This is a genomic window from Cohnella hongkongensis (genome assembly GCF_042654645.1).
GTDB classification, from domain to species: domain Bacteria; phylum Bacillota; class Bacilli; order Paenibacillales; family Paenibacillaceae; genus Cohnella; species Cohnella hongkongensis.
Genome location: NZ_JBHSEP010000010.1, coordinates 57,672 through 173,014, shown reverse-complemented (window position 1 = coordinate 173,014; position 115,343 = coordinate 57,672). Strand labels below are relative to the sequence as shown.

At 59.9% G+C, this 115,343-nt stretch carries 98 protein-coding genes (2 of these 98 cut by a window edge); 88 read left to right on the top strand and 10 right to left on the bottom strand.

Features of this window, described 5'->3' with window-relative positions:
- From ACFO3S_RS15215 to ACFO3S_RS15150, 14 genes are all read left to right on the top strand, one after another.
- Positions 1–49 carry the 3' portion of a sensor histidine kinase gene (locus tag ACFO3S_RS15215; RefSeq protein ID WP_378097697.1) on the top strand. It extends 1,025 nt beyond the left edge of the window, so 49 of the gene's 1,074 nt are visible here — the last part of the coding sequence; its start codon lies off the left edge, out of view; its stop codon occupies positions 47–49.
- 26 nt (positions 50–75) lie between these two features.
- Positions 76–717, top strand: a complete 642-nt coding sequence (locus ACFO3S_RS15210; RefSeq protein ID WP_378097796.1) for a response regulator — start codon at positions 76–78, stop codon at positions 715–717.
- A 66-nt stretch (positions 718–783) separates the two neighbouring features.
- A complete protein-coding gene (locus tag ACFO3S_RS15205) occupies positions 784–1,200 on the top strand; it encodes a YugN family protein (protein WP_378097694.1) in 417 nt (138 codons plus the stop codon).
- 188 nt (positions 1,201–1,388) lie between these two features.
- Positions 1,389–2,864 (top strand): S1C family serine protease, encoded by a 1,476-nt coding sequence (locus tag ACFO3S_RS15200; protein WP_378097691.1) that lies wholly within the window; start codon positions 1,389–1,391, stop codon positions 2,862–2,864.
- Positions 2,865–2,941: 77 nt separating this feature from the next.
- A complete protein-coding gene (locus ACFO3S_RS15195; RefSeq protein ID WP_378097689.1) occupies positions 2,942–3,628 on the top strand; it encodes a response regulator transcription factor in 687 nt (228 codons plus the stop codon).
- Positions 3,629–3,630: 2 nt separating this feature from the next.
- Complete coding sequence (locus tag ACFO3S_RS15190; protein WP_378097687.1) at positions 3,631–5,163, top strand: sensor histidine kinase; 1,533 nt, start codon at positions 3,631–3,633, stop codon at positions 5,161–5,163.
- A gap of 188 nt (positions 5,164–5,351) precedes the next feature.
- The gene (locus ACFO3S_RS15185) at positions 5,352–6,311 is read left to right on the top strand and encodes a 4-hydroxy-3-methylbut-2-enyl diphosphate reductase (RefSeq protein ID WP_378097685.1); all 960 of its coding nucleotides are present in this window, start codon (positions 5,352–5,354) and stop codon (positions 6,309–6,311) included.
- Between the two features lie 41 nt (positions 6,312–6,352).
- Entirely contained in the window at positions 6,353–6,832 is a 480-nt protein-coding gene (locus tag ACFO3S_RS15180) for a DUF2062 domain-containing protein (RefSeq protein ID WP_378097683.1), read from the top strand.
- A 199-nt stretch (positions 6,833–7,031) separates the two neighbouring features.
- Positions 7,032–8,093: a 3-deoxy-7-phosphoheptulonate synthase gene (gene aroF, locus ACFO3S_RS15175; protein ID WP_378097681.1), complete on the top strand. Its 1,062-nt coding sequence runs from the start codon at positions 7,032–7,034 to the stop codon at positions 8,091–8,093.
- A 476-nt stretch (positions 8,094–8,569) separates the two neighbouring features.
- Positions 8,570–9,994 carry a type I glutamate--ammonia ligase gene (glnA, locus tag ACFO3S_RS15170; protein WP_378097679.1) on the top strand — a complete coding sequence of 475 codons (1,425 nt, stop codon included), beginning with the start codon at positions 8,570–8,572 and terminating at the stop codon, positions 9,992–9,994.
- A 220-nt stretch (positions 9,995–10,214) separates the two neighbouring features.
- Positions 10,215–11,303, top strand: coding sequence for a 3-phosphoserine/phosphohydroxythreonine transaminase (gene serC, locus ACFO3S_RS15165; protein WP_378097676.1), 1,089 nt, complete (start codon positions 10,215–10,217; stop codon positions 11,301–11,303).
- Positions 11,304–11,381: 78 nt separating this feature from the next.
- Entirely contained in the window at positions 11,382–11,843 is a 462-nt protein-coding gene (gene trmL / locus ACFO3S_RS15160; protein ID WP_378097674.1) for a tRNA (uridine(34)/cytosine(34)/5-carboxymethylaminomethyluridine(34)-2'-O)-methyltransferase TrmL, read from the top strand.
- 182 nt (positions 11,844–12,025) lie between these two features.
- Positions 12,026–12,268, top strand: coding sequence for an AbrB/MazE/SpoVT family DNA-binding domain-containing protein (locus ACFO3S_RS15155; RefSeq protein ID WP_378097671.1), 243 nt, complete (start codon positions 12,026–12,028; stop codon positions 12,266–12,268).
- Between the two features lie 464 nt (positions 12,269–12,732).
- A complete protein-coding gene (locus ACFO3S_RS15150; protein WP_378097669.1) occupies positions 12,733–13,863 on the top strand; it encodes an aminotransferase class I/II-fold pyridoxal phosphate-dependent enzyme in 1,131 nt (376 codons plus the stop codon).
- On the opposite strand, the gene ACFO3S_RS15145 is transcribed toward ACFO3S_RS15150, so the two are convergent.
- Both ACFO3S_RS15145 and ACFO3S_RS15140 read right to left on the bottom strand, forming a co-directional pair.
- The gene (locus ACFO3S_RS15145; protein ID WP_378097666.1) at positions 13,864–14,184 is read right to left on the bottom strand and encodes a Rieske (2Fe-2S) protein; all 321 of its coding nucleotides are present in this window, start codon (positions 14,182–14,184) and stop codon (positions 13,864–13,866) included.
- Positions 14,181–15,029, bottom strand: coding sequence for a DUF2161 domain-containing phosphodiesterase (locus ACFO3S_RS15140; protein WP_378097663.1), 849 nt, complete (start codon positions 15,027–15,029; stop codon positions 14,181–14,183). Before ACFO3S_RS15140 ends, ACFO3S_RS15145 begins: the two co-directional genes overlap by 4 nt.
- A 175-nt stretch (positions 15,030–15,204) precedes the next feature.
- Here ACFO3S_RS15140 and ACFO3S_RS15135 point away from each other — a divergent pair, with 175 nt between their 5' ends.
- The 8 genes from ACFO3S_RS15135 (at position 15,205) to ACFO3S_RS15100 (ending at position 22,347) form a co-directional block, all read left to right on the top strand.
- Complete coding sequence (locus ACFO3S_RS15135; RefSeq protein WP_378097661.1) at positions 15,205–17,100, top strand: PrkA family serine protein kinase; 1,896 nt, start codon at positions 15,205–15,207, stop codon at positions 17,098–17,100.
- A 529-nt stretch (positions 17,101–17,629) separates the two neighbouring features.
- Positions 17,630–18,292 (top strand): hypothetical protein, encoded by a 663-nt coding sequence (locus ACFO3S_RS15130; protein WP_378097658.1) that lies wholly within the window; start codon positions 17,630–17,632, stop codon positions 18,290–18,292.
- Positions 18,282–18,806: an accessory gene regulator ArgB-like protein gene (locus ACFO3S_RS15125; RefSeq protein WP_378097655.1), complete on the top strand. Its 525-nt coding sequence runs from the start codon at positions 18,282–18,284 to the stop codon at positions 18,804–18,806. The genes ACFO3S_RS15130 and ACFO3S_RS15125 overlap by 11 nt, the downstream gene beginning before the upstream one ends.
- 1 nt (position 18,807) lies before the next feature.
- Complete coding sequence (locus ACFO3S_RS15120; protein WP_378097652.1) at positions 18,808–18,927, top strand: cyclic lactone autoinducer peptide; 120 nt, start codon at positions 18,808–18,810, stop codon at positions 18,925–18,927.
- Positions 18,928–18,958: 31 nt separating this feature from the next.
- Entirely contained in the window at positions 18,959–19,345 is a 387-nt protein-coding gene (locus ACFO3S_RS15115) for a LytTR family transcriptional regulator DNA-binding domain-containing protein (RefSeq protein WP_378097649.1), read from the top strand.
- Between the two features lie 217 nt (positions 19,346–19,562).
- Positions 19,563–20,135 carry a glutathione peroxidase gene (locus ACFO3S_RS15110; RefSeq protein WP_378097646.1) on the top strand — a complete coding sequence of 191 codons (573 nt, stop codon included), beginning with the start codon at positions 19,563–19,565 and terminating at the stop codon, positions 20,133–20,135.
- The gene (locus ACFO3S_RS15105; RefSeq protein WP_378097644.1) at positions 20,135–20,908 is read left to right on the top strand and encodes a class I SAM-dependent methyltransferase; all 774 of its coding nucleotides are present in this window, start codon (positions 20,135–20,137) and stop codon (positions 20,906–20,908) included. The genes ACFO3S_RS15110 and ACFO3S_RS15105 overlap by 1 nt, the downstream gene beginning before the upstream one ends.
- Positions 20,909–21,000: 92 nt before the next feature.
- A complete protein-coding gene (locus ACFO3S_RS15100; RefSeq protein WP_378097641.1) occupies positions 21,001–22,347 on the top strand; it encodes an MATE family efflux transporter in 1,347 nt (448 codons plus the stop codon).
- Positions 22,348–22,506: 159 nt separating this feature from the next.
- Here the strand turns inward: ACFO3S_RS15100 and ACFO3S_RS15095 are convergent, their stop codons facing one another.
- Positions 22,507–23,385 (bottom strand): SDR family oxidoreductase, encoded by an 879-nt coding sequence (locus tag ACFO3S_RS15095; protein ID WP_378097638.1) that lies wholly within the window; start codon positions 23,383–23,385, stop codon positions 22,507–22,509.
- 132 nt (positions 23,386–23,517) lie between these two features.
- A complete protein-coding gene (locus ACFO3S_RS15090) occupies positions 23,518–24,918 on the bottom strand; it encodes a SpoVR family protein (protein ID WP_378097793.1) in 1,401 nt (466 codons plus the stop codon).
- 304 nt (positions 24,919–25,222) lie between these two features.
- Here ACFO3S_RS15090 and ACFO3S_RS27965 point away from each other — a divergent pair, with 304 nt between their 5' ends.
- The 10 genes from ACFO3S_RS27965 to ACFO3S_RS15040 all read left to right on the top strand — a co-directional run bounded on the left by ACFO3S_RS27965 (position 25,223) and on the right by ACFO3S_RS15040 (position 42,758).
- Positions 25,223–25,744 (top strand): hypothetical protein, encoded by a 522-nt coding sequence (locus ACFO3S_RS27965; RefSeq protein ID WP_465251403.1) that lies wholly within the window; start codon positions 25,223–25,225, stop codon positions 25,742–25,744.
- A gap of 150 nt (positions 25,745–25,894) precedes the next feature.
- On the top strand, positions 25,895–27,148 hold the full coding sequence (locus tag ACFO3S_RS15080; RefSeq protein ID WP_378097633.1) for an eCIS core domain-containing protein: 1,254 nt from the start codon (positions 25,895–25,897) through the stop codon (positions 27,146–27,148).
- A 152-nt stretch (positions 27,149–27,300) separates the two neighbouring features.
- Positions 27,301–29,658, top strand: coding sequence for an RNA polymerase recycling motor HelD (helD, locus tag ACFO3S_RS15075; RefSeq protein ID WP_378097630.1), 2,358 nt, complete (start codon positions 27,301–27,303; stop codon positions 29,656–29,658).
- Entirely contained in the window at positions 29,655–31,457 is a 1,803-nt protein-coding gene (gene recQ, locus ACFO3S_RS15070) for a DNA helicase RecQ (RefSeq protein WP_378097627.1), read from the top strand. The genes helD and recQ overlap by 4 nt, the downstream gene beginning before the upstream one ends.
- A gap of 60 nt (positions 31,458–31,517) precedes the next feature.
- Positions 31,518–34,610, top strand: coding sequence for an ATP-binding protein (locus tag ACFO3S_RS15065; protein ID WP_378097624.1), 3,093 nt, complete (start codon positions 31,518–31,520; stop codon positions 34,608–34,610).
- 176 nt (positions 34,611–34,786) lie between these two features.
- Entirely contained in the window at positions 34,787–35,095 is a 309-nt protein-coding gene (locus tag ACFO3S_RS15060; protein ID WP_378097621.1) for a hypothetical protein, read from the top strand.
- A 38-nt stretch (positions 35,096–35,133) separates the two neighbouring features.
- Positions 35,134–40,218, top strand: coding sequence for an InlB B-repeat-containing protein (locus ACFO3S_RS15055; protein ID WP_378097618.1), 5,085 nt, complete (start codon positions 35,134–35,136; stop codon positions 40,216–40,218).
- A gap of 42 nt (positions 40,219–40,260) precedes the next feature.
- The gene (locus ACFO3S_RS15050) at positions 40,261–41,418 is read left to right on the top strand and encodes a response regulator (RefSeq protein WP_378097615.1); all 1,158 of its coding nucleotides are present in this window, start codon (positions 40,261–40,263) and stop codon (positions 41,416–41,418) included.
- A gap of 480 nt (positions 41,419–41,898) precedes the next feature.
- Positions 41,899–42,267: a DUF4183 domain-containing protein gene (locus ACFO3S_RS15045; RefSeq protein ID WP_378097613.1), complete on the top strand. Its 369-nt coding sequence runs from the start codon at positions 41,899–41,901 to the stop codon at positions 42,265–42,267.
- Between the two features lie 107 nt (positions 42,268–42,374).
- Entirely contained in the window at positions 42,375–42,758 is a 384-nt protein-coding gene (locus ACFO3S_RS15040) for a DUF4183 domain-containing protein (RefSeq protein ID WP_378097610.1), read from the top strand.
- Positions 42,759–42,829: 71 nt separating this feature from the next.
- On the opposite strand, the gene ACFO3S_RS15035 is transcribed toward ACFO3S_RS15040, so the two are convergent.
- Positions 42,830–43,438, bottom strand: a complete 609-nt coding sequence (locus ACFO3S_RS15035; RefSeq protein WP_378097607.1) for a 3'-5' exonuclease — start codon at positions 43,436–43,438, stop codon at positions 42,830–42,832.
- A 115-nt stretch (positions 43,439–43,553) separates the two neighbouring features.
- Positions 43,554–44,864 carry a uracil permease gene (gene uraA / locus ACFO3S_RS15030; RefSeq protein WP_378097604.1) on the bottom strand — a complete coding sequence of 437 codons (1,311 nt, stop codon included), beginning with the start codon at positions 44,862–44,864 and terminating at the stop codon, positions 43,554–43,556.
- Between the two features lie 206 nt (positions 44,865–45,070).
- Between uraA and ACFO3S_RS15025 the strand changes: the two genes are divergently transcribed.
- The 3 genes from ACFO3S_RS15025 (at position 45,071) to ACFO3S_RS15015 (ending at position 50,773) form a co-directional block, all read left to right on the top strand.
- Entirely contained in the window at positions 45,071–45,727 is a 657-nt protein-coding gene (locus ACFO3S_RS15025; RefSeq protein WP_378097601.1) for a hypothetical protein, read from the top strand.
- Positions 45,728–46,270: 543 nt separating this feature from the next.
- The gene (locus tag ACFO3S_RS15020; RefSeq protein ID WP_378097598.1) at positions 46,271–48,625 is read left to right on the top strand and encodes a glycoside hydrolase family 95 protein; all 2,355 of its coding nucleotides are present in this window, start codon (positions 46,271–46,273) and stop codon (positions 48,623–48,625) included.
- Positions 48,626–48,667: 42 nt separating this feature from the next.
- Positions 48,668–50,773, top strand: a complete 2,106-nt coding sequence (locus ACFO3S_RS15015) for a DUF5054 domain-containing protein (RefSeq protein WP_378097595.1) — start codon at positions 48,668–48,670, stop codon at positions 50,771–50,773.
- 388 nt (positions 50,774–51,161) lie between these two features.
- Here the strand turns inward: ACFO3S_RS15015 and ACFO3S_RS15010 are convergent, their stop codons facing one another.
- Positions 51,162–51,842, bottom strand: coding sequence for a hypothetical protein (locus tag ACFO3S_RS15010; RefSeq protein WP_378097591.1), 681 nt, complete (start codon positions 51,840–51,842; stop codon positions 51,162–51,164).
- 155 nt (positions 51,843–51,997) lie between these two features.
- Between ACFO3S_RS15010 and iolD the strand changes: the two genes are divergently transcribed.
- From iolD to ACFO3S_RS14930, 16 genes are all read left to right on the top strand, one after another.
- Positions 51,998–53,863, top strand: coding sequence for a 3D-(3,5/4)-trihydroxycyclohexane-1,2-dione acylhydrolase (decyclizing) (iolD, locus tag ACFO3S_RS15005; protein WP_378097588.1), 1,866 nt, complete (start codon positions 51,998–52,000; stop codon positions 53,861–53,863).
- 13 nt (positions 53,864–53,876) lie between these two features.
- On the top strand, positions 53,877–54,788 hold the full coding sequence (iolE, locus tag ACFO3S_RS15000) for a myo-inosose-2 dehydratase (protein ID WP_378097585.1): 912 nt from the start codon (positions 53,877–53,879) through the stop codon (positions 54,786–54,788).
- Position 54,789: 1 nt separating this feature from the next.
- Complete coding sequence (iolC, locus tag ACFO3S_RS14995) at positions 54,790–55,800, top strand: 5-dehydro-2-deoxygluconokinase (RefSeq protein WP_378097582.1); 1,011 nt, start codon at positions 54,790–54,792, stop codon at positions 55,798–55,800.
- A 47-nt stretch (positions 55,801–55,847) separates the two neighbouring features.
- A complete protein-coding gene (locus tag ACFO3S_RS14990; RefSeq protein WP_378097579.1) occupies positions 55,848–57,293 on the top strand; it encodes a CoA-acylating methylmalonate-semialdehyde dehydrogenase in 1,446 nt (481 codons plus the stop codon).
- 43 nt (positions 57,294–57,336) lie between these two features.
- A complete protein-coding gene (iolG, locus tag ACFO3S_RS14985) occupies positions 57,337–58,350 on the top strand; it encodes an inositol 2-dehydrogenase (RefSeq protein ID WP_378097576.1) in 1,014 nt (337 codons plus the stop codon).
- Between the two features lie 35 nt (positions 58,351–58,385).
- A complete protein-coding gene (gene iolB, locus ACFO3S_RS14980) occupies positions 58,386–59,210 on the top strand; it encodes a 5-deoxy-glucuronate isomerase (protein ID WP_378097573.1) in 825 nt (274 codons plus the stop codon).
- Positions 59,211–59,309: 99 nt separating this feature from the next.
- Positions 59,310–60,329, top strand: a complete 1,020-nt coding sequence (locus tag ACFO3S_RS14975; RefSeq protein ID WP_378097570.1) for a LacI family DNA-binding transcriptional regulator — start codon at positions 59,310–59,312, stop codon at positions 60,327–60,329.
- A 416-nt stretch (positions 60,330–60,745) separates the two neighbouring features.
- Positions 60,746–62,716 (top strand): ABC transporter substrate-binding protein, encoded by a 1,971-nt coding sequence (locus ACFO3S_RS14970; protein WP_378097567.1) that lies wholly within the window; start codon positions 60,746–60,748, stop codon positions 62,714–62,716.
- 92 nt (positions 62,717–62,808) lie between these two features.
- Positions 62,809–63,807 (top strand): ABC transporter permease, encoded by a 999-nt coding sequence (locus tag ACFO3S_RS14965; RefSeq protein WP_378097564.1) that lies wholly within the window; start codon positions 62,809–62,811, stop codon positions 63,805–63,807.
- Positions 63,808–63,810: 3 nt separating this feature from the next.
- Complete coding sequence (locus ACFO3S_RS14960; protein ID WP_378097561.1) at positions 63,811–64,956, top strand: ABC transporter permease; 1,146 nt, start codon at positions 63,811–63,813, stop codon at positions 64,954–64,956.
- 28 nt (positions 64,957–64,984) lie between these two features.
- On the top strand, positions 64,985–66,037 hold the full coding sequence (locus ACFO3S_RS14955; protein WP_378097558.1) for an ABC transporter ATP-binding protein: 1,053 nt from the start codon (positions 64,985–64,987) through the stop codon (positions 66,035–66,037).
- On the top strand, positions 66,034–67,065 hold the full coding sequence (locus tag ACFO3S_RS14950) for an ABC transporter ATP-binding protein (protein WP_378097555.1): 1,032 nt from the start codon (positions 66,034–66,036) through the stop codon (positions 67,063–67,065). Before ACFO3S_RS14955 ends, ACFO3S_RS14950 begins: the two co-directional genes overlap by 4 nt.
- The gene (locus ACFO3S_RS14945; protein ID WP_378097552.1) at positions 67,043–67,606 is read left to right on the top strand and encodes an HAD family hydrolase; all 564 of its coding nucleotides are present in this window, start codon (positions 67,043–67,045) and stop codon (positions 67,604–67,606) included. Before ACFO3S_RS14950 ends, ACFO3S_RS14945 begins: the two co-directional genes overlap by 23 nt.
- An 18-nt stretch (positions 67,607–67,624) precedes the next feature.
- Complete coding sequence (locus tag ACFO3S_RS14940; protein ID WP_378097549.1) at positions 67,625–68,650, top strand: LacI family DNA-binding transcriptional regulator; 1,026 nt, start codon at positions 67,625–67,627, stop codon at positions 68,648–68,650.
- Between the two features lie 38 nt (positions 68,651–68,688).
- The gene (locus tag ACFO3S_RS14935) at positions 68,689–69,192 is read left to right on the top strand and encodes an MgtC/SapB family protein (RefSeq protein ID WP_378097546.1); all 504 of its coding nucleotides are present in this window, start codon (positions 68,689–68,691) and stop codon (positions 69,190–69,192) included.
- 114 nt (positions 69,193–69,306) lie between these two features.
- Positions 69,307–70,725 (top strand): SulP family inorganic anion transporter, encoded by a 1,419-nt coding sequence (locus ACFO3S_RS14930; protein ID WP_378097543.1) that lies wholly within the window; start codon positions 69,307–69,309, stop codon positions 70,723–70,725.
- A gap of 95 nt (positions 70,726–70,820) precedes the next feature.
- On the opposite strand, the gene ACFO3S_RS14925 is transcribed toward ACFO3S_RS14930, so the two are convergent.
- A complete protein-coding gene (locus tag ACFO3S_RS14925) occupies positions 70,821–71,654 on the bottom strand; it encodes an AraC family transcriptional regulator (RefSeq protein ID WP_378097540.1) in 834 nt (277 codons plus the stop codon).
- 117 nt (positions 71,655–71,771) lie between these two features.
- Here ACFO3S_RS14925 and ACFO3S_RS14920 point away from each other — a divergent pair, with 117 nt between their 5' ends.
- From ACFO3S_RS14920 to ACFO3S_RS14775, 30 genes are all read left to right on the top strand, one after another.
- Positions 71,772–73,094 carry an alpha-L-fucosidase gene (locus tag ACFO3S_RS14920; protein WP_378097537.1) on the top strand — a complete coding sequence of 441 codons (1,323 nt, stop codon included), beginning with the start codon at positions 71,772–71,774 and terminating at the stop codon, positions 73,092–73,094.
- A gap of 90 nt (positions 73,095–73,184) precedes the next feature.
- Positions 73,185–73,985 carry a lipase family protein gene (locus tag ACFO3S_RS14915; RefSeq protein WP_378097534.1) on the top strand — a complete coding sequence of 267 codons (801 nt, stop codon included), beginning with the start codon at positions 73,185–73,187 and terminating at the stop codon, positions 73,983–73,985.
- A 262-nt stretch (positions 73,986–74,247) separates the two neighbouring features.
- Positions 74,248–75,129 carry a LysR family transcriptional regulator gene (locus tag ACFO3S_RS14910; protein WP_378097531.1) on the top strand — a complete coding sequence of 294 codons (882 nt, stop codon included), beginning with the start codon at positions 74,248–74,250 and terminating at the stop codon, positions 75,127–75,129.
- A gap of 12 nt (positions 75,130–75,141) precedes the next feature.
- Positions 75,142–75,693 carry an NADPH-dependent FMN reductase gene (gene ssuE / locus ACFO3S_RS14905; protein WP_378097528.1) on the top strand — a complete coding sequence of 184 codons (552 nt, stop codon included), beginning with the start codon at positions 75,142–75,144 and terminating at the stop codon, positions 75,691–75,693.
- 351 nt (positions 75,694–76,044) lie between these two features.
- On the top strand, positions 76,045–76,926 hold the full coding sequence (locus ACFO3S_RS14900; RefSeq protein ID WP_378097525.1) for a transporter substrate-binding domain-containing protein: 882 nt from the start codon (positions 76,045–76,047) through the stop codon (positions 76,924–76,926).
- A 29-nt stretch (positions 76,927–76,955) separates the two neighbouring features.
- Positions 76,956–77,738 (top strand): amino acid ABC transporter permease, encoded by a 783-nt coding sequence (locus ACFO3S_RS14895; protein ID WP_378097521.1) that lies wholly within the window; start codon positions 76,956–76,958, stop codon positions 77,736–77,738.
- Positions 77,735–78,445: an amino acid ABC transporter permease gene (locus ACFO3S_RS14890; RefSeq protein WP_378097518.1), complete on the top strand. Its 711-nt coding sequence runs from the start codon at positions 77,735–77,737 to the stop codon at positions 78,443–78,445. Before ACFO3S_RS14895 ends, ACFO3S_RS14890 begins: the two co-directional genes overlap by 4 nt.
- Entirely contained in the window at positions 78,442–79,194 is a 753-nt protein-coding gene (locus tag ACFO3S_RS14885; protein WP_378097515.1) for an amino acid ABC transporter ATP-binding protein, read from the top strand. The genes ACFO3S_RS14890 and ACFO3S_RS14885 overlap by 4 nt, the downstream gene beginning before the upstream one ends.
- A 23-nt stretch (positions 79,195–79,217) precedes the next feature.
- Positions 79,218–80,228 (top strand): LLM class flavin-dependent oxidoreductase, encoded by a 1,011-nt coding sequence (locus ACFO3S_RS14880; RefSeq protein WP_378097512.1) that lies wholly within the window; start codon positions 79,218–79,220, stop codon positions 80,226–80,228.
- 43 nt (positions 80,229–80,271) lie between these two features.
- Positions 80,272–81,426, top strand: coding sequence for an amidohydrolase (locus ACFO3S_RS14875; RefSeq protein ID WP_378097509.1), 1,155 nt, complete (start codon positions 80,272–80,274; stop codon positions 81,424–81,426).
- Between the two features lie 11 nt (positions 81,427–81,437).
- A complete protein-coding gene (locus tag ACFO3S_RS14870) occupies positions 81,438–82,058 on the top strand; it encodes an FAD-dependent oxidoreductase (RefSeq protein WP_378097506.1) in 621 nt (206 codons plus the stop codon).
- 29 nt (positions 82,059–82,087) lie between these two features.
- Complete coding sequence (locus ACFO3S_RS14865; protein ID WP_378097503.1) at positions 82,088–82,582, top strand: DinB family protein; 495 nt, start codon at positions 82,088–82,090, stop codon at positions 82,580–82,582.
- A gap of 45 nt (positions 82,583–82,627) precedes the next feature.
- Positions 82,628–83,161, top strand: coding sequence for a GNAT family N-acetyltransferase (locus ACFO3S_RS14860; RefSeq protein WP_378097500.1), 534 nt, complete (start codon positions 82,628–82,630; stop codon positions 83,159–83,161).
- Between the two features lie 28 nt (positions 83,162–83,189).
- Positions 83,190–84,518 (top strand): LLM class flavin-dependent oxidoreductase, encoded by a 1,329-nt coding sequence (locus ACFO3S_RS14855; RefSeq protein ID WP_378097497.1) that lies wholly within the window; start codon positions 83,190–83,192, stop codon positions 84,516–84,518.
- Positions 84,519–84,686: 168 nt separating this feature from the next.
- Positions 84,687–84,815: a hypothetical protein gene (locus tag ACFO3S_RS14850; RefSeq protein ID WP_378097494.1), complete on the top strand. Its 129-nt coding sequence runs from the start codon at positions 84,687–84,689 to the stop codon at positions 84,813–84,815.
- Between the two features lie 183 nt (positions 84,816–84,998).
- Complete coding sequence (locus ACFO3S_RS14845; protein ID WP_378097491.1) at positions 84,999–86,390, top strand: ABC transporter substrate-binding protein; 1,392 nt, start codon at positions 84,999–85,001, stop codon at positions 86,388–86,390.
- Between the two features lie 93 nt (positions 86,391–86,483).
- Positions 86,484–87,434 carry a carbohydrate ABC transporter permease gene (locus tag ACFO3S_RS14840; protein ID WP_378097488.1) on the top strand — a complete coding sequence of 317 codons (951 nt, stop codon included), beginning with the start codon at positions 86,484–86,486 and terminating at the stop codon, positions 87,432–87,434.
- Positions 87,431–88,309: a carbohydrate ABC transporter permease gene (locus tag ACFO3S_RS14835; RefSeq protein ID WP_378097485.1), complete on the top strand. Its 879-nt coding sequence runs from the start codon at positions 87,431–87,433 to the stop codon at positions 88,307–88,309. Before ACFO3S_RS14840 ends, ACFO3S_RS14835 begins: the two co-directional genes overlap by 4 nt.
- Positions 88,310–88,385: 76 nt before the next feature.
- Positions 88,386–89,306 carry a class II fructose-bisphosphate aldolase gene (locus ACFO3S_RS14830; RefSeq protein WP_378097482.1) on the top strand — a complete coding sequence of 307 codons (921 nt, stop codon included), beginning with the start codon at positions 88,386–88,388 and terminating at the stop codon, positions 89,304–89,306.
- 42 nt (positions 89,307–89,348) lie between these two features.
- The gene (locus tag ACFO3S_RS14825; RefSeq protein WP_378097479.1) at positions 89,349–90,032 is read left to right on the top strand and encodes an aspartate/glutamate racemase family protein; all 684 of its coding nucleotides are present in this window, start codon (positions 89,349–89,351) and stop codon (positions 90,030–90,032) included.
- The gene (locus ACFO3S_RS14820; RefSeq protein ID WP_378097476.1) at positions 90,029–91,843 is read left to right on the top strand and encodes an MBL fold metallo-hydrolase; all 1,815 of its coding nucleotides are present in this window, start codon (positions 90,029–90,031) and stop codon (positions 91,841–91,843) included. The genes ACFO3S_RS14825 and ACFO3S_RS14820 overlap by 4 nt, the downstream gene beginning before the upstream one ends.
- A gap of 2 nt (positions 91,844–91,845) precedes the next feature.
- Positions 91,846–94,266 carry an alpha-mannosidase gene (locus ACFO3S_RS14815; RefSeq protein ID WP_378097473.1) on the top strand — a complete coding sequence of 807 codons (2,421 nt, stop codon included), beginning with the start codon at positions 91,846–91,848 and terminating at the stop codon, positions 94,264–94,266.
- 125 nt (positions 94,267–94,391) lie between these two features.
- Positions 94,392–95,054, top strand: coding sequence for a class II aldolase/adducin family protein (locus ACFO3S_RS14810; protein ID WP_378097470.1), 663 nt, complete (start codon positions 94,392–94,394; stop codon positions 95,052–95,054).
- A complete protein-coding gene (locus ACFO3S_RS14805; RefSeq protein WP_378097467.1) occupies positions 95,051–96,349 on the top strand; it encodes a four-carbon acid sugar kinase family protein in 1,299 nt (432 codons plus the stop codon). The genes ACFO3S_RS14810 and ACFO3S_RS14805 overlap by 4 nt, the downstream gene beginning before the upstream one ends.
- A gap of 55 nt (positions 96,350–96,404) precedes the next feature.
- A complete protein-coding gene (locus ACFO3S_RS14800) occupies positions 96,405–97,196 on the top strand; it encodes a DeoR/GlpR family DNA-binding transcription regulator (RefSeq protein WP_378097464.1) in 792 nt (263 codons plus the stop codon).
- Positions 97,193–97,825 carry a D-sedoheptulose-7-phosphate isomerase gene (locus ACFO3S_RS14795; protein WP_378097461.1) on the top strand — a complete coding sequence of 211 codons (633 nt, stop codon included), beginning with the start codon at positions 97,193–97,195 and terminating at the stop codon, positions 97,823–97,825. Before ACFO3S_RS14800 ends, ACFO3S_RS14795 begins: the two co-directional genes overlap by 4 nt.
- Positions 97,822–98,799, top strand: coding sequence for an ROK family protein (locus ACFO3S_RS14790; RefSeq protein ID WP_378097458.1), 978 nt, complete (start codon positions 97,822–97,824; stop codon positions 98,797–98,799). Before ACFO3S_RS14795 ends, ACFO3S_RS14790 begins: the two co-directional genes overlap by 4 nt.
- A 7-nt stretch (positions 98,800–98,806) precedes the next feature.
- On the top strand, positions 98,807–100,936 hold the full coding sequence (locus tag ACFO3S_RS14785) for a Sip1-related alpha-galactosidase (RefSeq protein ID WP_378097455.1): 2,130 nt from the start codon (positions 98,807–98,809) through the stop codon (positions 100,934–100,936).
- Positions 100,937–100,976: 40 nt separating this feature from the next.
- Positions 100,977–102,476 carry an FGGY-family carbohydrate kinase gene (locus ACFO3S_RS14780; RefSeq protein ID WP_378097452.1) on the top strand — a complete coding sequence of 500 codons (1,500 nt, stop codon included), beginning with the start codon at positions 100,977–100,979 and terminating at the stop codon, positions 102,474–102,476.
- A 149-nt stretch (positions 102,477–102,625) separates the two neighbouring features.
- Positions 102,626–103,147 carry a TetR/AcrR family transcriptional regulator gene (locus tag ACFO3S_RS14775; protein WP_378097450.1) on the top strand — a complete coding sequence of 174 codons (522 nt, stop codon included), beginning with the start codon at positions 102,626–102,628 and terminating at the stop codon, positions 103,145–103,147.
- 561 nt (positions 103,148–103,708) lie between these two features.
- Here the strand turns inward: ACFO3S_RS14775 and ACFO3S_RS14770 are convergent.
- Positions 103,709–104,110 carry an IS110 family transposase gene (locus ACFO3S_RS14770; protein ID WP_378097447.1) on the bottom strand — a complete coding sequence of 134 codons (402 nt, stop codon included), beginning with the start codon at positions 104,108–104,110 and terminating at the stop codon, positions 103,709–103,711.
- Positions 104,111–104,599: 489 nt separating this feature from the next.
- On the opposite strand from ACFO3S_RS14770, the gene ACFO3S_RS14765 reads away from it, so the two are divergent.
- Positions 104,600–105,580, top strand: a complete 981-nt coding sequence (locus ACFO3S_RS14765; protein WP_378097444.1) for an SDR family NAD(P)-dependent oxidoreductase — start codon at positions 104,600–104,602, stop codon at positions 105,578–105,580.
- 167 nt (positions 105,581–105,747) lie between these two features.
- Positions 105,748–106,626, top strand: a complete 879-nt coding sequence (locus ACFO3S_RS14760; protein ID WP_378097441.1) for a Rossmann-fold NAD(P)-binding domain-containing protein — start codon at positions 105,748–105,750, stop codon at positions 106,624–106,626.
- 214 nt (positions 106,627–106,840) lie between these two features.
- Here ACFO3S_RS14760 and ACFO3S_RS14755 read toward each other — a convergent pair whose 3' ends face one another.
- A complete protein-coding gene (locus tag ACFO3S_RS14755; RefSeq protein WP_378097438.1) occupies positions 106,841–107,692 on the bottom strand; it encodes a helix-turn-helix transcriptional regulator in 852 nt (283 codons plus the stop codon).
- A 163-nt stretch (positions 107,693–107,855) separates the two neighbouring features.
- On the opposite strand from ACFO3S_RS14755, the gene ACFO3S_RS14750 reads away from it, so the two are divergent.
- From ACFO3S_RS14750 to ACFO3S_RS14730, 5 genes are all read left to right on the top strand, one after another.
- Positions 107,856–108,881, top strand: a complete 1,026-nt coding sequence (locus ACFO3S_RS14750; RefSeq protein ID WP_378097436.1) for a hypothetical protein — start codon at positions 107,856–107,858, stop codon at positions 108,879–108,881.
- Positions 108,882–108,953: 72 nt separating this feature from the next.
- Positions 108,954–109,757 (top strand): hypothetical protein, encoded by an 804-nt coding sequence (locus tag ACFO3S_RS14745; RefSeq protein ID WP_378097433.1) that lies wholly within the window; start codon positions 108,954–108,956, stop codon positions 109,755–109,757.
- 192 nt (positions 109,758–109,949) lie between these two features.
- A complete protein-coding gene (locus tag ACFO3S_RS14740; protein WP_378097430.1) occupies positions 109,950–113,435 on the top strand; it encodes a hypothetical protein in 3,486 nt (1,161 codons plus the stop codon).
- A gap of 18 nt (positions 113,436–113,453) precedes the next feature.
- Positions 113,454–115,061: a response regulator gene (locus tag ACFO3S_RS14735; RefSeq protein WP_378097427.1), complete on the top strand. Its 1,608-nt coding sequence runs from the start codon at positions 113,454–113,456 to the stop codon at positions 115,059–115,061.
- A 28-nt stretch (positions 115,062–115,089) separates the two neighbouring features.
- Positions 115,090–115,343 carry the 5' end (the start) of a sensor histidine kinase gene (locus tag ACFO3S_RS14730; protein WP_378097424.1) on the top strand. The gene runs 1,525 nt beyond the window's last position, so the window shows 254 of its 1,779 coding nt (coding positions 1–254); it begins with the start codon at positions 115,090–115,092; its stop codon lies off the right edge, out of view.

Here is a 115,343-nt window from a genome sequence, read left to right as displayed (position 1 = left end):
ACAACGAAAAGACGGAGAAGACAAGGAACAAGGAGCGGATACGGAGTGACGGGAGCAGAGACGACCTGGAAAGTGATGATCATCGACGACCATGAGATGGTGCGGATGGGGCTTCGAACTTACCTGATGCTGGATTCGAGATTTGAGGTCATCGGAGAAGCCGGCGGGGGGCCCGAAGCGATCGAGAAGCTGGAGCGGGGAGGATTTGACGGACAGATGCCGCAGATCGTCCTGATGGATCTGATGATGCCCGAGATGAACGGCGTGGAGACGACCAAGGAGCTGCTCGCAAGATATCCGGGCCTGAAAATCATTATTTTGACGAGCTTTCTGGAGGACGAGAAGGTCGTGGAGGCCATCGAAGCGGGAGCGGTCAGCTATGTGCTGAAGACGGTATCCGCCGACGAATTGATCTATGCGATGCAAGGCGCGGTCAAAAATATGCCGGTCATGAGCGGGGACGTGTCGCAAGCGCTGACGAGAGGACTGCGCAAGCGTTCCGCCGGCGCCGAGGTCGAAGGGCTGACCGAGCGCGAGCGCGAAGTGCTGCTGCTTATTGCCGAGGGCAGGAGCAACAAGGAAATCGGCGACGAGCTGCACATCAGCATCAAGACGGTCAAGACGCACGTCAGCAACCTGCTGATGAAATGCGAGCTCGAGGATCGGACGCAGCTTGCGATTTTCGCGCACCGCAACGGCTGGGTCAAGGAAGCCTGAGCGTGAAGAAGGATAAACGACGAGGCAGAAGGGAAGTCTAGTAAGAAAAAAGGCGGTATCTTCAGCATGCGCGTTCTAGAATCTTCCCTGACTTCGCAAGTGCACGATTACGGCATTACGCGCGAGCTGCTTTCGCAGCGAGGCTTCGCTTTAGGGGGCAACTGGGAGTACGATCACGGATCGTTCGACTGCGCGTTGGACGAGAACCGTCAAGTCTGGCTAAGATTGCCGTTCGACGTCACGGCGGGGAAGCTGGACGGAGAAGCCGAGCCGATGGATACGGAAATTCGGTTCGGCCAGCCGTTCGTGCTGAAGCACGTCTATCAGGAAGGGTTGGACGACAGCGCGCGGGCGGGCACGCTCGGAGGGCTGATCAACCAGTTCTCCGACCCTGCCGATCCGGACGACGAAATCGGGAACGTATGGATCGAGAAAGCCCGCCGCAAGCTGGACGAGGTCGAGGCGCTGTATCCTCGGCCATGACGGTCCGCGGCCGCGAAGTGCATGCGTCTTCCGCAATTGCGGGGGCGCATGCGCTTTTTCAGCGATTTTTTCCGACTTTTACTTCGTCTTCATTTCGGTTTAAGATAGTTTTAAGGAAGAGGGTTTATGATACGGATACAAGATCAGAACGACGACAGCCTCTAAAGGCTGCGAAGGAGGTTATTCCTATGGAAGACGAAAACAAGAAAACGGAACAGCCGCAAGGATTCACATATGAGAAGGCAGGCGATTCGAACGGGGAGGCGCGCCGGGAAGCGGAGCCGTATACGTTCGGTCCTTTCGGCAGATCCGAGAGGTCTTACGAGGGAGAGAGCGTCAAGGAGGAATCGGTCGGCATCGTGGAAGCGGCGCCCGGGGCCAGGGAGTATCGGCCGTTCACCGTATCGGGAGGACCGGCGAAGAACGATTGGGGCGCCAAGCCTCCGCGCAGAACGTCGTTCCGCGCGATTTTCGCCTCGTTCCTGGCGGGCGTCATCGTGGTCGGCGCTTTGATGTATGCGGCCGACCGGCAAAACTGGTTTACGGGCGAGCTGTTCGGCCAATCGCCGCAAACGCAGGAAACTACGGTGAAGCCGGTCAGCAATCCGGTCGGCAACAACGAAGACGTCGTGCGGCCGAACAACATCGCCAAAATTTTCGAGCAGGCTTCTCCCGCTGTTGTAAAAGTAGAGACGTATGCGAAATCTCGCCAAGGAATGACGTGGGAGGACGAGTTTTTCCGCCAGTTTTTCGGTGACAACTATCGGGGCAATCGCAGCGGCGAGGGCGGCGGCGAGCTGCAGGAGAGCGGAATGGGCTCGGGCTTCCTGTTCGATTCGACCGGCTACATTCTGACGAATCAGCACGTCATCGACGGAGCCGACGAGATCAAGGTGACGGTCGAAGGGCACGAGGAGCCGTACACCGCCAAGCTGCTCGGCTCGAGCTCCGAGCTGGATCTGGCCGTGCTGAAGATCGAGGGCAGCGATTTCCCGACGCTGAAGCTGGGCGATTCGAGCAGCATGAACATGGGCGACTGGGTCGTCGCCATCGGGAACCCGGTCGGCTTCGAGCATACGATTACGGTCGGCGTTCTGAGCTCCAACGAACGCGAGATTACGATTCAGGACGGCAACGGAACGCGGAAGTACCAGCATTTGCTGCAGACCGACGCGTCGATTAACCCCGGCAACTCCGGCGGACCGCTTCTGAATCTGAACGGCGAAGTCATCGGCATCAACACGGCCGTCAGCACGCAGGCGCAAGGGATCGGATTCGCCATTCCGACGAGTACGATTACGGAAGTGCTGGAGAACCTCAAATCGAACACGAAAATTCCTCAGAAGCCGGTACCGTTCATCGGCGCGACGCTGATGGACGTGAACGAAGAGATCGCGCAGCAGCTCGGCATCGACAAGGACACGAAAGGCTCGTTCGTGCGCGAAGTGATCTTCAACTCCCCGGCGTATCGAGGGGATCTGCGCCAATACGACGTCATTACGGGCATGGACGGCACGGCTTACAAAAACAAAGATGAATTGATCGCGGCGATCCAGAAGAAGGAAATCGGCGCCAAGGTGACGCTCGATGTGCTTCGCGGAGAGAAGAAGCTGGAGATCTTCGTCGAGATTGGCGACAAAAACGAGTTTAACGTACAGCAGTAAAGCTTGGCCTACGAGTCGAAAGAGCGGGAAACCGAATCCGGGTATCCCGCTCTCGTTGGTAGAGGAGGAGTATCCTGGTGAGACCCCATATTACGGTGATTGACGACGACGAGAAAATTACGGCGCTGCTAAGGCGCAGTCTGGCGTTCGAGGGCTACGAGGTGACGACGGCGGCGGATGGAGAGGAAGGGCTGAGGCGGCTCGGACAGAAGCCGGCCGATCTGGTCATCCTTGACGTGATGATGCCGAAGATGGACGGCTGGGAGGTGTGCAGACGACTGCGCGAGGCGGGCATCGTCTCGCCGATTTTGCTGCTGACCGCCAAGGACGAGGTGACGGATCGGGTCAAGGGGCTCGATCTGGGCGCCGACGACTACCTGGTGAAGCCGTTCGCCCTCGAAGAGCTGATGGCCCGCGTCAGAGCGCTGCTTAGAAGACGGCCGGACAGAGCGGAGGAAGGCGGCCAATACCGCTTCGAGGATCTGGTCATGGACGTGGACGGGCGAGAGACGATGCGCGGCGATCGGCGAATCGAGCTGACGGCCAAGGAGTTCGACCTGCTGCATCTGTTCATGCAAAATCCGAAGCGCGTGCTGTCGCGCGACCTGATCATGGAAAGAATATGGGGCTACGATTACAGCGGGGAATCCAACGTGCTTGAGGTATACGTCGCGATGCTCAGGCAGAAGCTCGAGGAGAACGGGGAGAGAAGGCTGATTCAAACCGTCAGAGGAGCCGGATACGTCCTGAAGGGAGAAAGCTGAGCATGTCCATCCGGCTGCGGTTGACTTTGTGGTACTCAGGGCTGCTGGCGGTCACTTTGGTTGCTTTTAGCGTCATTATTTACGGAATCGTTCAGAACAATACGATGTCTTCGTTAAAGGATCAGTTGAGGCGCATTAGCGATGAGACTCAGGTCCGAATGACGAATCAGGGCAGAATAGGGCAAGGAGTTAATCTAAGCGGAGTGTTAAGAAGCGCGATCGATTACAACTCCTTTTTTATTCAGATCGTTAACTATACGCCGACAATCGTAGGGGTTGTCGACGACAAAACTCCGAATATGCGACCATCGGCGAATAGGCCGGAGCTTACGTTTTCGTTTCCGAGGCAAAACGAGGTTAGCTCCGATAAGTCCATTTTCGTGAAGCGCGAAGTCGAGGGAGTTCCTTTCATCGTGCTGGAAAAGCCTATCGTCTATGGCGATACCGTCGTCGGGCTGCTTCAGGTCGGAGCCTGGACGGGACGCGAAGAGCAATTGCTTCATCAGCTGCGGACGATTCTGTGGTTCGCCGGAGCGGCTGGTCTGATCGCGGCTTTCCTGCTCGGGATGTTCCTCTCCCGCAAGGCGCTGATGCCGATCAATCGCGTAACGGAAGCGGCCGAACGCATACAGAGCGGTTCCGAGCTGAGCCTGAGAATTCCGCGGGAGAAGCCGAACGACGAAATCGGCCGGCTTACTGATACGCTTAATGCCATGCTTTCGGGCGTGGAGCGCGCGTACAAAAACCTGGAGGACTCCAACGCGGCCCAGCGGCGCTTCGTCTCCGACGCGTCGCATGAGCTCCGAACGCCGCTGACGACGATCCGGGGCAACGTCGATCTGCTGGAGAAAATCTGGTCCAGCGGCGATTCAGGGCAGTCGTATCCAGACGAGGGGGAAGCGCGCGTCGTCCCGGCGACGTCTGCCCTGTCGGAGTCCGAGAAGCGGGACATGTCGCTCGAGTCGATCCGCGACATCGCCGGAGAAGCGCGCCGCATGAGCGGACTCGTTAACCATCTGCTGTCGCTGGCCAGGGCGGATGCCGGCTACGTCATGGAGATGAGCGACGTCGAGCTGCGCCCGCTCGCGGAAGAGGCAGAGAGGCGGGCGGCCTTCCTGCCGAGGAAGGCGGAATGGATGGTCGGTCCTCTCGACGCGCTTGACGGGGTCAAGGTGCGCGGCAACCGCGATTACTTGCTGCAGCTGCTGTTTATTCTGATCGAAAACGGCTTCAAGTACACGCCTTCGGGCATCGTTCGGCTTTTCGCCGCCCGGCGGGACGGAGCCGTCGGCTTGTCGGTAGCCGACACCGGCATCGGAATGGCCGAGGAAGAGGTGCCGCACATTTTCGAACGGTTTTACCGCGCCGATCTGTCTCGGGGGGAAACGTCGGGCACGGGGCTCGGGCTGTCCATCGCCAAATGGATCGCGGATATGCATCATGCCCGTATCGAAGTGAACACGAAGCGGGGAGAAGGGACGACTTTTACGGTATGGCTTCCGGTGCGGTCGAATGCGCCCGTCGAGCCGGCTTGAGGATGGGGAAGACGACCGGCGCTGCCGAATGCGGCAGCGTCCTCGGTCGTCTTCCGGCCGTTACGGGGGTGGGCTCCTTTCCCCGGTTTCCCGAATAGGCTATAATAGACGCAGAGAGTCGGATCGCCCACGACTTAAGACCAATGACAGGTCGGAACGCATTCAGGGCGAGAAAGCGGGAGCAGGCCATGCAAGTCGTGAAAATATCGCCGAGAGGCTACTGCTACGGCGTCGTCGACGCTATGGTTCTGGCGCTTCAGACGGCGAGAAATCTGGAGCTGCCGAGGCCGATTTATATATTGGGAATGATTGTGCATAATAGTCATGTTACGGAAGCGTTCAAGGACGAAGGGATCATTACGCTCGACGGGGCCAACCGTCTCGATATACTGGAACAGATCGACCGGGGCACCGTCATCTTTACGGCGCACGGCGTCTCTCCGGAGGTGCGGAAGCGGGCCAGGGAGAAGGGGCTGACTGTCGTCGACGCGACCTGTCCGGATGTAACCAAGACGCATGATCTGATCCGGGAGAAGGTCGGGGAAGGCTACGAGGTCGTCTACATCGGCAAAAAAAATCACCCCGAGCCCGAGGGCGCGATCGGGATCGCTCCCGGCCACGTGCATCTGATCGAGCGCGAGGAGGACATCGAGAAGCTGCAGCTGGATACGGAGCGGATCATCATTACGAACCAGACGACGATGTCCCAGTGGGATATCCGGCATCTGATGGCGCTGCTGCTGGCCCGATTCCCGACCGCGGAAATCCACAACGAAATCTGCCTGGCCACCCAGGTTCGCCAGGAGGCCGTCGCGAACCAGGCCGGGGAGGCTCAGCTGTGCATCGTCGTCGGCGATCCGCGCAGCAACAACTCCAACCGGCTTGCGCAGGTGTCCCAGGAGATCGCGGGCGTTCCGGCCTATCGGGTCGCGGACGTGTCCGAGATTAGGCAGGAATGGCTGCAGGGGCTCGAGCGCGTGGCCGTGACGTCGGGAGCGTCGACGCCTACCGCGCTGACGAAGGAAGTGATCGCTTATCTGGAGCAGTTCGACTCGTCGGATCCGTCGACCTGGCCGATCAAGCGGACCGTTAACCCGAACAAGCTGCTGCCCAACGTCAAGATCAAATCGGCGGAGTCGAGTCTGTAAGGGCGGCCTGTTAGCCGTCTGCGTCATGGAAGGAGCATCTTATGCGCGGGTTGCGTTCGCTTGTCCGCTGGCTGAAGTACAAGTATATCATGCTGTTGAGAGCGAAAGGCGGCCCTTCCATTGTGGCCATGGGCTTCGCGATCGGCATTGCCGTCGAGATGTTCACGCTGCCGACGCTGGGGGTCGCGTTCGTGCTGATTTTCCCGCTTTGCCTGCTGCTGCGGGGCAATCTGCCTGCTGCGCTCATCGGCTTCGTCATCGGGAAGGTGATCTATATTCCGATGATATACCCGAATTCGAAGATGGGCGGGTGGATTTTGCCGAAGCATCTCGATTTCCATCTTCCGCTCGTGCCCGAATGGGTCAACCGACTGCTGTTGACGAACCTGAAGCTGATTGTCGGAGGGATAGTCGACGGCGTCCTGCTCGGCCTGCTCTGCTACTTCCTGATCCGATACGCGCTGACGGTCTACAGCGCCAAACGCAAGGACAAGCGCAGGCTGGTTCGAGCTCACATGTAAGGTAAGTATAAGCCGCCCTATGCGGCCCTGCACCATCGCCCCAAGAAGCCGAGCGCCAACGATGCCGGTCGATTCGGGCTCGTCTTCCGAATTCGCAGGGTTGACAGGGGGCTTTTTCTATCTTATATTTACTTTAGTGCTTAAAAGCGTATAAGCGTTGAAGCGTATACGCGTTAATATGTTCAGGAGAGTGAAGGTCATGATCGTCATTACTTCCCCTCATATTCAAGAGGAGCGAATTGCAGAGATCGTCCGTTATATTGAACAGTCCGGCGTGCAGGCGCACGTGTCCCGAGGAACGGACCGCACCGTGATCGGCATTATCGGCAAAGCCGAGCCGACGCTTGCCGAACATATTCGCTCGATGAAAGGCGTGGAGAACGTCATTAAGATTTCGAAATCGTATAAGCTGGCCAGCCGGGATTTCCACCCCGACGATACGATTATCGAGGTCAAGGGCGTGAAGATCGGCGGCGACAATCTCGTCGTCATGGGCGGGCCCTGCGCGGTGGAGACGCCTGAGCAGATCGACGAGATTGCCCGCCTGGTCAAAGCGGCGGGCGGCCAAGTGCTGCGCGGCGGAGCGTTCAAGCCGCGGACCGGCCCGTACAGCTTCCAGGGCATCGGCGTGGAAGGGCTGAAGTGGATGAAGGAGGCCGGAGACAAGTACGGGCTCGTAACGATCACCGAAGTGATGGCGCCGGAGTTCGTCGACATATGCGCAGAGTATGCGGACATTATGCAGGTCGGAACGCGGAACATGCAGAACTTCGACTTGCTGCGCAAGCTGGGAACGATTCAGAACCCGGTGCTGCTGAAACGCGGCTTCAGCGCAACGTACGACGAATGGCTGAACGCCGCCGAGTATATTTTGGCGGGCGGCAATCCGAACGTCATGCTCTGTGAGCGCGGTATCCGCACGTTCGAGACGTATACCCGCAACACGTTCGATCTGACGGCGATTCCGGTTATTCAGCAGCTGTCCCATCTTCCGGTAATCGCCGACCCGAGCCATGCCACGGGCCGCCGCGAGCTGGTCGAGACGATGACGAAAGCTTCGGTAGCGGCGGGAGCGAACGGTCTGATCATCGAGATGCACACCGACCCGGACAACTCGGCGACGGGCGACGGCGTGCAGTCGCTGTTCCCGGACCAGTTCGCGAAGCTGCTGAAGGAGCTCGAACAGCTCGCTCCGCTGCTCGGGAAGAGGTTCGATACGGTGAAGGCGCCTGCGGAAGCTTTTGCCACCTGGATCAAATAAAGAGGCTGATGGCGGGAGAGAGCCGATGTATTCCGGAAATCCGGAAGCATCGGTTCTTTTTGCGTTTCCGGGAAGAGGAGGGATTGCGGCGCGGGAGGCGACGTGAGCTTTTCTGAAGGTGCGGGCTTCGTTCGGAAATAGGGAACCGCTTGCAGGCGGAAGAGAAACTGACGAGGAACGCCGAATTGTCAAGGATAACGCCAAACTTGTCTGGAATTAAAAAGCGATGTCAGCTTTTAACTGCGGAACGAGCGTAAACGCATACATGAACAGACCGGTTCAGAGGATGCGTCAGCGCTTTATTTATGAACATTTGTTGAAGTTGTGAGAATTGCTAACACCATCGCAAAAAATACCTGACATAAGTATTGACGCTCCTATAGGAGAGTTTTATAATAACTTCATAAGTTCGGTGAAAACTTGAACATTAGATCGGTTTTATGAACTTAATGTTCGGAAATGGGGAGGAAATTCAAATGTCTGTTCAACAAGTACTGGATCTTATTAAGGAAAAAAGCATCGAATTCGTAGACTTCCGCTTTGTCGATCTTGCAGGCCGCGGTCATCACATTACGCTGCCGGCTACGGAAGTAGATGCGGAGACATTCGTTAATGGCGTGGCCTTCGACGGTTCCTCCATTCACGGCTTCCGCGGAATCGAAGAATCCGATATGGTTATGATGCCGGATACCGAATCTGTATATGTGGATCCGTTCACGGCTCATTCGACTTTGATCGTTATTTGTAACATCTATACGCCGGACGGCCAGCGCTACGACCGCGATCCGCGTTCCATCGCCCACAAGGCGGAAGAATATTTGCAGAAGACGGGCGTAGGAACGGATGCGTTCTTCGCTCCCGAATCCGAGTTTTTCGTGTTCGACGACGTGCGCTACGAGTCCACGATGAACGCTTCCTCCTACTTCGTCGACTCCGAAGAAGCGGCATGGAACACGAACCGCAAAGAAGAAGGCGGCAACCTCGGGTTCAAGGTCGGCGTCAAGGGCGGGTACGTGCCGGTTGCTCCGGTCGACTCCCAACAGGACATTCGCAGCGAAATGGTTCGGCTGATGCAGGAAAGCGGCCTGCGCGTCGAGCGCCATCACCACGAGGTGGCTACGGCGGGCCAAGCGGAGATCAATTTCCGCTTCGATACGCTGACGAAAACGGCTGACAACCTTATGAAATATAAATATATCGTGCATAACGTGGCTCGCCAGTACGGCAAAGTCGCCACGTTCATGCCGAAGCCGCTCTTCGGAGACAACGGCAGCGGGATGCACGTTCACCAATCGATCTTTAACGAAGGCAATCCGCTGTTCTACGAAAAGGGCGCCTACGCGAACCTCAGCCAGCTTGCGCTGAACTATATCGGCGGCATTCTGTATCACGCCCCTGCGCTGATCGCGATTACGAACCCGTCCACGAACTCGTTCAAGCGTCTCGTCCCCGGCTACGAAGCGCCGGTTAACCTGGTTTACTCCAAGGGCAACCGTTCCGCCGCGGTTCGCATTCCGGTCGCAGCCGTCACGCCGAAGGGCTGCCGCATCGAGTTCCGTACTCCGGACTCGACCGCCAACCCTTACCTGGCCTTCTCGGCGATGCTGATGGCCGGTCTGGACGGGATCAAGCGCAAGATCGATCCGTCCGCTCTCGGCTACGGTCCTTTCGACACGAACATTTACGAGCTGTCCGACGAGCAGAAGAAAGAAATCCGCAGCGTTCCGGGCAACCTGGACGAAGCGTTGGACGCTCTGGAAGCGGACCACGATTTCTTGACGGAAGGCGGCGTCTTCTCCAAGGAGTTCATCGAGAACTACGTCGGCGTGAAGCGCGCGGAAGCGAAGGCGGTATCCATCCGCGTTCACCCGCACGAGTACAGCCTGTATTTCGACTGCTAATCTGGTCGTTCTTGCTTAAGAGAAAGCACAGTCTTCTTCCTCCGGGAATGAGGGCTGTGCTTTTAATATGTTCTAAAGACGAAGGTTTTATGATAATGGTATCGCTTTCGTTCGGAAATAAGCTGATCATTTGGTGAAATCAGACGGATAGAGGTTGCCGAGCGGCTTAAAGCTCTGATATGATAAGCCTATTATGATTCCAGACTAAGGTGGGGACGAGATGGCCAACCGCGCATACAATTTTAACGCCGGTCCGGCGGCGCTGCCGCTCGACGTGCTTCAAAACGCGCAGAAGCAGTTTGTCGAATACGGGGACAGCGGCATGTCCCTGATGGAGATGTCTCATCGGGGAGCGATCTACGAGAAGGTCCATTACGAGACGGAATCGCTGCTGCGCGAGCTGCTCGGAGTTCCGGAAGGCTACAAGGTGCTGTTCGTTCAAGGCGGAGCCAGCACGCAGTTCGCCATGGTGCCGATGAACCTGCTTCGAGCGGGCCAGACGGCGGCTTACGTGGCTACGGGCAGTTGGGCGAAAAAAGCGATCGAGGAGGCGAAGCTGTTCGGAGAGGTGGCGATTGCCGCTTCGTCGGAAGCCGACGCCTACAAGCGCGTTCCTTCCGCCGAAGAGCTGAAGCTGCCGGATCATGCGGCTTATGTGCATCTGACGTCCAACGAAACGATTGAAGGAACGCAGTGGTCGGAATTCCCGGATACGGGCAGCGTGCCGCTGGTCGGAGATATGTCGAGCGACATTCTATGCCGCCCGATCGACGTGTCGAAGTTCGGACTGATCTACGCCGGCGCGCAGAAAAACCTCGGTCCTTCCGGCGTCACGATCGTTCTTATCCGAGAGGACTTGATCGTCAAGCCCGAAGGCGCCGTTCCGACGATGCTCCGCTATTCGACCCATGCCAAAGCGGACTCTCTCTACAATACGCCTCCCACGTTCGCCATCTACATGGCGGGAGAAGTGCTGAAGTGGGTGAAGGCTAACGGAGGAGCCACCGGGATGGAAGCTCGCAATCGCGAGAAAGCGGCGCTTCTGTACGACAGGATCGACTCCAGCGAAGGCTTCTACCGCGGATTCGCGGAAGCCGGAAGCCGTTCGCTGATGAACGTGACCTTCCGTCTGGCGTCCGAGGAGCTGGAGAAGCAATTCGTCAAGGAGTCCGAAGCTCAAGGCTTTATCGGATTGAAGGGGCATCGCAGCGTCGGCGGCTTGCGGGCTTCGATCTACAACGCCGTCCCGCTCGAAAGCGTGCAAGCTCTGGCGAGCTTTATGCGCGATTTTCAAAACCGCAACGGGTAATCGTTGGCATACGGGCGACGGAAATAGCGGCGTTAAGCCGCTATTTCGATTTTTCCGCGAGAAGGAGCAACGGAGAGAATGCCTTTTCACATTGTGCTCGTAAATCCGGAAATTCCGGCCAATACGGGCAATATTGCCAGAACGTGCGCGGCGACCGGCACCCATCTGCACCTGGTGCGGCCGCTCGGCTTTTCGACCGACGATAAGGTGCTGAAGAGAGCGGGGCTGGATTACTGGCACTCCGTTCATATCACCTATTACGACTCGTTCGAAGAAGTCAAGGAGGCCCATTCCGGGGCGGCGTTTTATTTCGCCAGCACGCGCGCGACGAAGCGGTATACCGACTTCGAATTTCGCGAAGGCGACTTTTTCGTATTCGGACGGGAGACGAAGGGGCTGCCGCAGGAGATGCTGGACGCCCATGCCGAGACGTGCATGCGAATCCCGATGACGGACAAGGTTCGGTCGCTGAATCTGGCCAATTCGGCGGCGATTGTCGTGTTCGAGGCGCTGCGGCAGAACGATTTCCCGTTGACTTGAGCTTCTATTTCGACATGATTCCCGTATTTTCGATGTAAATTGTCGAAAATTGCATAATTCTAAGCAAATTGGATATGGGGAAGGGAAAAGGCACTGCGTATCGAACCGTATAGAGTGGTCTAAAGAGGCTAAAGGGTTTCGAGACAACCAGCTAGATTAGCGTATGAAATGGAGGAACTGCATTGAAACCTGCAGGCGTAGTTCGTAAAGTCGATCAATTAGGAAGAATTGTTCTTCCGAAATCGTTGCGCAAACGGTACCAGATGAATGAAGGGGATCCCGTAGAGATATTGGTTCAAGGCGATCATATCATTTTGGAACGTTATCGGCCCCGGTGCGTGTTCTGCTCCTCGATGGAATCCGTCGGAGAGTTCAAGGAGCGGTACGTGTGCGCCGCATGCGTGAAAGACATGCACGGGCTGTAAAATAACCGGCGCAAAAAAACCGTCCTTAGGGACGGTTTTTCGCTTTCGCAAGCATAAACGGCTTACGCCGTCCTTGGGACCGGCGGGATAACGTTTACGTCGGAGACGACTCAGACAAGGCAAAACCGGAACCTTGCGGTCCCGGTCTTGTCGGCGGCTATTTCAGAGGCCTTTGGTTTTATCATCGTTATACGCGGCTGTCAGAATCGAGACGACGAACAAAGCCATGACAAGAACGACGATCCAGAATTTGTGGGACATTCCGAATAAGATCACCTGTTGTGCCGCTTCGCCTGCTGTCGAAAGGAACATATCCTACACCTCCGATTAACTACCCTTTATTATAACCAACCCTCACCGAAAAGAAAACGCAAAAAGTTGTGAACAAAACCGAAGAGTTGATGAACTTCCGTCTCCGGGCATATACATGAACCGTGGCCAACATCGAGGGGGAGGGAATCGGCTTGAGTTCGATCATCAATTGGATGGGCGGATGGCCTAAGGAAGGACTCGTTTCCTCGTCGGATTGGGAGGAGCGCGTGGAAGCCGCAGCGGCGGCGATGGCCGCGGAGGAGCCGGAGACGGGGCGGCGCAAGCCGGGCAGCCGGGAAGAGGAGCTGAAGAGCCGGTTGTCGGCAAGCCTGCTGCACGGGAAGACCGGAGGGGCCGGCAGCCGCGTTCGGCTTACGAAAGGGGCGGACGGCGCGCTGAACTGGATCATCGGCGCGGCGCTGCAGCCCGGAGACGTCGTATTGACCGAACGGCTGACGTCCCGGACGTCGCTGCAGGCGTTCCGGAAAGCCGGTATCCGGGTGGAAGCGGTCGAAGGAGACCGCAGGGGGATGAACCCGGAAGCGCTGACGAACGCCCTGTTCCGGTATCGTCCGAAAATGGTCTATATCGCGCCCTCCTGCACGGAGCCGGAAGGCGCCAGGTGGAACGACGAATATAGAGCGGCCGTCTTCCATCGCTGCCAGGAGGCCGGCGTGCTGCTCGTTACCGACGACAGGCAGGAGATGCTGATCTACGAGCGGGAAGAGAGCGCGCCTCCGAAGCGGCTGGACGCCGGCGTGCTGTCCATCGGCCAGCTCCCTCCGGGGCTGATCGCGGGATCGCGCATCGGATGGATCGCGGGAACGGCGGACGTCTTTCATCGCCCGTCTCCGGCGGACGGAGAGCATGTCCTCAAGTACGCGCTCGGTCCGATCGAACAGCGGGCGCTGGCGAAGCTTATCTCGGAGCAGCCGCTGGAGCCGCTCATCGACATGCTTCGGGTTCAATGCCGGGAACGCAAGAGAAAAATGACGGAGGAGCTGTCCCGGCAAGGGATAGAGGATCTGACATGGGCGGAGCCGAGCGGCGGGCTTCATCTCTGGCTCGTTCTGCCTTCCGGCCTGGACGGGGAAGCGCTGCTTCGGGGCGCCTGGCTGAAGGGGGTCATTTTTCAGCCCGGAGCGCCGTTCTATGCGAAGGACCCGAAGCCGAACACGATCCGGCTTACGCATGCCTTTGCCGACGAGCGTCAGATCAGGCAAGGGGTGGCGAGACTGGCGGAGAGCATTGGGGAGTTTACGGGACGATGGTCCCGCTACTGATTATTCATAACATGGCTCGCCGACCGCATAGAGACGTCCGCTTCTCTCAATCACCTTGCGATACGGCAATCGATGATCGGGGTCGTTCAGACAGACCCCGGTTTCTCCGTCGAACGTCCAGAAGTGCAGCGGACAGAAGAAGATGCCCTCATGCGGACGGACGTCGCCTCCTGCATGAGGACAAACCGCCATCAGCAGCCGGTACTCCTCGCCGGAGCCTCGGACAAGCCAGTAAGGAGCCCCGTCGACCGTCACCTCGGCCGGCAGCCCGGGGTACGATGCCGGAGGGCCGAGGTCAATCGCATCGCGCTCTTCGTTCATCCGTTCCCGGCTCCTTCCGCACGCTCCGCCGACGGATTGTCCGCATAAGCGCCGGCCCACGGGAACTGCCGGGCCCATACTTGAACGACATGCGCATAGTCGGCTAAAGCCGCGTCTCCGGCCGGCGCCAGCTCGTACAGGCCTTTGCGAATGCGCCGGAACCAGCCGTAGACGTTCTCCCTCAGCATGGAGCCCGCATTCGGACAGCCCGTCCAGTCCCGGACTTGGCGCGGCGCGGAAGGCCCATGGCAGGCGAGCGCCAGCGCGCACTGAATCGCTCTCTCCCTGTAAGCCGTCACAAGCTTTCGCTTCGCGCTCCCCCCGACATTATAATCGCCGCTGCGGGCGTTGAACTCCTTCAAGAGCTTCCCGGCCTTCGCGGCGCTCCTTCTCGTCGGCTGCAGGGCGTATGCGGCGGCGGATTCCGCCGCCGCAGGGAGACCGAGAGCCGCTCCTGCGCGGGTCTCCGCCGGCTCGCACCAGACGTCGATAACCGGCGGCTTCGTCCGGTAGAAGGTCACGGTCATCAAGCCCAGATTCAACCGGCGGCACAGCTGGGCAATCTCGCCGAACCTCTGATTGTGCGCCCCTTTTTTGACCCGGTTTCTCTCCACTGCGAGCCAGACGGACGCGCCGGTCTTCTGACGGTCGATTCCTTGCAGCAGCAGAGCCAGCGTGAACGTCTTCTTCATCTCCACGATCGTCGCGACCGGATCGTTCTGCCGCTCGTCCGGCCTGTACGCGACGAGATCGCAGCCGCGGATTTCCGATTTGACTTCGTATCCCCGGGAGACGAAGAACTTTTTGACCGGCGGATACAGCTCGGTTTCCAGTTTGACGGCCAAGACGAAATCCTCCTTCCGATTGGGCGAAGAGCAGGTTGGAATAACGCCATTATAGCATACGGAGAACGGGGGAAATGGCCATGACAGCGAATGTCAGGTCAAATTCGTCCCCCCACCCGCATAAGAATAGATTACGTCAAGTTTAGAGCAGAGAAAGCTGCGAGGAGGAAGCGGCATGGATATCTTCAGTCGGATCTCAGAGTATCGGGCCGAGAGTGAGAAATTAAGCTGGTCGGGGACTTTTCGGGATTATATCGACATACTTCGCCGCGACAATTCTCCGGCGATGACCGCTCACGCCCGGGTTTACGATATGATCGTGTCCCATGGGGTGGAAGAGTCGGGCGGAAGCAAAAAATACAAGTTTTTTAACTCCGAGATTTTCGGATTGGACCGGACGATGGAGAAGCTGGTGGAGGAGTATTTCCACTCGGCGGCCAGAAGGCTGGACGTGCGAAAGCGGATTTTGCTGCTTATGGGCCCCGTCAGCGGGGGCAAATCGACGATTGTCACCCTGCTTAAGAAAGGGCTCGAACAGTATTCCAGAACGCCGAGGGGGGCCGTCTACGCGATTAAGGGCTGTCCGATGCAGGAGGACCCTCTGCACCTGATTCCCGACGAGCTTCGTCCGGAGATCGAGAAGGAGCTGGGCGTGCGGATTGAAGGCGATCTGTGCCCGTCGTGCCAGATGAGGCTGAAGACGGAATTCGGCAACGACATCGAGACGGTGCCGATCGAGCGCGTGCTGATCTCGGAGAAAAACCGCGTCGGCATCGGGACGTTCAGTCCCTCCGATCCGAAGTCTCAGGACATTGCCGATCTGACGGGAAGCATCGATTTCTCGACGATTACCGAATACGGCTCGGAGTCGGACCCGAGAGCGTACCGTTTCGACGGAGAGCTGAACAAGGCGAACAGAGGGCTGATGGAATTCCAGGAGATGCTCAAGTGCGACGAGAAATTTCTGTGGAATCTGCTCTCGCTGACGCAGGAGGGCAATTTCAAGGCCGGCCGGTTCGCGCTCATCAGCGCGGACGAGATGATTATCGCTCACACGAACGAATCGGAGTACAAGGCGTTCATCGCCAACAAGAAGAACGAAGCGCTGCAGTCGCGCATGATCGTCATGCCGATTCCGTACAATCTGAAAGTGTCCGAGGAAGAGAAGATTTATACGAAGCTGATCGGCCAGTCCGACATGAGCCACATCCATATTGCGCCCCATGCGCTGCGGGCCGCCGCAATCTTCTCGATTATGACGCGGCTTAAGGAATCGAAGAAGCAAGGAATGGATCTGGTCAAAAAAATGCGAATGTACGACGGGGAAGAAGTGGAGGGCTACAAGGAAGCCGATCTGAAGGAGATGCAGAACGAGTTCAGCGAGGAGGGCATGTCCGGCATCGATCCGCGCTACGTGATCAACCGGATCTCCAGCGCGCTCATTAAGCACGACCTGCCGTGCATTAACGCGCTGGATGTTCTGCGCGCGCTCAAGGACGGCCTCGACCAGCATCCTTCGATCACGAAGGAAGAGCGGGAGAAGTATTTGAACTACATCTCCGTCGCCCGCAAGGAGTTCGACAACCTGGCGAAGAAGGAGATCCAGAAGGCGTTCGTCTATTCGTTCGAGGAGTCCGCCCGAACGCTGTTCGAGAACTATCTCGACAACATCGAGGCCTACTGCAACTGGTCGAAGATCAAAGATCCGCTCACCGGCGAAGAGATGGACCCGGACGAGAGGCTGATGCGTTCCATCGAGGAACAGATCGGCGTGTCGGAGAATGCGAAGAAGGCGTTCCGCGAAGAAATTCTCATCCGCCTGTCGGCCTATTCCCGGAAGGGCAAGAAGTTCGACTACAGCATGCACGACCGGCTGCGCGAGGCGATTGAGAAGAAGCTGTTCACGGATCTCAAGGATATTGTGAAAATTACGACCTCGACGAAAACGCCCGACGAGAGCCAGCTTAAACGCATTAACGAGGTGACGAAGCGGCTCATCGACGAGCATCAATACTGCCCGGTGTGCGCCAACGAGCTGCTGCGGTACGTCGGCAGCCTGCTGAACCGCTGAAGCGGGCGTCCGGCGAACCGCCAGCCGTTCGGGCGGGGCGGGGGCGGCCGAAGAAGCGGAACAGCGACAGGCTTCGCGGCCGCCGATTCCGGACTAACGGCTCGGCTTGAGCGTCCGGATCGGCTTTATAACCGATCGACTCGGGATCTTCGTAGGCGATGAAGGTTCCGGTCGTTTTTTTTGTGCGGCCGGGGGACCTTGGCCGCGCCGCTCATGGCGGCCTCGCCGTCCCGAATGCCGGAGAAGGCGTAGTTCAAATGGCCGATCCCCCGACCTGGCGAATCGGGACAAGCCGCTGTCCGGATCGTTCGATGCGATGGCGGCCGGAGCATCAGCCTGATCAACCTATTTTCCGGGCCGGGAGAATTCTCGTAAATGCTGAAATTTGCGGTTGGGATGAACGGTCAGGGAGCGAATGACGACAAATTATGCTTCCGGAACGAGGACTGGATAAAAAAACAAGTAATTATGCGCCATAATTTGATAGAATAGGACTAGGTCATATTACTTGATTTGTTGGAGGCGCTTCATGTTATTCGCGAAGTTTATTTTGGCATCAACGATTGAATTTCTGTTCTTTTTCATTTTTACCATGAAGCTTTTCAGATTCAGCGTGAAGGACAACATTTTGCGGTTTGCCGTCGTGTCGTTTATTCTGGCCTTTGTTTCCAATACGCTGCAGGTAGAGTCGCTGCAACCGATATCGGCGTTGATTAACGTCTTTCTCTTCCTATTCCTGACGACCATTATTTTACGGGTAAGATTGCTGCATTCTACCATTATGGTGGTCATCTCCTTTGTCGTTTTTTCGCTGGTCCAATGGCTGCTTATCAACATTTTCATTAAATATCGCGTATTTTCCGAAGTGCTTCCGTACACGGATAACGGCTTTGTCGTCCAGCTCGCGACCGCGTTGGTGCTCGGCATCGTCTCCGTGTTCGTCCATCTGAGCAACGGCGGCTTCAGCTATATCGAATCCAGCAGCCGGTTTTACAAGCAATCGCTGAAGGGCAACAAGCTGTTCTATCTCTTTCTGCTGCTGGCGATTATCGTGATCGCTCTCGTTAACGGGCTCTATTTGTCTGCCGTCTACTTGCCCTATTACGTGTACATTGTCACCGTTACAATTCTAGTAATTCTGGTCATACTTATTTATTTTTCCGTGAGGAAGGATGGTCAAGGTGATCAATAAGCTTTCCAACGAAATTGCCGGCTATCTCAAAAAACAGGAACCAGAAAATACGCCAAGTATTGCAGTTATGGCCTATTCTTTGTATATTATATTACATGCAGGTATTACCATATTTTTAATTCTTATCGTGTCGTTGTTTTTGGACACCTTTGTCGTTACGGCGTACACCTTGCTCTATTTCATCGTTCTCCGGTTTTTTGCCGGCGGCTACCATCTGCACTCGTCGAAGATTTGTACGGTTCTGTCCGTTCTGCTCATTTGCGCGGCGCCGTTGATTCGTCTTCCGGAAGAGTGGCTGCCTTACCTCATCGCATTGAATTTGCTGTTCGTCCTGATCTATGCACCGAGAAATATAAAAGGATATGCGAGAATTCCGGAGAAGTATTATCCTTATATGAAGCTGGTGTCGCTGGCGATCGTCGCCGGTAATTTCTACTGGATGGACGCTTCTCTAATTATGGTTTCATTGTTTCACGCCATATTGCTTATACCTAAACAAGAAGGAGGGAAGTAGAATGAAGAAGAAAATCATCGTATCCTTGTCCAAAGGGCTCGGATTGATGGCCGTACTGTTCGTCAGCACGGCTTGCGTATGGGTGCTGCACAGACCGGCTGTGCCCGAAGAGCTGAAGTAGTCTTGAGCTTCATACGAATGGAGGGGTGATCATGTCGTACATAGCGCTTCTTGACTCGGAGGGAAATCCCGTCAAGGTCGATCCTGCGGACGTTCTTCTCATTCGCCCGACACCGGACGGGCCGGTATTCCAGACTAAGGATGCTATGTATTATTACCCCACCACGCTCGAAGAGCTGATGATCGTATTGAAGGATGTCGGCTTCGAACGCTTGGACAGAACGAACATCGTTAATTTGAATCTTGTTGAGGCTTTTGATCCAAAGGCTCGAAAGGTTTACTTTGAGCAGCCCTGGAGTAGTGACAGCAAATTTGCTACTGTGTCTGAGGCGAATGTAAGCAAGGTACAGCATCTGGCCAAAGAAGACAGCACGAAGTACAAGACGTTTCCAAAGCCATCGTTGTTCTGGAAGAAGTAAACTGTATCGCTGCAAGGAAACAAAAGCCAAACCCTCGCGGTTTGGTTTTTTACGTTGCAGACAGGTCCCGGTCGGCAAGGTCTCCGTTCCGGAGGTGCGGCAGACATAAGAAAGTTTTATTCGAATAAACTATCAATATTATATTTTTTATATATTAGACCAATAGTTGACTCCGTATTATCGTTAGATTAACGAAACGAAATCGGAGGGAACTCGGATGTCCATTTACGATTTTCAAGTTCACGCGATAAACGGCACTCCCGTTAACATGTCCGTATACCGGGGAAAAGTGCTTCTGATCGTCAACACGGCCAGCAGATGCAGCTATTCCCGCCAATTCCCCGAGCTTCAGAAGCTGTACGTCAAACACAGGGAGCGGGGGTTTGAAGTGCTTGCGTTCCCCTGCAACCAGTTTAACGGGAAGGAGCCGGGAAGCGACGCGGAGGTGCGCGAGTATTGCGGAACGAGCTTCGGAGTTACGTTTGCCCTGTTCGGGAAAACGGAGGTCCGGGGCCCGAACGCCCATCCCTTGTTTCCGTTTCTGACCGAACGGGCGCCGTTCCGGGGGTTCGATGCCGGCTCTCCGGAAGGGCTTCGGATGAGCGTCTTTTTGCAGGAAAAATACCCCGAACTGTATGCCGGAGATGAGATCAAGTGGAACTTCACGAAATTCGTGATCGATCGTAGCGGCGAGGTGCGGGGGAGATACGAAACGACGACGCCGGTTGCGGAAATCGAGCCGGAGCTGGAGCCGCTGCTTAAACCGTTCGAGACAGGGAGAGCGTTCTGATGGAGAAGATCCGGCAAAAGATCCATTGGCAGGCGGACGGGTACGATGAAGCCATGAGCTTCGTTTCCCGCTATGGAGAGGATCTGGTGGAATGGCTGAGCCCGGCCGAAGGGGAGAAGATTCTCGACTTCGGATGCGGTACGGGGGACTTGGCGGCGCGGATTGCGGCGGCGGGAGCAGAGGTGCACGGAATCGATATTTCCCCGGAAATGGTCGAACGAGCGCGAACGAAGTACCCGCAGCTATCGTTCCGCTGCGTGAACGGAATGGACTGGGCCGCAGATTTCCGGTACGACGCCGTCTTCAGCAATGCGGCGCTGCATTGGATGACCGACCCAGAAGCCGCCATCCGCGGCCTCTTGTCGGGACTCGAACGAGGAGGAAGGCTGGTGGCGGAGTTCGGCGGCAGCGGAAACGTACAGACGATCGTGTCCGCCGTTCGACAGGCGATGCGGGAGGCAGGAGCCGAGGACCGCTTCGTCATGCCCTGGTATTTTCCGACGGTGGGCCAATATGCCTCCTTGCTGGAGCGGCACGGAATGGAGGTGCGGACGGCGATTTTGCTGGACCGGCCGACGCGGCTGGCCAACGGGGAGGCTGGAATGACCAATTGGCTCCAGATGTTCGGTACGGCGATGTTCCCGGACGCCGAGCCTGCGGAGGCCGAGCGATGGATCGCCGATGCGGCGAAGCTGCTGGAGGGGACGCTCTTCGACGGAGCCGTCTGGACGGCGGACTACTGCAGATTGCGTCTGATCGCGTTCAAAATTTAACGAAGAAATAACATTTTCCATCTTGACTAGATTTGCGTTCTCCGGCAGAATGGTGAAATTGAATTCATTCTATTCGAAGAAGGTTTAACTTCATGAAGCTGCTTAAGAGCTGGTACGGGATTCTCCTGCTGGCGCTCCCATCTTTGTTCGCATTTGCGACCCAAACGCTGACGGGCACGATCAATTTGATTCTGGTCGGGGACCTCGGCTACGTGGTCATTGCCGTTGTCGGCGTATCCAATATTATTATGTACAACGTATTCGCGATTTTCTCGGGAATCGGTCATTCGATCAATTACCTCGTCGCGCAAAATTTCGGAGCGGGAGAAATGCGCAAGGGCATGCAGCGCATGTACCTGGCGCTCGTCGTCAGTCTCGGCGTGGCGCTGCTGATCGCGCTTGCCGGCTGGCTTGCCAGCGGGGCCGTGCTGCGGCTGACCGGCGGCTCGGCCGAGCTTGTCGCCACCGGAGGCGAATACTTGGAGCTGCGCTTCTACGCCATGGCGTTCGGCATCATCAGCTTCGTATTCCACGGCTTCTTCCGGGGAGTCGGGGACACCCGCACCTCGATGATCGTGTCCATCATCGCGAACGTGCTGATGGTCGGCCTGACGTACGGCCTGACGTACGGGCATTGGGGCTTGCCCGACATGGGCATCATCGGAGCCGGCTATGCGCTGCTGATCGGCGAAGCGGTGCAGTTGGCGGTCTGTCTGCTCGTCTTCTGGGGCCCGATGCATAAGCGGTACCAGACGAGAAAGCTGCAAAACCCGGACTGGAAGGAGCTCAAGCTGATTTCTCAAGAGAGCGGCAAGCTGGGATTGCAGGAGTTCTCGATGAGCGTCTCGATGTACATCTTTACGATGTTCGTCCTTACGCTTGGGGATTTGGCGGCAGCCGCCAACGAGGTGGCGCTCAGCGTGATGTCGTTCGGCTTTATGCCCGCATTCGCGTTCGGTTCGACGGCGACGATTCTCGTCGGCCAAGGCATCGGGGAAGGCCGGCCGGACAGGGCGAAGAAGGCCGGTACGAACACGGCTGTGCTGGGAGCGATTTTCCTTATATTGCTCGGCACGGCGGAGTTGATCTGGGCCGTTCCGATCGCCAGGATGTACAGCACCGATCCCGGCGTCTACGAGCTGGCCGCGCACCTGATTCAAGTGTCGGCGTACTTGCAAATCTTCGACGGCTTCTACAATTTCTATGCCGGCGGACTGCGGGGCATCGGAGACACGACGTTCCTGATGAGAGCCTCGTTCGTGCTGAGCCTGTTCATGTTCGTCCCGCTGACCTACTTGTTCGTCACCGTATTCGAATGGGGAAGCATGGGCGCGTGGCTGGCGCTCTATTCCTTCCTTGTCGCGCTGGGGCTCACCGTGATGATCCGCTATTACCGAACGGACTTCAGCTCGGTGAAGCTGAAGGTCGCCCACGGTTAACAAACGGGAAGAAGCTGCTCGGACCTCACGGCCGGGCAGCTTCTTTTTCTTGGTGATTCAGAAAGTATAAAATTCGTTATCCTTATCTGAATCACCTCCGACATAAACGTTATCCCGCCGGTCCCAAGGACCGCGTAAGCCGTTTATGCTTGCACGCTTCTATCCGTTCACGATTTCTCCGCCGTTGACGTGCAGCACCTGGCCCGCCACATAGGAGGAGTCCTCGCTGGCCAGATAGACGTAAGCCGGAGCCAGCTCATCCGGCTGGCCGGCGCGCTTCATCGGCGTATCGGCTCCGAATTGCGCGACCTGCTGGGCGTCGAATGTCGACGGGATGAGCGGCGTCCAGACCGGGCCGGGCGCTACGGCGTTCACGCGGATGCCTTGTCCGACGACGTTCTGGGAGAGCGCTCGAGTGAAGGAGACGATCGCTCCTTTGGTCGCGGAGTAATCGAGCAGGTTCGGGCTTCCGCGATAAGCGGTAATCGAAGCGGTGTTAATAATCGAAGAGCCCGAAGACAGGTGCGGCATCGCCGCCTGCGTCAGGTAAAACATGGCGAACACGTTCGTCCGGAACGTCCGCTCGAGCTGCTCCGGGGTAATCTGCTCGATCTTGCTCTGTGGATGCTGCTCGGCGGCGTTGTTAACGAGTATGTCCAAGCGGCCGAGCGAGCCGACCGCCTGCTCCACCGCTTGCTGGCAGAAAGCCGGATCGCCGATATCTCCCTTGATCAACAGGCAGCGTCTTCCTTCGGCTTCCACCTGACGCTTCGTCTCTTCGGCATCGGCGTCCTCGTTCAGATACAGGACGGCGACGTCGGCGCCTTCCTTGGCGTAGACGATGGACACCGCCCGCCCGATGCCGCTGTCTCCGCCGGTGACGAGCGCGGCTTTGCCTGTCAGCTTGCCGGCCGGCTTGTAGACCGGGGACTCGGACTCCGGCTTCGGGTTCATGTTCTGCTCGATGCCGGGCTGTGCGTTCTGATGCTGCGGCGGGAAGGAGGTCGGACGCCGGGGCGTTGCGGTCGTAGAGGTCATAGCTTGAATCACTCCTTTGGCAGATGGTTGCGACAGAAGTAGATTGAGCCATTTTCCCCATTTTTACACCTGTGGGCCGTCCCCTCGACATATTCGCGTCCGCGGAGCGCGTGCCGCTGCGGCGGTACTGCGTTACAGGCTGCGCCGGTTCGTCTTCTTGCCGTCGCAGGAGAACAGCACCTTCTTGTCGTCGAACACCGTCTCCAGATGCACGGGCTTGCCCCAGAGCGCAACAAGGTAGGGAAGCGTCCGTTCCACATACTTCAAGTCAAGCTCCGTGCCCTCGTAACGGTGCGTCACATACAGCTCGCCGCCCCGCTGATAGTCCGCATCCGTGACCTCGAGATAAGGGAAGCCTCCGTTGACGCGGGAGAATACCAGCTGATCCCGGACCTGCTCCCAGCCCTTGTCGGTAATTTTCCACTCCTGCCCCTTCTTCTCGAAAATATACAGGTCGAGCTCTTCCGTCAGCTCTTTCGTCAAGTAGTTGCGCAGGAAGGAAGCGTCGGAATCGAGCTCGCGGACCTCGAATATTTTCTCTCGGCCGAACCTTTTCTCGATATCCTCGAATATTTTCAGCCCCAAATAGTACGGATTAAGCGAATGTCTGGAGGGCTGCACGACGGCTGAATTGAGCTTGGCGTATTCGACCGTCTCCTCGCTCGTCAGCGGGAGCTCCCGCATGATTCTCTGGTGCCAGTACGAGGCCCAGCCTTCGTTCATGATTTTCGTCTCGATCTGCGGCCAGAAGTAGAGCATTTCCTCGCGGATAATGCTCATAATATCTCGCTGCCAATCTTCAAGCGCGGGAGAGAACTGTTGGACGAACCAGACGAGATCCTTCTCCGGATGGACCGGAAAGCGCTTCGGATCGCCGCCGCCGTCTCCGCGATCCTGGTCCTGGCCGTCCGCTTCGTAACTCTCCAGATCCCACAGGTCGTCGTAAGGGGAGGAGGGGCGACTGGGGCGCTCCTTCTTCTCCCGCCGCCGCTGCGTCTCCATATAGTGCTTCCGGTCGAGGCCGTAAGGCTTGCGAATGACCGGATCGACATGCTCCTGGATCGCCATGACCGCATCGAGGAAGCGTTCGACCTCCGCTGCCCCGAATTCGAGCTCATATCCGCTGATGCGCTCTGCGGCGGCGGACATGCTCTCGACCATATTGCGGTTGGAAGCGGAGAAACGGGCGTTGTTCTTGAAAAAGTCGCAGTGTGCGAGAACGTGGGCGACGATCAGCTTGTTCTGCACCAGGGAGTTGCCGTCCAGCAGAAAGGCGTAGCAGGGATTGGAGTTGATGACGAGCTCGTAGATTTTGCTAAGGCCGAGGTCGTATTGCATCTTCATTCGATTAAAGGTTTTGCCGAAGCTCCAGTGGCTGAAGCGCGTCGGCATTCCGTAAGCGCCGAACGTATAGATGATATCCGCGGGACAAATCTCGTATCTCATCGGATAGAAGTCGAGCCCGAACCGCTCCGCGATTTCCGTAATGTCCGCGATAGCCGCCTCCAGCGCGAGCCGTTCCTGATCACGCATCATCGTTAAGCCAAGCCCCCTGTCCTGAACAAAAATTCCACCACCCTATGTATATGTGGGGACTTCGGAGAGTGTGCCTGGAACGTTAAGGGCCGATGTCGGAACCGGGGGCAAGGCCGGACGGGGATGCCGGCATTCCGCGAATGGGCCGCGGCGTTCGGCTAAGGCATCTGTCAGGGGGTATAACAAGCGAGCAATAAATCCCCCCTAGAGGGAATAGAACGGACGTTGTCCGCTAAATTATACTAAAAAATGTTAAGTTTCGTCCTCGTTCGATAGACTCCAAAGAAGGGAAATAGAAATAATGAAAAAGACGATTCTGTACGCGTTGGCCCTGCTCGTGCTCCTGCAGGCTTTCTCCTTATGGCCGTATGAAAGGGAAGCCCGCGCGGCGTGCGATCCGGCGGGAGACGGTTCGAAGGAATGCCCGTTCATCGTAACGGATGCCGACGGATTGTCCGCTATCCGCTTCAATATGGGCGCGCATTACCGGCTGGGGGCCGATATCGATCTGGCCGGATACGATTTCGACGGAGACGGGCCGGATAACGGCGGATGGATGCCGATCGGCGCCATCGGCGATTCGTCCAGCAATCCGTTCACCGGATCGCTGGACGGAAACGGGGGGCGGCTGCTGCAGCGGCCCGGGCGGCGAATGCGGGACTGGTCTCCGGTATGCCGGACGGCACGTTCGCCCCGCAGGACCGGGTCAACAGGGCCCAGGCGGCCGTGCTGCTGGCGCGGTTCCTCCGGCACGTCGGCTTTATCGAAGATTAGCGGCGGCGCCGGCGCGGATCGGATCTGCGGCGGTACGCGGCCGGATTGAACGCCGGACTGCGACACTTTCTTTTCACGGAAGGGGATTGGAATGAAGAAGCATTCTTCTCCGAACTCCCGCTCCTCTGCGGGCCCCGCCTGGGCTTCGCGGCTTCCGAGGGGAACGGCGCCAGCGCAGCGGACTGAGGGGGACGCCATCTTGAAGGCGCGCCACGGCGCGGATCCATGGCTGCAGCTGCAGCAATCGATCGGCAATCGCGCCGTCTCCCAGCTTCTCGAATCCCAAGCGGGGACGGCTTCGTCCGGCGCAGGCGGCGCCGGACTGCCGGAGGACTTGAAGGCGGGACTGGAAGGCTTGTCGGGCATGGATCTGTCCGACGTGCGCGTGCATTACAATTCCGACAAGCCAGCCCGCATCCATGCTCTGGCTTATACGCAGGGAAGCGAGATTCATATCGCTCCCGGACAGGAGCGGCATTTGCCGCATGAAGGCTGGCACGCGGTGCAGCAAAAGCAAGGCAGAGTCCGGGCGACGACGCAGGCGATGGGGAGGCCGGTGAACGACAGCGGCGCACTGGAACGGGAAGCGGACGGGATGGGAGAGCGGGCCGCGCGCCATTCGGCGGCTCCCTCAACCGAAGGGATCCGGCCCGAACCGGCGGCGAACGGCCCGGCAGGCTCCGCCGAAGCGCCGATTCAGGGCGTGTTCCAGTTAAATCGGCGGTATCGGCCTTACACCAGCGGGATCAAGGCGAAGATGTGGGAAGAGGATAGCCGTTCCGTGACCCGAATTGGTGGGCAGGAGCTAATGGAAGATCTGGACAAGATGGTTTATTTGGTCAAGGAGATTATCCCGAAAGAGGATGTATCGCTCCTTAATATGCAGCCCCATGTGAGTTCCTACGCGATTCTTCATGAAGAGCAATCCGGAGCGAGCTTCATCATCGCTTCCGATCAGGACGATTTGTTCGTGCTTGTCGAAGGGGACGGAGAGGGCGAGGGGCAGATCGGCCCTGCTCAGCAAAACGGATTCATCGGTCTGCCCATAGCTACGGCCAGTTCATGGGAAAAGCAAAAGACGAAAACGGGGTGTTGGTTTGCCGCGACAGCCGCTCTATGCGGCAGAACGCAGGACGAATTAATGAACCGTCTGGGATGGGGCAAGGACAGTCTCTATACGATACTAACGACTGAAATGGTGAGTTTAGGCCAACTCATCGGGGTTAACCTGGTCGAAGTGAAGAAAGAAGACCTGACGCCCCTCTATATCCGCCAGAAACTGGAGGGCGGCAAACCGCTTATCATTTCCATACCCAATCACATGGAGGTTCTGTTCTTCATCACTCAGGATAACCAACGAGTAGGCATCTGGGATCCGTCGGACGAATCGATAAGGACACAGACGTACGAGGAGACGATGCTTCAATGTCGTACCGCTTTTCATTTGGGCTGAGTCGGTAGGGGACGACAAATTGAACACCCGGTACGTCGCTCAACTCCTTGCGGAGGCGAGCGGCGTTTTTGTTTTGCGCCGAAGAGGTTGCGTTTGCCTCACTTGCATGTTACAACAAAGAATACGAAGTTTACTCGCAGGGAGTGGAACGCATGGAGAACAGATCCCTATCCCCCCGGGAAGAGGAAGAGAAAAGGCTGCTGACCGTGCTGGACCAGGTCGGAAGGCGGATGCGCAAGGAGCTTGCCGTCCTCGGGGAAAGGCGGGGCGACGTCGTCGGCATTCGTCAGGAATTCTGGGAAGACGTCAGGATGAACTTCTCCGATTCTTCCGAGGTGGCCGAGACGTGGACGAGCATCGTTCAGCAGGCCGAGGTGCTGGCCGAGCGGGAGCGCAGTCACCGCGTCGCTGCGGAGGCGGTGGAGCGGTTGACGAAGCAGTTCGATTCTCCGTATTTCGCGCGCATCGATTTTGCCGAGCGCGGACAAGAGACGGAAGTGATCTACATCGGCCGGTCTTCCTTGATCGGCGAGGATGGGGAGACGTTCTACGTGTACGATTGGCGGGCTCCGGTGTCCAGCCTGTTCTACGATCACGAGCCGGGACCGGCCGCTTATCTCGTTCCCGACGGAGAGATCGAGGGCGAGATGAAGCTCAAACGTCAGTTCGTCATTCGCGGCGGACAGATGAAGCACATGTTCGACACGTCGGAGACGGTCGGGGACGAGATTTTGCAGGCGGTGCTGTCCGAGGGCTCGGATACGGCGATGAAAAGCATCGTGGCGACGATCCAGAAGGAGCAGAACCGGATTATCCGCGACGAGCGGCACAAGCTGCTCGTCGTGCAGGGCGCGGCGGGCAGCGGGAAGACGTCCGCCGCTTTACAGCGCATCGCCTATTTGCTGTACCGGTTCCGCGATACGTTAACGCCGGAGCAGATCATTTTGTTTTCTCCGAACCCGGTATTTAAAGGATACATTTCCCGCGTGCTCCCCGATCTGGGCGAAGCGAATATGCGGCAGATGACGTTCCGCGAGCTGATCGAGGCCAGGCTGGGGCGCCGGTTCGAGGTCGAGGACCTATTCTCCCAGACGGAGGCGCTGGCCGGCATCGACGGAACTCCGGAGGGAGAAGCCAGGGAGCGCGCGGTGAAGTATAAAGGCTCGGAGCACTTCTTCGTGACGGTCGAGAATTATTTGAAGCGGCTGGAGGGAGGAGGCGTTCAGTTCCGAACGCTGCGGTTCCGGGACCGGACGATCGCCTCGGCGGAGGAAATCTCGGAGAGGTTCTACGCCGTTCAGGCGTCCGACGGCTTCGCCACGCGCGCTGTAACGGTCAAGCGGTGGCTGCTTGAGCGGCTGAAGCAGTGGGTGGAATCCCAAATGAACGAAGCCTGGCTGGAAGAAGCGGCCGAATTGGTCGACCAGGAGGACATCCAGCGCGCGTACGTCGACGTTCGGCGCAGCGGCGGCTTCCACGAAGACGTATTCGACGACGAAGAGCAGATGAGCCTCCGGCTTAAGCGCCAAGTGGCCGAGGAAGCGATCGCTCCGATCGCCAAGGCGGTGCGCTCCTATCGGTTCATCGACGCGGTCGCCACTTACAGGGTGCTGTTCGAGAGCCGGCCGGTATTCGCCTCCTGCGCGCCCGACGGCCGCCTGCCGCAAGGCTGGGATTGGATGAGCCTGCGCATCGAAGAGACGATCGGCCACAAGCGGATCGATCACGAGGACGCGACCCCTCTCATGTACGTGTCGGAAGCGCTTGAAGGCTTTCGGCGCGTGGAGGGGGACATCCAGCACGTGTTCGTCGACGAGGCCCAGGACTACTCTCCGTTCCAGGCGGCGTTCCTGCGCCGCCGCTTCCCGCGCGCGCGCATGACCGTGCTTGGCGATTTCAACCAGGCGATCTATGTGCAGTCGCAGGACGGCGGCGGCTTCGGCGGCTGGACCCGGCTGATGGCTCCCGAGGTTTCGGCCGTTCATCGGCTGACGACCAGCTACCGTTCGACCGAGCCGATCGTGCAATTCACGAAAGGCATACTGACGCCGGAGGACGCGGCGAATATCGCGCCCTTCCGCAGAACCGGCGAGGCGCCCCGTCTGATTGCCTGCTCCGACATTCGCGAGCTCGGAGACCGGGCCGCGGCGGATATCGGAGAGCTGTTGGCCGGAGGCTACGGGACGATCGGCGTCATTACGAAGACTGCCGGCGAGTCCGCCGACGCAGTCGCGCTGCTGAAGGAGCTGTTGGCGGACGACGTGCCGCTCACGCTGGTGACCGGCGGCTCGGCCGAACTGCCGAAGGGCGTGTCGGCGCTTCCTTCTTATTTGGCCAAAGGAATCGAGTTCGACGCCGTGCTCGTCTGGGACGCTTCCTCAAAGCGCTACGGGAAGGAAAAGGATCGCAAGCTGCTCTACACGGTATGCACAAGGGCTCTTCATGTGCTGCACATCTACTATGAAGGGGAAGCTTCTCCATGGCTTCCTGCAGTTGGAGGCGGGAGATGAACGCGGCTGCGCTGGAGGCGCTTAAAACGTATTACGGCTACGATCGCTTCCGCTCCGGTCAGGAGCAGTTGATCGGGGCGATTCTGGACGGCCGGGACGTGCTCGGCATTATGCCGACGGGAGCCGGCAAATCGATCTGCTATCAGATTCCGGCATTGCTGATGGACGGCGTGACGCTTGTCGTCTCGCCTCTGATCTCTCTCATGAAGGATCAGGTGGATTCGCTGAACGCGGCCGGCATCGAGGCGACATTCATCAACAGCTCGCTTTCGGCCCGGGAGACGAACGAGAGAATGCGGGCCGTCGCTGCGGGGCACTACAAGCTGCTCTACATCGCGCCCGAACGACTCGAATCCGAGTCCTTCCGCGCGATGATCCGTCAACTCGAGGTGCCGCTTGTCGCGGTGGACGAGGCGCACTGCGTTTCGCAATGGGGGCACGATTTTCGCCCGAGCTACATGACGATCGTCCGGCTGCTGCAGGACATTGAGCCGCGTCCGGTTATGGCTGCGTTCACGGCGACCGCGACGGACGTCGTGAAGGAGGATATTGTCGAACGGCTGAAGCTTCGCGATCCGGCGCGGGTAACGACCGGTTATGCGCGAAGCAATCTGGCCATGTCGGTCGTCCGCGGCGCGGACAAGCGGGAATTCGTAGAGAGATATATTAGAGAGCATTCGGATCAGGCGGGCATCATTTACGCTTCCACGCGCCGCGAGGTGGAAAGCGTCTATTCTTTCGTGCGCGGTCTTGGTGTTCCCGTCGGAAAATATCACGCGGGCTTAAGCGAGGAAGAGCGGGCGGAGACGCAGGAAGCTTTTCAACGCGACGACCTGCAGATTATCGTCGCCACGAACGCCTTCGGCATGGGCATCGACAAGTCGAACGTGCGCTTTGTCATCCACAACAATATGCCGAAAAATCTGGAAGCCTACTATCAGGAAGCCGGTCGAGCAGGGAGGGACGGAGATCCGGGAGAGTGCGTGCTGCTGTTCTCGGCGCAAGACGTCGTAACGCAGAAGTTTTTTATCGAGCAGAGCGAGGCGGACGAGGAGCGCAAGCGCAACGATTACCGGCTGCTCAACGACATGGTTCAGTACGCGCACACCGGCGACTGCCTGCAGCTTGCGATCGTGCGCTATTTCGGCGAGGAGAACGGACAAGCTTGCGGTACATGCGGCAACTGTACGGATACGCGCGAGAGCAAGGACGTGACCGAGGAAGCCAAGTTTATATTTGCCTGTATCTCCGAGATGAAGCAGCGCTTCGGCGTGACTTTGACGGCGAAAGTGCTGCGAGGCGCGAACGACGCCAAAATCAAGCAGTTCAACTTCGACCGGCTCCGGTCTTACGGCCGTCTGAAGCATATGGCCGAGAAGCCGCTCGTGCAGCTTATCCACGCGCTGGTGGCCGACGGCTACCTCCGTATGTCGGATACGGCCTATCCGGTCGTCCAGCTTCTGGAGCCGGTGCTGGCGGTGATGCGGGGAGAAGCCCGCGTCTATCAGAAGGTCGAGCCGGATACGCCTCCGGCTTCCCGGAGCCGGTCTCGCGGAGGAGCGGCGCACGCGCCGGTGGCGAACCCGGCGCTGTTCGATGCGCTGCGCCAACTGCGCAAGCGGATCGCCGACGCCGAAGGACTGCCGCCGTTTGTCATTTTTCACGACGCTACGCTGCGGGAAATGTGCGAGGCGATGCCGGAGACGGAACGCGAGATGCGCAGCGTAAAAGGCGTCGGAGCGGCCAAGTACGAGAAATACGGGCTGGCATTTCTGGAGCTGATTCGGGAGCATCGATAGAACATTCGATTAGAACAAGGCCTATTTCTATTCTCGGAAAATCGGCGGTGACGGGCGGCAATGACGATACAGAACCGGAAAGTCCGACTCGCGGTACTTGCGGCTCTGCTCTGCGCATTCTCCTTCGCGATAGCGTGGCCGTTCGTGGGAGTATCGGAAGGCGGCAGATTAAAGGCAAAGAACGGCGTATTAGATCTTCGCGAATGGAGTTTGGCCAAGGACGGAGCCGTGCGTTTGAACGGAGCCTGGCGGTTCGATTGGGGAGAGCTGCTGGAGGAAGGAGATGCCGGCCAGCCGGGGAATCTGGCCGAAGTTCCGGGGGAGTGGACGCGTTACGGGAAACCGGGACGCGGATACGCCACTTACCGGCTGACCGTTCTGACCGGAGGGGATACCGGCGCGCTGGCTCTGCATATACCGGCCATTGCGCCGGCCTACCGGCTCTTCGCGGAAGGGAATCTCGTCGCCCAAGCGGGCGAGGTAGACGCGGACTTGGGCGCCACCGTATCCGCCTACCGCCCGCAAACCGTTTCGTTCCAGCCCCACGGCGAAGCGTTCGAGCTGATTCTGCAGGTCTCCAACGCGATTTATCCCTCCGGGGGGATTTGGTACAGCCTGACGCTCGGGACGGAAGGCGATATGGCCGTCATGAAGACGAGAAACGCGATCGTCGACATGGCGGTATTCGGCGGCTGCGCGCTGCTCGGCTTCTATCAGATCGCCGTGTTTTTGTTGCGCCGCGCGGATCGTTCGACGCTTTATTTCGGCATTTGCTGCCTGTTGGGCGCGGCGCGGCTGTGGGTCGTCGGCGGCATATATGCAGCAGATGTTTTTCCCGGGATGGGCATTGGGACGATTATTCGAATCGAGTATTTGACGTATTACGGCGGAGTGACGATGGCCGCGCTGTTCGTGAGAGAGCTCTTTCCTCAGGAGTTCAGCGCCCGGATCGTGCGCGCGCTTGCCGGAATCGGGATTCCGTTCATCGGCTCGGCTCTGTTGCTTCCGGCAGCCGTTTTCACGAATTATATCGATTATTACAAAATCATCTCGTTGGCGGGACTGGCCTATTTCATTTACGGCTTCGCGCTAGCCTTATGGAGAGGCCGAAGCGGGGCGCTGCTTCAACTGATCGGTTGGCTGATCTTCGTCGCCACGGCGTTCCACGATATCCTCTACAGCAACGGCCGAATCATCTGGGTCGACTTGCAGCTCGTTCCCTACGGCTTTCTGCTGCTCGTGTTCATCGAAGCGATGGAGCTGGCCAGACGGTTTACGAACGCGTACCGGGTCATCGGGACGCTGTCGGAAGAGCTGATCGACCTGAACCGGATGAAGGACGAATTTCTGGCGAACACTTCGCACGAGCTGAAAACTCCGCTGCACGGCATTTTGAATTTGTCTTCCGCGCTTAAGGACGGAAAGTCGGGTCCCCTGAACGGACAGCAGCGGGAGCAGCTCGAGATTGTCGTATCCGTCGCTCGTCGCATGTCCAATTTGATTAACGATATTTTAGACTTGTCGCGCTTGAAGCACCGGGGAATCCAACTGCAATTGAAGCCGGTCGACGTTAGGGCCGTCATCGGCTCGCAGCAGGAAATCTTCCGCAACTATATCGGGGACAAGCCGGTTACCCTGCGAATGGAATGGCCGGAGGAGCTTCCGAATGCGGTCGCGGACGAGAGCCGCTTGCTCCAAATCGCTTACAATCTGATCGGCAATGCTGTCAAATTCACGCCCGAGGGAGAAGTCGTCGTCTCTGCGACTTCCGCGGGCGGCAAGGTGGCCGTCTCCGTGTCGGACACTGGAATCGGCATCGCGGAGGACAAGCGCGAAGCGATCTTCCGGACGTTCGAGCAGATCGGCACGTCTGTTGCTCGGGAATACGGCGGTACCGGATTGGGGCTTGGCATCGCCCGTCGTCTGGTCGAGCTGCACGACGGAGAGCTTACGGTCGAATCCGAGCCGGGCCGAGGCTCCATCTTCACCTTCACGCTCCCCGTAAGCGCGGTCAGCTCTTCCGAAATCCGAGCGTTTCCTGAAGCGGATGGCGCACAGAGGTACGGAATCCCGCAAGCGCGGTTGGAGACAGCAGCGGCTCTCGCGCCCGGGAGTTCCGCGCCGAGGGAACTCGCCATACTGGCCGTGGACGACGACCCTGTCAATCTCGTCGTGCTGAGAGCCGTGTTCGCGGACGAGCCTTACGAGATCGTAACGGCATCGGGAGGCGAAGAAGCGCTGGAGGTGCTGGCTAAGGAGCAAAGCAGGATCGGTCTGGTGATTCTCGATGTCATGATGCCGGGAATGTCCGGATACGAAGCTTGCCGGAGGATTCGCGAGCAGTATGCTCTCGCGGATTTGCCGATTCTGCTTACGACGGTCAGAAGCGAGCCGGAAGACGTCATGCACGGCTTCGAGGCAGGGGCGAACGATTATGTGACCAAGCCGTTCCATGCCTACGATATAAGAGCGCGCGCTCGCACGTTGCTGGAGATGAAACGCTCCGCCGAGGCTGCTGTCAGGTCGGAGATGGCGTTCCTGCAGGCGCAGATCAAGCCCCATTTCCTGTTTAACGCCCTGAACACGATCATTTCCCTTTCGCTCGAGGAGCCGGACGCCGCCCATGATTTGCTGCTGTACTTAAGCCGGTACTTGCGCGGCAGCTTCGATTTTAAGAATAAAGAACGGCTCGTGCCGCTGCGGAAGGAGCTGGATCTGGCGGAAGCCTATTTGAAGATCGAAAAGGCCAGATTCGGGGAGCGGCTGAGCGTCCGCTTCGAGATCGACGCGAACGCGGACTGTTTCCTTCCTCCCCTGACGATCCAGCCGTTGGTCGAGAACGCCGTAAGGCATGGCGTCACGAAGAAGGAGGACGGGGGAATCGTAAGAATAGCCCTTCGAATCGCGGGTGACGAGGCGATCTTAAGCGTCGAAGACGATGGGGTCGGCATGGCCGAATCCATCGACGCCATCCTGGCGAGAGAATCGGATAGCTTGAATGGCGGCGGCGTCGGCTTGAAAAATATCCATCAACGTTTGGTCCGCCAGTTTGGCAAAGGTCTTGAAGCGGAAAGCGAAGTCGGCCGCGGAACGAGAATCGCATTGCGCCTTCCGCTATTAAAAAAATCCGGCGACGTAGAAGGTTCGGTTTAATTACGCAGACGAGAGAAGCAGACAAGGCGGTTTTCCGTAGAGGAAAGCCGCTTTTCTGTTTTTTTTCGGATTTTTCCGCTCAAACCTGACATGAAGCGCTTTCTTTTCAGTCTGCAAGAAGACGTTGCCGCTATTCTGGTGAAAGAATCGACGAAAAACGGAAACGGGGTATATCCATGTCACGCCAAACCGCGCTTTGGGCCTTAATTTCAACGCAAATCGTTTACGTCCTATTCGTTCCCATATGGTTGTTCATGACCGGCATTGCCGTCATGGCGATCTCCGATCCGAACGCCGGCCTGGCGGAATCCTTGCTGGTCATGGTCTGCGTTCTGCTCTATCCGGTCGGTCTGGCGCTCGCGCTGATTCAAGGATGGGTCAAGTTCGTGCGGCGCCATTTTAAGGCCGCGATGATTTGGAACGCGATTCCATGGCTATGGATCGCTCCGTTGGGCGGATTTTTGCTGTTCGCGAACTTCAGTTGAACGATCGATCATTTTGCACGATATCGGGAGGGAAAAGAATGCAACTTAATTGGAAAAAGGCGAGAATGTGGATCCTATCGATTTTGGTCGCGATCGGCGGCGTTTATGGGGCGCCGACCCCCGCCAAAAACCGCGCCCATGCGGCGACAAGCCAGTGGGGGCCGGTCGGAGACGGATCCTTTTCGGCAGGCGGCGCCACCCACGTGTCGATGAGCATCGACAACGGAATGCCGTATGTCGCGTATTCGGATTGGACAAACGGTTACAAAGTTACGGTCATGAAATACAACGGAAGCGGCTGGGAACTGGTGGGGAACCCCGGATTTTCGGCAGGCGCGGCAGTCTACATTACGATACAAGTCGATAACGGCATTCCTTACGTCGCTTATATCGATCAGGGTGATGGAGATAGAGCAAAGGTGATGAAGTTCGAGAACGGCAACTGGACGCATGTTGGAGGGTCGGTTTCGGACGGCAAAGCCGGGTTTATTTCGTTTTACATGGATAATGGAACGCCGTATGTCGCTTTTCAGGATCAATCGAGCACGTTCAGAGGCACGGCCAAAAGATACAACGGCAGCGGCGGATGGGACATGCTCGGCGGCGGTCATTTTACTTCAATTCAAGTGAATGAGACCTCGTTGTACGTCGACAACGGGAACCTGTATATCGCGTATCAACTGCCTATGCAGAGCAGTAGAGTCAGCGTCGTCCGTCTGAACGGCAACAGCTGGCAAACGGTAGGGAATGCCGGATTTTCGGCGGGGCGGGCGGAAGATCTGTCGCTGTTCGTACATGCCGGTACCCCGTATGTTGCTTATGTGGATTCCCCGAACGGAAGTCGGGCGACGGTAGCGAAATTTAACGGAACGGAATGGGAAATGTTAGGCGGAGCCGGGTTTACGCCCGGAGGAGTGGATTATACCTCTTTATCCCTCTACAACGGTACGCCGTATATCGCCTTTCAGAATAGCGATTACAGAGCGACGGTCTTGAAATATAGCGGAACCGGCTGGGAGACGGTCGGGAACGCCAGTTTTTCGGCAGGCGGTGCCAATTTCCTGTCGTTACGCTTCTACGACGGCGTCCCCTATGTCGCCTATCAGGACCATGTGGGAACCTCGATGAAGGTATCGGTATCGAAGCTTCGGCCCACCGTCGCCTACGACGGGAACGGCAGCACGGGAGGAACCGTGCCTGCCTCGGCCGGTTACGACAAGAATGCGACCGTTACCGTGTCCGGCAATACCGGAAGCTTGACGAAAACGGGATACGAGTTCGCGGGCTGGAATACGGAAGCGGACGGAAGCGGCACCCCTTATGCGGCCGGGAATACGTTCGCGATGGGGACGGAAGGCGTGACGCTTTACGCCCAGTGGACGTTAGGCCGATACCCGGTGACGTACGACGGCAACGGAGGCACGGGAGGCACCGTACCGGCTGCCGTCAATCACGATTACAATTCCGTCGTGACCGTGCAGGGCAACACCGGAAGCTTGACGAGAACGGGGTACTCGTTCGCGGGCTGGAACACGGAGGCTAACGGAAGCGGAACGGCTTACGGAGCGGGCGCTACGTTTACGATGGGGACGGAAGGCGTGACCTTATACGCGCAATGGACGATCAATAGCTACGCGGTTACGTACGACGGCAACGGAAACACCGGGGGCAGCGTCCCGGCGGGAGGCTCCTACGATTATAATTCGAGCGTGACCGTGCAAGGGAATAGCGGCCATTTGGTAAGGACCGGACATACGTTCGCGGGCTGGAACACGGAGGCTAACGGAAGCGGAACGGCTTACGGAGCCGGGGCTACGTTTCCGATGGGAGCGGCCGACGTGACGCTGTACGCGAGGTGGACGATCGACAGCTACCCGGTGACCTACGACGGGAATGGCAGCACAGGGGGGACCGCGCCGGCGGCCGCCCAGCACGAATACCAATCCAGCGTGACCGTGCAGGGCAATACCGGCAATTTGACCCGAACGGGGTACTCGTTTGCGGGCTGGAACACCGAGGCGAACGGAAGCGGCACGAGCTACGGAGCGGGCAGTACGTTTCCGATGGGCACGCAAGGCGTTGCTCTATATGCGCAATGGACGATCAACAGCTACGCGGTCGTTTACGACGGCAACGGAAGCACGGGCGGCAGCGTCCCGGCGGGAGGCTCCTACGTTTATAATTCGAGCGTGACCGTGCAGGGCAACACCGGAAATCTGACGAAAACGGGCCATACGTTCGCCGGATGGAATACGGCAGCGGACGGGAGCGGCACGAATTACGAGGCGGACGATTCCTTTACTCTCGGAGCGGCTAACGTCACGTTATTCGCGAAGTGGACGGCGAATAGCTATGCGATCGCCTACGACGGCAACGGAAACGACGAAGGAAGCGCGCCGGCCGGAAGCAGCCACTTCTATGGAACGGGGGTCGTCGTTCCGGACAATACGGGCAACCTGGTCAAGACGGGCTATACTTTCGCGGGTTGGAACACGGCGTCCGACGGGCTAGGCACGGCATACGGCGCCGGAGCGACGTTCTCCATGGGAGCGGCCGACATGACGCTATATGCCGTATGGACCATCAACAGTTATCCGGTCTCCTACGATGGCAACGGAAGCACAGGAGGCAGCGCTCCGGCCGAAAGTCCTCACGACTATGGATCCGTCGTTTCCGTTCAAAGCAGCGGAAGCCTGGTCAAGGCGGGTCATACGTTCGTAGGTTGGAATACGGAGCCGGACGGAAGCGGAACGGCTTATGTCGAGGGCGACGAATTCCCGATCGGCGCGGCAGGCGTGACTCTCTATGCCCAGTGGTCGATCAATAGCTACGAAGTCCGTTTTGACAGCGACGGCGGTACGGCGATCGACAGCCAGACGGTCGTCTACGGCTATACGGCTTCCGAGCCTGACGCCCCGGAGAAGACGGGGTATACGTTCGGCGGTTGGTTCACGGACGGCGGATTCGGCAGCGAATTTTCCTTTGCAACGGCCATCGAAGGCGATACGACATTGTATGCCAAGTGGAACATCAACAGCTACACGGTCGCCTACGACGGCAACGGCAGCACGGGCGGCAGCGCGCCGGCCGGCAGCACCCATGAATACGAGTCGGTGATTACCGTAGAAGACAACGTCGGAGGCCTGGAGAAGACGGGCCATACGTTCGCGGGCTGGAATACGGCGGAGGACGGAAGCGGAATCGCTTATGCGGCGGGAAATCCGTTGACGATCGGGACGGCAGGCGTAACGTTATTCGCGCAATGGACGGTGAACAGCTACCCTCTCTCCTATCAAGGCAACGGAAATGCGGGAGGCATCGTTCCGGAGGGCGGCAGCTACGATTATGGCGCGCTGGTTGCCGTGCCGGACAATACGGGCGGCTTGGAGAAGCCGGGCTATACGTTCGCGGGCTGGAACACGGCGGCGGACGGAAGCGGTACGGCATACCGGCCGGGGCAGACGTTCGCCATGGGCGACGGCGCGCTGACGCTGTACGCGCAGTGGCTGAGCAACAACGCCCTGCTTTCTTCATTGGCCGTGGATGCGTTCGTTCTTGAACCGGCATTCTCGCCGTCGATCCTGAACTACGAGGTCCGTCTTGCCTACGAGGAAACCGGCCTGAGCTTGTCGTACTCCCACGCCGATCCGACCCAGCTCGTCTCGGTGACGGGAGCCGTCTACCAATCGGTGACCGGAACGGTCTACCATTATCGCGCCGACGATCTCCCGGTAGGCTCGAATCCGATCCGCATCGAGGTGACCGCGCAGGACGGCACGGTTAATTCGTATACCGTCACCGCCGTTCGCGATCCCGGCAACGACGCGAGCTTGAGCGGATTAACGCTGTCGGCCGGGACGCTGTCTCCCGCATTCGCTCCGGGAAGGACGACTTATTCCGCCGGCGTGTCGAACGGGGTATCGGCGCTGACCGTCGCGGCGACCGCAACCGACCCGTTGGCATCGATCGCCGTTAACGGACAACCCGTCATCGGAGGACAACCTAGCGCGGAAATTCCGCTTGCGGTCGGCAGCAATCCGATCTCCGTCGAAGTGACGGCGAGAGACGGCACGAAGAAGACGTACTCGATAACCGTCAACCGCGCCTCGAGCGGCGGCGGCGGGCCGGTCATGCCGCCGGCCGCAGGCGGGACGACGTCTACGAACGGCCAATTGACGCTCCCGGCGGGGCAGAAGGGAGAAGTCAGCCTTGGAGACGCGATCAAGGTTTCCATACCGGCGGGCGCTACCGGGAAGGAATTGAAGGCGTCGATCGAGGAAAAACCGGACGCGCCTTCGCTTCCATCCGGTTACGTTCCCGTCAGTCCTTTCCTGTGGATGACGAGCAATGCGACAGAGCCTCTTTCGATGCCGGCTACGGTTACGCTTGTTTTTGATTCGGCCAAGGTGAAAGGCAATCCAGAAGTTGCCGTATTCGCCTATGACGAGACTGAGGGGAAATGGAAGAATCTCGATGGCGTGCGGGTAACCGGCAACCGGATCGAGGTGGAAATGAACCGATTGCAGCCGATCGTCGTCGCAGCGTTCGACGAAGGCACGCAGCCGTCGGCCGGTCCGGGGCAATCGTTCGGCGATATTGCCGGACATTGGGCGGAGGAGAGAATCAAGCTAGCGGTCGTCACGGGGATCGTCTCCGGTTACCCTGACGGAACGTTTAGACCCAATCAAACGGTGACGCGCGCCGAGTTTGCCGTTCTGTTGATCAAGGCGCTCGATCCGAAGGGCGAGGGTTCGATGCTCGCATTCGCGGATCGGGATAAGATCGGAGCCTGGGCGCAGCAAGCTGTCGCGAGGGCGGCGCAGGCCGGCTGGATCAAAGGCTACAGCGACGGCAGCTTCCGTCCGAATGCGGAGATTACGAGAGCGGAGATGGCGGCGATGATCGCGAGCGCGATGGGCAAGCTCCCAGACGCGGGCGCGACGACTCGATTCGCAGACGACAATGCCATTCCTAAGTGGGCGAAAGGAGCGGCCAATGCCCTTCAGGATGCGGAATTGATTCAAGGCAAAGGTTCGGGAGAGTTCGACCCGTTCGGCAAGACGACCCGCGCGGAAGCCGTAACGGTGTTAATAAATCTATTGGAATGGCAGCGGCAGAGATGATAGAATCGAAACAACCTTACATGGCCGGAAGGGAGGGGTTCGATGCTACGGGTAGTCGCTGTCGACGACGAGCTGCCGGCACTGAAACGAGTCGGCAAATTGTTGGAGACGTACGAGGGAGTGCTTGTCAACGGGATGTTCGATAAAGCTCAAGCTTTTCTCGAATACGCCTTAACGACGGCCGACCCGATCGATCTCGTGCTGCTGGACATGGAGATGCCCGGGATTCACGGTCTGGAGATGGCCCGCCGGCTTCGCGAGATCCGTCCCGAGGTTCAGATCGCTTTTCTGACCGCCTACGAGGAATACGCCCGGGACGCTTTCCGGGTAGAGGCGCTCGATTATTTGCTAAAGCCGGTCATGCCCGAGGATCTGGAGCGTGCGCTCGGGCGCGCTGCCCGACGCGGCGAACGGAACGGTTCGGCCCGGGAGCCCGCCCCCCGCACAGGCGTATCCGTTCGCAGCTTCGGTCCCTTCAGCGTCGAAGACGAGAACGGCCGGCCGATTCGGTTCCGCAATTCCAAGGGCAGAGAACTGCTTGCGTTGCTGCATACGTATCGGGGCAGACCCGTCGGTAAAGCCCAACTGATGGAGGGGCTGTGGTTCGGCCGCGATGCGGAGAAGACGCAGGCCAATCTTCATACGACAGTCTACCAGCTTCGCAAAGATCTCGAAGCGTGCGGACTGGAGAACGCGATCGAACAGTCGAAGACGGCGGGCGGCAGCTACGCTTTGCGCTGGGACGTCGCGTTCGACGACGTGACGGCCTATGAGGAAGAGCTTCGGCGGTTTCGGGAGACCGGTTCGTTAGCGGCGCTTATGCGCGCCGTGCAGCTCTACGGGGAAGGCTATCTCGCCGGAAGCGGATACGAGTGGGCCGCCCCGCGCCAAGCCGAGCTTGAACTCGAATTCGTCGGGCTGCTGGAGGCGATGGTGGACGCCTACGTCGGACAGGGCCGCTACGAGATCGCCTTGAATCCGCTGCAGAGATGGTCGCAGCTGCTGCCTCTGAGCGGCAGGCTCCATGCGAAGATGATCGCCCTCCTGCTTCTAATGAATCGGGACAAGGACGCCCTTGCTTACTACGAGCTCGCGCTGGAGCTTATGGACGGGGAGGAAGAGTCGTCCGAACTGGATTACGAATCTATTTCTGCGAACGCTGCCGCGATGTTCCGTACGGGAGAACGCCTCCGCGCTTGAACGGGGGCGTTCTTTTTTGCCGATCAGCAAGTATAAAATGCGCTATCCTGATGAAGCACCTCCGACAAAAAACGCGATTCTGCGTCTAAAGGACGCAGAAGGCGTTTTGGCTTGCCTCGCGCTTATGCGATCATAGGATCCTAGAGCCGTCAAGCCAACCCGGACATTCCCGACAACGGCATTTTGTGCGGACGGCGGTCGTTTCGCGAAATGGCCGGCAAGTTTTTTTCGCTTTATAGTTAATTGTCTACTCCTGCAGGAGACGCCTGCGTACTATAGACAAAAGGACGATTTTGGCGGCAAAGGGGTGAGGAGGTGGCTGATCTTCGGCGGCGGAGGCGTTCGGGGATACAACGTTCCTGCCGGACGAAACGAGTATGCAAACGAGTATGCAGACGGGTGTGCAAACGAGTGTGCAAACGTTCGTCCAGACGCAGGTGCGCAAAAAAGAAAGGACGTCTGATTAGGAAAAGAAGGAGGTTGAGCCGGAGCGGAGCGCCCCGGCCCGCCGGGGGGCCGAACGGCGCCGAACGGCCGCTCCTCCCGACGGTGAGCGTTCATCCGGTCGTTCGACGCTATTTTTATTTGCCCGCGGCCGACATTTTTATGACGGAGGACCTGGTCGTTCCCGCGACTTCGTTCGTAGACGATCATGGAGAGCCGGCGAAGGCGTTTCCCGATCATCGTCAGGAGGGATACTTCAATCTCTACGTTAACGGGCTTCTCCAGGAAGGCCAGCTTTATCGCGTGGAGCCCCTGTCGGTCACCGTTGCATCCACTGGACAAAAGATACTGGCGGGTACGCCGATTATTGTGGAATCCGTCGGGTTTATCGCCAAAGTATCCTAAAAACGGGCTTCGGCCGGCGGAATCGCCCGATCTCCTGCGTTTCTTCTGAATAGGATATCAAGGAACGGATACAGCATGTCCAGCAGATAGCGGAGGAGGGATTGTTCATGGCGTTGCAACTGATGAAGCTCGTGGTGAGCGCGACGACGACGACGACCGTTGAGCCCGCGGCGGCGAGGTACTTTTACGTGACGACCGCAGTCACGGCAGCCGGCGCGACCTTAACGATCGACGCGGCGAGTTTCTTCGACGATACGGGCGCGGCCGTCGCGAGTCTGCCTGTCCTTAACGCGAACGACAGTTACTTCAACGTTTACGTAAACGGCGTTCTGCAGATGGAAGGCCTTAGCACGTACACGCCGGGCGCAACAGGAGTGGGCTCGCTGGCGATTGCCGTGCCGGCCGGAGGAGATCCGATCTTGAGCGATACGCCGGTCGTGCTGGAGACGGTCAGTTTCGTGCCGAATTCCACGACTACGGTATCGACGTAAAGAGAGCGCTGCGCAAAAAAAAGCATCCGGAGGATTCGGGACGACCGTATCCTTCAGATGCTTTTTTTCGGTTAAGCGTACTTGATCTCGATCGGAACCAGATTCGCCTGCAACGGACTCCACTTGGGCACGCCGTACTTCGTCATGTAGCCAAGCGTGTTCAGGTGCGGCTGTACGCTTTTTTCCTCGTTCATCTTCTCCAGCAGCCTCCAGCACGCAATAATATCGTTAAGCGACCGGTGCGCGCCTTCCAGAACGATGCCGTAGCGATCGCACATATCTTTCAGGTTATGAGGGTATGTATGCCGGTCCCTGGCGATCGTCAGCGTATCGAGAAAATCGTTTTTGAACGACCGCTTCGCGAAGCGCATCAGAGCGTGATGCAAAAAGCCGAGGTCGAACAAGGCGTTATGGGCGACGATGATGCTGTCCCCGATCACCCGGTTCAGGATGCGGAAGGATGTCTCCTCGTCCATCCCGTGAACGAGGTCGGCGGACGTGAGACCGGTGATCTCGGTAATTTTCGGCGCCAGCGTTCCCTCGAACCGGACCAGCGTCTGGAATTGGCTGACGATCTCTCCGCCGTAGCAGCGGATGGCCGCCATCTCGATGACGCGGTCGCGTGCCGGGTCCAGACCGCTCGTCTCGAAATCGAGCACGGTTATGTTATCCAGTTTCACAGAGATTTCCTCCCCGCAGATACGAATAAGCACGAATCATGGCATATAACGGATCATGCTGTCACTCCTACATTACCATAATTCGCCTGCGGAATTCTAACCGAAAAAAATTATTCTATTCATGCTTCGAGGTGTCGATCGCGACTTCGTTCTCGTTGGACAGCTTGGACAGCTCGAACAGCTTAAACAGCAAGCTGAACACGATGGCGACGACCGTCGCGAGCGCCATGCCGGTCAGCTCGAATTCTCCCGATTTGATCTTGAGTCCGCTCAAACCGACGACAAGCACGATCGTCGTCAGGAACAGGTTGGTCGGCTTGCTGTAATCGATCTTCGATTCGACGAGCATCCGCAAGCCGGACGCCGCGATGATCCCGAACAGCAGCAGAGAGATGCCGCCCATGACCGCGACCGGGATGTTGGCGACAAGCGCCGAGAACTTGCCGAGGAAGCTGAGCAGGATGGCGATGACCGCCGCTCCGCCGATGACGAACGTGGAGTAGACGCGCGTCATCGCCAGAACGCCGATATTTTCGCCGTAGGTCGTGTTCGGAGTAGCGCCGACGAAGCCGGAGAGCATCGTCGACAGTCCGTTGCCGAGCATCGAGCGGTGCAGGCCCGGATCCTTGGAGAGATCCTTGTCGACGATGTTGCCGGTGACGATCAAGTGTCCGATGTGTTCGGCGACAACGACCAGCGCGGCAGGCACGATGGTCAGAATGGCGGCCAAATGGAACACGGGAGTCGTGAACGTCGGAGAATCGATCCAGCTCGCCTGGTCGAGGAAACCGAACTTGATCTCGCCCATCGCATAGGCTAGCGCGTAACCGAAGACGATGCCGATCAGAATCGGAATGATGCGCATAAAGCCGCGGAACAGCACGTTGCCCAGCACGGTCACGAGGATCGTCGCCATCGAAATCGTGACCGTGTTCGCATCCATTTTCCATTCGTCGGCTCCAGCCGGCGCGATCCAGCCGGCCATTCGCGCGGCGACCGGAATCAGCTCCAGGCCGATGACGGCGACGATCGCTCCCATGGCTGCCGGAGGGAATACGACGTTGATCCAGCCGGTGCCGACGAATTGAATCAGAAGCGCGATCAGCGTGAACACGAGCCCTGCGATAATAAAGCCGCCCAGCGCGGCGGCATAGCCATCGCCTTCTGAGGCGTACATGCCGATAACGGCGCCCGCCGGAGAGATGAAGGCGAAGCTCGAGCCGAGGTAGGCGGGGATTTTGCCTTGGCAGATCCACAGGTACAGCAGCGTGCCGATGCCGTTCATCAGCAGGCAGACGGCCGGATCTACGCCAAGCAGATTCGGGACAAGAACGGTGGAGCCGAACATCGCGAACAAATGCTGCAGGCTCAAGGTGAGGCTCTGTCCGAGGGGGGGCCTTTCATGGACCCCGATTTCGCGTCTCATCAGTTGTTTTCCTCCACATCTATCGACTGGTCTTTCGACAATTTCCTTGTTGATTCTACATAGAAGCCCGCTCGATTGGCAAGCGTTTTCTGCGCAGCCGACAGACAACGGACATTTCAGGCTTCCGACGATACATTCGCTGCTGCTCTTTCGCCTGAGCTTGGTTATAATAGGGGAATGAGCCGAATTGACGAGGGGGACCATCTTTGAATCATAGGGTTACGATCAATAAGAAGGAAGTCGCGGTTTCGTTCACCAGCTATTACGACACCGAGCTGGGCGATTTTCTGTTTAAGCAAGTTATGTGCGACATCTATATGCCGGGGAACGAAGTGGTGCCGATCGACGTGGAGAAGGAACAGATCCGGCGCATCGTCGAAGGCTTCAAGAAGCGCAAGGAGCTGTATGACGAGATCCCCAAGGAAAAAATCAAAGGAAAAGCCTACTACGTCATCAACACGAAAATGAGGTACGATCTCGACTGGCTGAAGGGCAGGAAGCGGGAGCGGCCAATCCCTCTGGCGGAGCACGAGAAGCTGAAGGCGGACGCCGCGCGCGGCATACGGCCGTCTCCGCAGCAAACCGCGGAGGAGACGGAGGAGGCCCCGGCGACGCCGAGGCAGGAGGCTGTCCAGCCGGAGTATACGGACAGCAGAAGGAAGTTTCTGCTAACCAAAGGCTTCAGGCACAATCTGGCCACGAACAATTGGGAGATCAAGGACATCCGCTTCCCGGATGCGAAGATCGACAAGTCCGCTTCCGACGAGGAGTTCGAGGAAGGCATGAACCGGCTGCTGGCCGCGTCCTACCAGAACCATCTGAAGCGCCGCGCCGCCTCCCGCAGAACCGGTCCCGAGAAATAAAAGAGCAAGCCGTTCGCGCCCTGTGGCTGCTGCGGCTTTTTTTGCCTTTTCCGGCCCCGAAGAGACCGCGCATGCGGGTATCCGCTCTAGATCCGGCGGGGAGCGCGGCCCGAACGGGCCGCTTCTTCGGCTTCCCGAGCCTTAGTCGCCCTGTATTCGCCCGGAACGACGCCGTACGTCCGACGGAACTCCCGGGTGAAGTACGTCGGCTCCTGCCGACATGACGGACGATCTGGCTGATGGACAGGCTTTCGTTCGTCTCCAGAAGAAGCTGTCCGGCCGTCAGACGAACATGGCGCAAGTCCTGCAGCGGCGGCGTCTGGAACGTCTGCAGGAACTGGCGCGTCGGCTGCTTTTGCGAATAGCCGACCTGCTCCGCCAGTTAGGCGATGCTGATGCGTACAGAGGTCCGATCCAGCGGTTATGAGCGAAAATTCGTACAAATTCGAAGGAATAATCCTGTCCGTTATTTCCATTTCAAGTGTGACTGACGATGATAAGAATAAAGGCCGACTGAAACGAAAAGTCGAAAGGAGAATCGTCGTGAAGCTGCAATACGACAAACCGGCCGTTCAATGGACGGAAGCTTTGCCGCTCGGCAACGGGCGGATTGGAGCGATGCACTTCGGAGGCGTCGAACGCGACCGCATCGGGTTAAACGAAGACAGCCTCTGGTCGGGAACTCCGAGCAAGGACGGCAATCGCGAGGGCGCGCTCGGAGCGCTGTCCGAGGTTCGCAGGCTGGTGCAAGCGGGGCGCTACGCGGAAGCCGATCTGAAGAGCAAGGAGATGATGGGCGACTTTACGGAATCGTACTTGCCGTTCGGGGATCTCATGCTGACGTTCGGCCACGGCGACGTCTGCCGCTCTTACCGCCGCTCGCTGGATCTGGCCGAGGCGATATCGCGCGTCGAGTATGAGATCGGCGGGGTGAAATATACCCGCGAGCTGTTCGTCTCGTACCCGGACCGGGCGCTCGTGCTCCGCCTGGAGGCCGACAAGCCCGGCGCCCTCGAGGTTCATGCGCGGCTGGACAGTCCGCTTCGCCATAAGACATCGGTTGAAGACGGCCGATTCGTTCTGCGCGGAACGGCTCCGGAGCGCGTATCGCCGAGCTACTACGATGTGCCCGATCCGATCGTCTACGGAGACGAGGAGACGACGGAGGCGATCCGTTTTGCGGGCGCGCTCCAGGCTTCGGCGGAGGGCGGCGTCGTTCGCGCGGACAGCGACGGCTTGCACGTGTCGGGCGCCGACCGCGTCACATTCGTCATCGGCGCAGCGACGAGCTTCTACCGCGCCGAAGAGGTCACGCTGGCCGCTGCGGCAGATTTGGAGGCCGCATGGAGCAAAAGCTACAGCAGGCTTCGAGGCGATCATATTGCCGATTACCGCGCTCTGTTCGACCGGGTGAAGCTGAAGCTCGGGGAGCGAGTTTCTCCTGAGGGGATGCCGACCGACGAGCGAATCGCCGCCTACGGCTCGTCCGATCCGGATCTCGTTGGGCTCCTGTTCCATTTCGGACGCTATCTGACGATCGCCGGTTCCCGTCCAGGGACGCAGGCGACGAATCTGCAGGGGATCTGGAACGACCAGACGAGACCGCCCTGGAGCAGCAATTATACGATCAACATCAATACGCAGATGAACTATTGGCCGGCAGAGACGGCCAATCTGTCCGAGTGCCACGAGCCGCTCATCTCGCTGATCGGCCGATTGGCGAAGTCCGGCCGGAGAACCGCCGAGCTTCATTACGGCTGCCGGGGATGGGTTGCGCACCATAATGTCGACCTGTGGGGGCATTCGGCTCCGGCGGGGGGACGCGGCGCCGGAGACGCCACCTGGGCGATGTGGCAGATGGGCGGCATCTGGCTGGCGCAGCATCTGTGGGAGCATTACGCATTCGGACGCGACCCTGAATATTTACGGGGGACCGCCTATCCGATCATGAAGGAAGCGGCGCTGTTCTGTCTCGATTACTTGGAGGAGGACGAGGACGGACGGCTGTCGACCAGCCCGTCGACTTCTCCGGAGCATAAGTTCCGTTATGACGGGAAGCTAGCGGGGATCAGCCGTTCGACGGCGATGGACATGTCGCTGATCTGGGATCTGTTTACGAACTGCATCGAGGCGGCCGGCGAGCTGGGAACGGACGAGACGTTCGCCGAGGAGCTTCGCAGCGCCAGATCCCGGCTGTACCCGCTGCAGATTGGCCGGGGAGGCCGGCTGCAGGAATGGTTTCAGGATTTCGAGGACGAAGACCCGCACCATCGCCACGTGTCGCATCTGTTCGGGGTTTATCCGGGCAGGCAGCTGACGTCCCGCGATACGCCCGAGCTGTTCGCCGCCGCGCGCCGCTCCCTGGAGCTGCGCGGCAACGAAGGCACGGGCTGGAGCCTCGGCTGGAAGGTCGGCCTGTGGGCGCGGTTCCGCGAAGGCAATCAGAGCTACGAGCTGCTGACAAACTTGATGAGGCTCTCGGGAGAGGGGACGAATTATTCGCGGGGCGGCTTGTATCCGAACCTGTTCGACGCGCATCCGCCGTTCCAGATCGACGGCAACTTCGCCGCTACCTCCGGTATCGTCGAGATGCTGCTGCAGTCTCACTCGAACGGCTTGGAGCTGCTTCCCGCGCTGCCGGACGCCTGGCCGACCGGCAGCGCGGCAGGTCTGCGCGCCCGCGGCGGGTTCGAGGTCGGCATTCGCTGGCGGGAGGGAAGCCTGGAGGAGGCCGACGTGCTTTCCCTGCATGGCCGGGATTGTGCAATCGCAGGACCGGGAGAGCTGTCCGTAACGCTGGACGGACAGGAAGTCCCGATCGACCGGATGGAACAAGGAAGGATCCGGTTCGCTACCGAGGCGGGCCGGACGTACCGCATTCGCCCCTCTCGGCGATAGAGGCGCGTCAAGATTTCGGAAGGATGGAGTAGAAGTCTCATCATGACTACGATCGAGAGAGTTCACGTCGTGTTCAAGACGCACCTGGATATCGGATTTACCCGTCTGGCGGCCCGCGTGGCCAAGCAGTACAGGGAGGAATACATCCCGAAAGCGATCGCCTTGGCGGAACAGCTGGAGAAAGAGGGGGGGCAGGCTCGTTTCGTCTGGACGACCGGGTCGTGGCTGATTCGGCACTATCTGGATTCCGCCTCCGAGAAGGAGAGAGAACGGATGGAACGCGCGATCGCTCTCGGGCACATCGCCTGGCACGGTCTTCCGTTCACAACCCATACGGAGCTGATGGACGAAGAATTGTTCCGATTCGGCTTGTCGATCGGCGGGGAGCTGGACGCCCGGTACGGCAAGACGACGATCTCGGCCAAGATGACCGACGTGCCGGGCCATACGCTCGGTATAGTTCCTCCCATGGCCCGGGCCGGCATCCGGTATTTGCATCTCGGCGTCAATCCGGCGTCGAAGCGGCCGGACGTGCCAAGGCTGTTCCGCTGGCAGGCGGAGGACGGCTCGGAGATTATCGTTAATTACGCCGGTACGTACGGGGAAGAGCTGCAGTTGGAAGGACTCCGCGACGTTCTGGTTTTCGCCCATACGGGCGACAACTGCGGTCCGCCGTCGGCGGAGGAAATTCGCGAGCAGTTTCGGAACATCGGCGAGCGTTATCCCGGAGCGGAGGTAGTCGCGTCGACGATGGACGCGTTCGCGCGCAAGCTGCTGGAAGCGAATTGCGAGCTTCCCGTCGTGCGCGAGGAGCTGGGGGATACGTGGATTCACGGGACCGGGACGGATCCGCTCAAGCTGGCTCGCTACCGGGAGCTTCTGCGGCTGCGTTCCCGTTGGCTGGAGGAAGGGAGGCTGAAGCGCACCGACGAGGCATATCGGCGCATGAGCATGGAACTGCTGATGGTCGCCGAGCATACGTGGGGGCTGGACGTGAAGAAATGGCTTCCCGACTTCCGCAACTACGCCAAGCGTGATTTCCGGGCAGCGCGGCTCAAGGACGTAGTGGACCCCGCCGACGTGCCGGCGAAGTTCGGCTACATCGGAGCTTTCGCGATGGACGAGTTCGACAGGCATTCCGGCAAGCTGTTCTCGGAGGAGGAGAGCCGACGCTCGTATTCGCTGATCGAAAGCTCCTGGGCGGAGCAGCGGCAGTATGTGGACAGGGCGATTTCGCACTTGGAAGCAAAGCTGCGCGAAGAGGCGGAGCAAGCGCTGGGCGGTCTTGCGCCGAAACCCGCAGAAGCGGGCGGAGCGAAGCTTGGCGCGGCGGCGGGAAGCCTCGCTCCCGGCGGAGGCTGGGAAGCGGAATTCGATGCCAGCGGCGCGCTGATCGGGCTAAGCGACGCGAACGGCAAGCGCTGGGTCGACGAGGCGCATCCGTTCGGCGCGTACCGGTACGAGACGTTCGGCACGGAGGATTACGCCCGCTACTTTCGCATGTACATGCAGAATCTGCCCGTCACGCATCCGTGGGCGGACGCGGACTTCGGCAAGCCCGGCTTCGAATTCGTCCGTCCGCTTCCGAGCCATCGCTTGTACGCGCCGAGACTGAGCGATATGGATCGGTTGGACGACGGCCGATACGCGCTTCGCCTGGTTATGCCGGAGGAAGCTTGCGAGGAGTACGGCGCTCCGAAGGTGCTGGAAATCGGGTATCTGTTCGGGTCGAATGCGATCGAGGTCGAGCTGCAATGGTTCGGCAAGGAAGCCAATCGTCTGCCCGAAGCGAGCTGGTTCTGCTGCGCGCTTAGCGTGGACAATCCGAATCTGTGGACGATGGACAAGCTGGGGCAGCCCGTCTCCCCGCTGCGCGTCGTGAAGGGAGGCAACCGCAACCTGCACGCCGTCGGCAGCGGAGTCCATTACGAGGGGGCGGACGGCTTAGCATCCATCGAGACGCTGGATGCGGCTTTGGCCGCGCCGGGCGGGGGCAGGCTGCTGCAATTCGACCAATCGTTCGCTTCGCTGGACGGGGGCTGGCATTTTAATCTGCACAACAATATTTGGGGAACGAACTTCCCGATGTGGTACGGGGAGGACGCGAAGTTTCGGTTCAAGCTGCGGCTGAAGTCGAATCCGCTATGATCGGTTGGCAGGGCCCGCTATAAGAAACGCTTGGGAGGAGAGGTGGCGCAGCCCCCTCTCCATTCGGCATGGACGGCTGGGCTAGCTTGGGGACGAGGGGGCTCCATAGCTGCGGCCAACTGAGGGATGGCACGGGCACTAGCGGCTAACTCCAGTTCAAATAGAGATTAACTCCAATGCAACTAACGTCTAACTCCAGTGCAAATAGTGGACTAGCCCAAATAGGTCTCGCCTTGATGACAAGGACGAGACTTATTTTTACGATTTAGAAAGGATAAAACTCGCTATCCTTATCTGAAATCGTCTCCGACATAAACGTTATCCCGCCGCTCCCAAGGACGGCGTAAGCCGTTTATGCTTGGTGATTCAGAAAGTATAGCGGTTGGTCTTAGGACAGCGGCTCGAGCGACGCCAGAAGCGCCTTCATCCGCTCGGGAATTTCCCGGCGCAGCTCGCTCCAGGAGACGAAAATGTCGGGCGTCCACTCGTGCGGCACGTAATCGAAGCTCGGGCGGAAGGCGAACGTGCGCAGATGGCGTTCGGACAGCTCGTCGTCGCGCCTGCCCCTTTTGAATTCGCCGCGGAACATCGCAGGCTCGAGCAGGCCGTCCTTGCCGGCTTCCTCCATGCAGCACGTCTCCACGTTCGGCAGCAGGCGGAACACTTCCTCCAGCGGAGACATGGCGTGCTTGCCCGGCTGGGAGTACAGCTTGACGCGGCCATCTTCCGTCACATTGCTGCGATCCCGCAAGAGGCCGACCAAGTATCGGCCGTGGAAGCTGCCTTCACAGCCGACGATCCGGCCGTCGCGGCCAACGTAAATCCACACGTGCTCCAGCTCGTACAGGTGCTGAATGTCATAGTCCCAGTAAATGGCGTACTCGATAGCGAGGCGGACGCGTTCCGGATCGATCTCGACCGTGCGGTCGAACGACGGGGACGGAGCGGTCGCTTCGAATACGGTCACGCCGACGCGAACAGGCTTGAAAGGTTCGAGACGGTCCATGTACAAAATCGGGGCGACGCGCTGCACGGTGTCCCAGTACGGGTGAAGCTCGGATAAGCTCATCGTTAGAATCCTCCTGGCAAAATTCATGATTGATTTGCTGTGCAGATCTAGGTATGATTACGTTAAGCGCTTTACAATATATTATATAGCATTAAACAAAATAATTAAAGCGCAAACATAATAAGCGCTTAACTTAGTAGATGGAGGAGAACGACATGAGTACGATCCGCTTGACGATGGCGCAGGCTCTAATCCGGTTTCTCGATCAGCAGCATGTCCTCGCAGACGGCGTCGAGACGAAATTTGTAACCGGCGTGATGGGCATTTTTGGCCACGGCAACGTGACGGGCATCGGCGAAGCGCTGGAGCGCAGCCCGGGCAGCTTGACGTACGTGCAGGGAAAGAGCGAGCAGGGAATGGCGCACGCGGCGGCGGCCTACGCGAAGCAATCGCTGCGCAGGAGAATCTATGCCTGTACGTCCTCGATCGGTCCTGGCGCCTTGAATATGGTCACGGCGGCGGGGACGGCGACGGTTAACCGCATTCCGCTGCTGCTGCTGCCGGGGGACAACTTCGCTTCCCGGCAGCCGGACCCGGTGCTGCAGCAGTTAGAGGCGAGCCACGATTACACGGTGTCGGCGACGGACTGCTTTAAGCCGGTCAGCAAATACTGGGATCGGATCGTCCGTCCCGAGCAGCTGATGACCGCGGCGCTGAACGCGATGCGGGTATTGACCGATCCGGCCGAAACCGGCGCGGTGACGCTCGCGCTGCCTCAGGACGTGCAGACGGAGGCGTACGATTACCCGCTCTCCTTCTTCGAGAAGCGCGTATACGAGCTGGAGCGGCAGCAGCCGTCCGCCAGCGCGCTGGATAAAGCCGCTGCGCTCGTTCGTTCGAAGCGCAGGCCGCTTATCGTCTGCGGAGGAGGCGTGCAGTATTCCGGCGCGACGACGGAGCTGGCCGCGTTCGCCGAGAAGTTCGGCATTCCCGTTGCCGAGACGCAGGCCGGCAAAGGGGCGCTGCCGTGGAGCCATCCGCTGAACGTCGGCGGGATCGGCGTGACCGGCGGACTGGCCGCCAACAGGCTGGCGCAGGAGGCGGATCTGATCATCGGCATCGGAACCCGCTACTCCGACTTCACGACTGCGTCCAAGTCGGCCTTCGCTCACCCTGAGGCGAGCTTCCTGAACGTTAACGTCAATCGGATGGATGCCGCTAAGCAGGACGGCACGGCACTGGTCGGGGATGCGAAAGAGGCGATTCGACGGCTGGGCGAAGCGCTGGAGGAAGCGGGCTACGCGGCCCAATATCCGGACGGAGAGCCGGCGCGGATCAGGGACGAATGGAACGGCGAGGTCGATCGGCTGTATGCGGTCGAGCGGGAGGACGGTCTCGCCCAGACGAGGGCGCTCGGCGTGATCAACGAGACGATCGGCGATGAGGCCGTTATTGTGTGCGCGGCGGGCAGCTTGCCGGGAGATTTGCAGCGCCTGTGGAGACCGGGCCATGCGCGCGGCTACCATATGGAATACGGATTTTCCTGTATGGGGTACGAGGTGAGCGGCGCGTTCGGCGTCGCGCTGGCCGAGCCTGACCGGGAGGTATACGCGCTCGTCGGCGACGGCAGCTATCTGATGCTGCATTCCGAGCTGGTGACGAGCCTGCAGGAAGGCCGCAAGCTGACGGTGCTGCTGTTCGACAACCACGGCTTCCAGTGCATTCACAATTTGCAGCGGAGCCACGGCAGCGACGGCTTCGGCAACGAGTTCCGCTATCGCGAGCCGTTGACCGGCCGCTATACCGGCGCGCCGATGCCGATCGACTTTGCAGCCCACGCTCGCAGTATGGGCGCCGCCGCATACAAAGCCTGCTCCGCCGAAGAGCTTCGCGAAGCGCTGAGGCAGGCGAAGAACGAGACGAGGACGACGCTGATCGAAATTACCGTCCTGCCGGGCACGAACACGGACGGCTACGAATCCTGGTGGCACGTCGGCGTTCCGGAAGTATCCGCAAGTCCGAAGGTTGTGCAGGCGCATGAGGATATGAACAAGCAAAAATCGCGGGCGAAAGCTTACTAGGAGGGATTGGCGGATGGCTTCATTTCCTTTTCGATTGGGCGTTCATCCGATCAACTGGGTTGGAGAAGACGTAAAAGAGCACGGCGAGGCGACGACGTACGAGCAAATATTGGACGACATTCAGGCGCTCGGCCTGACGGGGACGGAGATGGGCCGCAAGTTCCCGACCGATATCGAGCTGTTGAAAAGGGAGCTGGCGCAGCGGAACATTCAGCTCGTCTCGCAGTGGAAATCGGTGCTGTTTTCCGATCCCGCTTACCGGGAAAGCGAATTGGCCGCGTTCCGGGAGCATGCGAAGTTTCTGAGGATGATGGGCAGCCGGGTAATCAGCACGTGTGAGGTCGGGGGCTCCCTGCATTTCGATCCGAGGCGCACGCCGCAGGAGCGCGAGGTCATCCCGCTCGACGACGCCGGCTGGGCTTCGCTCGCCGAAGGGCTGAACGCCGCCGGACGAATCGCCCGGGAATACGAGCTGAAGCTGACGTACCACCATCACGGGGGCACGGCGATCGAGAGCCCGGAGGAGATCGACCGGCTTCTGGCGGAGACGGACCCGGAGGCGGTGTTCCTGCTGTACGATACCGGCCATGCGCTGTATGGAGGAGCGGACCCGCTGGCGCTGCTGCGCAAGCATTACGGCCGGATCGCCTATATTCATCTGAAGGACGTGCGGGTGCCGAGACTGGAGCAGGCTAGGGAAGAGAAGGCGGACTTTGTCACCTGTATCCGGCGCGGAGTGTTCACCGTTCCCGGCGACGGGAATATCGATTTCCGTCCGATTATCTGCGAACTGGTCGCCAGAGGATACGACGGCTGGGCGCTGCTTGAAGGAGAGCAGGACCCGGCGGAGCATCCGGCGCGCGAGTATGCGGCGCGAGCGATCGCTTACTTGAGCTCCTTGCTTCCGGCCAAGGAGGGCGAGTAGGATGGCGAGCGTGATTTTTGCCGAAGGCAGAACCTACGACCTGACAGCGATCGGCCGGCTCTGCATCGATCTGAACGCGAACGAGATCAACCGGCCGATGGAGCAGACGATGACGTTCACGAAGTACGTGGGCGGCTCTCCCGCCAACATCGCGATCGGCGTCAGCCGTCTCGGGCGCAAGACGGCGTTCATCGGCAAGATCGCCGACGATCAGATGGGCCGGTTCATTCGCAGCTACTTGGAAAAGGAAGGCATCGAGACGCGAAACGTCGTGACCGACGCGACGGGCGCGGTGACCGGGCTTGCTTTTACCGAGATCAAGAGTCCGACCGAATGCAGCATTCTGATGTACCGGGATAACGTCGCCGATTTGAAGCTCGGTCCGCTCGAGGTCGACGAGTCGCTGATCGCGGAAAGCAAGGCGCTGCTCGTCTCGGGAACGGCGCTGGCCGCCAGCCCTTCTCGCGAGGCGGTGCTGCTCGCCGTCGATTACGCCCGCAGGCACGGCACGAAGGTCGTATTCGATCTCGATTACCGTCCGTACACGTGGCAGTCGGAGGAGGAGACGGCGGCGTATTACAATCTGGTCGCGGAGAAGAGCGACATTATCGTAGGGACGCGCGAAGAGTTCGACTGCATGGAGAAGTTCGAGGCTAACCCGGGGCATGACGACCGGATTACCGCCTCCAAGTGGTTCGGCTTCGCCTCCGGCATCGTCATTATCAAGCACGGCAAGGAGGGCTCGATTGCGTACAGCAAGGACGGGCAGGAGCATCGGGCGCGTTCGTTCCCGGCCAAGGTGATCAAGACGTTCGGCGCGGGCGATTCGTACGCCGCCGGATTCATTCACGGCCTGCTGTCGGGCTGGACGATCGCCAAAAGCATGGAATTCGGCAGCGCCGCGGCCAGCATCGTCATTTCCAGCCACAGCTGCTCGGACGCGATGCCGACCGCCGCGCAGGTGACGGATTATATCGAACGCTGCGCACGCGGCGAGATGTCGGCGGGCTGAGCGCAAGCGAGCGTTCGCCATTCAAGGAAGCGAGGGAAACAAACACGATGACTATAACGCTTAAAAATTGGATCGCAGGACAGTGGGTCGAGTCAGGCGCTGCCGCCTATGAGGAAGTCGTCAATCCGGCGACGGAGGAGGTGCTGGCTCGCGTGCCTCTTTCCGGAGAGGCGGATGTCGATACGGCGGTGAGCGCCGCGACACAGGCGTTCGCGACGTGGAGCCGGACGCCGGTTCCGCGCCGGGCGCGGATTTTGTTCAAGTACCAGCAGCTGCTCGTCGCGCATTGGGAGGAGCTGGCTCGCCTCATTACGCAGGAGAACGGCAAAAGCTACGCCGAAGCGTACGGGGAAGTGCAGCGCGGCATCGAATGCGTCGAATTCGCCGCCGGCGCGCCGTCGCTGATGATGGGCAAGCAGCTTCCCGACATCGCGTCGAATCTGGAGTCGGGCATGTACCGGTATCCGATCGGCGTCGTCGGCGGGATTACGCCGTTTAATTTTCCGATGATGGTGCCGTGCTGGATGTTCCCGCTGGCGATCGCCTGCGGCAACGCGTTCGTGCTGAAGCCGTCGGAGCGTACGCCGCTGCTGGCCAACCGGCTGGCGGAGCTGTTTCATGAAGCCGGGCTGCCCGCGGGCGTGCTGAACGTCGTTCACGGCGGCCGCGACGTGGTGAACGGGCTGCTGGCGCATCCGGGCATTCAGGCGATCTCGTTCGTCGGCTCGCAGCCGGTCGCCGAATATGTCTACAAGACCGGCTCGGCCCACGGCAAACGCGTGCAGGCGCTCGCCGGCGCCAAAAACCACTCCATCGTCCTGCCCGACGCCAACCTGGAGCTGGCCGTCAAGGAAATCGTCAGCGCCGCGTTCGGCTCCGCGGGCGAGCGATGCATGGCCTGCGCCGTCGTCATCGCCGTCGGCGGCGTCGGCGATGAGCTGGTGAAGCGGCTGACCGCGGCCGCCGACAAGCTGCGGATCGGCAACGGCCTGCAGGAAGGCACTTTCCTCGGCCCCGTCATTCGCTCCTCCCATAAGCAGCGCACGCTCGGCTACATCGCTTCCGGCGAAGCGGAGGGCGGCGTGCTCGTGCGGGACGGGCGGCGCGATGAAGCGGCGCAGGGAGACGGCTATTTCGTCGGGCCGACGATTTTCGATCAGGTCGGCTGCGGGATGAAAATCTGGAAGGACGAGATTTTCGCCCCGGTATTGTCCGTCATGCGCGCGGATACGCTGGAGGAAGCGATCGGGATCGCCAACCGTTCGGAGTTCGCCAACGGCGCCTGCCTGTTCACCGACAGCGGCAGCAGCGTGCGGCAGTTCCGCGAGACGATCGACGCGGGCATGCTCGGCATCAACTTGGGCGTTCCGGCGCCGATGGCGTTCTTCCCGTTCTCCGGCTGGAAGAAGTCGTTCTACGGCGATCTCCACGCGAACGGCACGGACGGAGTCGAATTTTACACCCGCAAAAAAATGGTGACCGCCCGTTGGTAGGGCCGGCGAGCCGCAACGCGGTTAAGAAGGATGGCAGACGAACATGAAGAAAATCAGAATCGGCATCATCGGAGCGGGAAGAATCGGCAAAATCCACGCCGACAATCTTCTGAGACATCCGCAGACGGAAATCGCGGCCGTCGGCGACCTGTTCGCCGGCGACGAACTGAACGAGTGGGCGGAGCGGAGAGGCATTCCCGTCGTAACCCGCAGCAGCGGCGACATTATCGGCGATCCGAGCATCGACGCCGTATTCATCTGTTCCTCGACGGATACGCACGTTCCGTTAATTAAGGAAGCCGCGCGGCAGGGCAAGCATATATTCTGCGAGAAGCCGATCAGTATGGATATCCGTCAGACGGAGGAAGCGCTCGAAGCGGTGCGGCTCGCGGGGGTGAAGCTGCAGGTCGGCTTTAACCGCAGGTTCGACCACAACTACCGGCGCATCCGCGAGCATGTGCGGGCCGGCGCGATCGGTGACGTGCAGCTCGTTAAAATCACTTCCCGCGATCCCGCGCCCCCTTCGGAGGATTACATCCGCAGCTCAGGCGGCATGTTCATGGATATGATGATTCACGACTTCGATATGGCCCGCTATTTGACCGGTCTCGAGGTGGAGGAGGTGTACGCCCAGGGCGGCGTGCTGATTGATCCGGCATTCGGGAGGCACGGCGACGTGGATACGGCGATCGTCACCTTGCGCTTTGCCGGAGGCGCGCTCGGCGTCATCGACTGCAGCCGCAAGGCGTCTTACGGCTACGACCAGCGGGCCGAGGTGTTCGGCTCCAAGGGCTCGGCGGAGACGGCGAACGACCGCCCGAACACGGCCGTGCTCAGCACGGAGGAGGGCGTATGGAGCGACAAGCCGCTCTATTTCTTCCTGGAGCGCTACGAGGCGGCTTATCGCGACGAGATCGAGCGGTTCGTCGATTGTGTCGTCCGGGACGAGGAGCTTCCGGTGGACGGCCGGGACGGAGCGGCGGCGGAGAAAATCGCGCTGGCCGCGAAGCTGTCCCTGCTAAGCAGCCGACCCGTAAAGCTGTCGGAGATCGAATAGGACAAACGAATTAGAAGAAAGGCGGAGAAGACGCGATGAGTCATCTGATCGTAAGGCCGAACGCTCCGAGCGGGGGAGACCGGCCGGCGCTGTCGATTACGCCGGAATCGGCCGGCTGGGATTACGTCGGGTTCGAGACGTACCAGCTGCGGGCGGGAGAGAGGCTGGTCCGGCCGACCGGGGACAGCGAAATCTGTCTCGTGCTCGTGGAGGGCAGGGCGCATGTGGCGACTTTCGCGGAGAGTTGGCGGAACGTCGGCAAGCGCATGAGCGTGTTCGAGCAAATTCCCCCCTATGCCGTCTACATCCCGAACGACGATCGGTTCGAGGTCGAGGCGGTCACCGACCTGGAGCTGGCGGTCTGCCGGGCGCCGGGTCGGGGCAGCTATGCCGCCCGGCTCATTACGCCCGATTCGGTCGGCGTCGAAGTCAGGGGCGAGGGCGCGACGCAGCGGTTCATTCACAACATTTTGCCCGAGGGGAAGCCGGCCGACAGTCTGCTTGTCGTGGAGGTGTTCACGCCGCAGGGGCACTGGTCCAGCTATCCGCCGCACAAGCACGACCGGGACGCGCTTCCGGAGGAATCTCTGCTGGAGGAAACCTATTATTATAGAGTCCGGCCCGAGCGGGGCTTCGCGATTCAGCGGGTGTATACGGACGACCGGTCGCTCGACGAGACGCTGGCGGTAAAGAACGGGGAAGCGGTGCTCGTGCCTAAAGGCTACCACCCTGTATCCGCCCCGCCCGGCTACGACGTCTACTATCTTAACGTCATGGCCGGACCTGCTCGTACGTGGAAGTTCTGCAACGATCCGGATCACGCCTGGCTGGCGCAGCCTCGCGGCGGATCGGCCAAATGAGCCGGCAGGCTTGCATTGCCCGCTAAATCGTCGGATAATGACCGGAAAGGGGGCGCTTGCGTCAACCCTGATCGAAATTCCGCATGAATGAGGTTGACTATGAAAGCGACGACGATCTACGACGTCGCCAAGGAGGCGGGCGTGTCCATCGCGACCGTCTCCAACGCGATCAACGGCAAAGGCAACGTCAGCAAGAAAAAACGGGATGAAATCTTCAAGGTGATGGAGCGGCTGCAGTATCAGCCGAGCGTCATCGCCTCGGCCCTCATGGGCAAAAAAACGTATACGCTCGGGCTGCTCATTCCCGACGTCTCCAATCCGTTCTTCTCCGAGATCGCCCGCGCGATCGAGGATCTGGCGCACTCGGCAGGCTACAGCCTGATCGTATGCAGCACCGACAACCGCCGAGAGCGCGTGGACAAATATTTGCGACTGCTCGAGCAGAAGAGCGTGGACGGCGTGCTGATCGGAACGGGGATGGAGAACGGGGAGGCGCTGTCGCAGCTGGCGGAGAAATCGGTCCCGATCGTGATGATCGCCAGGGAATCCGCCGACGTGTCCGCCCACTGTGTCCTGACGGACGACTTCAAGGGCGGCAGTCTGGCCGCCGAGCACCTGCTGGCGCTCGGTCATTCCCGGATGGCGGTTCTGTCCGAGCATGATGAGGTCAGCAGCAGCGTCGAACGGGTGAGAGGCTTCCGCTTCGCCCTGTTCGAAGCCGGCATTGCGCTTCCCGAGGAAAGCATCGCTATCTGCGATTCCAGCATCAAGGCCGGCAAGGAGGCGGCGGCCGCATGGCTGGAGCGGGAAGAAGGGCGGCCGTCCGCGTTGTTCTGCTGCAACGACCTGCTCGCGATCGGCGCGCTGCAGGCGGCCAGAGAGGCGGGCGTTCGGGTGCCGGAGCAGCTGTCGATTATCGGCTTCGACGACACCATTCTGTCGACGGTGACCCATCCCGCGCTGACGACGATCGCCCAGCCGATGGAACAGATGGTCAAGCTGGCGTTCGATCTGCTGGTCGGCGGAGAAGGTCACGGAGATTCCTCCTCGATCCGGCAGCGCATCGTCATGCCTCCCGGCCTCATCGTCCGGGAGTCGACCGGGCCGCTGGAGGCATAAGCGAGCGAGCCTGCCCGGCGCTGTCGCCGCGAGCTGCCGGAGACCTTCGGAGCGGGTCCGAGGGTCTGTTTCCCGTGGACTCCAATAACGGTAAGAAACCCGAAAAAAAGACGTTTTTTTCGTTCAGATAACGCTTGCAATCCGTTAAAACCCCATGTATGATACTAATCAAAACATGATGTTAAGCGCTTACATAAGGCTTGCATTCAGACGGAGAAGCGCGGCATCCACGATTTGATTCTTTTTTTACACCACAATTAAACCGGTTTAACAAATGGGGGTTAGTCTAAGTGAGGCGAGTCAAGCCGCGCTTGGATTAAACCGGTTTAATCCGGTTGCTCCGGGAGGTGGCTCGACGGCGGGGACGCCGCAAGCAAGGAACTGATCTTTCGAAATTCATTTCTGGAGGGGTTACCTTGAAAAGAAGTCAATCGTTATGGGTACTGTTACTGTGCGTTATTTTGGCGGCTGTAGGCTGCACGAACAACCATGCGGCCCAGCCCGCCGAGACGAAGACGGCGGTTGAGACGTCGGAGGCCAGGGAGACTCCGGTCGTCGTCGAAGGCGGCGACGGGCTGAAGGAGGCTCCGATGCTGGCCGCTCTTGTGGCGGACAGCAAGCTGCCGCCGGTCGAGGAGCGCATGCCGGTTCCGTCCGATATTATGATCGAGCCCGTCGTCGAAGAGATCGGGCAGTACGGCGGCGACTGGAAAATGTCGTGGAGAGGGCCCGACGACAAGTGGGGCATCGGGATGATTACCGAGGAGGCGCTCTTCCGCTTCAACAAGGAAGGGAACCGGGTGGAGCCGAACGTAGCCAAGGGCTACGAGGTGAACGAGGATTACACCGTCTTTACGATTCATCTTCGGGAAGGCATGAAGTGGTCGGACGGAATGCCGTTCACGGCCGACGACGTGCTGTTCTACTGGGAGCACATGCTGACGAAGGAGACGTTCGGGAAAAAGATCTACGATGCTTACTACTCCGTAGACCCGGATACAGGAGAAAGAGCGCTGGCGGAAGTGAAGAAGGTCGACGATTACACGTTCACCGTAACCCACAAGTATCCGAGCGTGCAGTTTCTGGAGCGGGTCGCTATCGACAACAAGTGGTTTTTCGCTCCGGCGCACTTTCACAAGACGATTTTGCCGGAATTCGTGGGCGACGCCAAGACGCTCGAAATGACGAAGCAATGGGGCTATGAGGATCCGAAGCAGTTCCTCGTAGAGACCGGGTACTACTTCTGGCTCTACCCGCAAATTCCGACGCTGCGTCCTTGGGTCGCCAAGACCGACGCGAATAGCGACCAGTTCATTCTGGAGCGCAATCCTTATTATTGGAAAACCGACGAAGCGGGACAGCAGCTTCCTTATATGGACCGCATTGTCCAGACCAAAATTCAGGACCCGAGCCAGAAGCTGCTCGGCACGCTGTCGGGCGAGTACAATTTCGGCACGTTCGACGCGAGCGATTTTACCGTATTAAAGGAGAACGAGAAGAAGGGCAGCTTCCGCGTCATCACTTGGACGCAGCCGACCTGGTCCAGCGCGGGCATCCAGCTAAACCAGACGACGAAGGATCCGAATCTGCGCCAGCTGTTCCAGGACATCCGTTTCCGCGAAGCGATCTCCATCGGGGTCAATCGCATGGAGGTGTCGGACATCGTAACGAACGGCTTGGCCGAGCCGATTCAGGCTTCGGTGCCGGAGGGGGTCGTCGGCTATCAGGAAGGCTGGGCGCAGCAATGGGCCGAATTCGATCCGGACCGCGCCAATCGGCTGCTGGACGAGATCGGATTGACGCAGAGAGACCGGAACAACTTCCGGACGTTCTCCGACGGCTCGGATCTGACGCTCACCATTTACGAGTCCGATCCGAACAAAAACACGTTCCTCGAGCTGCTCAAAAAGTATTTGGAGGATCTCGGGCTGAAAACGGACATTAAGCTGGTGGACGGCGGTGCGCTCTTCGACTTGAAGTACGCGAACGAAGTTCCGATCCATACGGAGAACATCTCTGTCGCGAATGTGGCGTTCCGTCCGGACACGCTGGTGCCGCTGCGCATCATTACGCCGTGGTTCGGCCACTACGGCCTGTATTCCCAATCGGGCGGCGCCGAGGGCGTGAAGCCGGATGGCGACGTCGCCGAGATTCTCAACATCTGGAACAAGATCAAAGCGAGCAAGAGCGCCGACGAGATCAACCAGCTCGCCAACGAGATTTACCAGATTCATATGAAAAATCAATGGGTGATCGGCTACGCCGGACCGACCCCGATTCTGCTGGTCGCGGCGAACAACATGCACAACATTCCGTCCGATCTGGTCTGGGTCGACGAATACCGCACGCTGGGCCACGCTCATCCGGCGCAATTTTTCCTCAAATAACGAAGCTGATTTGACATCGCAGACGGCAGCGGGGAATGGCTATTCCCCGTTGTCGCGTTCCCGCGGGTTCCAACAGCAAGGGAGGGGTACGGATGCTTCAATATACCATTAAGAGAATCCTGATGGCGATCCCGGTCATCCTGTTTATCTCCTTCATTGTTTTTTATATCATCCAGCTTCCTCCCGGCGATTACGTATCCAGCTACTCGGCGCAGATGACCGCTGCGGGCGAAGTGATGACTCAGGAAGACATGGATCGGATGAGGGCGAACCTGGGACTGGACCGGCCGGTCTACGAGCAGTACGTCATCTGGATCAAGAAGATTTTGCTGCACGGCGATTTTGGCTTTTCCTTCAACTACAACAAGCCGGTCATCGATGTGGTCAAGCAGTATATGGGGCTGACGCTCGTCGTATCCCTGGTCACGATGGTGTTTCAATATTTGGTGGCGATTCCGATCGGAATCTACACCGCCGTCAAGCAATATTCCGTCGGAGACTACGTGTTCTCCGGGATCAGCTTCCTGGGAATGGCGACGCCCAACTTCCTGCTGGCGATCATCCTGATGTACCTTTCTTATACCTGGTTCGGCGATCCGCTGCTCGGTCTGTTTTCCAACGAATACGTCAACGCTCCGTGGTCGATGGCCAAGCTGATGGATCTGCTCAAGCATCTCGTCATTCCCGTCATCGTCATCGGTCTCGCCAGCACGGCGGATCTGATCCGCGTCATGAGGGGCCAGATGCTGGACGAGATGAACAAGCCCAACGTCGTGACGGCGAGAGCGAAGGGGCTTTCGGAGATGAAAATATTGTTCAAATATCCGACGAGGGCCGCCCTGAATCCGATTGTGAGCACGTTCGGCTGGTCGCTGTCCTCGATCTTCACGGGATCGACGATTACGGCCATCGTGCTGAACCTGCCGATCCAGGGACCGGTCATGCACAAAGCTCTGCTCGGCCAGGACATGTATCTGGCCGGCTCGTGGCTGCTGTTCATGGCGCTTCTGACCGTTCTGGGAACGTTGATCTCGGACATCTTGCTGGCATGGCTCGATCCAAAAATCCGCACAGAGTTCAGGGGTAACTAATCGATGAGAACTATACCCGTATTCAGAAGAACAAAGACGGAGACGCTCAAGCCGGCTGCGGCCAAAGATATTCAGATCAGCTCGCAGTGGCGGCTCATCTATCTGAAGTTCAAACGGCACAAGCTGGCGAGAGTCAGCCTGTACGTGCTGGGATTCCTGTACGCCGTCGCCTTGTTCGCCCAATTCATTGCGCCTTACGGGCTGCAGAGCTACGACAGCAAATACGTGAACGCGTCGCCCATGATGATTCGATTCGTGGACGCGGACGGGAAGTTCCATCTCCGGCCTTTCGTTTACGAGCTGAAATCCGACCGCGATCCCGAGACGATGCGCAAAATCTTCGTCGCCGACACCGAGAAAAAGTATTCGCTGCGATTTTTCGTGAAAGGGGAGGAATACAAGTTCCTCGGCCTGTTCCCGACGACGAGACATCTGTTCGGCGTCGACGAGCCGGGCCGCCTGTTTCTGCTCGGAACCGACGCGATGGGACGGGATCTGTTCTCCCGCATCGTGCTCGGCAGTCAGATTTCGCTGAGCATTCCTCTCGTCGGCGTCGGCATCAGCTTCGTGCTGGGACTGATCATCGGCGGCGCCTCCGGCTACTTCGGAGGTTGGATCGACTCCATCATCCAGCGCATGATCGAGATTATCCGCTCGTTCCCGACGCTTCCGCTCTGGATGGCGCTGTCCGCCGCCATTCCGCCGAGGGTTCCGATCGTCACGATGTATTTGTATATCGTCATCATCTTCGCTTTTATCGGTTGGACCGATCTGGCCCGAGTCGTGCGCGGGAAGTTTATCTCGCTCAAAAACGAGGATTACGTCGTCGCCGCGAAGATCGCCGGGGTCGGCAATACGAAAATCATCGTTAAGCATCTGCTTCCCGGCTTTCTCAGCTATTTGGTCGTGGCCGCGACGCTGGCGATTCCGAGCATGATTCTCGGGGAGACGGCGATGAGCTTTCTCGGGCTCGGGATACGCTCTCCCGCGACGAGCTGGGGCGTGCTGCTGCAGGAGGCTCAGAAGATCGAGAACGTCGCCCTGTATCCGTGGAAGCTGATACCGCTGGGGTTCGTCGTTCTAACCGTGCTGGCGTATAACTTTCTGGGAGACGGATTAAGGGATGCGGCCGATCCGTACAAGAAATAGCCGATTCTATGACAAGCGAGGGGATAGCATGACGACTCATACGGCGCAAGCCGCGCAGACCGCCCCAGGCGAGCAGCCTCTGCTGTCCGTGCGGGATCTGAAGATTCGCATTCGGATGGAGAACGGCATCATGCATGCGGTGGACGGCGTGGATTTCGAGATTAAGCGGGGCCGGACGCTCGGGCTCGTCGGAGAGTCCGGCTGCGGCAAGAGCTTGACGAGCCGGGCGATTATCGGCATCAATCCGAAGGAATGCGAGACGACGGGCAGCATCGTGTACGACGACGAAGCCGATTCGCGCCTCGATCTGCTGTCGCTAGACCCGAAGGGCAAGCGGATTCGTTCCATTCGCGGCCGCAAGATCGCGATGATCTTCCAGGAGCCGATGACCGCGTTCTCGCCGATGTATACGATCGGCAATCAGATTATGGAAGCGATACTGACCCACCGTACGAAAAACAAGAAGGATGCAAAAAAAATCGCGCTGGAGATGCTGGGCAAGGTCGGCATATCCGATCAGGAGAAGCGCTTCGACCAATATCCGCACGAGTTCTCGGGGGGAATGCGCCAGCGGGCGATGATCTCGATGGCGCTCTCGTGCAACCCGGAGCTGCTGATCGCCGACGAACCGACGACGGCGCTCGACGTGACGATCCAGGCGCAGGTGCTGGAGCTGATGCAGTCTCTTCAACGTGAGTTCGGCATGGCGATTCTGCTCGTCACGCACGATCTGGGCATTATCGCGGAGATGTGCGACGAGGTGGCGGTCATGTACTTGGGCAAGATCGTCGAGCAGGCGCCGGTGAAGGAGCTTTTCCGCAATCCCAAGCATCCGTACACGAAAGGGCTGCTGAAGTCGATGCCGCGGCTGGGCGGGGAGAAGGGCGCCCGGCTCGAATCGATCGAAGGCTCCGTGCCGGCGCCGATCGACATGCCGCCGATGTGCGGCTTCTACGACCGCTGCAAGGACCGGATCGAAGGGGTATGCAACGCGAAGGCGGTACCGACCACCTCGATATCCGACGAACATACGGTCAGGTGCTTCCTGTACGCCGACCGCGAAGAAGGGGAATCGTCATGACCAGATCCATTCTCGACGTCGTTCGTCTGAGCAAGAGCTTCGAAGTGAAATCCAAGAAATCGCTGTGGTCCAGACCCAACCGGGTTCAAGTGCTGCACGACGTATCGTTCCGGCTGTTCGAGGGGGAGACGCTGAGCATCGTCGGGGAGTCCGGCTGCGGCAAAACGACGCTCGGCCGATGCCTCGTCAGAGGGATGCCGGCTTCCTCCGGCGAAGTCAACTATTACGCGTCCGAGGGAGATACCGTCGATTTTCTCAAGCTGAAGGGCGCCGACCTGAGAAAATACCGCAGAGACATCCAGATGATTTTTCAGGACCCGTACTCTTCCCTGAGCCCGCGGATGAGCGTATACGATATTATCGCCGAGCCGCTCGTTGCCAACTTCAAATTGAAAAAAAACGAAATCGATGATAAAGTAACGGCAATCGCAAGTCAGACCGGACTAGACGCAAGCTATCTGCAGCGTTATCCGCACGCTTTCTCCGGAGGGCAGAGACAGCGGATCGCAATCGCCCGGGCGCTCATTACGCAGCCTAGGCTGATCGTATGCGACGAGGCGGTATCCGCCCTCGACGTCTCGATCCAGGCGCAGATCGTCAATCTGCTCAAGGATCTGCAGGAGCAATATCGAATTACGTATATTTTCATCTCGCACGATCTGTCCATCGTTCAGAACATCTCGGATCGGGTAGCGGTCATGCACCTGGGCAAAATCGTAGAGCTGGCCTCGTCCGAGTCGATGTTCGCCCGGCCGAGGCATCCCTATACGGAGGCGCTCATGTCGGCCGTGCCTCAGCCCGACCCCGACCTGAAGAAGGATCGAATCATTCTGGAAGGGGAAGTGCCGAATCCGGCCAATCCGCCCAGCGGCTGCCACTTTCATCCGAGGTGCGCGTATCGAACGGAGAGATGCGCCCGCGAGGCGCCGGAGCTTCGCGAGGTCGGGGAGCGGCACTTCGCCGCCTGCCACTACGCCGAACAACTCAACTTGAGAGGGGTACGACATGAACAAGCCAAGTCCGTCTGAGGCCAAGCCGAAACGTTTAATTATTTTCATGGACTGCGGAGATACGATTATAGACGAAGGAACCGAGATCCGGGACGAGGAAGGGACGGTCGTTCGCGGCGACGTCATTCCGGGGGCCGACGTGGCGGTCAAGACGCTGGCGGAACGGGGCTACAGATTGGCGATCGTCGCCGACGGAACGGCCCAGTCGTTCAAAAATCTGCTGACCGGCAACGGTCTGTACGATTGCTTCGAGACGTTGATCTACTCGGAGACGATCAAAGCTTCCAAGCCGAGCCCGCGCATGTTCAAGGCGGCGATCGGGGCGATGGATTTGACCGACGAGGATCGCTCGCGAATCATTATGGTCGGCAACAATCTGAGCCGAGACATTCGCGGCGCGAATCAACTGGGCATTACGAGCGTATTTCTAAGCTGGACCCCCCGGTATCCGAAGATGCCGGCCGACGAGTGGGAAGTGCCGCAATATACGATCGGCAGTCCGCTGGAGCTTGTCGATCTGGCGGAGTCGCTGAACGAACGGATTGCCGATGCGGGTTGAGAGGATGTAAGGGAAACGATGGCCAAGATTGACGACGTCGCCCGCAAGGCGGGCGTTTCCAAAGGTACGGTCTCGAACGTCTTCAGTCAGAAGAGACCGACGAGCAAGAAAGTGACGGAGCGGGTATTAAAAGCTTCCCGGGAATTGAATTACGTGCCGAATCATATCGCGCGCAGCCTCGTCACGAAAAAGACGATGGCGATCGGGCTGACGGTGCCTCACGGCAATTTCTTCTTCAGCTCGTTCCACACCCAGTTCATCAACGGCGTCATTCTGGAAGCCTCCACCTTCGGATACCGGGTGCTGCTGGACATGATCTCGACGAAGGAAGTCCAGACGCCGACGCTGGCCAGCTATCCGATCGACGGTGCGATCGTGCTCGGTCCGACGGAGGAGGACGAGCGAATCGAGATGCTTCATCGGCACCAGATCCCCTTCGTCACGGTGGGCAAGATCATGAACGCCGACGTTGAGGACGGGCTGACGGTCAACAACGACAACGAGCGAATCCTTCGCGATATCGTCGAATACTTGACGAGTCTGGGGCATCGCGATATTTTATTCTTAAATGCCGGGAAGCGGATGACAGTCGCCGCCGAGCGGAAGCAGGCTTTCGAGGAGGCGCTTCGGGAGCGCGGGATCGAGCCGCTGCCGGCGATGGTTCATTATAAGCCGCCGCTTCATTCGGACGCGTACATCAAATACGGTTACGATGAAGTCGCGCATGCGCTGGGCACGTTAAAGCAGAAGGTGACGGCGGTGATCGCGGACGACGACCGAACCGCTCTCAGCGCCATGAATGCGATCAAGGATGCGGGCCTGCGCGTGCCGGAGGACATCTCGATGTTCGTCATATGCGGCGATCAGTCGATGATGCACCAGACGACGCCGTCTCTGACGGGGATGGATCTTCAGCCCTCCGAGCTGGGGGTCCGGGCCGTCCGGCTGCTTATGCATCAGCTGGGCGTTCTCGAGGGAGAGTATTCGCGCAATTGGATCGTAGACAGCTCGATCATCGTTCGCCACTCCTGCTTGCCGGTCTGAAGCTGACGGTTCCCGCATAGAGAAAGGGATGGGGACGATTGGAACAAATCGGAGATTACGTATCCGCGTTCTTCGCGGAATACGAGCTGTACTTCCGCATTCTGTTCAGCGCCGTTTTAGGTTTGCTGATCGGCTTTGACAGAACGCACAAGAACAAGCCGGCCGGGGTCAAGACGTTCACGTTCGTGACGGCGGCCTGCTCGTTGATTACGATCGTGTCGATCGAAAGCGTGGAGGTGTACAGTCATCTGCACGACCGGACGATGATGGACCCGATGCGCCTGACTGCCCAGATCGTGACGGGGCTCGGCTTCCTCGGAGCGGGCCTCATTATGAAATCCGGCTTTGAGGTGAAAGGATTGACGTCCGCGTCGATGATTCTGTTCGCCGGCGGAGTGGGCATCGGCATCGGAGCCGGCTTCTACGGCATCGTGCTGTTCACGATCGCCGTGATGTTCGTGCTCGTCCGGATCGGCGGCTGGATCGAGAAGTGGGAGCACGACAAGTCGCTGGCCAAATCGAAAGACGACCATCCGGAATAGGGGCTGTCAGGCCCCTTTTTTTATTTTTCTCTCTGGACGACCGGGACAATGCGGTGTATCATCGACAAGGTGCGTTGTAGAGCAGCAAGAGAAGGAGCTGGAGAAGAAACCGACATGCTACACCGATTAAAGACAACGTGGTTTTCCAACATAAGAGCGGACGTACTGGCCGGTATCACGACAGTGCTGGCGCTCATTCCGGATTCTCTGGCGTTCGCGTTCATCGCCGGCGTCAACCCGATGATCAGCATCTATTCGACGATCTGCATTCTCGTGCTGATCTCGATTTTCGGCGGTCGTCCGGCGATGGTGTCGTCCACCGCCGGCTCCATGGCCGTGCTGATGACGGCTCTCGTGGCCCAGCACGGGGTGGAGTATCTGTTCGCCGCCACCATTCTGACCGGCATTCTTCAGTTCGCGATGGGCGCGCTGAAGATGGGAAGATGGATGAGCTTCGTTCCTCATTCCGTCATTACCGGATTCATCAATTCGCTGGCGATTTTGATTTTTCTGTCCCAGCTTCGCTACTTCGACGGGCAATCCTGGCAGATGTACGCGATGGTCGGGGCGACGCTGGCGATCATCTACCTGTTTCCCAGGCTGACGAAGGCGATCCCGTCTCCGCTGGTCGCCGTAGGCGTTATGACGCTGGCGGTGTTCGCCGGTCAGATGGGGCTGGATACGGTGGGAGACGTGGCGACGATCGAGCCGGCGATCCCGATGTTCCATCTTCCGGGCATCCCCTTGACTTGGGAGACGCTGTGGATTTTGCTGCCGACCGCATTCTCGCTGGCGGTCGTCGGGTACTCGGAGACGCTGCTGACCCAGACGATCGTCGACGAGATGACCGAGGAGAAAACGAGCAAGGACAAGGAGCTGAAGGGCCAAGGCATCGCCAATACGGTGACCGGCTTCTTCGGAGGCATGGCCGGCTGCGCGCTGATCGCCGAATCCGCGATCAACGTCAAGGTCGGCGGACGGGGCCGGCTGTCCACGCTCGTCGCGGCGCTGGCGCTGCTGCTTCTCGTGTTCGTGCTGGAGGACGTGCTGAACGCGATTCCGATGGCTGCCCTCGTCGGGGTTATGATGATGGTCTGCATCGAAATTTTCGACTGGAGCTACTTGCGCAGCATCAGGAGCAAGCCGGCCGCCCATACGTTCATTATGCTCGTCACCGTAGCGATCGTTGTCGTAACCCACGATCTGGCGATCGGCGTCATCGTCGGCGTCCTGCTGAGCGCGCTCCTCTATGCGTATCGTTCGGCGACCCGACTCGACATCCGCGACGAATGGAACGGAGAGGAGCGCGTCTACCGCGTCAGCGGCCAGCTGTTCTTCGTGTCCAGCGACAAGCTGATGGACCGGATCGACTTCAACGACGAAGCCCCGAACGTCTGTCTGGATCTGACCGCCAGCCAAGTGTGGGATCACACGGCCAGGAAGACGCTGGATAAGATCGTCGTTCGTCTGGAGGGCAAGGGCAAGAAGGTGCGGGTGCTGCAGCAGGCGGCCGATTCCCGGGCGTCGGCATAGGCCGAGGCCTTCAGGCCGTCGGCTCCGGGCGGCGTCGAACGCCGACGGCAGCTGCAGTCGTCTCGTCGGCGGCCCCGGTCTCCGGTCTCCGGTCGCTAGAAGCGCCGCAGCCGGTATTCCGTCGGACTGCAGCTGTTCTCCCGGCGGAACGCCTTGGCGAAATGGTTCGTGTCGGGGTACCCGACCTGTTCGGCTATTTCTTTAATGGAAAGCGAGGTGGAGCGAAGCAGCTCCCTCGCTTTTTGCATTCTTCTGCGATTTAAATATTTCAGCGGCGAAACCGCGAACTGCTTGTTGAAATAGCGAACGAGATAATTCGGATGCAGATGAACGTGCTTCGCGAGCTGCTCCAGCGTCACGGGCTCGGCCAGATGCTCGTCGATATACTTCTCGATCTGGTCGAGGCGCCGGACGTCCGCGGCCCGTCCGGGAAGCATCCGGATGGCCGTATCGGCCTCCGTCAGGAACAGCGCGACGAGCTCCAGCATGACGGCCTTCTCCCGAATGCGCGAGAGGAACCCGGCGTCCGTATGCAGGGCGGCCAGCTCGGCGAACAAAACCTTCCACCGTTCATGCTGCCGAACGTTCATGCAATGAGGAACGTCGAACCATTGGAACAAATCCGATTCGCCGATCGTCGCCGTGAAATGGCACCAATATTTCAGATAGGCGTTGTCGTTGACTACGGAATAGGACTGCTTGACGTTCGCGGGCATGAAGACGACCTGTCCGGGCTTCGGATCGTACTCGGCGTCGCCGATTTTCACCCAGCCTTCCCCTTCGCATATATAATAAAGCTTGTTGTAATCGGGAACGTAGTCGAGCTCCCGCCAATGGGGCGTGCAGCGCGTCAAGTAAGCGTCGATCGGTTGAACCTTCAGATTGCGGAGCAGGTCGGACAAGAACGCGGAACGGTCGCGAAACGGCACTTGCAGTCACCTCGATTAGTTAATCCTATCCCCATAAAGGCTAATTGCCAACCTTGTTGATTATAGCAAATCGCTGGTAATCTGGGGATATCCGAACCTATAGGAGGCGTTGGCAAAATGGCGAATTACGGGGAGCAGATTCGAGAAAGAACGAGATGGTTTCTGAACGACCGCTTCGGCATGTTCATCCATTGGGGGCTGTACGCGATTCCGGCCCGGGGCGAATGGGTCAGAAGCTATGAGAAAATCAGCAACGAGGATTATCAAAAGTATTTCGACGAATTTAATCCCGTCAACTACGATCCGAAGGCGTGGGCGAAAGCGGCCAAGGCGGCCGGCATGAAGTACGCCGTGCTGACGGCCAAGCACCATGACGGCTTCTGTCTGTTCGACAGCAAGCTTACCGATTACAAGTCGACGAAGACGAAGGCGGGACGGGATCTCGTGCGCGAGTTTCTCGAAGCCTTCCGCGCGGAGGGACTAAAGGTCGGACTTTACTTCTCGCTGATCGACTGGCACCACCCCGACTATCCGGCTTACGGAGACCGCATCCACCCGATGAGGGACAACGAGGCGTATAAGCGGGACCCGGCGACCTTCGACCGATATCTGGACTACATGCACGGTCAGGTGCGCGAGCTGCTGACCGATTACGGCAAGCTGGACGTTATGTGGTTCGATTTTTCGTACGACGAGATGACCGGGGAGAAATGGCGCGCGACCGAGCTCATGCAGATGATTCGTTCGCTGCAGCCCCACATCGTCGTCGACAACCGGCTGGAGGCGAGCGGCGAGGAGGGCGGCTCGATCTACGCGAGCGAGCCGAACTTCTTCTCCGGGGATTTCGCGTCGCCGGAGCAGATCATCCCGCCGAGCGGCATTCTGAACGAGAACGGGGAATCGATTCCTTGGGAGGCTTGCATTACGCTGAACAATAACTGGGGCTATTCGTCCGCGGATAAAGCCTATAAGTCGGCGAAGACGGTCATCCGCAAGCTGGTCGAATGCGTCAGCAAAAACGGCAACCTGCTGCTGAACGTCGGTCCGAACGCGAGAGGCGAGATTCCCGAGGAATCGCTGCACATTTTGGAGGAGATCGGGCACTGGATGGACCGCAACGGAGACAGCATCTACGGATGCGGACAAGCGGATCTGCCGAAGCCGGAATGGGGCCGGTACACGAGAAAAGGAAACAAGCTCTACGCGCACCTGTTCGAGGAGAGCATCGGACCGGTCAATCTGCCGGGACTCGCCGGGAAGATCAAGCGGGCGCGGCTGCTGGCCGACGGCGCCGAGCTGTACGTCTCCCGCCCTTGGAACGCTGCCCTGTATCCGGACGACGCGTATTTCAACTTCGGCAAGCCGGAGCATTTCACCTATCCGCTTCCGGACGAGCGTGACACCGTCGTGGAAATTGTTCTCGAGGACGATGACCGCTAGCGGGAATCGCCTTCCGGGATCGCATGGATAAGCACCAATAGGCGCCCTCGTTAATAGGCTATCGCAAGAGGCTTAGACGGGGGCGCTGCTATGGGCGGTTTCGACAATCGGACGGCTATATTCCTGGCGGCGGCTTGCAGCCAGAGCTATGCGCAGTTTAACGACCCGAACGGCGAGTTCGCGATTCCCCGCCCGTTCGAGCCGGTCGGCGAGATTCGCGCCAAGTCGCTGCTCGGAATTCGCGAGAGATTCGGATTCGTGCTTCAATCCGATACGCATGCGATCGTAGCTTTTCGCGGCACGAGCACAACGTCGGACTGGGTGTCCGACGCTCTGGCGAGCCAGATCAAGCCTAAATTCGTCAAAAATGCCGGGAGAGCTCATCGCGGCTTCACGGAGCTTTACAGCTCCGCCAGAAGCGACGTTCTCGCGTGTCTGGAACGGGTTTCTTCGGACAAGACGCTGTGCGTCACGGGCCACAGTCTCGGAGGCGCGCTGGCGACGCTGTGCGCGCTCGACGTGTCGGCCGGGACGAAGTTCCGGCAGCCTGTCGTGTACACCTACGGAGCGCCCCGCGTCGGGGATCCGGCTTTCGTCAAAGCCTACGAGAGCCGGGTCGAGCGCAGCTTCAGAGTTCATAACGCCTTCGATCCCGTCACCTATCTGCCGCCTCTGACGCTGACACTTCCCAAGAGCGGCAGAACGTACGATTACAAGCATGCCCGCCGCTCCGAACGGCTTGTTTTTCACCACGGCTCGGTGCCCGGCAACCACGCCATAAGCGGCTACTACTCGGAGCTGGCGCGCAGAGACCCGATGTTCGCCGAGCGGTTAAGCGCCGCGAATCCCGGCTTCTGCCCGAGCATGCCGGAAGCTCTGCAGGCCGAATAGCCGGCCGACCGGCTTTCGCCGCCGATTCGCCCCGCGAATGGCGGTTTTTTTTGCGTGATTTCAGAAAGGATCCAATTCGCTATCCTGATCTGAATCCCCTCCGACAATAACGCGATTCTGCGTCTAGAGGACGCCGAAGGCGTTTTGGCTTGCGTGATTCAGAAAATAGATCAGACCTTTGTTCTTTACATTCCGATAATTCCGATTTATTATATTGGATATAAGTGGGGCGGCCGGTGACGGAACGATTGGAGGGATGACGATGAATATCGAGAACGTCGAAGCGTTCGTCTACGTCATTCATTGCGGCAGTTTCAATAAAGCGGCGGAAGCGTTATACTTATCCCAACCGTCGGTGACGGCTCGCATCCAGTCTCTGGAGCGCGATCTCGACTGCAGGCTGTTCGACCGCCAAGGCAAGAGCGTGCGGATGACGGAGGAGGGCAAGCGCTTCCTGCCCTACGCGCAGCAGCTTCTGCTGACCTATCAGAAGGGCAAGCTGCACGTCAATCGCAAGAGACAGCTGCCCGAGGAGATCAGGATCGGCTGCACGGTCACCGTGTCCAACTATGTCGTTCCGGAGCTGCTTCCGCGGCTCGAGCGTCTATTTCCGAATACCCGCTACAAATTCGTAACGGGCGTGACCGACGAGATCGTGAACAAGGTGCTGAACAAGGAAATCGATATCGGATTCGTTCGCGGGGTGAACCACCCCAGCCTGCATTCCGTGAAATTTTACGAGGACCCGATTTCCTTGTACGTCTACGAGGGCCATCCGTTCATCGGGCTTGACCGGATCTCGGCGGAGCAGCTCGCCGAGCAGCCGATCGTCTTCTTCGAGTGCGGAGCGCTCGATTGGCTGCGGGTGCATCGCATCTTCGAGAACCTCGACCGCCCGCCGAACATTCGAATCCAGACGGATAATTCGGAGATGGCCAAACAGCTCGTGCTCGGCAAGACGGGCATCTCGTTTCTGCCCGGTCTGAGCGTAAGGCGGGAGGTTGCGGCCGGCAGACTGTTCCCGATCCGGGTGCCCGGCACGGAGGGCGTCGCCCTGCAGACGAACATCATCTCCAGTCCGGGAGAGCACGGACCGTTCCTGAGCGAGATGATCGCCATCGGCAAGCAATTAAACGTTCAATAGGAGGAATCGCTCATGAGTCGAATCGTCATTATTTCCGGCAGCCCGACGCCGGGGTCTCGTTTGAACGGACTCATTCAACGGGTAGAGAGCAACTGGAAGGAGAAGGGCATCGACGTCGGCCACATTCGCGTAGCCGATCTCCCCGCGGAAGCGCTGCTTCACGCGAATTTCAAGGACGAGACGATTCTGGCCGCGCTCGCCCAGGTGGAAGCCGCCGACGCCGTCGTCATCGCCAGCCCCGTCTACAAGGCGTCGTACACGGGCATTCTGAAGGCGTTCCTCGACCTTCTGCCGCAGACGGGGCTGAAGGGGAAGATTACGCTTCCGCTCTTCATCGGGGGCACCCTTGCGCATCTGCTCAGCCTCGACTACGCGCTGAAGCCGCTGCTGTCGGTGCTGGGCTGCCGCAATATCGTAGGCGGCGTGTTCGCCATCGACCAGTGGGTGCAGCGTCTTGAGGGCGGCGGCTTCGAGCTGGCCGAGGAGCTGGCCGAACGTCTCGACCGCGCCTCGGACGAGCTGGCGGACGAGCTCGTCTGGCTCGACGCCCGTTCCAAAGCCTAGATCGGTTTTGCCCAGAGGGGCTGTCCCGGATACTGCCGGGGCAGCCTCTTTTCCGTCTCCGGTCGCGGAGAAGCGTTTTAACTGCATGCCTGTACGGATCGCCTAACTTCCCCTTTTTCATTCCGCGCTTTCGCGCCGTACAAGCCTTCCGAACCTGATCTGCCGCCTTCCGCAGCTCCGATCGGAATGTCGTATCGGAGATTTGAATGGAACGATAGAAGATCTCTATTACCGCATCCATTGACGGCCCATCGGGCTAGGTGATATCGTTATTCCCAACACTAATTCTCACTTATCCAGTAGGAATTATAAGCTTAAGATGATTTGAAACCGAAAAGCGGAGGGATTATCGTGACCAGAAAAACAAGCCCGACTATTCTCGTACTAGCTCTATCGTTTGCGTTGTCCGCCTGCGGCGCCAATAGCGGCCCGGCGGCTGCCCCGTCCTCGCCGGAAGCCCCGGCCCCGAATTCGGCCGCCGCCCCGGGCGATCAGACAGGCGCAGAAACATCGCCCGAGAAAGCGACCAAGATCATCGTCGGCACCGGCACGCAGTTTCCGAAAGTATGCTTCATCGACGAGAACGGCAAGCTGACCGGCTTCGACGTCGAGCTCGTGCGCGAGATTGACAACCGTCTGCCGCAATACGAGTTCGAATTCCAGACACAGGAGTTCAAGAGCCTGCTGCTCAGCCTCGAAACGAAAAAAATCGACTTCGTTGCCCACGAGATGGAGAAGAATCCTGAGCGCGAAGAGAAGTATCTGTTCAACCAAGAGCCGTATGCGCATTGGAGAAACAAAATCGTCGTCGCCAAGGATAACGACTCCGTGCAGTCGCTCGACGACCTGAAAGGCAAGAAGGTGCTGGTGGGCGCGACGAGCGCTCAGGCGCAAATTATCGAGAATTACAACAAAGAGAACGGCAACGCCATCAAAGTGGTATACAGCAACGGGGGCGCCAACGACACGGTCGACCAGATCGTTACCGGACGGGTGGACGCCACGCTGGCCGCCGACTTCGCGCTGTCGCTCATCGATCCCGAAGGCAAGCTCAAAGCGACCGGACCGGCGCTCTCCGAAGCGGACATCCTGTTCATGTTCCGCAAAAACGACGAGGAAGCGCAGAAGCTGTCCGACGCCATCGACGGCGCAATCAGGGAGCTGAAGGCGGACGGCACGCTGGGCAAGCTGAGCACGGAATGGCTGGGCGGGGATTTTACCGCGGAGGAGTAGGTCCGCACGCAGAGAGGTGAAACCGCAACATGGGCGCCAAATTCGACATCCGGTACGTGTTCGAATATTTCGTGAAGCTGCTGCCTTACATTCAAATCTCGTTGTTTATCGTAGCCTCGTCGATCGTGCTGGGCCTCCTGTTCGGTCTGCTCGCCGCGCTGCCCCGGCTGTATCGCGTTCCCGTGCTGCAGAGGCTGTCCCAGGTTTACGCGTCCTTTTTCCGGGGCACTCCGATTCTGATTCAGCTGTTCCTGTTCTACTACGGACTTCCTGAAGCGCTGAAGCTGATCCATATCGACGTGACGAGGGTTCCCGTGCTCGCGTTCGTCATTCTCGTCTACGGCCTGCACAGCGGCGCTTTCGTCTCCGAAGGCATTCGGGCGGCGGTGACCGCGGTGGACCGGGGGCAGGTCGAGGCCGCGTACGCGGTCGGGATGAACGGGTTCAAGGCGTTCACGCGGATCGTGTTTCCCCAGGCGATGGCGATCGCGGCGCCGATTCTCGCCAATCTCGTCATCGCCACGCTGAAGGACACGTCGCTGGCGTTCACGCTCGGGGTCATGGAGCTGACGGGGAAGGCGCAGACGCTGCCGACGATGTCCCGGCATTTTATCGAATCGTATATTGCGCTGGCTGCGATCTACTTTATCGTTAGCATCGCGCTGGAGAGGCTGTTCCTGCTCGTCGAGCGCCGCATGACGAAGCACGAGCATGAAACCGGCAGCGCGGAGAACGTTCCCCTCGGGAAAAAATGGCTGAAGAAGCGCACGAGCGCCGCCATCGCGCTGAGCAAAGGAGGCACCCGGGCATGAAGCTGGACTTCTCGTTCATCTGGACGGCGTTCGTCGGCTTGCTGCCCGCCGTTCCGACGACGCTTAAAATTACGTTCGTCTCGGTGCTATGCGGGTTGGCGATCGGAACATTCGTCGCCCTGTGTCGCATGTACCGAGTGCCGGCGCTGCACCGGATCGCCGCCGTCTACGTGACGGTCATCCGCGGCACGCCGATGCTGACGCACCTGCTGCTGCTGTACGCCGCGATTCCTCTCGTTGTGGACGGACTGGCGGAGAGGTTCGATTGGCCGCTGAGGTCCGCGCAAATTCCGATGATCGGTTTCGCTTACCTGTCCTTCTCGATGACCGCCGGAGCTTATTTGTCGGAAGTCGTTCGCTCCGGTCTGCTGGCGGTGAACAAAGGCCAGATGGAAGCCGCCCACGCGGTCGGAATGACGACTGTGCAGGCGCTGCGCCGCATCGTGTTTCCTCAGGCGTTCGCTGCCGCGCTGCCGAACCTTGCCAACAGCACAATCGGCATGCTGCACGGCTCCACCCTCGCCTTCACCGTGTCCGTCGTCGACATTAACGCACAGGCGGAGATCGTGGCGACGACGAACTGGAAATTTTTCGAAGCGTACTTGGCGGCCGCTCTCTTGTTCTGGGGGATGACCGTTCTGATCGAAAGGCTGTCGGCGCTGCTCGAACGAAGAGTTACCCGTTACAATCGCGGAGGTGTCGCATGATTAGGCTGAAGGGCATTCGCAAGTCGTTCGGCAAAAACGAGGTGCTTAAAGGCATCGATCTCACCGTGGACAAAGGCGAGGTCGTAGCGATCCTCGGCCCGAGCGGCTCGGGCAAGACGACGCTGCTTCGCTGCATCAATTACTTGGAGAAGCCGAGCGACGGGGAAATCTCGATCGACGAATTCGCCGTCAACTGCCGGAAGCCGGCCAAGAAGGACATTCACGCGCTCAGGCGCAAAACGGCGATGGTGTTCCAGCAGTACAACCTGTTCCGGCACAAAACGGCGCTGGAGAACGTGATGGAAGGGCTCGTCGTCGTCAAAAGGCTGCCGAAGGCGGAGGCGCGTCAAAGAAGCGTCGAGCTGCTGGAGAAGGTCGGACTCGGCGACAAGCTGGACGTGTATCCGAGCCGGCTGTCCGGCGGACAGCAGCAGCGCGTCGGCATCGCCCGGGCGCTCGCGCTCAACCCCGAAGTCATTTTGTTCGACGAACCGACTTCGGCTCTCGATCCGGAATGGGTCGGAGAAGTGCTTGCCGTCATCCGCAAAATCGCCCGGGAAGGCATCACGATGATTATCGTCACCCACGAGATGAGCTTCGCCCAAGAGGTGGCGAACCATATCGTGTTCATGGAAGGAGGGGCCGTCGTCGAAGAAGGGCCGCCGAGGACGATTTTCCAGTCGCCGAAGGAAGAGCGGACGCGGCAGTTTCTGGCACGGTTCACTTCGGACAGCGCGTATTCGATCTAAAGAAAGAGATTGGAGAGATAGAGATGACGCTTAAACTCGGTATTCTGGATCAGAGCATCGTGTTCCCCGGGCAGACGCCTTCCGAAGCGCTCGGCAATACGATCCGCTTGGCGCAAATCGCGGAAGAGCTCGGCTACGAGCGCTTCTGGGTGTCCGAGCACCACGACTCCCCTCAGATGGCGGGCGCTTCTCCGGAGGTGCTGATCTCTCATTTGCTGGCCCTCACGGATAAGATCCGCGTCGGTTCCGGGGGCGTGATGCTGCAGCATTACAGTCCTTACAAGGTGGCCGAAAACTTTAACGTACTCGCCTCGCTTGCCCCGGGAAGGGTCGACCTTGGCATCGGACGCGCGCCCGGCGGGCTGCCGCGTTCGACGAAGGCGCTGCAGAAGGGCGTCGCCGAGCCGGAGTCGCTGGAGGAGAAGCTGTCCGAGCTTGAACAATATTTGCACGGTCCGGTCGCCGAAGGCGAGCCGCTGGCCGGATTGCAGGCGAATCCTCTGCCTGCGCAGCCAGCGGACGTGTACTTGCTCGGAACGAGCGCAGCCAGCGCGAAGCTGGCTGCGGAGCGTGGCTATCCTTATGCGTTCGCGCTCTTCATCAACAACGACCCGGCCGCCGCTCGCGAGGCGTTCGACCTGTACCGCAGAAGCTTTAACCGGGCCAGGGGCGGGCAGCCCCGCACGCTGCTCGGCCTCTCCGTCATCGCGGCGGACACGGAAGAGGAGGCGGCGGAGCTCGCCGGCCATTTCAAGAGCGTCCGCGTGACGCTGGCCAGCGGCAAAACCGTCAACGTAGGCTCGCTGGAGCAGGCCGAGGAATTCGCGCGGCAGGCCGGCGAGACGTATACGGCGGAAGTTCGCGACGCCGACATTACGAAAGGCACGAAGGAGACGGTGCGCCGCAGGCTGCGGGAGCTTCAGCAGAGCTACGGAGTGGACGAATTGATCTTTACGACGATCATCCCCGATTTCGAGAAGCGGGTGCGATCGCTCCGTTTGCTGAAGGAGGCGTTCGAGGAGCAGCCCGCGTAAGAAAGAACGACTCGGTTTCGAGCGAACAGGGGAGCAAGAAGGGATGGATACGATGCGTACACTCGCGGCCGAGCCGCTATTCGAACAATTAGTCGCCATCCGGCGTCAGCTGCATGCCCGTCCGGAATTGTCCCATGAAGAATTCGAGACGACAGACGCGATCCGGGGCTGGCTGAGCGAAGCGGGCATCCGCATCGCGGACTATCCTCTTCGCACCGGCGTCGTCGCCGAAGTCGGACGGGGAGGCCCGATCGTCGCCATCAGAGCCGACATCGACGCGCTGCCCGTGCAGGAGGAGACCGGACTGCCGTTCGCCTCCCGCATTCCCGGCAAAATGCACGCCTGCGGACACGATTTCCATACGGCCGCCGTTCTGGGCGCCGCTCTGCTGCTGAAGCAGCGGGAAGCCGAGCTGAAGGGGACGGTCCGCTTCCTGTTCCAGCCGGCCGAGGAGAAGGCCAAGGGCGCAGCCCAGGTGATTGCGAGCGGCGCGCTGGAGGGCGTAGGCGCGATTTTCGGCCTGCACAACAAGCCGGACCTGCCGGTCGGCACGATCGGCATCAAAGCCGGGCCGCTCATGGCCGCCGCAGACGGCTTCATCGTCGAGGTGAAAGGGGTCGGGACGCACGCCGCCGTGCCGGAGGCGGGCATCGACCCGATCGTCGCCTCCGCGCATATCATTACCGCGCTGCAATCGATCGTCAGCCGCAACGTCGGCGCGCTGGACGGCGCCGTCGTCAGCGTGACGCGGCTCAGCAGCGGCACCGCCTGGAACGTCATCGCCGACCAGGCCGTATTCGACGGCACCCTGCGTACGTTCGACGAGAAGGTGCGGACGAAGGTGCGCGAGCGCTTCGAGCAGATCGTTACCGGCGTCGGCGCGGCGCTGGGCGCGGAGGCGACGGTTCGCTGGCTGGACGGTCCGCCGGCCGTCGTCAACGATCCGGTGTGGGCCGAGCAGTCGGCGCGGACGGCGGAGGCGCTCGGCTTGCAGGTCGTGGAGCCGACGCCTTCGCCTGCCGGAGAGGACTTCTCCTACTATTTGCGGCATGTACCGGGCAGCTTCTTTTTCCTCGGCGCTTCGGGGCCGCAGGAATGGCACCATCCGGCCTTCGACGTCGACGAGCGCGCGCTTCCGGTCGGGGCGTCTTTCTTCGCCTCTCTCGCCGTCGACGCCCTTGTCCGGTTGTCGGAGTAGGGGGGGCCGCCATGCGCCAACTTTACGACGTCATTATCGCCGGCGCAGGATCGATGGGGATGAGCGCGGGCTACGAGCTGGCTCGAAGGGGACTCAGGACGCTGCTCATCGACGCATTCGATCCGCCGCACGCGCACGGCAGCCATCACGGCGACACGCGGCTCATCCGGCACGTATACAGCGGAGGAACGGATTACGTGAAGCTTGCCCTGCGCGCCGACGAGCTGTGGCAGGAGCTGGAGGACGCCTCCGGGGAGAGGCTGCTGGAGAGAACGGGCGTGCTGAACCTGTTCGGTCCTTCCGCCTATGCCTACAGGGACCGATTCCAGTATTCGGCCGAACTGGGCGTTCCGTTCGAGGAGCTGAGCGCGGAGCAGGTGCGCGAACGCTGGCCGGCCGTGCGTCTGCCCGATGACTACCGGGCGATGTACGAGCCGGAAGCGGGGCTGCTGTACAGCGATAAGTGCGTGGCCGCCTTCCGGAAGCTGGCGCTGCAGGCCGGCGCGAAGCTGCTGACGAACGCCTTCGTAACGCGCATCGAGCTTCTGGCCAACCAGATCGAACTGGGCAGATGGGGGCAGAATATCGGTCGGTTTTCCGCGACGCGGTTCTCCCTGCCCGGCCGAGCCTGATTCATCATTCCTAAGGAGGCGTATTATCCATGAGTCAAACTCCGGTATCCATCGAAAATTATGTTCGGACTCACGATCTTTTGCAGGAGGCGATAGCCGGCTTGTCCGACGAGCAGCTCGTCTGGAAAGCGTCTGAGAAGTCGTGGAGCGTGACGGAGGTGCTGACGCATTTGGCGGATCATAACCTCGTCGTTTCCTTCCGCCTTCGCGAGGTGCTGGCCGGCTCGGAAGCTCGCCTGCCGGCGTTCGCCCAGGACGAATGGGTGTCCGGACAGCGGGCGAACGCGGCGAAGGCGGCGGACGCGCTGGACGTATTCCGGGCGCTGCTTCTCTACAACAGCTTGCTGTTCCGGCGGTTGTCTCCCGAAGATTGGAACAAATCCGGCGTGAGCTTCAAGGGGCAGACCGTGACGGTCGCGGCCATCGCGCAGGCGTTCATCGACCACGTCCATCACCATCTCGGACAGATCGAACGAATCAAGCAGGGGGAGAAAAGGGCACGAGAGTCGAGCGGCGCATTCTGAAGGGGCGACAAAGCACATTTTTAACGCAGAAAGCAGGTGGAGAAAATGGCGAGCAACCAATTGATCGTTCGACATGCGGAGGAGCGGGAGCGCGAAGCGGTCCTGAACGTGCTACTAGGGGCGTACGGCCAGTACGAAGAGTCGCTGTCGCCCGAAAAGTGGGCGCAATACAAGATTAGCATCGTGGAAGCCGTCGACGCTCCCACGACCAAAGCGAGGCTGGTGGCCGAGCTGGACGGCGAACTGGTCGGCAGCGTCTTTATCTACGAATCGTCGGACGCCGCCTACGGCATGCCGCAGCTCGAGATTCGCAACCCGGTCATTCGCCTGCTGGGCGTTCTGCCGAGCGCGCGAGGGAACGGAATCGCCACGGAGCTGATCCGCGGGAGCGTCCGGCTCATTAAGGAATGGGGAGCGGATACGCTGCATCTGCACACGTCGGACATGATGGATTCGGCGGTCAGGCTGTACGAGCGGCTCGGCTTCGAGCGGGCGTACGACAAGGAGTTCCACAACGGCTCCGTGCTGGTCAAAAGCTATCGTCTGAAGCTGTCGGATACGGCGCTTCTGAACGTATAAGATCATCCAATCGAGGGAGGAATCGGATATGGGGCAACGCAAGAAAATCAAATTCGGAGCGATTATTCACGGAGTGGGAGGCAACATCGCCGGGTGGAGGCATCCCGAGGTGCCGGCGGACGCCAGCGTCAGCTTTCCGTTTTACAAGCAGCAAGCGCAGGTTGCCGAAGCCGGCAAATTCGATCTCGTCTTTATCGCGGACGGTCTCTACATTACCGAGAAATCGATCCCGCACTTCCTGAACCGCTTCGAGCCGCTGACGCTGCTTTCCTCGCTGGCTTCGGTCACGAGCCGCATCGGTCTCGTCGGCACTTTGTCGACCTCGTACAGCGAGCCGTTCACGGTGGCGCGCCAGTTCGCCTCCCTCGATCATCTGAGCGGCGGCCGCGCAGGCTGGAATCTCGTCACTTCGCCGCTCGAAGGCTCCGCCCGCAACTTCGGCAAGCGGGAGCATCCGACGCATGACGAACGATATAAAATCGCCGAGGAGCATCTGGAGGTGACGAGGGGGCTGTGGGATTCCTGGGAGGACGACGCTTTCGTCCGCAACAAGGAATCCGGCGTCTTCTTCGATCCTTCGAAGCTGCACCGGCTGAATCACAAGGGAGCCTACTTCAGCGTGGAAGGGCCGCTGAACATCGCGCGCTCCAAGCAGGGGCAGCCGGTCGTGTTTCAGGCGGGCTCCTCGGAAAGCGGCAAAAACCTCGCGGCCAAAGGCGCCGACGCCGTCTTCACCGGGCACGAGACGCTGGAGGAGGCCCGGGCGTTCTACAAGGACGTGAAGACGCGGGCGATCGGTTACGGCCGCGAGGCGGACGACATCGTCATCCTGCCGGGCATCTCGCCGATCATCGGCCGGACGCAGGCGGAAGCCGACCGCAAATACGAGGAGATCGCGAGTCTCGTCAGCATCGAGAAGGCGCTCGACTATCTCGGCCGCTTCTTCGAGCATCACGACTTCTCGCAATACCCGCTCGACGAGCCGTTCCCGGACATCGGCGATCTGGGCAGCAACAGCTTCCGCAGCGGCACGGACAAAATCAAGAAGCAGGCCCGCGAGCAGGGACTCACGCTGCGCCAGGCGGCGCTGCGTTCGGCGACGCCGCGCGGACCGTTCGTCGGCACGCCCGAGCATGTCGCGAATCTGATTCAACAGTGGCACGAAGAGGAAGGAGCGGACGGCTTCATCATCCACTCCCAGCTCCCGAGCGGCTTGAACGACTTCGTCGAGCTCGTCGTCCCGCTGCTTCAGGAGCGCGGCATCTACCGCACCGAGTACGAGTCGGATACGCTGCGCGGCAACCTGGGCCTGAAGGTGCCGGTCAACCGCTACGCGGCGGCGAAGGCCGGCCGTTAATCGCACGGAGGCCAGCACCCTGAAAGCGAAGATGAGCGTCATGAGCGCTCCGAAGCGCACCCCTTAGAACAGACGTTGGAAAAACCCCTGGTTATTCCGATGAGCTCTAAGGGGCGCTTTTCGTTTGAAAAGGGGGCTTTTTCTCGCACCGGCGAGCGGCGGCTGCGCTTGAGCAAAAGCCTTTCGCCGATCCCGGCGGCCTCGGCATGCGGAGTCGCCGCGCTAGCGAAGAAGCTGTCGATGACGCGGCGGGAGGCCGCCGTCGCATGGACGGGACAAACGTCCGGGAGGGAATAGAAGGAAGCGGAGGTTGAAATCGCACTGAATTTGGATTTTTAAACAAAATAGGGTTGACATTATGTGGTCTTTAATGGAAAATGAAATCACAAAACCACATAATCCTACATGTAAGCGAATACAACCAGTAAAAAACAACGTGGTATTGTGGGTTTTCAACTCATTTCTGGGAGGTCTTTCGAAATGAAAAGGAAATCGGTCACCATCTGTTTATCGCTCGTTTTGACGCTGGGTTTGTTATTGGCCGCATGCAGCGGGGACGGGAACAAGGGCGGCACCGGCTCGCAGGCTCCGTCGAGCGGAAGCCCGAGCGAGAGCAGTTCGCCAGAGAGTCCGTCGGCCCCGGCCGGCAAGGTCGAGCTGGACTTCTGGACGTTCTGGGGCTCCGAGACGCGCCGTCCGATTATCGAGAAGATCATCAACGACTTTAACGAATCGCAGGACCGCATCGTCGTCAAGCATACTTACTTGCCTTGGGGCGACATATGGACGAAAAGCACGGCGGCGATCGCAGCCGGCAGTCCCCCGGACGTCATCGTGCAGGACATCAACAACGGACCGGCGCGCGCGGCGAACGGCCAGGTCACCAACATTACGGAATATGTGGAAAGAGACGACGTCAAAGACTGGTTCTACCCGGAATTGTGGAATACCGTTCTTTATAACGATGACGTGTATGCGCTTCCGTTCAATACGGACACGAGGTTTTTGTTCTACAACAAGGAAGCTTTCCGGGAAGCGGGGCTCGATCCCGAGAAGCCGCCGACGACGTGGGACGAACTGGAGGAGTACGCCATCCGCCTCGACAAGAAATCAGGCAATCGCTACGACCGGATCGGGTTCTACCCGCTGTGGGGCAACTTCGGCTACGACGCCTGGCTGCTGAACGCGGAGTCCGACGGCCTGAGCTACTTCAATTACGCCACGGGCGAGGTAACGATCGATACGCCGGCCAAGCGGGAAGCGATTCACTGGATCAACAAGTGGACGGAGCGTCTAGGGCAAAGCACGGTGGACGCGTTCAAGGCGGAGTTCGGCAGTCAGCAGGCCGATCCGTTCATCGCGGGCAAAGTCGCAATGATCGTCACGACGGGAACGTTCTATACACAGCTTCGCGATTACGCCCCGGACATGGATTTCGGTGTGGCGGCCGTACCGGAGAAGTCGCCCGGCAACGGGCACTGGACTTCCGGGGGCGGGTTCGTCGTCGAGATTCCGGCCGGCGTGAAGGATCCGGATGCCGCCTGGGAGTTCCTGAAGTGGCTCGGCGGCCCGCAGGCGCAGGAGCATTGGGCGGCGATGAACTTCGATAACGTGGCCAACATCGCGGCGGCCGAGTCGGCCATCCATCACGAAGCCTTAAGCGAGAAAGGAAAAGAAGTGTACCAGTTCGCGGTAGACAACATGAAGTGGACGAAAATTAATCCGATGCCGCTGGAAGCGCCGCAATATTGGGACCTGAAAAATCCGCAGATCGATGCCGCGCTTCTGGGCCAGAAGACGCCGGAGCAAGCTTTGGCGCAAGCCCAGAAGGACGTCGAGGATTTGGTCGCCAGGGAGAAGGCCAAGCAATAAGGCCGAGCGCGGTTCCGGGCGAACGAATAACGAGGGGGATCGGAGCGGCGAGACCGTGTGCTGCTCCTTTCCTCTGAATGGGAGAGGATAGCGATGACCGGGGAAGCGAACGATACCCGTCAAGCCGCTAAGCCGGGCCGCAGCAGGCTGAGGGTGAGGGAAGAGTTTCAAGGCTTCGTATTCATTTCGCCGTGGCTGCTCGGCTTTCTGGTTTTTACCGCGGGTCCGATGCTCTTTTCGCTCTATGCGAGCTTTACGAATTACAACATTACGACGCGATTCGATTTCATCGGCTTGCGCAATTACGTCGAGATGTTCAAATACGACAAATTGTTCTGGACTTCGTTGTACAACACCGTCTACTACGTCGTGTTCATGGTGCCGATTACGACGGTCGGGGCGGTTTTCCTCGGCATTTTGCTCAATCAGGGCGTGCCGGGGATGCGGGCGTACCGGACGATCTTCTACCTGCCGGCGGTCCTGTCCGGAGTCGGCGTCTACTTGCTATGGATGCAGCTGCTCAGCCCGTCGACCGGTCTGATCAATACGATGCTGGGCTGGGCAGGCATCCAAGGTCCCGCCTGGCTGTTCGATCCGAACTGGACGAAGCCTTCGCTGATTATGATGAAAATGTGGAGTCTGGGCGGAGGCATGCTGCTCTATCTGGCCACGCTGCAGAACGTTCCGCCTTCGCTATACGAATCCGCCGAGATCGACGGCGCTGGCGCTTACCGCCGCTTCCGGCATATTACGATTCCGCTGATCACGCCGGTCATTTTTTTCGATCTTGTCACGAGCACGATCGGCGCCTTCCAGATCTTCCAGGAAGCCTACATTATGTCCGGAGGGGAAGGGACGGCCGGTCCGATGAACTCGCTGCTTTTCTATAACTTCCATCTGTGGAACAAAGCGTTCCGCGTCTTCGACATGGGCTACGCCTCCTCGATGGCCTGGACGCTGCTCGTCATCGTCATGGCGATCACCCTGCTGAATTTGAAATTCGCCAAGCATTGGGTTCACTACGAAGGAGGGGACAACAGGTGAGCGCGAACCGGAATGCGGTTTTCCGCAATTATTACCAGAGCCGGCAGCTGCGCAAGCGGACGAACCAGGTGGTCGTCAGCCTCGTCCTGATGGCCGGAAGCTTGCTGTTTCTCTCCCCGCTGTGGTGGATGTTCGTCACCTCGGTCAAAACGATGCAGGAGGTCATGGCGTACCCGCCGACATGGTGGCCGTCGGAAGTCGTCTGGTCCAATTACGTGAAGGCGTGGAATTCGGCGCCTTTCACCCGATATACGCTCAATACGCTGTTCATTTCCGGCTTCGTCGTTCTCGGCAGCGTGCTGTCCAATTCGTTCGTCGCCTACGGCTTCGCCAAAATCCGTTTTCGCGGCCGGGACTTCTTGTTCACGGTCGTGCTCGGCACGATGATGCTTCCCGGATTCGTAACGCTGATTCCGCAATATATTCTGTTCGCCAAGCTGGGATGGCTGAATACGTATTTGCCGCTGATCATTCCTCCGTTCACGGCCGGCGCCTTCTTCATCTTTCTCAACCGTCAGTTTCTGCTGTCCATTCCCAACGAGCTGATCGAGGCGGCGAAAATCGACGGAGCCAGCCATTTCTATACATGGTCGAGACTGATGCTGCCCTTGACGAAGCCGATTCTGGCCACGACGGCGATCTTTACGTTCAACGGCTCTTGGAACGACCTGCTCGGTCCGCTGCTCTATCTGAACGACGAGAAGCTGTATACGCTGCAGATCGGTCTGTCGACGTTCAAGGGGCAGGTTCAGACGCAATGGCACTACTTGATGGCCGCTTCCTTGCTCGTCCTGCTTCCCGTCGTCGCGTTGTTTTTCGCTTTCCAGAAATATTTCATTAAAGGGATGGATCTGACCGGCGGGATGAAGGGGTAGCGGCCGCAATGCCGAGAAAGCCGCGAGCTCGCGGGCCGAAGCGGCGGAAAGCGTACAAATAAAGGAGAGGTAAACCATGACGACTGCCAAGAGACCCCCCAACGTGATCGCCCTGAAGCCGCTGCTGGAGATGGCGGAGCGGCGCCGGTACGCGAACGGCTCGTTTTCTCCGAGATATACGCCGATGATCGCGCCGGTGCTGCAGGCCGCCGAGGAGATGAAGTCGCCGCTGATCGTGCAGATCTCGGAGAAGGAGCTTCATCGATACGGCATTACGCCCGAGCAGTTCGGCGAGGAATTCTATGCGCAGATGGACGAGCTGCGGATCACCGTACCGGTCACCCTTCACCTGGATCATACGAAATCTCTGTCTACGATCGCGGCGGCGATCGAAGCCGGCTTTACTTCCGTCATGATCGACGCTTCCGAGAAGCGGCTGCAGGACAATATCGCCGCGACGAAAGAGATCGTGACGTACGCGCACGCCAGAGGGGTGTCCGTGGAAGCCGAGCTCGGCATGATCGGAACGACGGATTTCGTGGAAACCGATACCGACGAGGAGCTGTACACCGATCCGGGAGAAGCGGAAATTTTCGTGAAGGCCACGAAGGTGGACGCGCTTGCCGTCTCCTGCGGCACCGCTCACGGCGTCTACATGGTGAGGCAGCCCAAGATCGATTATGAACGGCTGCGGGCGATCCGCGCCTTGACGCCCGTGCACCTCGTTCTTCACGGAGGCTCCGGCGTGCCCGCGGAGATGATCAGACAGGCGATCGCGCTGCCGGGCGGCGGCGTGAGCAAGGTCAATATCGCGACGGATTTGGAAATCGCCCTGCTGCAGGCGTTGGGACGGGAGGAGAGAATGACGAACGCCGAGTGCCTTGCGCTGCCGCCCGATCGGCTCGCGGCCGGAAGGGCTGCGGTGAAGCGGGTCGTCGGGGACAAAATCGAGCATTTCCTCGGCAGCAAGGGCTTGGCGCTGCCTCTGCCCCAATAGCGGCGAACGGTGCGAACAAAAGACGAGAGAGGAGCGGCGCCGATGAAGACGCTCGCCATCATCCATACGACGGCGGTAACGGTCGAACCGTTGGCCGCGCTTGCCCGCGAGACCATGCCCGGCATTCGAATCCTTCATTTCGTGGACGACTCGATTCTGCCCCGGCTGGCGGAGAACGGAGGCGACGCGGGGGAATTCGGCGAACGGCTGTGCGCTTATGCCGGTTTCGCCGAACGGCAAGGGGCCGACTGCATTCTGAGCGCCTGCTCGTCCGTCGGCGAAGCGGCGGCGGACATGCAAAGCCGGGTCGCGGTGCCGGTCGTGCGAATCGACGAGCCGATGGCCCGGCTTGCCGTTCGACGGGGCCCGCGAATCGGCGTGGCCGCGACGCTGAACACGACGCTGAGGCCGACGATGAGGCTGTTGGCCGGAACGGCCGAGCAGGCAGGGCTGTCTCCGCAGCTGACGCCGGTCCTGTGCGAGGCCGCTTACCGCAAGCTGGCGGCGGGAGACAAGGCGGGCCACGACAGAGAGCTTGCCTCGGCGCTCCTGAAGCTGGCCGAGACGTCCGACGCCGTCGTGCTGGCGCAGGCGTCGATGGCCCGCGTCGTCGCCGGGCTGCCGGAGGCGGTCCGCGATCTCTTTCTGTCCAGCCCGGGCCCGGCGATGGATCGGGTCGCGCAGCTGCTTGGCGCGGCGGGAGCGGAAGGGGGCGGCCGGCATTGATACGCCTGTCCGAGCGTTTGTACGTCTTCCGCGACACCTGCAACGTGTACGCGATCGTCGACGGGCCGGAGGCGGCTCTGATCGATTTCGGCGACGGCGGCGTGCTGGACGAATTGCGGCGGATCGGCGTTCGCCGCGTGACGCAGATTATGATGACCCACCATCACCGCGACCAGGGGCAAGGACTGCCAAAGGCGGCGGCTGCGGGCATTCCGATTTTCGTGCCGCATGCGGAGCAGGATTTGTTCGCGAGGGTGGACGAACATTGGCAGGCGAGGGAAATCCGGAACCATTACAACACCCGCCAGGACCGCTTCTCGCTGCTGGAACCGGTGCCGGTTGCCGGCACGTTAAAGGATTACGAGACGGTCCGCGCCGGAGGGATACCGCTTCTGGTGTTGCCGACGCCGGGCCATACGACCGGCTCGATCAGCCTGCTGGCCGAGATCGACGGGCGAAAGGTCGCGTTCACCGGCGATCTGATCGCCGCTCCGGGCAAAGTCTGGTCGCTGTCCGCGACGCAATGGACCTATAACGGCGCCGAGGGCGTTCCCGCGAGCGTCGCGTCGCTGCTGGACCTGGGGGATCGGGACGTCGAGCTGCTGCTGCCCTCCCACGGCGAGCCGATCGACGAGCCGAAGGCCGCGATCGGCCTGCTGACGGAGCGTCTGATCCGGCTGCTTCGCGGCCGGCGGCAGAACCCGAGACTTCTGGAGCTCAGAGAGCGGCCCTACGAGCGAGTGCTGCCGCATCTGCTAAAAAGCCGGGCGAGCCTGTCGAACTATTACGTGCTGCTGTCGGACAGCGGCAGAGCGCTGTTCATCGATTTCGGCTACGATTTCCTGACGGGAATTCCGGCCGGCTCGGATCGCGCGTCGAGGCGTCCGTGGCTCTACAGCATCGGCAAGCTGAAGTCGGAGTACGGCGTAAGGTCCGTGGATGCGGTGCTGCTGACTCATTATCACGACGATCATGTCGCCGGCTGCAACCTGCTGCGCGACGTCGAGGGCGCCGAGGTGTGGGCGGCGGCCAATTTCGCCGACGTGCTGGAGCGTCCCGCCGACTACGATCTGCCGTGCCTGTGGTACGACCCGATTCCGGTCGACCGGATCGTCCCGCTCGGCGAGCCGATCCGCTGGGAGGGGTACGAGATCACGCTGCACGAACAGCCGGGCCATACGCTGTATGCCGTTGCGATCGCCTTCGAGGCCGACGGCAAGAGGGTGCTGGCGATCGGCGACCAGTACCAGGGCGACGAAGGGCTGCTGTGGAACTATGTCTATCAGAACCGTTTTCAATACGAGGATTACGAGAGAAGCGCCGCCTTGTACGAAGAACTGCGGCCCGACGTTCTCGTCTCCGGCCACTGGGACCCGGTCTGGGTGGAAGCGGGCTATTGGGAGCGGCTGAGGGAAAACGGGCGAATGCTTGCGCGGCTTCATCGCGAACTGCTGCCGACGGACGAAGCGGATTTCGGGGCGGAGGGCTTCGCCGCCCGCATCTCGCCGTACCGGATCGAAGCGGAAGCCGGGACGACGATCGACGTCAGGGTCGAGGCGCTCAACCCGCTGCCGGTCGAGGAGGACGTGCGCGTGCGGCTCGCGCTTCCGGCCGGATGGACCGCGAGCCGGGCCGAGCAGGTCGTGCGGCTGCCTCCGGGCGGCCGTGCGGACGTCGTCTGCTCCGTCGGCATTCCGGAAGGGGCCGGGGGCAGGCGCATTCGCATCGCCGCGGACGTGACGGCGGGCAGCCGAAGACTCGGTCAGCAGGCGGAAGCGCTGGTGACGATCATCACGAAATCGGAGGAATAACGATGGCGAACAAAAAGCTGCATATGATCGGCAACGCACATCTGGACCCGGTCTGGCTGTGGCAATGGCAGGAGGGCTTCCAGGAAACGAAAGCGACGTTCCGCTCGGCGCTGGACCGGATGAACGAATCGGACGATTTCATCTTCACGTCGAGCTCGGCCGCCAATTACGAGTGGGTCGAGAACAACGATCCGGGCCTGTTTGCGGAGATCAAAAAGCGGGTCGGGGAGGGCCGCTGGCACATTGTCGGAGGCTGGTGGATTCAACCGGACTGCAACATTCCCGGCGGCGAGTCGTTCGTTCGCCAAGGCCTGTACGGGCAGCGCTACTTCAAGGAGAAGCTCGGCGTGACGGCGAAGGTCGGCTACAACGTCGACAGCTTCGGCCATCACGGCATGCTGCCGCAAATTTTGAAAAAAAGCGGAATGGACTATTACGTGATGATGCGACCGATGCCGAACGAGAAAGGTTTGCCGGGGCGTCTGTTTCTCTGGGAATCCGACGACGGCTCCCGGGTGCTGACGTTCCGCATTCTGTTCGAATACTGCACGTGGGGCAAGGAGCTCGACAAGCATGTCGCCCGCTGCGCGTCCGAGCTGAAAGAACCGTTTGACGAGCTGATGTGCTTCTACGGCGTCGGCAATCACGGGGGCGGGCCGACGAAGGAAAATCTGGACAGCATTCGCCGGATGAACGGCGATCCGAACTACCCGGAGCTGGAGTTCAGTCATCCGACCCGCTTTTTCGAAGAGATGTCCAGGCGCGATCTGCCGTTTCCCGTCGTTCACGATGACCTGCAGCACCATGCCAGCGGCTGCTACTCGGCCCATTCCGGCATCAAGCGGTGGAATCGGGAAGCCGAGAACAAGCTCATCGCCGCCGAGAAGCTGTCCATTCTGGCGGACTGGACGACGGGACAGCCGTATCCCCGGGCATACGCGCGCGCCTGGAAGAACGTTCTGTTTAATCAATTTCACGATATACTGGCGGGAACGAGCATCGAACCGGCATACGAGGACGCGAGGAATATGCACGGCGAAGCGATGTCGATCGCCGAGCGCGGGTTGAACGACGCCGTCCAATCGCTTTCCTGGAATATCGGCATCGAGCCGGAGGAAGGCATGAAGCCGATCGTCGTGTTCAACCCCCATGCCTGGAACGCCAAGGTGAACGTGGAGCTGGAGATCGGCGGGCTGAAGGACGCCTCCGTGCTCGTGGACGACGCCGGAATGGCCGTCCCGCATCAGGCGGTGCAGTCGCAGGCGACGGCGAACGGCCGGTCCCGCCTCTGCTTCGTCGCCGATCTGCCGTCGCTGGGCTACCGGGTATACCGCCTGCTTCCCGAAGCGAACCGGAAGTCCGAAGCTTCTCCGATCAAGGCGCACGATTACGCGATGGAGAACGAGCGGTTCCGGATCGAGTTCGATCCCGATACCGGCTATATCCGCAGCCTGTTCGACAAGAAGGTTCAGACCGAGGTGTTTCTCGCCGACGCGGCCAAGCCGGTCGTCCTCGAGGACCGTTCGGACACGTGGAGCCATAACGTTTTTCATTTCAATCAGCCGATCGGGGCCTTCAAAGCCGTCAGCGTGCGCCGTGTAGAGCACGGGCCGGTGAAATCCGTCATTCGCGTCACGAGCGAATACGGCCGCTCTCGACTTGTGCAGGACTTCGCCATGTACCGCGAGCTCGATCAGATCGACGTGAAGGTGACGGTCGACTGGAGAGAGCCATTTAAGATGCTGAAGCTCGTTTTTCCGGTGAATCTCATCTTCACGCGCCAGAGCTACGAAATTCCGTACGGCTATATCGAACGCGAGCATAACGGGGAGGAGGAGCCGGGGCAGGCGTGGATCGACTATTCGGGCATTCTTCGCCAGGGCGGCACGTCTTATGGCGTCAGCTTGATGAACGACGCGAAGTACAGCTACAGCATTCAGAACAAGGAAATGGCGATGACGGTGCTGCGCAGTCCCATCTACGCGCATCACGATCCGAAGACGCCGGATCCGGACGGCCACTATTCGTTTATCGATCAGGGGATCCAGCGTTTCCATTATGCGCTGCTGCCGCACGAAGGCGCCTGGGAGGAAGCGGGCACGGTTCGTCGGGCGGCGGAGCTGAACCAGCGGCCGATCTCTCTGATCGAGACGTACCACGAGGGAAAGCTGCCGCAGCGGCTGAGCTTCCTCGACGTCGATCGGGATAACCTCGTCGTGAGCGTTCTCAAGCAGGCGGAAGACGGGGACGATATGATTATTCGCTGCTACGAAACGAATAAGCAGGCGACCGAAGGCACGATTCGGCTGCCGCTGTGGAATCGGGAGATCAAAGCCAAGTTCGGCCCCTGCGAGATCAAGACGTTCCTCGTGCCCAAGGATGCCGCACTGTCCGTCACCGAGACGAATTTGCTGGAATGGTGAGCTGTTCGCTCCTTGCGGAGCGGCGAGAAAAAGGAATGGGGGACCTTCTCGCGAATTGAGTAGAATTAACCATTTTTTTGCAAGCAGGAGGAGCCCCGAGACAGAGCGACAAGAGGTGAGAAGAGATGCCAAATAGCCGCGAGGCGCGGGAGCAGCTGCGGGCTGTCGGCGCTTATATGACGGAGAACGGCTTGACGTGGGGGAATGCGGGCAACGTCAGCGTCAGAGCGGGACCGGACCGGTACTGGATAACGGCCAGCGGCACAGATCTCGGCGAGCTGCGCGACGAAGAGCTGGTCGAATGTGCTCTGTCCGCGGGAGCGGTCGAGCCGTCCGGGTGCAAGCCGTCCAAGGAATGGCCGATGCACGGCGCCGTATACGCGAAGAGGCCGGACGTTCAGGCCGTGCTTCACGCCTCTCCTTTTTACAGCACGCTGGTCGCATGCACGGATATAGCTATCCCTTCGGGCTGGTTCGTGGAATCGATGTATTATCTGGAAAGGATCGAGAGAGTTCCGTACGCCCATCCCGGCTCGGCGGAACTCGGGAAAGCCGTAGGAGAGAAGGCGGACAAAGCCAATGTCTTGCTGCTCGAGAATCACGGCGTTCTCGTCTACGATACGAGTCTGAAGGAAGCGAGAATGGCGCTGCATACGCTGGAGACGGCTTGCCGCATGCTGATCGCCGCCAGGGGGGCGGGCCTGAAGCCGAAGGAGCTGGACGGCCGGACCGTCTCGCATTTTCTGGCGCATTCGGGCTACCGGCCGCGAAGGAGGTGGCCGGAATGATCGGCGTCGTCGCGGACGACATTACCGGAGCGAACGATATCGGCGTCATGTTCGCCAAGTTCGGACTGCTGACGCACATCTACGCTTCCGAGGCGTTCTCCGCGGCTCGGCTCGGCCGCCTCGGCGACAAGCCCGACGTCGTCATTCTCGACACGAACTCGCGTCTGGATTCCGGAGACGAGGCTTACCGCAAAGTCGCGGAAGCGACCGGCAAGCTCCGCGAGGCCGGCGTCCGCCAATGGGTGAATAAAACGTGTTCCGTCTTCCGGGGGAACGTCGGCCGCGAATTCGACGCCATGCTGGATACGCTGCGGATCGGCTTCGCGGTTGTCGTGCTCGGCTTCCCGAAGAACGGCAGGACGACGATCGACGGCGTTCATTACGTGCACGGCAAGCCGCTGGAGGCGTCGGAGTTCCGCCGCGATCCCGTGCACCCGATGACGCAGTCCGAGCTGGCGGCGATTCTGCGGGGCCAGACGCGGAGAAGGGTGGGCAATCTGTTCTATCCGGAGATCGAGGCGGGCCCGGAAGCGCTGCGTCGCCGCATTGCAGAGATGCGCAGCGTCTGCGAGTATGTCCTTCTCGACGTCCGGCACCAGGCCGATCTGGCGGTCATCGCCGAAGCGGTCCGCGACGAGGCCGTCCTCTGCGGCAGCTCGGCGCTGGCGGAGGAGCTGGCCGCCCGCATGGCGGGTTCCGCCCGCCTGCGGGCGGCCGCGGAGCGGCTTCCGGTGCCGAGATTGCCGGGCGTCGGCATGCTGTGCGCGGCGGGAAGCCTCATGCCGCAGACGGCGGCCCAAATCGAATACTCGAAGCGGCGGGGGGTACGGTCGTTCGAGCTCGACTCGCTGGCGGCATTGGACGAGAAGGAGCGGTCCGAGATGGTGATCCGGCTGGCGGAGGCGGCTTCGGAACGTATGCTGGCCGGGGAGAACGTTCTTCTTCACACGTCGAACCGGGCGGGGCGGGTGGAGGAGACGCAGCGGGCCGGGAGGCGGGCGGGCTTGACCGCGGAGGAAGTCTCCCGGGCCGTCTCGTCGGCCGTCGCGGAGGCGGCGGCGCGAATTACGGAGCGGACCGGACAGCCGAGACTGCTCGTTGCCGGAGGCGAAACCTCGGCCGCCGTATGCGGGCTCATGGGCATTGACGGAATGCGGATATGGAAGGAGATCGAACCGGGTTTGCCTTCTTGCGTCTCGCTGGGCGACCGGCCGAAGCTTCTGGTTCTGAAATCGGGAAGCTTCGGCCGGCCGGACTTCTTCGAGACGGCGTTCGCCCACCTGCAGGAGACATAGAAGACGGCAAATCTTACACGTCGGGCGAAGCCCGAACACACTAGGAGGAAACGGCGTGATCGTCATTCAGAGGCGCAACAAAATCAAGGAAAGGCTGTTCGAGTCCCGCAGCGTGAAGGTGTCCGATCTCGTTCGGGAGTTCAACGTGTCGGAGGAAACGATACGGAGAGACCTGAATCAGCTGGAGCGGGAAGGATTGATCAAAAAAAACTACGGCGGAGCGATTCTGACCGAGGAAATCGAGAACATCTCCACGCCGCCTGTCCAGCAGCGGAAGCTTCAACATTACGAGGAGAAGATGGCAATCGCCAAAAAAGCCGCGGAGCTCGTGCAGGAGCAGCAGATCATTATTCTCGATTCCGGTTCGACGACCTGGTGCATGGCCTCCCTGCTTCGCGGCGTTCCGAATCTGATGGTCGTGACGAACGGCATTAACGTCGCGGAGGAATGCAGCCATAACGAGGACGCGGCCATCTTCCTGCTGGGAGGAAAGCTGATCAAGAAATCGATGAGTCTGGTCGGCCCGCAAGCGGAAATCGAATTGCACAAGTACAACGCTCATTATGCGTTTCTCGGCGTGTCGGGCATCTCGCTCAGAAAAGGCTTTACGAGCTCGGACATCTATGAGGCGGAGATCAAGCGGGCGATGGTCGCCTCCGGTCAGCGAATCGTCATTCTCGCCGATCACAGCAAGTTCATGAGGCAGGGCCTCGTCGCGTTCAGCAGCTTCCAGGACGTGGACATGCTGATTACGAGCGATCTGACCGACGGGGATACGATTAAAGAGATCGAGAAATTCGGCGTGAATGTCATCGTCTGTCCGATGCGGGGAGGCGAATCGCCGTGAGCGCGCTGACCCGGACGATCGCCCGGTATCCCGAGCTTCAGGCGTGCGAACGGGACATCGTCCTCGCCTACGAGGCGCTGCGGGACTGCTTCCGGGGCGAGGGCAAGCTGCTGCTGTGCGGCAACGGCGGCAGCGCGTCCGATTGCGAGCATATCGTCGGCGAACTGATGAAGGGCTTTCTGTCCGAACGTCCGGTCGGGCAGACGGTCCGGGACCGGATCGCGCGCTCCGGCGCGTCGGATCCGGCGTATTTAATCGGCCATCTTCAAGGCGCTCTCCCGGCGATCTCGCTCGTCGGCCACTCCGCCTTCATGACGGCCTACGCCAACGACGCGGCGGCCGATATGGCGTTCGCCCAGCAGGTGTTCGGTTACGGCAGGCCCGGGGACGCGCTGCTGGCGATCAGCACGTCCGGCGATTCGGCCAACGTGCTTCGGGCGCTTGAGGTAGCTCGGGCGATGGGGCTTCGAACGATCGGATTGACGGGGCGGACGGGCGGACGCATGAAGGCGCTGTGCGACGTCGCAATCTGCGCTCCGGCGGACCGCACTCCCGACGTGCAGGAGAGGCATCTGCCGATCTATCATACGCTATGCATCATGCTGGAGGAGGAGTTTTTCGGCCCGTGACGATATTAGGCGGAGTAGATATCGGAGGGACCAAATGCGCCCTCGTCGTCGGCAGGGCGACCGGAGATCGGGTCGACGTGCTGGGCAAGCGAAGCTATCCGACGCCGGAAAGTCCGGAAGCGGCCGTGCGATCGTTCGCGAAGGGGCTGGAGTCTCTGCGAGGGGAGCTTGGACTGACCGGCTTCGATGCCGTCGGCGTCAGCTGCGGAAGCCCGCTGGACAGCCGCAGAGGCTGGATTTTGTCGCCGCCCAATCTGCCGCACTGGGATCGGGTCGACGCCGTCGCCCCGCTGAAGGCGGCGTTCCGGTCGCCTGTCGGCTTGCAGAACGACGCCAACGCATGCGCGCTCGCCGAATGGAAGTGGGGCGCGGGCAGAGGCTGCCGGAACATGATTTTCCTGACGTTCGGAACCGGAATGGGAGCCGGCTTGATTCTCGACGGCAAGCTGTATTCGGGAACTAGCGACATGGCGGGCGAGGTCGGGCATGTGAGGCTGGAGCCTGACGGTCCGGTCGGCTACGGCAAAGCGGGATCCTTCGAAGGCTTCTGCAGCGGGGGCGGGATCGCGGCTTTCGCCAGAAGCGTCGCGGAGGCGAGCCTGCGGGAGGGTCGCCCGACGGCGTTCTGCTCCTCGCTCGAGCAGCTGCCGCAGATTTCCGCCCGCAGCGTCGGCGAAGCGGCGCGCGCCGGAGATCCCGCAGCGCTGGACATCTATCGGGTCGCCGGAAGGAAGCTGGGCCAAGCGCTGGCTCTGTTGGTGGACATTCTGAATCCGGAGCGAATTGTGATCGGCAGCATCTACGGCCGCCAGCGCGAGCTGCTTGAGCCGTACGCGCTCGAGGTGCTGGAGCGGGAAGCGCTGCCGGGCGCGCTGCGCGCGTGCGAGATCGTCCCCGCCGAGCTGGGGGAGAGCGTCGGCGACCTGGCGAGCCTGTCCGTCGCAATGGACGCATTCATGCATACGGGAGGATGATGCGGCAATGAAAGGGGAAGCGGGATTTCACTTCATGGCGCGCGGGGAAGCGGTCGATCTGGCCGCCGGAGGGCAGCCGCTGATGCAGGGGCTCGAGCCGCTCGTCCGGCTGGACGACGGGAGAGAGCTGCGTCTGCTTCCGAGGTCGGTCGCCCCCTGCCGGGCGGAGTTCGAAGACGCGGAGGGATTCGTGTTCGCGAGCCTGTCGCTGAAGGCGGAGGAGGAAGCTGCCGCCGTCTTTGTAAGGGCGGGCATCCGCAATCGGGAGCTGTTCCGCGACCTCGTGTCGTTCGCGCCCGAGAACGGGATCGCGATCCGCATCCGGGACTTTCCGGACGCGGAGGGAGCGATGGCCAACTACCGGCACAAGACGTGGTGGACGAGGCCCTTTTTCCCGACCGACTGGAGCCGGCTTCCTGCCCGGACGCTGTCGCTGCTCTGGCGGTCCCGCGGCGCATACACCCATCTGCTTCCCGCTTGCGGAGCCGTCTATCGGACGGAGCTGCGCGGCGTGAAGGACGGCGCGGAAGCCGCCCTGTCGGCGGGGCAAGGCGGCTTCCCGGATTGCGAGACGCTCGCGTGGGTGATGAGCCGGGGCAGCGATCCGTTCCGTCTCGCGGAGCGCAACGCGCAGTACGGCTTGCGGGCATCCGGCGCCGCCGGTCGGCCGAGAAGCGGGAAGACGTATCCGGAGACGCTGGAGTACCTCGGCTGGTGCAGCTGGGATGCGTTCTACCACCAGGTGAACGCCGAGAGTCTGCTGAACAAAGCCGGCGAGCTCCACGAAGCGGGCATCCCGGCGAAATGGATCATGATCGACGACGGCTGGTCGGACGTTACCGGCGACAAGCGCCTTCGCTCCTATGACGCGGCTCCGGACAAGTTTCCCGGCGGGCTGGCCGAGACCGTGCGCAAGCTGAAAAGGAAGCACGGAGTGCGCTGGGTCGGGGTATGGCATACGATCGCGGGCTATTGGGGAGGCGTCGATCCGGAGGGCGAGTTGTTCGCGCGGCACGGGGCGAGCTTGCGCCGCGCAAGCGGAGGCGCCTGGGTTCCCGAGCCGGAGGCGCCGCCGGCGTTCGGCTTCTGGAGCGGCTGGCATGCTTACTTGAAGCGTCAAGGCGTCGACTTCGTCAAGGTGGACAGCCAGAGCGCCATCGCCAGCTTCTACCGCGATCAAGCGCCGATCGGAGCGGCCGCATGCGCGGCGCATACCGCCCTGGAGGCGTCGATCGGGCTTCATTTTCAAGGATGCGTCATCAACTGCATGGGGATGGCTCCGGAGAACGTCTGGCACCGGCCGGCGTCCTCGGTGTCCCGCACGAGCGACGATTTCGTGCCGGACGCCGCGGGCGGCTTTAAGGAGCATGCCCTGCAGAACGCGTACAATTCGTATTACCACGGCCCGTTCTATTGGGGGGACTGGGATATGTACTGGACGCGGCACGACGAAGCGCTGCAGCATATGCTTCTGCGCGCGGTCAGCGGGGGCCCGGTGTACTTCAGCGACAAGCCCGGCCGGACCGACGGCCGCAGCATCTGGCCGCTTGTCTATCGGAACGGCAAAATCATCCGCTGCGGGCAGCCCGGTCTGCCGACGGAGGACGTCTTGACGAGAAATCCGCTGGCGGAGCCCGTCCCGTTGAAAATCTGGAACCGCCTCGGACGGGCGGGCGTAGTGGCCGCCTTCCACGTCTATCGGGACGACGAGGAGGTTGTCGGTGACTTCGGCCCGGGCGATGTTCCCGGCATCGAGGGCGACGAGTTCTGGGCGTACGAGTACGTCAGCGGGAAGTTGATCGGCTTGGGCAGGGAGGAGCGGACCGAGCTGAAGCTCGGCCCGCGCGAAGCCGCGCTGTACGCGCTGATTCCGAAGCGGCCGGGAGCGACTCCGCTCGGCTTGATCGATAAGGCGGTGTGCTTCGACGCCGTCATCGGCTGCTGGCACGGGGACGGCAGGACGCTGGTGACGCTCAAGGAAGGCGGCAGCTTCGCCTTCGTCGCGGACGAGGCGCCGGTCTCGGCGACGGTGAACGGCCGGCGCGCGCAATGGACGCGGGGAGCGCACGAGTCGCTGTACGTCATCGACTGCCGGGAGGCCGAGGCGGAGACGGCGATCGAAATTTTCTATCGGTAAAAGCGTCGGCCGTCGAGGCGAGGAAAGGAAGGGAACGGGCATGTTCATCATGGGCATCGATATCGGCACGACCCATTGCAAGGCGGGCTTGTTCGACCGCAGCGGCCGCGTTGTCCGGCTGTCCGTCAGGCCGACCGCCGTGTCCTTGGACGGGGAAGGCTCGGCGGTCTTCGATCCGGCTAGGATGTGGGAAGCGGTGGCGGAGATGCTCGAGGAGCTAGCGGAAAAGCTCCCTCGCGGAAGCGTCGGCGCGATCGGCGTAGCCAGTATGGCGGAGAGCGGCCTGCTCGTCGACGGAAAAACGGGAGAGGTCCGCTCCGAATTTATCCCCTGGCACGACCGGCGCACGACAAGCCAGGCGGAGCGGATCGCCAAGGAAGTCGACGAAGCGGAACGGTTCCGCATGTGCGGGCTGCGCGTCAGCTACAAGCACGGGCTGCCGAAGCTGCTCTGGCTGCAAGAGCATCGGCCTGCAGCGCTCAACGGCTCCGTCTGGCTCCATGCCGCGGACTACATCGCCTACCGCCTGACCGGGAGCTTGTCCACCCACTATACGCTTGCGGCCCGGACGTACGCGTACGATCTGCGCAGAATGGCTTGGGACCCGGATCTGATGAAGCAATTCGGGCTTTCCGAGTCCGTGTTTCCGCAAGTGCAGGCGCAGAACCGGGCGACGGGCTTTCTCTCCCGGGAAGCCGCGGCGCGAATCGGCATCGCAGCGGGCGTCCCTGTGGCGATCGCCGGACACGACCATGTGTGCGCGGCGCTGGCCGTCGGCGCGACCGAGCCCGGCGACGTCTACAACTCGATGGGAACGGCGGAGACGCTCGTCGGCATCTTCGGAGCGTTCGAAGTCGGGGAGCGGGAATACCGGTCGAGTCTCTCTTACGGCAGGCATGTCGTTGACGGCAGAAGCTTCTGGATGGGCGGAATTCCGTCCTCGGGAGGGTCGGTCGAATGGCTGCGCGGGATGCTTAACGATCCCCGGCTGTCCTACGAGCAGATCGCGGACATGCTGGCGGGGGCGGACGACGCGCCTACCGGCTTGCTGATCTTCCCGTATTTGTCGGGGAGCGGAGCGCCCCTTCCGAATCCGAATGTCCGGGGGGCGATCATCGGTCTGGGCGCAGAGCACACGCGGGCGACGCTGCTGAAAGCGGTTCTGGAAGGGACCGCCTACGAGTTCGAATCGATCCGCCGAACGGGAGAGCGCGTGTCCGGCCAAACGATCGACCGCGTGACGACGGTCGGCGGCGGAGCGAAAAACCGGTTCTGGATTCGGATTAAGGCGCAGGTGACGGGCAGCGTGTTCAGCCTTCCTCGCTGCCAGGAGGCGACGCTGCTCGGCGCCGCGATGCTGGCGGGCGTCGCCGGGGGGCTGTACGAAGGCGTCGGCGAGGCGATCCGATCGGTTCGATCCGCCGCCGACGCGGACGAGACGCTGTATCCCGAGCCGTCCCGCCATCGGGAATACCGCCGGTTGTACGAGACGGGGTATCTCTATTTCCGGGATAAGCTGCACGACTATTTCAAGCCTTGAAGGTTGGCATGGCCTCCGACCCTCGCATCAAGAAGAACAATCTCGTTCTGTTATGCCTTCGAACACGCCGCATTGCGCGGGTTTGGCGTAGTGGCTATAATATAGAGTATTAATTGATGAATCACTAACCGATGAGAGGGCGAGACTCTATGGCAGACACTGAAACCGTCTCGGTGAATCGCAAAGCGGACATTATTTCGGCGGCGATCGAGGTGTTCGCGGAGATCGGATATTTTCGGGCAACGACGGCTCAGGTCGCGAAACGCGCCAAAATATCGCAGCCGTACGTATTCCGTTTTTTCTCGACGAAGGAAGAGCTGCTGCTGACGGCGCTGGAGGTCTCGTGGACGCGATTGATCGATTCCTTCCGCAAGGTTGTGGATACGACTTCGCCGGAACGGCTGGAGCCCGACCTGATCCAGGCGTACGAGGACATTCTGAACACGTATCAAAACGAAATTCTTTTGCAGATGCAAGCCCAGACGATCAGGGAAGAATCGATTCGGGAAGTGATGCGCAGAGGATTCGCCGAAGTCCGCCGCATCGTGCTGGACGCATTCGGGGCGGCCGGCATCCCGAACGCCGAAGAACGGACGATGCTTTTTCTCGCCCGGGGGATGCTCTGCAACGTATCCGTCGCCCTGGCGATGCCGGAGCTGAAGGACCTATGAGGGGGGAGGGATCAATGTTGTCAGGTTAAACAAACGGTCAACAAGCGGCCTTGCAGGAATCGTCCCAGTTGTCGGCGGAGCCCCGACGGTCATCGCGAACAAGGCCAACTCGTGCCAATCCACGCCAACCTATGCCAGCTCGCGCCAACCACCACGCCAACCTATGCCAACGCGCGCCAACTACCGCGCCAATTACCACGCCAGTCCAGGCCAACCTACGCACTCCGCTAACCCCCGCCAGTCCAGGCCAACACACGCCAACCCTGCGAGCCCCCGCCAGCCCACTAACGTAACGGTTGCCAGCGCCGCTAATTGTGCCATTCTGGCAACATGGAGATTGTAACGGTTGCAGTCGCCGCTATTTCACCTGAAAACGCGCCGTTTCGCTGGATACCTCCAAAATAAGCGCGGTGGCAACCGTTAGCTTTTCCTTTTTCGGGAAAACGATCAATTAAGCGCCACTACAACCGTTAGACGTCACCGGCAGGATGCGCGCCGTCGATCGCATACGATCGGTCGCATACCATCGACCGTATGCTGTCGATCGCATACGACAACGGCTTAACCTGACAACGTAGCCGGCAGCGCAAAGGCTTTCAGCGTGGCGAGCGCCCGGACACCACCCCACTCCTTGAACACACTTCGGAACTCGGGGAAGTAGAGATCGATCCAGCGTACGATGCGATTGCCCACGCTAGTGGACTGCTCCACCCAGAATTCGCGCATCCCCATCACCGCCTTGATTTGGTCGAATATAGGCGCTTGTGGCGCATACTCGGTGTAACACCCGCGGCAGACTAATTCGGCGATGATGACGGCATCCTTCGCGTCGTTTTTGGACGGGCTGTTGTCGCGGTTTTCCTTGTTGCGGTGCGTCGCCATCGGGTTGACCAACACGACCTCAATCCCTTGCCCCAGCAGCCAGTCTGCGAGATTGTGCCAGTAGTGGCCCGTTGGCTCCATGCCGACAAGAAACGACGTCTTGCCGTTCTCGCCGCCGACCTTCTGGATCCACTGGAGAGCCGGTTGAATCCGGCCTCCGTATTGGGAAAAGTGAGCGGGTGCAGGGTCAGCGTTCGTCCGCGAAAATCGGCGATTTGCGCCACATGCGTATCCTTGGCAATGTCGACCCCGATCACGGCATGCTGCGAGGTCATGCGATCAATCCGTTGATTCGTCTTCTCGTTTCGACTAAACTTCATTGTAGGCGCCTCCTGGTAGGTGTAGGGTTCCTGCCCCTTCACACCCCTATCATACGAGGCGCTCCTGTTTTTGTCCAAGGCCGTATTTTAGCCCCTACAGGAATGTTTTTTTGGGGGGGGGGGGGAGGGATCCCTTCTCAATGCGTAGTGAGTGATTGATCACTAGTTATTGACTGATCACTCACTGAGGTGTTATAGTGAATTCAGAGTTAGTAATTGATCAATCACAAATCAGATTGGAGCGATTGGGATGCAAAACGCGATAGTCGTCGGCGCGACCGGGGGAACGGGAGCGGCGATTACGGAAGAGCTGGTCAAGCGGGGAATTCGGACGGTGGCCTTCGGAAGATCCGCCAAGAAGCTGGAGCAGCTTCGCGCAAATCTGAAGCGCCCCGACTGCCTGACGGTCGCGGAAGGCGATGCGTTCCGTCCGGAGGAGATTGCCGCAGCGGCTGAAGGCGCCGACGTACTGTTCCATTGCGCGAACGTGCCGTATCACGAGATGGTGAGCAGGCTGATTCCGCTGGGAGAATCGGTCATGGAAGCCGCAGACCGGCTGAGCTTGAAGGTCGTCGCGATCGACGGAATCTATCCGTATGGAAGAAGACGAATGGCCCGCGCGACAGAGGAGCATCCGAAACAGCCTCATACGAGGAAGGGCCAGATCCGGCTCGCCTACGAGAAAATGCTGTTCGGCGACCGGTGGAGCCGGGCGCGGGTCATGATCGTTCGCTTGCCGGACTACTACGGGCCTACCGCGAACGAGGCGTCTTATCTGGGCTCCACGCTCGAAGCGATCGCGGCTGGCAGGACGGCGTTTTTCATCGGCAACATGCGCGTTCCCCGGGAGTTCGTATATTTGCCGGACGCGGCGTTTATGATCGCGGAGCTGGCGTCGAGGGACGATGCCTACGGGGAGAATTGGCATATTCCGGGAGCAGGTCTAATTTCAGGCCGAGAGATCGTGCGCATCGCCCGTCAAGCCAGCGGAAGCGCCAAGCCGGTCGTCCCGCTCGGCAAAGTCGGTCTGTCCTTGCTCGGAATGGGCCTGCCGGTCATGAAGGAAGTCGTCGAGATGCTTTACTTAACGGAAGAGCCGCTTGTCTTAAGCGGGGACAAATACGCGCGGCAGATTGGTCCTGCACCGGCGACTTCCTTCGAAGAGGGGATCGCGATTACGGTTAGAGCGCTGCAGCATCGGAACGACAGAATCATGCAGAATTGTAATTGATCAATCACTAATAAAAACGGCTTGTTACTAATCAATCCCTAACTAAGCGTCGATGGGGATGAGCCTGATGCTCAACTGCGAAGGAATCACGACTTCATACCGGGTAGGAACCAAGTCGGGCAACTTGCCCGATCTCTAAAAAACCAATACGACGGGAGCGAATAAAGGTGAAAAAAGCAATGGTGTTAAGAGCGGGCAAGGGCATGGGCAGAGCGTTGACCGGGAGCTTGATCGAAGCCGGCGCCGAGGTCGTCGCCTTCTCCGGGTCACGCCGCAGATTAACGGCGCTTGAGGAAGCGTACTCCGGAACTTCGCGGCTGCGGACGGCGCTTGGGGACGGGAGGAACCCGCAATCGCTGCTGACCGCGGCGGCGGGAGTCGACGCAATCTTCATCGGCGTCTATTTAACGTACGACGAGCATCCCGATCGAGTGCGGGAACGGCTCGAAGCCGTCCATCGGGTATCCGAACGGACGGGAGCCAAGGTCGTGCTGCTCGAAGGAATCTATCGTCCCGATGGCGAGAACGAGGATTTGCTGTCCGGCAAGAGGCATCTTCGGCTGCTTTGCCCGGAGCTGTACGGGCCGAACGTATCGAATACGATCGTTCATTATACGCTGAAAAGAATCGCGCAAGGCAAAACGGCCAAGTACGTCGGCCCCCCTTCCGTCAAACGCGAATACCTGTACGCGGACGACGCCGCCCGTGACGCGGCGGAGCTGGCCATGCGGGAAAGCGCGGACGCAGCCGCTTGGCGGCTTCGCGGCGGTCCGGCGATCAGCGCTTCGGAGTTGATCGGCATCGCCGGCTCGGCCGTTCATGCAGTACCGAGCGCGGAGCGGATCGGCGGATGGAAGCTGAAGCTGCTGGAATGGCGTGAGCCGAGAGCGAAGGACATTCTGAATCGCTACAGGCAAGGCGATTCTGCCTTCGCCGCTTCCTTGCCGGAATACGGGAGCGAGAGGACCCCGTACGAGTCGGGCATCGCCGCAACGTTGGCGCGCATCTCGGAGAAGCTTGGAAGCAAGACGAGCATCCGCCCGTAGAATGCGCAAGAGTGGTTCAGGCGGCCGTGTGCTTCTCTAATTTGGAAATGAAAAATACAATAATCGTGAAGTCTAGAACGGATGTGCCAAGTCGACAATTTGCAGAAGTTACGAAGACTTCTCGCGATTTTCTGATGAAGCACAGATGGCTGGAACCTTAAAGGAAGCTGGTTATGAGGCCGAACGGCGACCGTTAATCGTTCCTGCATCGGCCTTATTTTTTGGTCGTTTTACGGAACTCGCTGGGCGTAAGCCCCGTCACCCTCTTAAATGCCATGCTGAAGTAGTTCGCGTTCTCGTATCCGATCCGGCCGGCGATTTCCTGTACGGTCAGAGACGTGGTCAGCAGCAGCGTCTTGGCCTCCCCGATTCTTCTTTGGATCAAATAATTGATCGGGGAGTTGCCGGTCTCTTCTTTGAAAACGTGGGATAAATAGTGGGGGCTGAGATAGAGCCGGCTCGCGATTTCGGATAAGGGCAGATCGCGCGTATAGTTCAGGTCGATGAAGGCTTTGGCCTTCGCTCCGATCGTAAGCGACGAGCTGCCGACGCTTGAGGAGCCGTGGTCGTCCGCGATTCTTAGAATCAGGATCAGAATGCAGTTAAGCATATGCTGGCAGATCATTTCGTGTCCCCACGTCTGGGCCCGGAGCTCGTTCAGCAGCACGGAGAAGCATTGTTCGATTTGAGGCCCGCAGCTTTCGGACCGGATAACGGGCTCCGCCTGTTCGGGCAGCAGCCATCCCGGTTTCGCGCCGGCGAGATTTAGCCCGCTCACGGCGCAGAAATAAGTGCGCAGCGGCCGCGCCGGATCGGACGCCTCCTCGTGCAGCACGCCCGGGTGATAGATCAGGAGATCCCCCTTGCGCGCACGGTACGACCGGTCGTTGATCCGAAAATCCCCTTCGCCGTCGCTGATGTAGACGATTTCGGTGAAGTGGTCGTGTTTGTGGCTTTCGAACGCCCAGTCCGGCTCGTCGCCGATTTGTCCGGCATACACGAGAAGCGGCTGCGCATCGTCGGCGAAGAGGGGGTACTCCCGGTGCTCGAACGGAATCTGAAACATCTCGGAACCTCCCGGCTCGCATCGCTTGTTTTGTACACAGTATACCTGCCGTTAAGCAAAATCGACAAGAAAGCTGAGACGAATCGCAAAATATGGAATTCCCCCATGCGGCATGACGGTGTAGATTGGACGAAGAGGGACGGATATTGAAGGAGCGAGGCCGATGTGGAAAAAGAACGACGACGGCGCGATTCATGCGTTAGGCAACGGACGGTTTCTCGTCTACGGGCGCGGGAACGACATCGCCGAGGTTTACGGGCCTCCGTATAGCTCGCCGTCGATGCTGCGCGGAAAATGGACGCTTGCCGACGGCGCGGAGCCTGGCTACGAATCGCGCCGGGACAGAGGCACGAACCGCTGGCGGCATAAATATCGGAACGAAGCGGGCCGTGAAGTCGCCTTGGCCGAAGCTTTCGTCGCAAGCGAGCTGCCGGCCTATCTATGCCGGCTGCATGCCGACGAGCCTTTGCGTCTCGAGCTGGCGCTCGGGGAAGATTACGAAGGCTATCCGGGCAGCGAGGACTTGGCTTCCGCAGAGGCGGCCGTCCAGTCGATTCTCGTGAAGGCGCCCGACACGGCCCGCATCTACCGTTATCCGATGGGCGAGGAGACGTTTCTTGCCGCAGTCTTCTGGGGACAGGAAGCTCGGATCGAGTTCGAATCGGGTTCGGGGAAGGTCGCCATCGCGGTGCCCGCGGGAGAATCGTATTTTGCGCTGGTCGGAGGCCCCTCCTATCCGGAAGCCGAGGGGCATGCCCGCGCAATGCTGGAGTTCGGCTACGAGCGGCTGAAAGCGGAAGCCGAGGAAGCGGATCGCCGGTTCTCCTCGCGCATCGCTCCGCTAGAATACGGCGAGCGCATCGGGGAAGGAATGAGGAAGCGCGTCGACGAGCTGTCCGAGAGCGTCGCTTTCCTGATTGCCGCGCAGCAGTCGCGGGACGGCGGCATCATGGCCGGCCACAACTACGCGCTGGCCTACGTGCGGGATCAATACGGCGCGTCGAGGGGCCTGCTCTCCCTCGGCCTGTACGAGGAAGCCGGAAGAAATCTGGCTTTCCGCTACGGGAAATGGACAAGGCTTGGCGGGATTCGCAACGCGGAGAGCATGGGGCACGATCGCGCCCGCCATGTTCACGAGAACGACGACGTAGAGATCACCGCCTATATGATCTTGCAGGCTTTCGATTAAGGGGAGGCGACGGGAGACTGGGATTACGTCGCGTCGCTGTTCCCGATGCTCGACGACTGCTGGCACGTCCAATTGCCTCATTTGCACGACGGCATGCTGCCCTTTAACGGAGACGAGACCTACGTCGCGGGAGGCTTCCTGCCCCGCACGTCCCTGAACGACGGCTCTATGGAGGCGACGCTGCTGTTTCTGGAAGCCGGCAGAAGGCTGCTGCCGTTCGCGGTCGGCCGCGGCTTATGGAACGAAGAGCGCGCCGCGGCTTGCGAGAACGTGCTGGAGCGAACGGAGGAGGTCTTCCGAACGCGCTTCCGGAAGGACGGACGCTTCTACGCCAATGCGCCCGAAAGGGCGGCGACGGCGAAGCTGCCGGCTTACCGTCACGGCGTCTGCGAAAGCTGTCACCCGCGCGGCATTCATGTGTTGAAATGGACGCGAAGAACGGCCGCGGGCCGTTACGTCTGCCCGGCCTGCCTGGTGAACGAACCGCCGCTCGGGGCAGTCGAGCCCCAAACGATCGCGGTTCAATCCGCGGGACTGCTGCCCTCCTTCGTGCATGCCGGGGTGCTGACGGAAGAGGAGAAGGCGGAGGAGCTTCGCAGAGCTTACGATCTATTCCGGCGGCACGGCTATTTGCCTACCGTTCCGGGGTCTTCCTATTTCGTCGGATATGACGAAAGCTTGCTGCTGTACGGGCTGACCCGTATGCGGCATCCCGGCGCCGAAGCGGTTCTGGCGCACGTCGTGAGCATCGCCGATTCGACGGATGCATGGGTGGAATATTACGACGCGGGTCGCCCCTTCAATACAAGGTGCAGACCGTGGGAAAGCGGCATGAACATCGCGGCCGTACGCTACTGCGTCGCATATCGGACGTAGCGGGCCGCGGCGAATTCGAAGCAGGAAGTAGAGATCGGAACAGAAAGTAGAAGTTTTAGCCTGTCTCGTGCCGAGAAGCCAAGCTACAATGGAGGAAGGAAACCGGAAGACGCGTCAATCGATATGTAAGCGCATTCCGGATGCGGGCGGACGGCGAGGCCGGTTCGCACGAACGATCAGGGGGGAAGCTGAATGGTTATAAGAAAACGGATTGCGTTCGTCCTAGCGTTGGCGCTTCTGCTCGGAACATGGGCGGCTGCCGGGGGCGCGCCGTCAGCCTCTGCCGCGTCGGCGCCGGTTCGGCATTACGATGGCATCCACTACGCTGCGGAAACGATCGGGGCAGGAGACGAAGCGGCCCAGAAGTTCGCGGCGAGCGGCCCGTTCTACAGCGTCGCCGTGCGGGCGCCGAGCTACGGGGACAACGTCGGAAGCTTGACGATGAAGCTGTATGCCTGGAACTCGGATTACGCGACGACAGTCGCGGCCGCTCCGGTCGCGAGCCGGACTTTCGTCGACTACGAAGATAACGAGTGGCTGCGTCTGAGCTTTCCCGAGCAGCCGGCCGGCCAATACGTCTGGACGCTGTCCGAAGCGATCGGCTGGGTCGGCGTCTGGAAGCTGACGGACAGCGCAAATCCGGCTGAGGCGTTCTGGAACGGGACTCCGACATCCGGCGATTATGAAGGCCGGATTTATTACGCGGACGGGGACCCGTATCTGTACGACGGGAACGCCTACCAGGACGTGACGATCGGCGCGTTCGATACGGCGGGTTCGCGCTTTACGGCTTACGACCAGTTTTACAGCCTGGCGGTTCGAGCGCCGAGCTACTCGGACAACGACGGCAGCTTGACGCTGAAGCTGTATGCCTGGAATACCGACTACACAACCTCGGTCGGAGGAACGCCGCTCGTCAGCAAAACATTTACGGATTTCGCGGACAACGCTTGGCTTCGCATTCAATTTTCGGAGAAGCCCGCCGGCCAATACGTCTGGACGCTATCCGACGCTTCGGGCTGGGTTGGCGTCTGGAAGCTGACGGACAGCGGTTATCCGGCGACGGCGTACTTTAACGGGAACGAGACGTCAGGAGACTACCAGGCTCGCCTGTACTACGGAGAATACGGCACGGAGCCGCAGGAGATGTACAGCCACGTCGATACGACGATCCGCGACTTGCCGATCTCGGGAGCGGGCTCCGCCGGAGAGAGATTCCAGGCGGTGTGGCCGTTTACGAGAATTGAGACGAATACGCCGAGCTACGGCGACGATCAAGGCAGTCTGACGCTTTCCCTTCATGCCTGGAACACGGACTACGCGACGACGGTTGCGGGCGCTCCGATCGCCCGGAAGACGTTCGTCGACTTTACGGACAATGCCTGGCTCGCTCTGGACGTTCCCGAGCAGCCCGCCGGCGATTACTTGTGGGTGCTGAGCGAAGGAACGAACGGGGTCGGCGTCTGGCAGACGTCGGGCAACAACTTTTTCCCCGGCACGCCCTACATCGACGGAGCGGTCGCTTCCGCCTACGGCGACTTCAAGGCGCGGATTACGTATACGCCGGGCAAGGTGCTGCCCGACCTTCCGGTGTTCTCGTCGTCCGACGCGGCGACCTCGGAGACGGTGAACCGGATGTTCAAAACGCTGTACACGCTGAAGTTCGGCCCGAGCCCCGTCGACGGCAATCCGCAGACGAATTGGATGCAGTGGGACGCGATGACGACGGCCTGGATGAATACCGGACTTAACAAGGGGAAATACGGAGCCGATTACAACGAGGTGCTTCGGGAGCATCTGCTCAACGACGTGCGAATGACGGACGACGGCTACGTCTACGTCCTGAACCCGACCAACTGGTGGAGCGAGGGGACGAGCCTCGTCGGCTGGCCGTTCCCGTCGACGTCAAGTCCCGACGATCCCGCTGTGCGCAAGTATGCGTTCGGGACAAGCGTCTCGGGATGGACGACGAACGTTGCCTCCCATGCGATTTCCGGCGGCCGATGGGTGCTGCAGACGTCGGGCGCCGATCCTTTCGTCGTGTCGCCCGTGCAGAACACCCCGGCTTCCCGTATGCCGTATCTTTACTTGCAGATGAGCAGCACGAACGCCGATCCGTCAGGCAAAATTTATTTTACGACGGACGCCGATCCGACCTGGAACGAAGCGAAAAGCGTCGCCTTTACCGTCGATACGACGGGAGCGAGCAGGGGCTACCAAATTCCGATGTACAAAAATCCGCACTGGACCGGCACGATCAAGCAGTACCGGATCGATCCGGCGGACAGCGGGCAGCCTGGCGGCCTGGTCCAGCTGGAGAGGGTGGCGGGAGAATACGATACCCGGCACGTTCAGACGAACACCGCTTTCGTGCTGGGAAGCGCGGAGCTGTTCCTGTGGAATCCGAGCGATGTCGCGTTCCTGCAAGGCAACATCGACCGCATGCGAGCCGCCCTGCGGTTTCTGCGGACGGAGTTCGATTCCGGCTCGAATCATTATTTGACGATCCCGTGGGTCGGCCACGAAGGAACGAGCGGCGTGGATATGACCCAGCCGAGCGTCGCCGACCGCTACGTTCACGGGAAGGGCGTAGGTTCGAATTACTGGGACATTTTGCCGATCGGACACAAGGATTTCTATGATACCATTTACTACTATGAAGCGTTGAAAACGATGGCGCAGATCGAGAAGCTGATCGAGGACAATCCCGGCTGGTCGATCGCAAGCGCACCGTACGGCGAAGATTCGGCGTCGTTAAGCGCGAAGGCGGCGGACGTGGCAGCTACGGTGACCGGAAGCACCTCCGCGTTCTGGAACGCGGCGACCGGCAGATACGTGCCGAGCGTCGACGTCAACGGGGAGATGCACGATTACGGGTACACGTTCGTCAATCTCGAGGCGCTGGCCCAAGGATTGGCCGACCCGGCCCGGGCGGCGAGCATTTTCTCGTGGCTGGACGGCGCGCGCACGGTCGCGGGGGATACGTCGACAGGCGCGGACATCTATGCGCCCAAATTCGCGGCCAGAGCTTCGACGAAGCGCAATGGCGAATGGTACAACATCATCTGGGCGCAGTCCGACAGCTATCCGTTCGGCTCGCAGGTCCAGGACGGCGGAGCTATCATGTACGTCAGCTTTTACGATGTAATGGCCCGGTTGAAATACAAGTCCGCCGACGATGCGTGGAGCCGATTTGCGGCGATTCTGGAGCATTACGAGGAAGCGCAGGAGGAGGGCGGCTACCGGTCCTACTATGGCATCCGCGGCATCGGGATGCAGGGTGACGGATCGGCGGGAGGCATCGGCATCGACGCCGAGTTTACCGAATCGGCGCTGGTCCCGCTTGCGTTCCTCTATGGCTTCCTTGGCATCGATACGGATAAGGACGGGCTGTCCGTCGCGCCTCGCCGGCCTTCCGCTCTCGGCTGGATGAAGGTCGAGAAGCTGACATACGACGGGGCGGAAGCGTCCGTATACGCGTCCGCGACCGAGACGGCCATAACGATCGATTCGTCGTCCGGAGCGAAGAAGCTCCAAGTCGGAAGCCTGGCGCCCGGAACTGCGTATCAGGTGAAGCGGGACGGCGCGGCATGGGGCGCGTTCACCGCGGACGCCGACGGATTTATCCGCTTCTCGGCAACGGGAGCGGGATCTCACGTCTATCGGGTGGAGCTGTAACGAAGGAGGAAACGCATCTTGATCAACCTGCTCATCGTCGACGACGAGGCGATTATCCTGGACGGCCTGACGGAGCTTTTTCATACGGCCGGCATTCCGGACTTGGAAGTATACCGCGCCAACTCGGGCATTCAAGCGCTTAAAATCATGGAACGAAGCCGTATCGACATCGTTCTGACCGATATCCGCATGCCCGAGATGACGGGGCTGGAGCTGTTCGACCGGGTTCGCGAGCGTTGGAAGCGATGCAAGGTCGTGTTCCTGACGGGCTACAGCGACTTCGGGTACGTTCAGGAGGTGCTGCGCAAGGGCGGAGCGGACTATGTGCTGAAAATGGAAGGAGACGAGGATATCGTATCGGCCGTCCGCAAGGCGATCGCCGACCTTCACGAGGAGTTGGACGTCGAGCGGTTCGTCGCGGAGGCGAAGTCGAAGATGAAGCAGCTGCAGCCGCTGGCTCAGCGGGAGTACGTCGGCAATCTGCTGCTTGGCGAGCCGTTTGCCCCGGCGGGCCTGAAGGCCCGCTTCGAGGAACTGGACATTCCTTTCTCGGAAGCGGCGCCGGTATATATGCTGTTCGGGAGAGCGGATTCGTGGGAAGGCATCGACCGCCCTTCCGACCGCACGCTGCTGCTCTATGCGCTCCAGAATATCGCGGGGGAGCTTCTCCCCCCCTCCTGCGCCACTCTGTCGCTTTCCCTGGACGGAGCGGCGCTTCTCTGGCTCATTCAGCCTATGGGCGAAGACGGAGTCGACGCCGAGCTGCAGCTTAGCCTCGACCGGATTCAGCAGGCCGCGGTCCGATTTCTGAGCTTGCGCTTCTCCTTTGCCTGCAGCGGCCTGTTCGAATGGGCGGACATCGGCCGGGTGTACGACCGGCTTCGCGATCTGCTGCACCAGGGGGCGGGCATCGGCGAGGAAATCTCCTATCTGGGCAGCGGGGACGGGACCGGGATGGACGAGCGCCGGGCGGAGGAGCTGCGCGCCGAGCTGAAGCGGTTCGTATTTCTGGAGGCGCATCTGGAGAACGGCAAGGCGGACGAGTTCGATCGCGGTCTCGTTCGTCTCCTGAACGCCGCGGACCGCAGCCGGGTGCCGCCGGCGCTGTCTCTCGAAGCGTTTAACCGAATTTCAAGCCTTCTTCTGTCCCACCTTAATCGCAGCGGCCTGCAGGAAATTTCGGAAGATCCGGATCGGCTGCACAGATTGACGAGATACGACGCGTTTCCGTCCTGGGAGGATACGATCGCCTTTTTTCGGGAGACGGCCGCCGAATTGTTCGCCCATCGGAGAAGAAGGCAGGTCGACCGGGGCCTGGAGATCGTCGGCAAGGTCGAGGAGTTCGTCGCCCGGCATCTGGACGAGGATTTGTCGCTGAACCGGCTTGGGCAAGCCGTGTACTTGAATCCCGCTTATTTGTCGCGGTTGTACAAGCAGCTTACGGGGATCGGGCTCTCGGATTACGTAACGGACCGAAGAATCCGGAAAGCCAAGGAGCTGCTGCGCTCCACCGATATGAAAATTCAGGAGATTACCGTCGCCGTCGGGCTGGAATCCCCCTCGTATTTCGCCCGCCTGTTCAAAAGATTGACCGGCAAGTCCCCCCAAGAATACAGAGAAAGCTGACGCACACCACCAGAAAGGGGAAATTCGCTTGCCTCTCGGCTCCCTCTTCCGCTCCATCTACACGAAAATGGTCGTCACTTTGCTCGTGGCGGTTCTTCCTTTTTATTTGATCGTGCTGCAGATCAATCGCTCCGACGCGACGGGCGTGCGGGACGGCGTCGCCGAGTCCGTGCGCTCGCAGGCGCATTATTATTTGAGCAGCCTCGAGGCCGAGCTGTCGCAGGTCATCAAGTTCCAGCAGCAGCTGTCGGCTTCCACGGAGCTCGATACGCTCTCCAACGC

What these genes read in the sequence shown, in the direction of transcription:
- ACFO3S_RS14880 (WP_378097512.1), top strand. Translation starts at nt 79,218, where the DNA reads ATGACGCTTAAACTCGGTATTCTGGATCAGAGCATCGTGTTCCCCGGG.
- ACFO3S_RS15135 (WP_378097661.1), top strand. Translation starts at nt 15,205, where the DNA reads ATGGATATCTTCAGTCGGATCTCAGAGTATCGGGCCGAGAGTGAGAAA.
- iolB (WP_378097573.1), top strand. Translation starts at nt 58,386, where the DNA reads ATGAGTCATCTGATCGTAAGGCCGAACGCTCCGAGCGGGGGAGACCGG.
- ACFO3S_RS14950 (WP_378097555.1), top strand. Translation starts at nt 66,034, where the DNA reads ATGACCAGATCCATTCTCGACGTCGTTCGTCTGAGCAAGAGCTTCGAA.
- ACFO3S_RS14955 (WP_378097558.1), top strand. Translation starts at nt 64,985, where the DNA reads ATGACGACTCATACGGCGCAAGCCGCGCAGACCGCCCCAGGCGAGCAG.
- ACFO3S_RS15050 (WP_378097615.1), top strand. Translation starts at nt 40,261, where the DNA reads ATGCTACGGGTAGTCGCTGTCGACGACGAGCTGCCGGCACTGAAACGA.
- ACFO3S_RS15190 (WP_378097687.1), top strand. Translation starts at nt 3,631, where the DNA reads ATGTCCATCCGGCTGCGGTTGACTTTGTGGTACTCAGGGCTGCTGGCG.
- aroF (WP_378097681.1), top strand. Translation starts at nt 7,032, where the DNA reads ATGATCGTCATTACTTCCCCTCATATTCAAGAGGAGCGAATTGCAGAG.
- ACFO3S_RS15110 (WP_378097646.1), top strand. Translation starts at nt 19,563, where the DNA reads ATGTCCATTTACGATTTTCAAGTTCACGCGATAAACGGCACTCCCGTT.
- iolD (WP_378097588.1), top strand. Translation starts at nt 51,998, where the DNA reads ATGAGTACGATCCGCTTGACGATGGCGCAGGCTCTAATCCGGTTTCTC.
- ACFO3S_RS14990 (WP_378097579.1), top strand. Translation starts at nt 55,848, where the DNA reads ATGACTATAACGCTTAAAAATTGGATCGCAGGACAGTGGGTCGAGTCA.
- ACFO3S_RS14960 (WP_378097561.1), top strand. Translation starts at nt 63,811, where the DNA reads ATGAGAACTATACCCGTATTCAGAAGAACAAAGACGGAGACGCTCAAG.
- helD (WP_378097630.1), top strand. Translation starts at nt 27,301, where the DNA reads ATGGAGAACAGATCCCTATCCCCCCGGGAAGAGGAAGAGAAAAGGCTG.
- iolG (WP_378097576.1), top strand. Translation starts at nt 57,337, where the DNA reads ATGAAGAAAATCAGAATCGGCATCATCGGAGCGGGAAGAATCGGCAAA.
- ACFO3S_RS14770 (WP_378097447.1), bottom strand. Translation starts at nt 104,110, where the DNA reads ATGGAGCCAACGGGCCACTACTGGCACAATCTCGCAGACTGGCTGCTG.
- ACFO3S_RS14920 (WP_378097537.1), top strand. Translation starts at nt 71,772, where the DNA reads ATGGCGAATTACGGGGAGCAGATTCGAGAAAGAACGAGATGGTTTCTG.
- ACFO3S_RS15145 (WP_378097666.1), bottom strand. Translation starts at nt 14,184, where the DNA reads ATGAACGAAGAGCGCGATGCGATTGACCTCGGCCCTCCGGCATCGTAC.
- ACFO3S_RS15120 (WP_378097652.1), top strand. Translation starts at nt 18,808, where the DNA reads ATGAAGAAGAAAATCATCGTATCCTTGTCCAAAGGGCTCGGATTGATG.
- iolC (WP_378097582.1), top strand. Translation starts at nt 54,790, where the DNA reads ATGGCGAGCGTGATTTTTGCCGAAGGCAGAACCTACGACCTGACAGCG.
- ACFO3S_RS14765 (WP_378097444.1), top strand. Translation starts at nt 104,600, where the DNA reads ATGCAAAACGCGATAGTCGTCGGCGCGACCGGGGGAACGGGAGCGGCG.
- ACFO3S_RS14930 (WP_378097543.1), top strand. Translation starts at nt 69,307, where the DNA reads ATGCTACACCGATTAAAGACAACGTGGTTTTCCAACATAAGAGCGGAC.
- ACFO3S_RS14740 (WP_378097430.1), top strand. Translation starts at nt 109,950, where the DNA reads ATGGTTATAAGAAAACGGATTGCGTTCGTCCTAGCGTTGGCGCTTCTG.
- ACFO3S_RS14975 (WP_378097570.1), top strand. Translation starts at nt 59,310, where the DNA reads ATGAAAGCGACGACGATCTACGACGTCGCCAAGGAGGCGGGCGTGTCC.
- ACFO3S_RS14890 (WP_378097518.1), top strand. Translation starts at nt 77,735, where the DNA reads ATGAAGCTGGACTTCTCGTTCATCTGGACGGCGTTCGTCGGCTTGCTG.
- ACFO3S_RS14785 (WP_378097455.1), top strand. Translation starts at nt 98,807, where the DNA reads ATGAAAGGGGAAGCGGGATTTCACTTCATGGCGCGCGGGGAAGCGGTC.
- ACFO3S_RS15200 (WP_378097691.1), top strand. Translation starts at nt 1,389, where the DNA reads ATGGAAGACGAAAACAAGAAAACGGAACAGCCGCAAGGATTCACATAT.
- ACFO3S_RS15095 (WP_378097638.1), bottom strand. Translation starts at nt 23,385, where the DNA reads ATGACCTCTACGACCGCAACGCCCCGGCGTCCGACCTCCTTCCCGCCG.
- ACFO3S_RS14830 (WP_378097482.1), top strand. Translation starts at nt 88,386, where the DNA reads ATGACGACTGCCAAGAGACCCCCCAACGTGATCGCCCTGAAGCCGCTG.
- ACFO3S_RS15100 (WP_378097641.1), top strand. Translation starts at nt 21,001, where the DNA reads ATGAAGCTGCTTAAGAGCTGGTACGGGATTCTCCTGCTGGCGCTCCCA.
- glnA (WP_378097679.1), top strand. Translation starts at nt 8,570, where the DNA reads ATGTCTGTTCAACAAGTACTGGATCTTATTAAGGAAAAAAGCATCGAA.
- ACFO3S_RS15055 (WP_378097618.1), top strand. Translation starts at nt 35,134, where the DNA reads ATGCAACTTAATTGGAAAAAGGCGAGAATGTGGATCCTATCGATTTTG.
- ACFO3S_RS27965 (WP_465251403.1), top strand. Translation starts at nt 25,223, where the DNA reads ATGAAAAAGACGATTCTGTACGCGTTGGCCCTGCTCGTGCTCCTGCAG.
- ACFO3S_RS15065 (WP_378097624.1), top strand. Translation starts at nt 31,518, where the DNA reads ATGACGATACAGAACCGGAAAGTCCGACTCGCGGTACTTGCGGCTCTG.
- ACFO3S_RS14815 (WP_378097473.1), top strand. Translation starts at nt 91,846, where the DNA reads ATGGCGAACAAAAAGCTGCATATGATCGGCAACGCACATCTGGACCCG.
- ACFO3S_RS14910 (WP_378097531.1), top strand. Translation starts at nt 74,248, where the DNA reads ATGAATATCGAGAACGTCGAAGCGTTCGTCTACGTCATTCATTGCGGC.
- ACFO3S_RS14780 (WP_378097452.1), top strand. Translation starts at nt 100,977, where the DNA reads ATGTTCATCATGGGCATCGATATCGGCACGACCCATTGCAAGGCGGGC.
- ACFO3S_RS14840 (WP_378097488.1), top strand. Translation starts at nt 86,484, where the DNA reads ATGACCGGGGAAGCGAACGATACCCGTCAAGCCGCTAAGCCGGGCCGC.
- ACFO3S_RS15015 (WP_378097595.1), top strand. Translation starts at nt 48,668, where the DNA reads ATGACTACGATCGAGAGAGTTCACGTCGTGTTCAAGACGCACCTGGAT.
- serC (WP_378097676.1), top strand. Translation starts at nt 10,215, where the DNA reads ATGGCCAACCGCGCATACAATTTTAACGCCGGTCCGGCGGCGCTGCCG.
- ACFO3S_RS14870 (WP_378097506.1), top strand. Translation starts at nt 81,438, where the DNA reads ATGCGCCAACTTTACGACGTCATTATCGCCGGCGCAGGATCGATGGGG.
- ACFO3S_RS14805 (WP_378097467.1), top strand. Translation starts at nt 95,051, where the DNA reads ATGATCGGCGTCGTCGCGGACGACATTACCGGAGCGAACGATATCGGC.
- ACFO3S_RS15105 (WP_378097644.1), top strand. Translation starts at nt 20,135, where the DNA reads ATGGAGAAGATCCGGCAAAAGATCCATTGGCAGGCGGACGGGTACGAT.
- ACFO3S_RS14865 (WP_378097503.1), top strand. Translation starts at nt 82,088, where the DNA reads ATGAGTCAAACTCCGGTATCCATCGAAAATTATGTTCGGACTCACGAT.
- uraA (WP_378097604.1), bottom strand. Translation starts at nt 44,864, where the DNA reads ATGAGACGCGAAATCGGGGTCCATGAAAGGCCCCCCCTCGGACAGAGC.
- ACFO3S_RS14875 (WP_378097509.1), top strand. Translation starts at nt 80,272, where the DNA reads ATGGATACGATGCGTACACTCGCGGCCGAGCCGCTATTCGAACAATTA.
- ACFO3S_RS14860 (WP_378097500.1), top strand. Translation starts at nt 82,628, where the DNA reads ATGGCGAGCAACCAATTGATCGTTCGACATGCGGAGGAGCGGGAGCGC.
- ACFO3S_RS15130 (WP_378097658.1), top strand. Translation starts at nt 17,630, where the DNA reads ATGTTATTCGCGAAGTTTATTTTGGCATCAACGATTGAATTTCTGTTC.
- ACFO3S_RS15185 (WP_378097685.1), top strand. Translation starts at nt 5,352, where the DNA reads ATGCAAGTCGTGAAAATATCGCCGAGAGGCTACTGCTACGGCGTCGTC.
- ACFO3S_RS15060 (WP_378097621.1), top strand. Translation starts at nt 34,787, where the DNA reads ATGTCACGCCAAACCGCGCTTTGGGCCTTAATTTCAACGCAAATCGTT.
- ACFO3S_RS14940 (WP_378097549.1), top strand. Translation starts at nt 67,625, where the DNA reads ATGGCCAAGATTGACGACGTCGCCCGCAAGGCGGGCGTTTCCAAAGGT.
- ACFO3S_RS14810 (WP_378097470.1), top strand. Translation starts at nt 94,392, where the DNA reads ATGCCAAATAGCCGCGAGGCGCGGGAGCAGCTGCGGGCTGTCGGCGCT.
- ACFO3S_RS14775 (WP_378097450.1), top strand. Translation starts at nt 102,626, where the DNA reads ATGGCAGACACTGAAACCGTCTCGGTGAATCGCAAAGCGGACATTATT.
- ACFO3S_RS14825 (WP_378097479.1), top strand. Translation starts at nt 89,349, where the DNA reads ATGAAGACGCTCGCCATCATCCATACGACGGCGGTAACGGTCGAACCG.
- ACFO3S_RS14945 (WP_378097552.1), top strand. Translation starts at nt 67,043, where the DNA reads ATGAACAAGCCAAGTCCGTCTGAGGCCAAGCCGAAACGTTTAATTATT.
- ACFO3S_RS14965 (WP_378097564.1), top strand. Translation starts at nt 62,809, where the DNA reads ATGCTTCAATATACCATTAAGAGAATCCTGATGGCGATCCCGGTCATC.
- ACFO3S_RS15210 (WP_378097796.1), top strand. Translation starts at nt 76, where the DNA reads ATGATCATCGACGACCATGAGATGGTGCGGATGGGGCTTCGAACTTAC.
- ACFO3S_RS14915 (WP_378097534.1), top strand. Translation starts at nt 73,185, where the DNA reads ATGGGCGGTTTCGACAATCGGACGGCTATATTCCTGGCGGCGGCTTGC.
- ACFO3S_RS15010 (WP_378097591.1), bottom strand. Translation starts at nt 51,842, where the DNA reads ATGAGCTTATCCGAGCTTCACCCGTACTGGGACACCGTGCAGCGCGTC.
- iolE (WP_378097585.1), top strand. Translation starts at nt 53,877, where the DNA reads ATGGCTTCATTTCCTTTTCGATTGGGCGTTCATCCGATCAACTGGGTT.
- ACFO3S_RS15205 (WP_378097694.1), top strand. Translation starts at nt 784, where the DNA reads ATGCGCGTTCTAGAATCTTCCCTGACTTCGCAAGTGCACGATTACGGC.
- ACFO3S_RS15115 (WP_378097649.1), top strand. Translation starts at nt 18,959, where the DNA reads ATGTCGTACATAGCGCTTCTTGACTCGGAGGGAAATCCCGTCAAGGTC.
- ACFO3S_RS14895 (WP_378097521.1), top strand. Translation starts at nt 76,956, where the DNA reads ATGGGCGCCAAATTCGACATCCGGTACGTGTTCGAATATTTCGTGAAG.
- ACFO3S_RS14855 (WP_378097497.1), top strand. Translation starts at nt 83,190, where the DNA reads ATGGGGCAACGCAAGAAAATCAAATTCGGAGCGATTATTCACGGAGTG.
- trmL (WP_378097674.1), top strand. Translation starts at nt 11,382, where the DNA reads ATGCCTTTTCACATTGTGCTCGTAAATCCGGAAATTCCGGCCAATACG.
- ACFO3S_RS14845 (WP_378097491.1), top strand. Translation starts at nt 84,999, where the DNA reads ATGAAAAGGAAATCGGTCACCATCTGTTTATCGCTCGTTTTGACGCTG.
- ACFO3S_RS14750 (WP_378097436.1), top strand. Translation starts at nt 107,856, where the DNA reads ATGTGGAAAAAGAACGACGACGGCGCGATTCATGCGTTAGGCAACGGA.
- ACFO3S_RS15090 (WP_378097793.1), bottom strand. Translation starts at nt 24,918, where the DNA reads ATGCGTGATCAGGAACGGCTCGCGCTGGAGGCGGCTATCGCGGACATT.
- ACFO3S_RS14755 (WP_378097438.1), bottom strand. Translation starts at nt 107,692, where the DNA reads ATGTTTCAGATTCCGTTCGAGCACCGGGAGTACCCCCTCTTCGCCGAC.
- ACFO3S_RS14885 (WP_378097515.1), top strand. Translation starts at nt 78,442, where the DNA reads ATGATTAGGCTGAAGGGCATTCGCAAGTCGTTCGGCAAAAACGAGGTG.
- ACFO3S_RS15040 (WP_378097610.1), top strand. Translation starts at nt 42,375, where the DNA reads ATGGCGTTGCAACTGATGAAGCTCGTGGTGAGCGCGACGACGACGACG.
- recQ (WP_378097627.1), top strand. Translation starts at nt 29,655, where the DNA reads ATGAACGCGGCTGCGCTGGAGGCGCTTAAAACGTATTACGGCTACGAT.
- ACFO3S_RS15180 (WP_378097683.1), top strand. Translation starts at nt 6,353, where the DNA reads ATGCGCGGGTTGCGTTCGCTTGTCCGCTGGCTGAAGTACAAGTATATC.
- ssuE (WP_378097528.1), top strand. Translation starts at nt 75,142, where the DNA reads ATGAGTCGAATCGTCATTATTTCCGGCAGCCCGACGCCGGGGTCTCGT.